101 protein-coding genes, 1 tRNA gene and 5 pseudogenes (2 of these 107 cut by a window edge) are annotated in these 115343 nt (G+C 60.4%); 31 read left to right on the top strand and 76 right to left on the bottom strand.

Features of this window, described 5'->3' with window-relative positions; genetic code table 11:
• A protein-coding gene (gene bcsA / locus OEG84_RS20435; protein WP_267655443.1) for a UDP-forming cellulose synthase catalytic subunit crosses the window boundary here: on the bottom strand, positions 1-2717 show its 5' portion. The gene continues 1501 nt to the left of window position 1, outside the view; the window shows 2717 of its 4218 coding nt (coding positions 1-2717); the start codon lies at positions 2715-2717; its stop codon lies beyond the left edge, outside the window.
• 379 nt (positions 2718-3096) lie between these two features.
• On the opposite strand from bcsA, the gene OEG84_RS20430 reads away from it, so the two are divergent.
• Both OEG84_RS20430 and OEG84_RS20425 read left to right on the top strand, forming a co-directional pair.
• The gene (locus OEG84_RS20430; RefSeq protein WP_267655442.1) at positions 3097-4932 is read left to right on the top strand and encodes an efflux RND transporter periplasmic adaptor subunit; all 1836 of its coding nucleotides are present in this window, start codon (positions 3097-3099) and stop codon (positions 4930-4932) included.
• A gap of 10 nt (positions 4933-4942) precedes the next feature.
• A complete protein-coding gene (locus OEG84_RS20425; RefSeq protein ID WP_267656268.1) occupies positions 4943-8239 on the top strand; it encodes an efflux RND transporter permease subunit in 3297 nt (1098 codons plus the stop codon).
• Positions 8240-8394: 155 nt separating this feature from the next.
• Here the strand turns inward: OEG84_RS20425 and OEG84_RS20420 are convergent, their stop codons facing one another.
• The 5 genes from OEG84_RS20420 to OEG84_RS20400 form a co-directional block, all read right to left on the bottom strand.
• Positions 8395-9081: an ABC transporter ATP-binding protein gene (locus OEG84_RS20420; protein ID WP_267655441.1), complete on the bottom strand. Its 687-nt coding sequence runs from the start codon at positions 9079-9081 to the stop codon at positions 8395-8397.
• Positions 9078-9830: an ABC transporter ATP-binding protein gene (locus tag OEG84_RS20415; RefSeq protein WP_267655440.1), complete on the bottom strand. Its 753-nt coding sequence runs from the start codon at positions 9828-9830 to the stop codon at positions 9078-9080. The genes OEG84_RS20420 and OEG84_RS20415 overlap by 4 nt, the downstream gene beginning before the upstream one ends.
• On the bottom strand, positions 9823-10812 hold the full coding sequence (locus tag OEG84_RS20410) for a branched-chain amino acid ABC transporter permease (RefSeq protein ID WP_267655439.1): 990 nt from the start codon (positions 10810-10812) through the stop codon (positions 9823-9825). The genes OEG84_RS20415 and OEG84_RS20410 overlap by 8 nt, the downstream gene beginning before the upstream one ends.
• On the bottom strand, positions 10805-11725 hold the full coding sequence (locus OEG84_RS20405; RefSeq protein WP_267655438.1) for a branched-chain amino acid ABC transporter permease: 921 nt from the start codon (positions 11723-11725) through the stop codon (positions 10805-10807). Before OEG84_RS20405 ends, OEG84_RS20410 begins: the two co-directional genes overlap by 8 nt.
• 76 nt (positions 11726-11801) lie before the next feature.
• On the bottom strand, positions 11802-12944 hold the full coding sequence (locus tag OEG84_RS20400) for an ABC transporter substrate-binding protein (protein WP_267655437.1): 1143 nt from the start codon (positions 12942-12944) through the stop codon (positions 11802-11804).
• A 338-nt stretch (positions 12945-13282) separates the two neighbouring features.
• Here OEG84_RS20400 and OEG84_RS20395 point away from each other — a divergent pair, with 338 nt between their 5' ends.
• Positions 13283-13519 carry an Lrp/AsnC ligand binding domain-containing protein gene (locus OEG84_RS20395; protein WP_267655436.1) on the top strand — a complete coding sequence of 79 codons (237 nt, stop codon included), beginning with the start codon at positions 13283-13285 and terminating at the stop codon, positions 13517-13519.
• A gap of 94 nt (positions 13520-13613) precedes the next feature.
• Here OEG84_RS20395 and OEG84_RS20390 read toward each other — a convergent pair.
• Together OEG84_RS20390 and OEG84_RS20385 are read right to left on the bottom strand one after the other, a co-directional pair.
• A tRNA-His gene (locus OEG84_RS20390) sits at positions 13614-13690 on the bottom strand.
• Between the two features lie 173 nt (positions 13691-13863).
• On the bottom strand, positions 13864-14322 hold the full coding sequence (locus OEG84_RS20385) for a phasin family protein (protein WP_267655435.1): 459 nt from the start codon (positions 14320-14322) through the stop codon (positions 13864-13866).
• Between the two features lie 242 nt (positions 14323-14564).
• On the opposite strand from OEG84_RS20385, the gene OEG84_RS20380 reads away from it, so the two are divergent.
• On the top strand, positions 14565-18827 hold the full coding sequence (locus tag OEG84_RS20380; protein ID WP_267655434.1) for a PAS domain-containing sensor histidine kinase: 4263 nt from the start codon (positions 14565-14567) through the stop codon (positions 18825-18827).
• A gap of 224 nt (positions 18828-19051) precedes the next feature.
• Here OEG84_RS20380 and OEG84_RS20375 read toward each other — a convergent pair.
• A pseudogene (locus OEG84_RS20375) lies at positions 19052-21003 on the bottom strand (acetoacetate--CoA ligase).
• Between the two features lie 181 nt (positions 21004-21184).
• On the opposite strand from OEG84_RS20375, the gene OEG84_RS20370 reads away from it, so the two are divergent.
• Positions 21185-23050, top strand: coding sequence for an AsmA family protein (locus OEG84_RS20370; protein WP_267655433.1), 1866 nt, complete (start codon positions 21185-21187; stop codon positions 23048-23050).
• 158 nt (positions 23051-23208) lie between these two features.
• A complete protein-coding gene (locus OEG84_RS20365) occupies positions 23209-23451 on the top strand; it encodes a DUF6460 domain-containing protein (RefSeq protein WP_267655432.1) in 243 nt (80 codons plus the stop codon).
• Positions 23452-23487: 36 nt separating this feature from the next.
• Here the strand turns inward: OEG84_RS20365 and OEG84_RS20360 are convergent, their stop codons facing one another.
• The 6 genes from OEG84_RS20360 to OEG84_RS20335 all read right to left on the bottom strand — a co-directional run bounded on the left by OEG84_RS20360 (position 23488) and on the right by OEG84_RS20335 (position 29620).
• Positions 23488-24309, bottom strand: coding sequence for an ABC transporter permease (locus OEG84_RS20360; RefSeq protein ID WP_267655431.1), 822 nt, complete (start codon positions 24307-24309; stop codon positions 23488-23490).
• Between the two features lie 10 nt (positions 24310-24319).
• The gene (locus OEG84_RS20355; RefSeq protein WP_267655429.1) at positions 24320-25228 is read right to left on the bottom strand and encodes an ABC transporter permease subunit; all 909 of its coding nucleotides are present in this window, start codon (positions 25226-25228) and stop codon (positions 24320-24322) included.
• A 10-nt stretch (positions 25229-25238) separates the two neighbouring features.
• Positions 25239-25616 (bottom strand): hypothetical protein, encoded by a 378-nt coding sequence (locus OEG84_RS20350; RefSeq protein WP_267655427.1) that lies wholly within the window; start codon positions 25614-25616, stop codon positions 25239-25241.
• A 9-nt stretch (positions 25617-25625) separates the two neighbouring features.
• Entirely contained in the window at positions 25626-26765 is a 1140-nt protein-coding gene (locus OEG84_RS20345) for an ABC transporter ATP-binding protein (RefSeq protein WP_267655426.1), read from the bottom strand.
• A 73-nt stretch (positions 26766-26838) separates the two neighbouring features.
• Complete coding sequence (locus OEG84_RS20340) at positions 26839-27933, bottom strand: polyamine ABC transporter substrate-binding protein (protein WP_267655425.1); 1095 nt, start codon at positions 27931-27933, stop codon at positions 26839-26841.
• Between the two features lie 250 nt (positions 27934-28183).
• Positions 28184-29620 (bottom strand): helix-turn-helix domain-containing protein, encoded by a 1437-nt coding sequence (locus OEG84_RS20335; RefSeq protein WP_267655424.1) that lies wholly within the window; start codon positions 29618-29620, stop codon positions 28184-28186.
• 247 nt (positions 29621-29867) lie between these two features.
• Here OEG84_RS20335 and aceA point away from each other — a divergent pair, with 247 nt between their 5' ends.
• Together aceA and OEG84_RS20325 are read left to right on the top strand one after the other, a co-directional pair.
• Positions 29868-31157 carry an isocitrate lyase gene (aceA, locus tag OEG84_RS20330; protein ID WP_267655423.1) on the top strand — a complete coding sequence of 430 codons (1290 nt, stop codon included), beginning with the start codon at positions 29868-29870 and terminating at the stop codon, positions 31155-31157.
• A gap of 84 nt (positions 31158-31241) precedes the next feature.
• Complete coding sequence (locus OEG84_RS20325) at positions 31242-31478, top strand: SMc00767 family acetate metabolism repressor (protein ID WP_267655422.1); 237 nt, start codon at positions 31242-31244, stop codon at positions 31476-31478.
• A 163-nt stretch (positions 31479-31641) separates the two neighbouring features.
• Here OEG84_RS20325 and OEG84_RS20320 read toward each other — a convergent pair whose 3' ends face one another.
• The 3 genes from OEG84_RS20320 to OEG84_RS20310 all read right to left on the bottom strand — a co-directional run bounded on the left by OEG84_RS20320 (position 31642) and on the right by OEG84_RS20310 (position 40429).
• Positions 31642-32844 (bottom strand): multidrug effflux MFS transporter, encoded by a 1203-nt coding sequence (locus OEG84_RS20320; RefSeq protein WP_267655421.1) that lies wholly within the window; start codon positions 32842-32844, stop codon positions 31642-31644.
• Positions 32845-34050: 1206 nt separating this feature from the next.
• Positions 34051-37518, bottom strand: a complete 3468-nt coding sequence (locus OEG84_RS20315; RefSeq protein WP_267655420.1) for a P-loop NTPase fold protein — start codon at positions 37516-37518, stop codon at positions 34051-34053.
• 379 nt (positions 37519-37897) lie between these two features.
• On the bottom strand, positions 37898-40429 hold the full coding sequence (locus OEG84_RS20310; protein WP_267655419.1) for a methyl-accepting chemotaxis protein: 2532 nt from the start codon (positions 40427-40429) through the stop codon (positions 37898-37900).
• A 322-nt stretch (positions 40430-40751) separates the two neighbouring features.
• Between OEG84_RS20310 and OEG84_RS20305 the strand changes: the two genes are divergently transcribed.
• The 7 genes from OEG84_RS20305 (at position 40752) to edd (ending at position 48782) form a co-directional block, all read left to right on the top strand.
• Complete coding sequence (locus OEG84_RS20305; RefSeq protein ID WP_267655418.1) at positions 40752-42188, top strand: glutamine synthetase family protein; 1437 nt, start codon at positions 40752-40754, stop codon at positions 42186-42188.
• A 10-nt stretch (positions 42189-42198) separates the two neighbouring features.
• Positions 42199-43485, top strand: coding sequence for an NAD(P)/FAD-dependent oxidoreductase (locus tag OEG84_RS20300; RefSeq protein WP_267655417.1), 1287 nt, complete (start codon positions 42199-42201; stop codon positions 43483-43485).
• A gap of 91 nt (positions 43486-43576) precedes the next feature.
• A complete protein-coding gene (locus OEG84_RS20295) occupies positions 43577-43879 on the top strand; it encodes a DUF4258 domain-containing protein (RefSeq protein ID WP_267655416.1) in 303 nt (100 codons plus the stop codon).
• 17 nt (positions 43880-43896) lie between these two features.
• Positions 43897-44355, top strand: coding sequence for a helix-turn-helix domain-containing protein (locus OEG84_RS20290; RefSeq protein ID WP_267655415.1), 459 nt, complete (start codon positions 43897-43899; stop codon positions 44353-44355).
• Between the two features lie 255 nt (positions 44356-44610).
• Positions 44611-46083 carry a glucose-6-phosphate dehydrogenase gene (zwf, locus tag OEG84_RS20285; protein WP_267655414.1) on the top strand — a complete coding sequence of 491 codons (1473 nt, stop codon included), beginning with the start codon at positions 44611-44613 and terminating at the stop codon, positions 46081-46083.
• Positions 46070-46792: a 6-phosphogluconolactonase gene (gene pgl / locus OEG84_RS20280; RefSeq protein WP_267655413.1), complete on the top strand. Its 723-nt coding sequence runs from the start codon at positions 46070-46072 to the stop codon at positions 46790-46792. The genes zwf and pgl overlap by 14 nt, the downstream gene beginning before the upstream one ends.
• 172 nt (positions 46793-46964) lie before the next feature.
• On the top strand, positions 46965-48782 hold the full coding sequence (gene edd, locus OEG84_RS20275) for a phosphogluconate dehydratase (protein ID WP_267655412.1): 1818 nt from the start codon (positions 46965-46967) through the stop codon (positions 48780-48782).
• Between the two features lie 40 nt (positions 48783-48822).
• Here the strand turns inward: edd and OEG84_RS20270 are convergent, their stop codons facing one another.
• Positions 48823-49179: a hypothetical protein gene (locus OEG84_RS20270; protein ID WP_267655411.1), complete on the bottom strand. Its 357-nt coding sequence runs from the start codon at positions 49177-49179 to the stop codon at positions 48823-48825.
• A gap of 109 nt (positions 49180-49288) precedes the next feature.
• Positions 49289-49528 (bottom strand): hypothetical protein, encoded by a 240-nt coding sequence (locus tag OEG84_RS20265; protein WP_267655410.1) that lies wholly within the window; start codon positions 49526-49528, stop codon positions 49289-49291.
• 371 nt (positions 49529-49899) lie between these two features.
• On the opposite strand from OEG84_RS20265, the gene OEG84_RS20260 reads away from it, so the two are divergent.
• The 6 genes and pseudogenes from OEG84_RS20260 to OEG84_RS20235 all read left to right on the top strand — a co-directional run bounded on the left by OEG84_RS20260 (position 49900) and on the right by OEG84_RS20235 (position 52851).
• Complete coding sequence (locus OEG84_RS20260) at positions 49900-50220, top strand: hypothetical protein (protein ID WP_267655409.1); 321 nt, start codon at positions 49900-49902, stop codon at positions 50218-50220.
• A 117-nt stretch (positions 50221-50337) separates the two neighbouring features.
• On the top strand, positions 50338-50637 hold the full coding sequence (locus OEG84_RS20255; protein WP_267655407.1) for a hypothetical protein: 300 nt from the start codon (positions 50338-50340) through the stop codon (positions 50635-50637).
• Between the two features lie 276 nt (positions 50638-50913).
• Positions 50914-51093 (top strand): annotated as a pseudogene (locus tag OEG84_RS20250) (DsbA family oxidoreductase); the annotation flags it as partial.
• Positions 51094-51704: 611 nt separating this feature from the next.
• Positions 51705-52007, top strand: coding sequence for a hypothetical protein (locus OEG84_RS20245; protein WP_267652309.1), 303 nt, complete (start codon positions 51705-51707; stop codon positions 52005-52007).
• Positions 52008-52116: 109 nt separating this feature from the next.
• The gene (locus OEG84_RS20240; protein WP_267655408.1) at positions 52117-52434 is read left to right on the top strand and encodes a hypothetical protein; all 318 of its coding nucleotides are present in this window, start codon (positions 52117-52119) and stop codon (positions 52432-52434) included.
• A 117-nt stretch (positions 52435-52551) separates the two neighbouring features.
• Complete coding sequence (locus OEG84_RS20235) at positions 52552-52851, top strand: hypothetical protein (protein ID WP_267655407.1); 300 nt, start codon at positions 52552-52554, stop codon at positions 52849-52851.
• Positions 52852-53131: 280 nt separating this feature from the next.
• Here the strand turns inward: OEG84_RS20235 and OEG84_RS20230 are convergent, their stop codons facing one another.
• The 5 genes from OEG84_RS20230 to OEG84_RS20210 all read right to left on the bottom strand — a co-directional run bounded on the left by OEG84_RS20230 (position 53132) and on the right by OEG84_RS20210 (position 59758).
• Positions 53132-54220 carry an ABC transporter ATP-binding protein gene (locus OEG84_RS20230; RefSeq protein ID WP_267655406.1) on the bottom strand — a complete coding sequence of 363 codons (1089 nt, stop codon included), beginning with the start codon at positions 54218-54220 and terminating at the stop codon, positions 53132-53134.
• 30 nt (positions 54221-54250) lie between these two features.
• Positions 54251-55918: a beta-galactosidase BglA gene (bglA, locus tag OEG84_RS20225; protein ID WP_267655405.1), complete on the bottom strand. Its 1668-nt coding sequence runs from the start codon at positions 55916-55918 to the stop codon at positions 54251-54253.
• Positions 55919-55933: 15 nt separating this feature from the next.
• A complete protein-coding gene (locus OEG84_RS20220) occupies positions 55934-57076 on the bottom strand; it encodes a carbohydrate ABC transporter permease (RefSeq protein ID WP_267655404.1) in 1143 nt (380 codons plus the stop codon).
• 11 nt (positions 57077-57087) lie between these two features.
• Positions 57088-58329: a carbohydrate ABC transporter permease gene (locus tag OEG84_RS20215; RefSeq protein ID WP_267655403.1), complete on the bottom strand. Its 1242-nt coding sequence runs from the start codon at positions 58327-58329 to the stop codon at positions 57088-57090.
• A 79-nt stretch (positions 58330-58408) separates the two neighbouring features.
• On the bottom strand, positions 58409-59758 hold the full coding sequence (locus OEG84_RS20210) for an ABC transporter substrate-binding protein (protein WP_267655402.1): 1350 nt from the start codon (positions 59756-59758) through the stop codon (positions 58409-58411).
• A gap of 318 nt (positions 59759-60076) precedes the next feature.
• Between OEG84_RS20210 and OEG84_RS20205 the strand changes: the two genes are divergently transcribed.
• Complete coding sequence (locus OEG84_RS20205; RefSeq protein ID WP_267655401.1) at positions 60077-61153, top strand: LacI family DNA-binding transcriptional regulator; 1077 nt, start codon at positions 60077-60079, stop codon at positions 61151-61153.
• A 36-nt stretch (positions 61154-61189) separates the two neighbouring features.
• Here the strand turns inward: OEG84_RS20205 and folD are convergent, their stop codons facing one another.
• Both folD and OEG84_RS20195 read right to left on the bottom strand, forming a co-directional pair.
• Positions 61190-62089 carry a bifunctional methylenetetrahydrofolate dehydrogenase/methenyltetrahydrofolate cyclohydrolase FolD gene (gene folD, locus OEG84_RS20200; RefSeq protein ID WP_267655400.1) on the bottom strand — a complete coding sequence of 300 codons (900 nt, stop codon included), beginning with the start codon at positions 62087-62089 and terminating at the stop codon, positions 61190-61192.
• Between the two features lie 146 nt (positions 62090-62235).
• Positions 62236-65259 carry a GNVR domain-containing protein gene (locus OEG84_RS20195; protein ID WP_267655399.1) on the bottom strand — a complete coding sequence of 1008 codons (3024 nt, stop codon included), beginning with the start codon at positions 65257-65259 and terminating at the stop codon, positions 62236-62238.
• Between the two features lie 21 nt (positions 65260-65280).
• Here OEG84_RS20195 and OEG84_RS20190 point away from each other — a divergent pair, with 21 nt between their 5' ends.
• Positions 65281-65520 carry a hypothetical protein gene (locus OEG84_RS20190; RefSeq protein WP_267655398.1) on the top strand — a complete coding sequence of 80 codons (240 nt, stop codon included), beginning with the start codon at positions 65281-65283 and terminating at the stop codon, positions 65518-65520.
• A 146-nt stretch (positions 65521-65666) separates the two neighbouring features.
• Entirely contained in the window at positions 65667-66932 is a 1266-nt protein-coding gene (locus tag OEG84_RS20185; protein WP_267655397.1) for a lipopolysaccharide biosynthesis protein, read from the top strand.
• Positions 66933-67001: 69 nt separating this feature from the next.
• Here OEG84_RS20185 and OEG84_RS20180 read toward each other — a convergent pair whose 3' ends face one another.
• From OEG84_RS20180 to OEG84_RS20160, 5 genes are all read right to left on the bottom strand, one after another.
• Positions 67002-67970, bottom strand: a complete 969-nt coding sequence (locus tag OEG84_RS20180) for an NAD(P)H-dependent flavin oxidoreductase (RefSeq protein ID WP_267655396.1) — start codon at positions 67968-67970, stop codon at positions 67002-67004.
• 46 nt (positions 67971-68016) lie between these two features.
• Positions 68017-68223 (bottom strand): tautomerase family protein, encoded by a 207-nt coding sequence (locus tag OEG84_RS20175; RefSeq protein ID WP_267655395.1) that lies wholly within the window; start codon positions 68221-68223, stop codon positions 68017-68019.
• Between the two features lie 365 nt (positions 68224-68588).
• Positions 68589-69467 (bottom strand): DUF6492 family protein, encoded by an 879-nt coding sequence (locus OEG84_RS20170; protein WP_267655394.1) that lies wholly within the window; start codon positions 69465-69467, stop codon positions 68589-68591.
• A 42-nt stretch (positions 69468-69509) separates the two neighbouring features.
• The gene (locus OEG84_RS20165; RefSeq protein ID WP_267655393.1) at positions 69510-70289 is read right to left on the bottom strand and encodes a WecB/TagA/CpsF family glycosyltransferase; all 780 of its coding nucleotides are present in this window, start codon (positions 70287-70289) and stop codon (positions 69510-69512) included.
• 151 nt (positions 70290-70440) lie between these two features.
• Positions 70441-71613 carry a glycosyltransferase gene (locus OEG84_RS20160; protein ID WP_267655392.1) on the bottom strand — a complete coding sequence of 391 codons (1173 nt, stop codon included), beginning with the start codon at positions 71611-71613 and terminating at the stop codon, positions 70441-70443.
• A 136-nt stretch (positions 71614-71749) separates the two neighbouring features.
• Here OEG84_RS20160 and OEG84_RS20155 point away from each other — a divergent pair, with 136 nt between their 5' ends.
• Entirely contained in the window at positions 71750-72748 is a 999-nt protein-coding gene (locus tag OEG84_RS20155; protein ID WP_267655391.1) for a glycosyltransferase family 2 protein, read from the top strand.
• Positions 72749-72856: 108 nt separating this feature from the next.
• Here the strand turns inward: OEG84_RS20155 and OEG84_RS20150 are convergent, their stop codons facing one another.
• The 36 genes and pseudogenes from OEG84_RS20150 to OEG84_RS19975 form a co-directional block, all read right to left on the bottom strand.
• Positions 72857-73396 carry a hypothetical protein gene (locus OEG84_RS20150; protein WP_267655390.1) on the bottom strand — a complete coding sequence of 180 codons (540 nt, stop codon included), beginning with the start codon at positions 73394-73396 and terminating at the stop codon, positions 72857-72859.
• The gene (locus OEG84_RS20145) at positions 73393-73764 is read right to left on the bottom strand and encodes a hypothetical protein (RefSeq protein WP_267655389.1); all 372 of its coding nucleotides are present in this window, start codon (positions 73762-73764) and stop codon (positions 73393-73395) included. Before OEG84_RS20145 ends, OEG84_RS20150 begins: the two co-directional genes overlap by 4 nt.
• Before the next feature lie 5 nt (positions 73765-73769).
• The gene (locus OEG84_RS20140; RefSeq protein ID WP_267655388.1) at positions 73770-74363 is read right to left on the bottom strand and encodes a rod-binding protein; all 594 of its coding nucleotides are present in this window, start codon (positions 74361-74363) and stop codon (positions 73770-73772) included.
• Between the two features lie 58 nt (positions 74364-74421).
• On the bottom strand, positions 74422-74829 hold the full coding sequence (locus OEG84_RS20135; RefSeq protein ID WP_267655387.1) for a hypothetical protein: 408 nt from the start codon (positions 74827-74829) through the stop codon (positions 74422-74424).
• A 1-nt stretch (position 74830) separates the two neighbouring features.
• Positions 74831-75586, bottom strand: coding sequence for a flagellar biosynthetic protein FliR (gene fliR, locus OEG84_RS20130; protein ID WP_267655386.1), 756 nt, complete (start codon positions 75584-75586; stop codon positions 74831-74833).
• On the bottom strand, positions 75583-77670 hold the full coding sequence (gene flhA / locus OEG84_RS20125) for a flagellar biosynthesis protein FlhA (RefSeq protein ID WP_267655385.1): 2088 nt from the start codon (positions 77668-77670) through the stop codon (positions 75583-75585). The genes fliR and flhA overlap by 4 nt, the downstream gene beginning before the upstream one ends.
• A gap of 176 nt (positions 77671-77846) precedes the next feature.
• Positions 77847-78113 carry a flagellar biosynthesis protein FliQ gene (fliQ, locus tag OEG84_RS20120; RefSeq protein ID WP_267655384.1) on the bottom strand — a complete coding sequence of 89 codons (267 nt, stop codon included), beginning with the start codon at positions 78111-78113 and terminating at the stop codon, positions 77847-77849.
• Position 78114: 1 nt separating this feature from the next.
• Positions 78115-78516, bottom strand: a complete 402-nt coding sequence (gene flgD, locus OEG84_RS20115; RefSeq protein WP_267655383.1) for a flagellar hook assembly protein FlgD — start codon at positions 78514-78516, stop codon at positions 78115-78117.
• Positions 78507-78956: a flagellar biosynthesis repressor FlbT gene (gene flbT / locus OEG84_RS20110; protein ID WP_267655382.1), complete on the bottom strand. Its 450-nt coding sequence runs from the start codon at positions 78954-78956 to the stop codon at positions 78507-78509. The genes flgD and flbT overlap by 10 nt, the downstream gene beginning before the upstream one ends.
• Complete coding sequence (flaF, locus tag OEG84_RS20105; protein ID WP_267655381.1) at positions 78953-79300, bottom strand: flagellar biosynthesis regulator FlaF; 348 nt, start codon at positions 79298-79300, stop codon at positions 78953-78955. The genes flbT and flaF overlap by 4 nt, the downstream gene beginning before the upstream one ends.
• 54 nt (positions 79301-79354) lie before the next feature.
• A complete protein-coding gene (locus OEG84_RS20100; protein WP_267655380.1) occupies positions 79355-80407 on the bottom strand; it encodes a flagellar hook-associated family protein in 1053 nt (350 codons plus the stop codon).
• A gap of 4 nt (positions 80408-80411) precedes the next feature.
• Positions 80412-81875, bottom strand: a complete 1464-nt coding sequence (gene flgK / locus OEG84_RS20095; RefSeq protein WP_267655379.1) for a flagellar hook-associated protein FlgK — start codon at positions 81873-81875, stop codon at positions 80412-80414.
• Between the two features lie 32 nt (positions 81876-81907).
• Positions 81908-83167, bottom strand: coding sequence for a flagellar hook protein FlgE (locus tag OEG84_RS20090; protein ID WP_267655378.1), 1260 nt, complete (start codon positions 83165-83167; stop codon positions 81908-81910).
• 119 nt (positions 83168-83286) lie between these two features.
• Positions 83287-83958, bottom strand: a complete 672-nt coding sequence (locus tag OEG84_RS20085; protein WP_267655377.1) for a response regulator transcription factor — start codon at positions 83956-83958, stop codon at positions 83287-83289.
• Between the two features lie 282 nt (positions 83959-84240).
• A complete protein-coding gene (locus tag OEG84_RS20080) occupies positions 84241-84804 on the bottom strand; it encodes a transglycosylase SLT domain-containing protein (protein ID WP_425602928.1) in 564 nt (187 codons plus the stop codon).
• The gene (fliK, locus tag OEG84_RS20075) at positions 84761-86245 is read right to left on the bottom strand and encodes a flagellar hook-length control protein FliK (RefSeq protein WP_267655376.1); all 1485 of its coding nucleotides are present in this window, start codon (positions 86243-86245) and stop codon (positions 84761-84763) included. Before fliK ends, OEG84_RS20080 begins: the two co-directional genes overlap by 44 nt.
• A complete protein-coding gene (locus OEG84_RS20070; RefSeq protein WP_267655375.1) occupies positions 86242-87702 on the bottom strand; it encodes a chemotaxis protein in 1461 nt (486 codons plus the stop codon). Before OEG84_RS20070 ends, fliK begins: the two co-directional genes overlap by 4 nt.
• A gap of 3 nt (positions 87703-87705) precedes the next feature.
• The gene (locus OEG84_RS20065; RefSeq protein ID WP_267655374.1) at positions 87706-88962 is read right to left on the bottom strand and encodes a MotB family protein; all 1257 of its coding nucleotides are present in this window, start codon (positions 88960-88962) and stop codon (positions 87706-87708) included.
• Positions 88959-89579: a hypothetical protein gene (locus OEG84_RS20060; RefSeq protein ID WP_267655373.1), complete on the bottom strand. Its 621-nt coding sequence runs from the start codon at positions 89577-89579 to the stop codon at positions 88959-88961. Before OEG84_RS20060 ends, OEG84_RS20065 begins: the two co-directional genes overlap by 4 nt.
• Positions 89580-89882: 303 nt before the next feature.
• The gene (locus tag OEG84_RS20055) at positions 89883-90860 is read right to left on the bottom strand and encodes a flagellin N-terminal helical domain-containing protein (protein WP_267655372.1); all 978 of its coding nucleotides are present in this window, start codon (positions 90858-90860) and stop codon (positions 89883-89885) included.
• A gap of 295 nt (positions 90861-91155) precedes the next feature.
• Positions 91156-92130, bottom strand: a complete 975-nt coding sequence (locus OEG84_RS20050; RefSeq protein WP_267655371.1) for a flagellin N-terminal helical domain-containing protein — start codon at positions 92128-92130, stop codon at positions 91156-91158.
• Positions 92131-92392: 262 nt separating this feature from the next.
• A complete protein-coding gene (locus OEG84_RS20045; RefSeq protein WP_267655370.1) occupies positions 92393-93367 on the bottom strand; it encodes a flagellin N-terminal helical domain-containing protein in 975 nt (324 codons plus the stop codon).
• Positions 93368-93590: 223 nt separating this feature from the next.
• Positions 93591-94328: a flagellar type III secretion system pore protein FliP gene (fliP, locus tag OEG84_RS20040; protein WP_267655369.1), complete on the bottom strand. Its 738-nt coding sequence runs from the start codon at positions 94326-94328 to the stop codon at positions 93591-93593.
• Positions 94325-94832, bottom strand: a pseudogene (locus OEG84_RS20035) (flagellar basal body-associated FliL family protein). The gene fliP and the pseudogene OEG84_RS20035 overlap by 4 nt, the downstream one beginning before the upstream one ends.
• Positions 94833-94843: 11 nt before the next feature.
• A complete protein-coding gene (gene flgH, locus OEG84_RS20030; protein WP_267655368.1) occupies positions 94844-95548 on the bottom strand; it encodes a flagellar basal body L-ring protein FlgH in 705 nt (234 codons plus the stop codon).
• Complete coding sequence (locus tag OEG84_RS20025; RefSeq protein ID WP_267655367.1) at positions 95545-96069, bottom strand: MotE family protein; 525 nt, start codon at positions 96067-96069, stop codon at positions 95545-95547. Before OEG84_RS20025 ends, flgH begins: the two co-directional genes overlap by 4 nt.
• Positions 96066-97103: pseudogene (locus OEG84_RS20020) on the bottom strand (flagellar basal body P-ring protein FlgI); the annotation flags it as partial. The gene OEG84_RS20025 and the pseudogene OEG84_RS20020, both read right to left, overlap by 4 nt.
• Positions 97104-97243: 140 nt before the next feature.
• Positions 97244-97726 carry a flagellar basal body P-ring formation chaperone FlgA gene (gene flgA, locus OEG84_RS20015; RefSeq protein WP_267655366.1) on the bottom strand — a complete coding sequence of 161 codons (483 nt, stop codon included), beginning with the start codon at positions 97724-97726 and terminating at the stop codon, positions 97244-97246.
• 18 nt (positions 97727-97744) lie between these two features.
• A pseudogene (flgG, locus tag OEG84_RS20010) lies at positions 97745-98534 on the bottom strand (flagellar basal-body rod protein FlgG).
• Between the two features lie 11 nt (positions 98535-98545).
• Positions 98546-98881, bottom strand: a complete 336-nt coding sequence (fliE, locus tag OEG84_RS20005) for a flagellar hook-basal body complex protein FliE (protein WP_267655365.1) — start codon at positions 98879-98881, stop codon at positions 98546-98548.
• Positions 98878-99294, bottom strand: a complete 417-nt coding sequence (flgC, locus tag OEG84_RS20000; RefSeq protein WP_267655364.1) for a flagellar basal body rod protein FlgC — start codon at positions 99292-99294, stop codon at positions 98878-98880. The genes fliE and flgC overlap by 4 nt, the downstream gene beginning before the upstream one ends.
• 5 nt (positions 99295-99299) lie before the next feature.
• Positions 99300-99677: a flagellar basal body rod protein FlgB gene (gene flgB / locus OEG84_RS19995; RefSeq protein ID WP_267655363.1), complete on the bottom strand. Its 378-nt coding sequence runs from the start codon at positions 99675-99677 to the stop codon at positions 99300-99302.
• Between the two features lie 123 nt (positions 99678-99800).
• Complete coding sequence (locus tag OEG84_RS19990) at positions 99801-100361, bottom strand: flagellar protein (RefSeq protein WP_267655362.1); 561 nt, start codon at positions 100359-100361, stop codon at positions 99801-99803.
• The gene (gene fliI / locus OEG84_RS19985; RefSeq protein ID WP_425602876.1) at positions 100358-101737 is read right to left on the bottom strand and encodes a flagellar protein export ATPase FliI; all 1380 of its coding nucleotides are present in this window, start codon (positions 101735-101737) and stop codon (positions 100358-100360) included. The genes OEG84_RS19990 and fliI overlap by 4 nt, the downstream gene beginning before the upstream one ends.
• 55 nt (positions 101738-101792) lie before the next feature.
• On the bottom strand, positions 101793-102518 hold the full coding sequence (flgF, locus tag OEG84_RS19980; RefSeq protein WP_267655361.1) for a flagellar basal-body rod protein FlgF: 726 nt from the start codon (positions 102516-102518) through the stop codon (positions 101793-101795).
• Positions 102518-103300 (bottom strand): DUF1217 domain-containing protein, encoded by a 783-nt coding sequence (locus OEG84_RS19975; protein WP_267655360.1) that lies wholly within the window; start codon positions 103298-103300, stop codon positions 102518-102520. Before OEG84_RS19975 ends, flgF begins: the two co-directional genes overlap by 1 nt.
• A gap of 204 nt (positions 103301-103504) precedes the next feature.
• On the opposite strand from OEG84_RS19975, the gene motA reads away from it, so the two are divergent.
• From motA to OEG84_RS19945, 6 genes are read left to right on the top strand one after another with little or no spacing between them, the layout of a single operon-like run.
• On the top strand, positions 103505-104380 hold the full coding sequence (motA, locus tag OEG84_RS19970; RefSeq protein WP_267655359.1) for a flagellar motor stator protein MotA: 876 nt from the start codon (positions 103505-103507) through the stop codon (positions 104378-104380).
• A 4-nt stretch (positions 104381-104384) separates the two neighbouring features.
• Positions 104385-105335, top strand: coding sequence for a FliM/FliN family flagellar motor switch protein (locus OEG84_RS19965; protein WP_267655358.1), 951 nt, complete (start codon positions 104385-104387; stop codon positions 105333-105335).
• Positions 105336-105394: 59 nt separating this feature from the next.
• Positions 105395-106102 (top strand): flagellar motor switch protein FliN, encoded by a 708-nt coding sequence (fliN, locus tag OEG84_RS19960; protein WP_267655357.1) that lies wholly within the window; start codon positions 105395-105397, stop codon positions 106100-106102.
• Complete coding sequence (locus OEG84_RS19955) at positions 106102-107148, top strand: flagellar motor switch protein FliG (RefSeq protein WP_267655356.1); 1047 nt, start codon at positions 106102-106104, stop codon at positions 107146-107148. The genes fliN and OEG84_RS19955 overlap by 1 nt, the downstream gene beginning before the upstream one ends.
• A gap of 12 nt (positions 107149-107160) precedes the next feature.
• Positions 107161-108252 carry a flagellar biosynthesis protein FlhB gene (gene flhB, locus OEG84_RS19950; RefSeq protein ID WP_267655354.1) on the top strand — a complete coding sequence of 364 codons (1092 nt, stop codon included), beginning with the start codon at positions 107161-107163 and terminating at the stop codon, positions 108250-108252.
• Positions 108249-108701: a hypothetical protein gene (locus OEG84_RS19945; RefSeq protein WP_267655353.1), complete on the top strand. Its 453-nt coding sequence runs from the start codon at positions 108249-108251 to the stop codon at positions 108699-108701. The genes flhB and OEG84_RS19945 overlap by 4 nt, the downstream gene beginning before the upstream one ends.
• Before the next feature lie 172 nt (positions 108702-108873).
• On the opposite strand, the gene OEG84_RS19940 is transcribed toward OEG84_RS19945, so the two are convergent.
• The 8 genes from OEG84_RS19940 to OEG84_RS19905 all read right to left on the bottom strand — a co-directional run.
• On the bottom strand, positions 108874-109536 hold the full coding sequence (locus OEG84_RS19940) for a response regulator transcription factor (RefSeq protein ID WP_267655352.1): 663 nt from the start codon (positions 109534-109536) through the stop codon (positions 108874-108876).
• Positions 109537-109622: 86 nt separating this feature from the next.
• Positions 109623-110294: a transcriptional regulator VisN gene (visN, locus tag OEG84_RS19935; protein WP_425602875.1), complete on the bottom strand. Its 672-nt coding sequence runs from the start codon at positions 110292-110294 to the stop codon at positions 109623-109625.
• Between the two features lie 445 nt (positions 110295-110739).
• Positions 110740-112419 (bottom strand): flagellar basal-body MS-ring/collar protein FliF, encoded by a 1680-nt coding sequence (gene fliF / locus OEG84_RS19930; protein ID WP_267655349.1) that lies wholly within the window; start codon positions 112417-112419, stop codon positions 110740-110742.
• Positions 112420-112597: 178 nt separating this feature from the next.
• Positions 112598-112990, bottom strand: a complete 393-nt coding sequence (locus OEG84_RS19925) for a hypothetical protein (RefSeq protein ID WP_267655347.1) — start codon at positions 112988-112990, stop codon at positions 112598-112600.
• A gap of 14 nt (positions 112991-113004) precedes the next feature.
• Positions 113005-113559 carry a chemoreceptor glutamine deamidase CheD gene (gene cheD, locus OEG84_RS19920; RefSeq protein ID WP_267655346.1) on the bottom strand — a complete coding sequence of 185 codons (555 nt, stop codon included), beginning with the start codon at positions 113557-113559 and terminating at the stop codon, positions 113005-113007.
• Positions 113556-113945, bottom strand: a complete 390-nt coding sequence (locus OEG84_RS19915) for a response regulator (protein WP_267655345.1) — start codon at positions 113943-113945, stop codon at positions 113556-113558. Before OEG84_RS19915 ends, cheD begins: the two co-directional genes overlap by 4 nt.
• On the bottom strand, positions 113945-115003 hold the full coding sequence (locus tag OEG84_RS19910) for a protein-glutamate methylesterase/protein-glutamine glutaminase (RefSeq protein ID WP_267655344.1): 1059 nt from the start codon (positions 115001-115003) through the stop codon (positions 113945-113947). Before OEG84_RS19910 ends, OEG84_RS19915 begins: the two co-directional genes overlap by 1 nt.
• Positions 115000-115343: the end of a protein-glutamate O-methyltransferase gene (locus OEG84_RS19905; protein WP_267655343.1), read on the bottom strand. 547 nt of this gene lie beyond the right edge of the window; only the last 344 of its 891 coding nucleotides appear in the window; its start codon lies off the right edge, out of view — the gene reads right to left on this strand; its stop codon occupies positions 115000-115002. The genes OEG84_RS19910 and OEG84_RS19905 overlap by 4 nt, the downstream gene beginning before the upstream one ends.

Genomic DNA, 115343 nt, shown 5'->3' with positions numbered 1-115343 from the left:
GCCTTCAGCAGCGCCGGCGAAATGTTGATGACCTGCTTGTCAAAGCCCGACGGCGAACGGATCGGGAATTCGCCGACCGGCGAACCGTTGACCATGACCGCCATCAACGAGGCTTCCGGCATCACCGAGACTGCGTTGCGATAGGAAATCACCAGATCGCCACCGGCTGAGAGCGAGGCCGCGTCGAGCATGAAGCTGAGATTGGCGACATCGTCCTCGCCCTTTAGCATGAGGGCCGACTTTGATTGCTCGAACGCCGTCAGGATCAGACCTTGGTCGGCAGCGGCGCGTGCCAGCGCCACCGGGCGGGTCGACAGGATGGTGCTTTCACCCAGGCCACGCAACGAGGTAACATTGCTCGCCGGGCCTGCCGGCGGTGTATCCGACAGCAGGCTTTGGGCCAGTGCCGGAGACGCGATGGCGACCGCAGCGAGAACTGTTGCCGCAGCGATGGAGAGGACCTGTTTACGCATGGGACCGTACTCCCCGATCACCGGAATTTCCGGCGCCCTGCCCGGGATCCGGGTGTTGTTTGCCTTGACCACAATGGGCGCGTCGGCGTGGGATTCGATCTTGCCCGAGCGACCGAAGCCGAGCAGGTAGCCGGTGGCACGGAAGGATTCGACAATGCTCCAGCGGGCAAACCGTACGGTGCCGCGGACAATATCAAGCCGCACCTGGCGGCGGCTGATACGCTCCTGGAGAACATCCTGATCGGAAAACATGACTTCCGCGATGGCCATGAAAGTCTCGGGCATGCGCTCGGGATAGGCAAAGCCGAAGACATTGGTGCCATCAAATTCACGCACCGAGCGGATGGTCACCGGGAACGATACCGGGCGTCCGCCACGGCGCACTTCAATAGAACCGGACCAGTCCGATTCAGGATCAATGTCGGGCTCCTGATCGGCAAATTGCACCGACACACCGCCGCTCGATGCATCGAGCAGGATGACGGTCCAGGTCTTGGCGCCGCGGCGCAGCAAACCATGGCGACGGATCGGCAGACGCTGGTTGCGACGCAACTCGCGGCGTTCGGCAACCACGCCAAGCCCGGCCCCGGCGACACCAAGATTGATCAGGTTCCACAGCGCCACGATCATCAGCAGATCCGAGGCGACCGGTTCGGTGGCAAGACGCCACAGCGAGTAGACCGCAGCCGCCAGCAAGACGAAGAAGATCACGAAATACGGAATAGCGATCGGCGACAGCCCATTGGAATTCAAGGTCTGGCCCTTGGCGGTGACATTGAAAGTGGGCTTGCGCGGGTTGCGGATCACGCTGGCGATCGAACCAATCAGCATGACCGACTGGACGTACTCGTATAGTTCCGACACCCAGGGCCAGCGCACCTTGCCGTAGAGATAGCTCTGCATGGCGAAGGAGGCGATCAGGTAGGTCAGCGCATAGGCGCCGAATTCCTGGATATTGGCCTGATAGATTTCCAGCGAGAAGAAGATGTAAAGCAGCGGCGAGAGCATGAAAGTCAGCCGCGACAGCGGGAACAGCCAGAACAAATTGATGCCGGCGTAGCAGACGCGCTGACCGATCGTCAGGCCCTTGGCCAGGAATGGCCGCTTGAGGATCAGGATCTGCAGCATGCCCTGGCACCAGCGGGCGCGCTGGCCGATGAAGGCGACAAAGGTTTCTGGCTGCAGGCCGGCAATCAACGGCTTGTCGACATAGAGCGAACGCCAGCCCCGGGCGTGCAGGCTGAGCGCGGTCTCGCAATCCTCGGTGATCGACTGTCCAGAGAAACCGCCTTCGCTTTCAAGCGCCTCGCGGCTGAGGACGGCGGCCGATCCGCAGAAGAACGAGGCGTTCCATTTGTCGAGACCGCGCTGCAGCACCGAATAGAACATCTCGTTTTCGGACGGCATCGATCGGAAGGTGCGCAGGTTCTTCTCAAGCGGATCCGGGTTGAGGAAATAATGCGGCGTCTGGACCAGAAACAGCTTCGGATCCTCAATGAAGAAACTCACGGTTTCCTTGAGGAATTCACGTACCGGGGCGTGATCGGCGTCAAACACGACAACCAGCTTGGATTTCGATACGCGCAGCCCGTCATTAAGGTTTCCGGCCTTGGCGTGGTCGTTCTTCTTGCGGCTGTGGTAATTGACACCCATGGCCTTGCACAATGCCTTGAGCTGCTCCTGCCGGCGGGTGGCAGCAAGCGCCACGGTCGGGTCCTTGTGGGTCCGCTTGGCCTCGGTACCGCCGTCATCAAGCAGCCAGATGGTCAGCTTGTCGCGCGGATAGATCATCGATTTGGCCGCGGCCAGCGTCCCGGCCAGCAGATCGGGGTCTTCGTTGTAGGTCGGGATGAACACATCGACGGTGGGCAACTCGTCAAGCGAACGGACCTTCGGGGTGACGCGCTTGATCGGATCGGCCAGCATGAAGAAACTGATCGCCAGCATCGCCAGGCAGTACATTTCCGCGAGGTAGAGCAGCAGACCGGGAATGAAATTGAGTGGTTCGGAAAACACCGGCAATGTTTCCGTTGTCCGCCAGAAGGCGTAGCGCAGCGCCAGCACGCCGCAAAATATGAATGTGATGAAACGGAAAACAGTGTTCTCCGGACGGCTCATGCCGAAGAACATGGCCCCCAGCGCCGCCAGACTTACTACCAGTTGTGCCTGAAGACTCAACGGCAGCCAAAGGAGCGCCAGACCGAGACCACCGGCCAGCGTCGCAAACCATTTCGTGCACATCATGTGCAATTTCCCCACCTGTTGATCGTCCCCGCATCATGCGGAGTTGCCGCTTTCGGCCCATAGATATCTACTGGCTAAATAGTTCACGGTTTCCTAAACCGGTTATTAAGCACGTGGTTTCCAAAGCGATGGTTAATCAATGGTTTACGAGCGCTGACCGGAGACCGCGAAAAGGCCTCTAGGTCGACATGGCCAGCGTGTGGTGCGAGCCCGATCCTCACCTTGCGGCGCCATCGTGGATTTGTCAGATGATCGGTGGGGTTGATGAATGAATATTCATTCACTATATTCCCGCCAGATAACGCGCACCACAAAACCGCGCGCGCGCGCTGGGCAGCCCTAATCTGGCCCAGATAAACGTGACCGCAGGAAGCATCGCATGGACACCGCTCAGGCCGACATTGCCCGCCAACGGGTATGTGACATTCTGGACAAGGTAAAATCCGTCTTCGCCCTCAACGGCTTTGATGGCGCATCAATGCAGGACCTTGCACAGGCCGCGCAAATGAGCGTGGGCAATTTCTACCGCTATTTCTCGTCCAAGAACGCCATCATCACGGCGTTGGTAAAGCGCGACCTCGAAGAGATCGAAGCGGTGTTTGCCACCATACAAACGGCCTCTGATCCAGGCGCCGTGTTCATGCAATTGCTGCGCTACCGCATCGAAAATATGCCGTTCGAAGACGCCGCCTTGTGGAGCGAGGTCCAGGCCGCCGCCAGCCGGTCGCCGGAAATCGCCGAGCTGATGCGCAACATGGAAAAGACTGTGCGCGGCAATATGGTCGACGCGCTAGTGCGAATTCACAATACCGACGACGCCGGCGCCGTGGAGGATTTTGGCATCCGCGCGCAATTCGTGATCCTGCTGATGCATGGCTTCGCTCAACGCATGAACTGCTCTGGCGAAAGCACGATGAATGAGCAGACCCGAGCCGTTGGCGAATTGTTGCTGTCAACCATTCGCGACGTCGCGTTCAAGCCCCTTTCAAACCCGAGCCGTAACCGGATTTTTCTTATGCGCAATTTCATTGCCTTATTGTTCAGCCTGCCGCTTCTTGCCGCTGCCCCTTTGTCGGCTGCTGCAGTCGATGCGGAAAAAACACCGGTAGCAACCACGCAACCGCCTTCGATCATTGCCGCGCGGGCGGTTGAGGCCCAAATCACCGACCGGGTGTTGGCCAACGGCATGATCACTGCCGTCGAGGAAGTGCTTGTGGCGCCGCAGGTCGAAGGTCTGGCGATCGAAAGCCTGAGGGCTGATGTCGGCGACCAGGTGGAAGCAGGCTCGGTGCTCGCCACCCTGTCAGACGACCAGCTTATCCTGCAGGAAAGCCAGCTGGAGGCCAACCGCGCCAAGGCGCTGGCCGCAATTGCCCAGCTTGAAGCCCAGCTAGCGGAAGTTAACTCGAACGCGGCAGAATCGGTCAAGACCAGCAAACGGGCGCAGCAACTGGCCAAGAGCGGCACCTATTCGAGTGTTCAGGCCGAGCAAGCCGAAGCCCAGGCTACCGCCGCGCTGGCGCGGGTCCGTTCGGTGGAACAATCGGTCAAGGTCGCAGAAGCCGAGATTGCGCTGATCGACGCGCAGCAGAAAGACATCGAGTTGCGGCTGGCCCGCACCGAAGTCAAGGCGCCGGTGTCGGGCGTTGTCTCGGCACGTGGCGCCCGGGTTGGCGCCATCGCCAGCGCCGGGGCCGGGCCGATGTTCTCGATCATCCGCGATGGGGCCCTGGAACTGCGCGCCGATGTGGCTGAAGTGGACATGCTCCGGATTGCCGAAGGCCAGGATGTCCAACTCAAGCTGATCGGCTCGGCGGAACCACGCGAAGGTACCGTCCGGCTGATCGAACCGACACTCAACCTGACCACGCGGCTCGGCATGGCCCGCATCGAGATCAAGAACAGCCAAGGCTTGCGCGCCGGCATGTTTTCAGATGCTGAAATCATCGTGGCGCAGCGGAATGCCGTCGTGGTGCCGGTCACCTCTGTCAACATTACCCCCGAGGGCGCCAACGTGCTCAAGATCAGCGACGGAACCGCCCGACGAACGGCAGTCACCATCGGCATTCGCGAGGGCGGTCTGCTGGAAATTGCGAAGGGGCTAGCCGCCGGAGACTTGATCGTCGCCAAGGCCGGCGCATTCGTGCGTGATGGAGACCGGGTGACACCGGTGGAACAGACCGACAGCGGCGATATTGCCGCAATCAGCCAGTGAGCCGCAGATGATGAACTTTTCCGCCTGGGCCATCCGTAACCCGATCGCCCCGATCCTGGCTTTCACGCTGCTGACGATTGTCGGCATCCAATCCTTCTTCACCTTGCCGATCACCCGGTTTCCCAACATCGACGTGCCGCTGGTGGCGATCACCGTGGCCCAGTCTGGCGCGGCCCCCTCCGAGCTCGAGGCGCAGGTCACCAAGGAAATCGAAGACGCCGTGGCCGGGATCAACGGCGTTGACGACATCGCCTCCACCGTGGCCGACAATGTCTCGACCACCACGGTGATCTTCCGCATGGAAGTGCCGACCGATCAGGCTGTGCAGGACGTCAAGGATGCCATCGACCGGGTACGTGGCGATCTGCCGGCATCGGTGGAAGAGCCGATCGTCACCCGCATCGACGTCGAGGGCCAGGCAATCATGACCTTTGCGGTCAACGCGCCGGGGATGACGCTGGAAGAGGCGTCCTGGTTTGTCGATGACACCGTCAAGCGGGCCCTGCAGGGCCAACGCGGCGTCGGTCGGGTCGACCGTTACGGGGGCGCCGACCGGGAAATCCGTATCGAACTCGATCCGGCGCGACTTGATTCCTACGGTGTCACCGCCGCCGACGTGAACCGCCAGTTGCGCGCCACCAACGCCAACCTCGGCGGTGGCCGTGGTGAAATCGGCGACCGCGAACAAGCGATCCGCACGCTCGGCAATGCGGCTGATGTGCAGGCGTTGTCGGAAACGACCATTGCCTTGCCAAATGGCCGCTACGTGCGGCTTGGCGATCTCGGCCAGGTGCGCGATACCTATGAAGAACTGCGCTCGTTCGGCCGCTACAATGGCGATCAGGTGGTCTCGTTTGCGGTATTCAGGGCCAAAGGCGCCAGCGAAATTTCCGTCGCCGAGGTGGTAACCGAGACACTGGACGAGATCCGCGCTGACAACCCCAACGTCGAACTGGTACCGGTCGACGACACCGTGTTCTACACCTATGGCAACTATGAATCCGCGCTGCAGACGCTGGCCGAAGGCGCCTTGCTGGCGGTGCTCGTGGTGCTGTTGTTCCTGAGAAACTGGCGGGCGACGCTGATCGCCGCGGTGGCGCTGCCGCTCTCGGCAATTCCGACATTCTTCGTGATGGAGCAGCTTGGATTCTCGCTCAACCTGGTCAGCCTGCTGGCGATCACGCTGGCGACCGGTATCCTGGTCGATGACGCGATCGCCGAGGTGGAGAACATCTCGCGCCACATCCGCATGGGCAAGACGCCCTACCGGGCCTCGATGGAAGCCGCCGACGAGATTGGGCTGGCGGTGATTGCCACCACCTTCACCATCATCGCGGTGTTCGTGCCGGTGTCGTTCATGCCCGGCATTCCCGGCCAGTATTTCAAGCAGTTCGGCATGACCGTGGCCGTCGCCGTGATGTTCTCGCTGCTGGTGGCGCGGCTGATCACGCCGATGATGGCCGCCTATCTGATGCGCGACAGCGACGGCCATGACGCCGAAGGCCAGACCGACGGCCGGATCATGCGGGGCTACACCTGGTTCATCTCCAAGACGCTGCGCTGGCGCTACACCACGTTGCTGGCGGCGATTTGCTCGCTGGTGGTGGCAGTGCATTTCATGGCGCAGGTGCCGGGTTCATTCCTGCCACCTGAAGACGTCTCCCGTGTCAGCGTCAGCGTTGAGCTGCCGCCCGGCGCCACCCTGGCCGACACTGACCGCACCACCCAGGCCATGCGCGACGTCATCAAGGATGTCGACGGTGTGGACAACGTCTTCATTCTCGGCGGCACCTCGCCGAAGGGCGAAATGGATATCCGCCGCGCCTCGGTCTCGGTGCTGCTTGAGAAAATCGAACATTCGGTGCTCAAGAAGGTGGTCAACGGGCTCGCCGGTGCGGTGCCGCTGGTTTTCGATTCGCTGCCGCGTATGGAGGTTCTGGGCCGAACCCGGTCGCAAGCCGAAATCGAGGCGGAAATTTTCGACAGACTGGCGGTGATCCCCGACATTCGCGCCTACAAGCTCAACGACCGCGGCGACCGCGACCTGACCTACAACGTCATTTCCACCGACGAGGCGGCGATCGACCGGGCTGTAGCCATGCTCGAGCCGAGACTCAAGGCCGAAGAGGTGTTGTCCAGTGTCTCCATTTCCGGTGCGCTGCCGCGCCCGGAAGTCCAGATCCGGCCAAGAACCGAGGAAGCCGCAAGACTCGGGGTCACCACCGCACAGATCGCTGAAACCGTGCGTGTCGCCACCATCGGCGATATCGACGCGGGGCTGGCCAAGATCACGCTCGACAACCGGCAGATCCCCATTCGGGTGCAGCTTGATCCGATCTACCGGACCGACATCGACCGGATCGGCAATCTGCGGATTCAGACGGCGCGCGGTGTTTCGGTACCGCTCACATCGGTGGCCGACATCGAGATCACGCAAGGTCCCTCGACCATCACCCGCTTCAACCGGCAACGGCAGGCAACGATCGGCGCCAGCCTGCCAATCGGCGTGGCGCTCAACACCGCCAAGGACCGGTTCAACGAAATCGTCAAGACCACCGAGCTTCCAGCCGGGGTTCAGGTGATGGAATCGGGCGACGCCGAAGTCCAGAACGAGTTGATGTCCAGCTTCCTCAACGCCATGCTGATGGGGCTTCTCTTGGTACTGACGGTGCTGATCCTGTTGTTCAAGGACGTGATCCAGCCGTTCACGATTCTGTTGTCGCTTCCGCTGGCGATCGGCGGTGTTGCCGCTGGCCTGATCATCACCAACAACGCGCTGTCGATGCCGGTGCTGATCGGCATCCTGATGCTGATGGGCATCGTCACCAAGAACGCGATCCTGCTGGTCGATTTTGCCGTCGAACTGATCCGCACCGGCCGCGACCGTGTCGAGGCGATGATAGAAGCCGGGCAGAAGCGGGCCCGACCGATCGTCATGACCTCGATCGCCATGTCGGCGGGCATGCTGCCAAGTGCGCTCGGGGTGGGTGAAGGCGGATCGTTCCGCGCACCGATGGCAATCGCGGTGATTGGCGGCATCATGGTCTCCACCGTGCTCAGCCTGGTGGTGGTGCCTTCATTCTTCCTGATCATGGATGACCTGTCACGGCTTTTGGGCCGGATCTTCGGGCGCTTCGTCGGACCGAAGGAAGAAGAAGCCGAAACCATGGAACCCGAAGCGATGACGGCAGCCCTCAGTGGCAATGCCGACGAGATCGCCGACCTGCGGGCCCGATTGGCACGGCTGGAAAGCCGCACAGAACCAACCCCGCCAAAACTGGTGGTCACCCGCGAAGCTGCCGAATAACAGCCATCGCAAAGGAAGGGCTGTTCATCAACGAGGTTGCCGGAACAACCATCCGGCAACCGCATAGCTTCAACGCGGGCTCATGAGAGTGGAACGGGAGCAACCGGAGTCTGAAATGCGGTTTGGAATAGCGACTGAGGCTTTCGACCCACGCTTCAAACGCCGAGCATCTCGGTTTCAATATCACGGGTGAGTTCAACCGGGGTGCCGGTCCAGACGCTTTTGCCACGGGCCAGGATAACGCAGCGGTCGGCCACGGCGCGGAGTTCGGAAAACGCCTTGTCGATGACCAGGATCGACTGTCCACCCTGTTTCAGCTTGGCAATCGCCGCCCAGATTTCCTGACGCACCACCGGGGCCAGCCCTTCGGTTGCCTCGTCAAGGATCAACAGCCGCGGATTGGTCAGCAGCGCCCGGGCAATCGCCAGCATCTGCTGTTCGCCGCCCGACAGCGTCGCCGCCGTCTGGCCCAGTCGTTCGCCAAGCCGGGGGAACAGGGCGATGGCAGCGGGCTGGTCCCAGGCGCCGGGGCGGGCCGAGGCCATCAGGTTTTCAGAGACTGTCAGGCCTGCAAAACAACGTCGGCCCTCCGGCGCCAATCCGATTCCGAGCCGGGCGGCGCGGAACGACGGCAACACCGTGAGATCCTGACCGTCAAACCGGATCTCGCCACGGGTCGTGCGCAGCATTCGCGAGATCGCCCGCACGGTGGTGGTCTTGCCCATGCCGTTGCGGCCCATCAGGGCCACCAGTTCGCCTTCAGCGATATCGAGATCGACACCGAACAGCGCCTGCGAAGCGCCGTAAAAGGCTTCGAGGCCGCGCACCTGGAGCAGGCTCATGCTTCATCCTCCCCGAGATAGGCGGCGCGCACTTCCGGATGATTGCGGATATCGTCGGCATTCCCACGGGCGATGATGGACCCGGCAACCAGCACCGAAATGCGGTCGGCCAGCCGGAACACCGCCTCCATGTCGTGTTCGATCAACAGGATCGGGGCCTCGTTGCGCAGCTTGTCGAGAAAACCGATCAACCGGTTAGAGCCTTCCTGGCCGAGGCCTGCCATCGGTTCATCCATCAGGAAAATCCGCGGCCGCATGGCAAGCGCCATGGCGATTTCCAGCAGCCGCTTTTCGCCATGCGAGAGTTCACTGACGCGGACACCAGCACGGTCGGCCAGGCCAACGCGCTCCAGCGCTTCCATCGCCTCGCCGGTCAGATCGCTATCCTTGGCGACTGGGCGCACAAAGCCGAACACCGAGCGCCGCCGCGCCTGTGCTGCCAGCGCCACATTGCCGCGTGCGGAAAACTCCGGCACCAGCGAGGAAACCTGAAAGGTGCGTGTCAGCCCGAGCCGGGCGCGCGCAGCCTGTCCGAGATCGCCGATCTCGCGGCCGCCAAACCGGATCGACCCGGCATCAGCCTTGAGTTCTCCAGCCACCAGCTTGATCAGGCTCGACTTGCCGGCGCCGTTGGGCCCGATCAGGGCGTGGATTTCGCCAGGCTTGAGATCCAGATCGACATTGTCGGTTACCTTCAACGCGCCGAAGGATTTATCGAGGCCGGAGAGCGAGAGAACCGAATCAATCATGCCGCGCCCTCCCCGCCAGCAGGCCGATAAAGCCGCCACGGGCAAACAGCACCACAGCCAGAAGCGCCGCGCCGAGGAAGAACTGCCAATGGCTGGTGAAACTGCCAAACACATGCTCGAACAGCACAAACAGGCAAGCGCCAACCACTGGCCCGAACAGCCGGGCGACGCCGCCGAGAATGATGAACACCATGATTTCGCCGGACTGGTGCCAGGACAACATCGAGGGGCTGACAAAGCGGTTGAGATCGGCGTAGAGCGCGCCGGCGAGCCCGGTGACCATGCCGGAGATGACAAAGGCGGCAAGCTTGATCCCGTAAGGTGAGAGCCCGAGGGCTGCGACCCGGCCCTCATTCTGGCGCACCGCCTGCAGCGCGGTGCCGAAGCGTGCGCCGGTCATCTGCCACTGGGCGATCAGAACCACCATCAGCACCGCGTAGCAGAGCAGGAAGAAATCGAGCGGCCTGAGCGTGTTGATCCCGGGAAAACTATTGCGGACATAGATCGAAAGACCATCCTCGCCACCATAGGCGGGCCAGGAGATGGCGAAATAATAGATCATCTGCGCGAACGCCAGCGTGATCATGATGAAATAGACGCCCGATGTGCGCAGGCTGAGCAGACCGATGACCAGCGCGGCGACGCCGCTGACCAGCATCGCCACCAGCCACAGCACCAGCATCTGGTTGGTGCCATTGACGACGAACGGCGAGGTCATCAGCGGCTCGTAATTCTGGTGATGGGTGGCAACAATACCCACTGCATAGCCGCCAAGACCGAAAAACGCGGCATGGCCGAAGGAGACCAGCCCGCCCAGGCCGAGCGCAATGTTGAGGCCGACACCGGCCAGCGCCAGAATGGTGGCGCGGGTGGCGAGCGTCACCAGGAATGGTTCATCGGCAAAATAGGCAATCAACGGCCCGATGAGCAGGATCAGCGCCAGCACGATGTTGAGACGTCGTTCGGTGATCAGCTCAGGCATTGGCGGAAAACAACCCTTTTGGCTTGAAGACCAGGACGACGGCCATCAGCAGGTAGATCAGCATCGAGGCCAGTGCGGCGCCGACGCCGCGGGCGGCGGAAGCCTCCATCACGGTGGCAAGCAGTGTCGGCAGCAGGAAGCGCCCCATCGTATCGACCAGGCCGACGATCAGGGCAGCGACCAGCGCGCCGCGGATCGAGCCAATGCCGCCGATGACGATGACCACGAAGGCGAGGATGAGTACCGGTTCGCCCATGCCGACCTGGACCGACTGGATGGCGCCGATCAGCGCACCCGCAAAACCGGCAAGGCCTGCGCCGAGCGCGAACACCACCGTGTAGAGAAAACGGATATCGACACCCAGCGCGGCAATCATCTCACGGTCGGATTCGCCGGCGCGGATCTGCATGCCAAGCCTGGTGCGGCTGATCAGCAAGCCAAGACCTATCGCCACCAGCAGGCCGGCAACAATGATCGCGAGGCGATAGGCGGGATAGGGCAACCCGCCGGGCAGCATCACCGGACCCGAGAGCATTGCCGGCGGATCGAGATAAAGCGGAAACGAGCCGAAGACAAAGCGCACACCTTCGGAAAACATCAACACCAGGGCGAAGGTGGCCAGCACCTGATCGAGATGATCGCGGTCATAAAGCCTGCGGATCACCACCATCTCGACCAGCGCGCCAAGGGCTGCGGCTGCGACCAGACTGGCCACCAGGCCGAGCCAGAATGAACCGGTATACGCCGCCACCGCTGCGCAGACGAAACCGCCAACCATGAACAGCGAGCCGTGTGCAAGGTTGATCAGCCCCATGACGCCGAAGATCAGGGTCAGCCCGGCCGCCATCAGAAACAGCATGACGCCGAGTTGCAGTCCGTTGAGGATCTGCTCGATAAAAAGGGCAACACTCATTGATGGCCGCGCTCACACCAGGGCAAGAAAGACAGGCCGGGCGGAACCACATGGTCCGCCCGGCACTGGTGCATGATCACATCTTGCAATCGACGGCATAGGCGTCGGCATGGTCTTCAAGCGCCACACCAATCAGTTTGTTGGTGTAGACATCGCCTTCCTTGACCACTTCGCGGACATAGATGTCCTGGATCGGGTGGTTGTTGTTGCCGAATTTGAAGTCGCCGCGGGTGGACTTGAAATTGGCCGCCTTCAGCGCTGCGCGGAAAGCGTCCTTGTCGGAAATCGAGGCCGCATCCATGGCCGAGATCAGCAGGTTGGCGGTGTCAAAGCCCTGACTCGAATAGAGCGATGGCAGACGGCCATACTCAGCAGTGTAGCTTTCGACAAATGCCTTGTTGGTCTCGTTGTCGAGATCCTTGGACCATTGCGAGGTGTTCTTGACGCCGAGGGCTGCGTCGCCCACTGCCTGCAAGATGTTCTGGTCGAACGAGAAGGCAGGTCCGAGCAGCGGGATTTCCACGCCGGCACCGGCATATTGCTTCATGAAGGCAATGCCCATGCCGCCAGGCAGGAAGAAGAAGACGCTGTCTGCGCCCGAAGCCCGGATTTCAGCGATCTCGGCAGCATAGTCGGTCTGACCGAGCTGGGTGTAGATCTCGTTGGCAATTTCGCCCTTGAAGAAGCGCTTGAACCCGGTCAGTGCATCCTTGCCGGCCGGATAGTTCGGCGCCAGGATGAAGCTCTTCTTGAAACCGGCGGTGGTTGCATAGGCGCCCATGCCTTCATGCAGATTGTCGTTCTGCCAGGCGATGTTGAAGTAATTCTCGTTGCAGCCGGCGCCGGCAAGCGCGGACGGACCGGCATTCGGAGACAGATAGATCTTGCCCTGCGCCACGGCGCTCGGAACCACGGCCATGGCCAGGTTGGACCAGATGATGCCGGTCATCACGTCGACCTTGTCGGACTGGATAAGCTTGTCGGACAGCTGAACCGCGAGATCGGGCTTCTGCCCGTCGTCTTCGATGATCAAATCGATATCGGTGTGGCCGGATTGTTTTACCGCCAGCTGAAAGCCGTCACGCACATCAATGCCCAGCGACGCGCCGCCGCCCGACAAAGTGGTGATCATGCCGACCTTGACCGGCTCGGCGACCGTTGCCGACACGCCTGCCATCAGGCCTGCCACTGCCGCGATTGCTACGAATGATTTTTTCATTGTGGATCCTCCCGTTGTTATTCGACACCGCCGGCGCTTGTTTCATTCCGGTCGATATCTTAGCTTGTTTTCACGGCGGCCTGCCTCCGCCTTGCAGCAGAACCTTATCAGCAGGCCCGCAGAATTCCAGTATTTTTTTAAGCTTAAAGTATTTCTCGATCGAATGCCCCTTGCGATCTTGGCGCGGTCATGGTTCCAACGTGGTTACAGGGTGGAGCCGATGCGGACCGAGATGTGGCCGCAAGGGTTCTGCCCCACACAAATGACGCGCCGCTGGCATTCGGCCAGGTGCAAGGATGCTTCAAGGGCCGCGCCCGCCGCAAACTGGGAGATTTTCGATGCAATGTTTTTTCGTGGAATTTCAATGCAAGCTCGGCCAAGCCTATGCGGTGGCCGATGAGATCGCCAATCGCGAAATCGCGTCGGAGATCTACTCCGTCAGCGGCAGGTTCGACCTGATGGCCAAGTTCTACATCGAGGATGACGTCGACATCGGCCGGTTCATCGCCGAACAGGTCCACACCGTTCCGGGCATCGAGCGCACTCAGACGATGCTGACCTTCAAGGCATTTTAAGCGCTCAAGGGAGGGTAAGCGCCGGCCGTGCGGAAAGCCCGGCCACGGCTGCTCGGTCGGGCGTCATTCCAGACAATGTGCTTGAAGAAAGAAATGGTACGATTGGGTGGGCTCGAACCACCGACCTCCGGATCCACAATCCGGCGCTCTAACCAACTGAGCTACAACCGCACACCAGCGTCCAAGGATCAGGTCCAAGCCGCTTTCTTGTCGCTCACATACGGCGGTCGGCTGTTTTTTGCAAGAGGTGTCGGCGCTGTTTTGGCATTTTCAGATGGTTGAAATCGACAAAGCAAAAGGCCGGGCGCTGGGCCCGGCCTCTGATCGTCTGGCAACTGATGAAATCAGGCAGCCTTGAATTCGTCCATGGCCTTGGTCGACACGGTCTTGACCGGTGCAGACACGTCTTCGGCAACCTTGCGGGCGGCTTCCTGCATGGTCTTGGCCTGGTCGGCCATCAATTCAGCCTGCTTGCGGAAGAAACCGGTCTGCAGTTCGACCATCTGAGCAACCGACTTGACGCCAAGCAGGGCTTCCATGTGCGACAGCGAATGCTCGGTGTTGACGCGGACGGCATCGATTGCCTTGAGGCTGAGTTCGACGGTGCCGGCCTGGGCATTTTCGAGGGTGGTTTCGACTGCCTTGGTTGCGTCTTCGGCAACGGTCTTGACCTTGGCGTAAGCTTCCTTGCTCTGGTTGACCGACTTGTCGGCCATTTCGCGGTAGCTGTCAGCCATGGTGGTCATGTCGAAAGTCGGGAACTGGAACATTTCGGCAGTGGTTGTGGTTTTCTTGGTCGCCATGTCACTTCTCCTTGAAGCATCAGGGGGACCGGTAGCGGCCCCGTTTCAATCTGAAGAGACCTATAGCAAGCTTTATGGTGCAGTGCAATATAAATGTGCGACGCACCATACGTTAACCGTTTCTTGACAATTCGGGGCCAGCCAACCGCCTCCGGCTGGACCGGCGCTGGCGTGAAAGCTATTAATAAACCCTTAATCCGCCTGAATACGGCGGCAAATTCCGCCGAAACTGGATTCCAACCATGCTGGCACATCATTATCCGTTCATTGACCTTGCAGTTCACGCCGCAGTCAGGGACCGTTTTGCCAAGGGCGGCGCCGTTGCGGTGCTAAGCCCTGATCTTGACGAAGTATTATGGGCCAATGGCGCGGCGGCGCATCTGTTCGGTTTCGACACGATCTATGATGTGCTTGAAGAAGGCATCGGCGGCCAGCCGGTCACCCGGCGACAGATCGAAAGTGCCGTCAGCGGATTACAGCGCACCGGCAAGCCGCAGAATTTCACCATGCGGCTGGCGCGCGGTTTTTCGCGGGCGATGACGCCGGCGCTGCTTGAGCACATCACGCTGCCCGATGGCGCGCAGGCCTTGCTGCTGAGCAGCCAGACTGGAACGGTGCTGGCGCCCGGCGCCCGGGCACGGCAGATCATCAGCGGATTTGAGGGCACCGGCACCCATGTCGCCGTGCTCGACGCCAAGGGCGGAATTCTCGCCGCCTCGCGGACCTTTGACGATATCGGCCTTGCCGATGCCGACATTGCCCGGATGATCGCCGATGTGGCCAGCGAGGACGACCGTCTGGTCAAGCGTATGGTCGAAGCCCGCAACGGATCGATGCCGGCGGCGATCGGCAGGCTGGCAGACGAACCGCTGTTGCACCTCCTTTTCGCGGTAGAGCCCGCCCAGGAAGAAGAACAGCCGGAGGACGAAACAGAAGCGTCGGTGGGCGCTGCCGTCGTGGCGTCCGGGGCGCAAAACGTGGTGTCGTCGGATGACGCCGCCGAGACCGCTTCCGCGCAGTCCAGTGCCGCAGCTGTATGGCAACAGCCGAAACCTGCAGAGCACGAAACCACGGAACCGGAGACTGTCGAAGCCGAAGCTGGTGAGATCGAGACTGGCAACGCCGAAACCGGCGGAAACGGGATTGACGAGGACACGTTCGACGCAGAAGCGGCAGACAGGGAGCCCGCAGATACCGACCCGGCAAGCACGGCCCCTACTGGCATCGTTGATGCGGACCGTATCCGCGAGGAACTTGCTGCCAGCACCGACACGCCGATTGAAGCAGACGACATCCCCCTGCCCTTCGCCGAAGCCAGGGGTCTCGAAGTTACGCCGATCGAGGATGACGCGGTCGGCCCTGACGAAGAGACTACTGATGGCGATGATACTGACAGCGCAACACAAACTACGGAAACACAAACAGAGGTCCGCCCGAACGTCGATGACGTGACGGCTGACGCCGATTCAATTGTTCCGGCGGACCAGGCCCCCGAAGCCAGCACGCCGGCGGTGGCATCGACTGACCGTGGCGAACCGGAGTCCATACCAGATCATGCGGCCGCTCCTGGCGTTCCCGCCGAGGAGCCGCAGCCGGCGAGAATTGTGTCCGCATCTCAAGATGCACTGAGCAAGCAGGCTGCGGCGGCAACTGACTTCACGTTCGACCCCAACAGCAAGCCGGCGCGCTTTGTCTGGAAGATTGACCGCGAAGGTGCCTTCAGCGAAGTCTCGCCCGAATTCGCCGCGGCTGTCGGCCCCAATGCCGCCGATATCATCGGCCGCAAGTTTCCCGACCTCGCACGGGTGTTCAATCTGGACCCGGATCACGTGATCACCGATCTGCTCAACCGCCGCGACACCTGGTCGGGCAAGACCGTGTACTGGCCGATCCAGGGCACAGATCTGGCCACGCCGGTGGATCTTGCGGCGCTGCCGACCTACACCCGCGACCGTCAGTTTGACGGGTTTCGCGGATTTGGCATCGTCCGCAGCGGCGAAACCCGGAAGGACCCCGAAGCGCTGGGGCTGGCGCTGGTTTCAGGCTCACCCGACGCGGCGCAAGCCGAGGCCGTCGATAGACAGGATGAAGCCGACGCACTGCAAGATCACGCCGATGCTGTAACGACAATTGAGCCTAACGGCCTGGAAGGCCCTGCGGGTGAGGATGAGGCTGCGCTTGAAAGCCTCGACATGAAGCAGGATCTTGATGATCTGGCACGGCTCGATGGCATCGACGATAGCGACCAACTTGCGCAGGCTAACGACGAACCGCAAGGCGCCGACGAGGCTCCTGCAGAGAGCCCCGTGAGTGCCGACGATCCGTTCCGTGGCGAGCAGCCGGCGATCCGGTTGGCCGAAACCCGGATGCGGCGCGACAGCGACAAGATCATCAGCCTCGAAGCGCGACGGCCCCGGGCGCCACGGGAAAGCCTGTCGCCAGGCGAACAGGCGGCGTTCCGCGAAATCGGCGCGCGCCTGAGCGAAACATCGTCAGCCAGTGCTGAGGCAGACGCAACCCACGCCGCTTCAGACGACGATGCAGCAACATCGCAGCAATCAGTTGATCAGCAATCTTTCGGAAAACGCCAGTCACCGGCCCCCGATGAGCAATCGGCCGCGGGCGACATAGACATCACGTTTGACCGTCCGGATGAACCGGACGTTGAGCACCTGGAAGCGGAGGCATCCGAGCAAGCAACGGCTGCGCCGATGTCAGATCTGACAACCGCCGAGACGCCGGAGTCAGATCCGGCAACCGCCGAAACAATGGCCGAGCAAACACCGATCGAGGCAGACCCCACACCACAAAGCGCTGCCCAGGAAGAAGATACCATCACGTCCGAGGCAGCCGCCGTTTCCGATCCGGACGAGACGCCGGAAGTTGTCTGGCCGACACCGGTCGAGCCACCGCTTCCCTCGGCCTTTGCCTTGCCGCCGCGCCAGGTGATGCAATCGGGGCTTGATCCACATCTGGTGGACGCCATCCCGACGGCGCTGCTGGTGCATACTGGCGACCAGTTGATTCATGCCAACGCCGAGTTTCTGGAACTGACGGGCTATGGCTCGCTCACCGAGCTTGCCGCTGACGGCGGTCTCGAGCACCTGCTCGACCGGCCCGAGCAGCCGGAAGCGACAATCGAGGATGGCGGCTTGATCGTCCGGCGTGGCGACGGCGGCACACGTATGGTCACTGCGCGGCTGCGGTCGGTCAATTGGGGCGACGGCCAGGCGCTGCTGCTGGCGCTGTCACCGATCGAGACCATCGCTGCTGCCCCGGTTGCGCCGCTGCATGCGGTCGCCGACACGGAGGAAGCCGCATCGGAAGAAACAGCCCCTGAAGATGATACCGCCCGGGAATCCGAAGAAGCGGGCCAGACCAGCGCGCTCGAGATCGAAACCCGGGAACTGCGCTCGATACTCGAGACCGCGACTGATGGCGTTGTCATTCTCGACAATGACGGCACCATCCGCTCGATGAACAGCTCGGCCTGCGCGCTGTTCAATTATGATGAGAACGAAACCCGCACCCAACCCTTCGCGATGCTGTTTGCCCATGAAAGCCAGCGCGCCGTGATGGATTATATCAATGGCCTGGCCGACCACGGGGTTTCGAGCGTTCTCAATGACGGGCGCGAGGTGATCGGCCGCGAGGCAGCAGGCGGTTTCCTGCCGCTGTTCATGACCATCGGCCGACTGACGGGTTCGAACGGTTATTGCGCAGTGCTGCGCGACATCACCCAATGGAAACGCACCGAGGACGAGTTGCGCACCGCCAAGCGCGCGGCCGAAACCGCCAATTCGCACAAATCGGATTTTCTGGCACGCGTCAGCCACGAGATCCGCACGCCGTTGAATGCCATCATCGGGTTTTCGGAAATGATGGCGGAGGAGCGCTTCGGTCCGATCGGCAGCCCGCGCTATCTCGAATACGCCCACGACATCGGTAATTCCGGCAAGCACGTGCTCGACATCGTCAACGACTTGCTCGACATTTCCAAGATCGAGGCGGGTCAGGTGGACATGGAATTTGTCGCCGTTTCGCTCAACGATCATCTGGCCGAAAGCGTCTCACTGCTGCAGCCGATGGCCAACAGCCAGCGGGTGATCATCCGCACCAGCCTGTCTGTGTCGGTGCCCGATGTCGTCGCCGATCAGCGCTCGATCAAGCAGATCGCGCTCAACCTGTTGTCGAATGCAATTCGTTACACGCCGTCGGGCGGCCAGATCGTTGTATCGACCTCCTATGAAAGCTCGGGCAATGTCATCATTCGCATCCGCGACACCGGCATTGGCATGAACCGCAAGGAGCTTGAGCAGGCGATGAAGCCGTTTGGCCAGGTTGGCCCCGGCCCGCGCCAGCGCGGCGAAGGCACCGGGCTCGGCCTGCCCCTGACCAAAGCCATGGTGGAAGCCAACCGGGCCCAGTTCGATATCGTCTCCGCGCCCGGAGAAGGAACCCTGGTTTCAATCTCGTTCCCGCCGCAGCGCGTGCTAGCTGATTGAAACAAAAGACAAAAAAAGGGGACCATTGCCGGTCCCCTTGTTAGTTTCAAATCTGTGCTGACCACCGTTGGCGGGGGCGGAACTGCCCTGTGGTTGACACGATTAATGCGTGAAAACTGTTACCGAGACCTTACCGGTTTTGCTCAAATTTAACCAATCGCTAAGACTTCGTTTGCCTTGGTTAAATTCGAATACAGCAATTTGTTAACCATGGCCTGCCTGTTTCAACTCCGCAGCTCGGCAAGATCGGCATACAATTCCAACGCCTCGGGATTGGCCAAGGCCTCCTGGTTCTTGACCTCTCGTCCGTGAACGATGTCGCGAACCGCGAGCTCGACGATCTTGCCCGACTTGGTGCGCGGAATGTCCGCCACCGCAATGATCCTGGCCGGCACATGCCTGGGCGAAGCACCGGTCCTGATGCGGGCGCGGATCTTTGCCTGCAGCGCGTCGTCAAGCTCAACACCAGCGGCCAGCCGCACGAACAGGACGACGCGGACATCATCGTCCCATTCCTGGCCGATGCAGATCGCCTCCGCGACTTCGTCCATCTGTTCGACCTGGTTGTAGATCTCCGCCGTGCCGATCCGCACACCGCCCGGATTGAGCGTTGCATCGGAACGGCCATGGATGACGATACCACGATGGGCGGTCCATTCGGCGAAATCGCCGTGGGTCCAGATATTGTCGAAACGGGAGAAATAGGCGGCATGATATTTCTCATCGTCGGGATCGTTCCAGAAGCCAATCGGCATTGCCGGGAACGGCTTCGTGCAAACCAGTTCGCCCTTTTCGCCGGTAATCGACTTGCCGCCCTCGTCCCAGACGTCGACGGCCATGCCCAGTCCCGGCCCCTGGATTTCACCGCGATAGACCGGCAGCGCCGGAATTCCCAGCACGAAGCAGGAAACGATGTCGGTACCGCCGGAGATCGACGCCAGATGCACATCGGGCTTGATGCCTTCATAGACGAAGCTGAAGCCCTCAGGCGACAGCGGCGAGCCGGTGGAGGTCATCAGCCGCAGCGACGAAAGGTCATGAGTCTTCACCGGTTCCAGCCCTGCCTTGCGGACCGCATCGATGAATTTGGCCGAGGTGCCGAAGATGGCAAAGCGTTCGTCGGCGGCGTAATCGAACAACACATTGCCATCGGGATAGAACGGCGAACCGTCATAGAGGCACAAGGTCGCACCCACCGACAGACCCGAGGCCAGCCAGTTCCACATCATCCAGCCGCAGGTGGTGAAATAGAACAACCGATCGCCGGGATTGATGCCGCAGTGCAGCCGATGCTCCTTGAGATGCTGCAGCAATGTGCCGCCGGCCGAATGGACGATGCATTTGGGGATGCCGGTGGTGCCGGATGAAAACAGGATATAGAGCGGATGCGAGAATGGAAGTTGCTCATAGACCACCGGGCCCGCCGTATAATCGGCGATGAAGGCTGCAAGGGTTTGCCCCCCGGCACAGCCGCTGCGACCGCCTCGGCGTCGTCCAACAGCGGCACGATCACGGTGGCTTCGGCGCCGAGCTCGGCGGCTATCTCGGCCAGCTTGTCAGTCACCAGCTGGCGCTTGCCATTATACCAGTAGCCATCGCAGGAAATGAACAGTTTGGGCTCGATCTGGCCAAACCGGTCGAGCACGCCGCGAACGCCGAAATCGGGCGAACAGGACGACCAGATCGCCCCGATCGACGCCGCCGCCAACATGAAGGCGATGGTTTCTGGCATGTTCGGCATCATTGCCGCAACCCGGTCGCCCTTGCCGACACCATGAGCGCGAAACGCCTGCTGCAGCTTCGAGACCAGCGCCGCGAGTTCGTCCCAGCTCATCTGCCGACTGAGCTTGTCCTCGGCGCGAAACAGCATCGCCGGCTCGGCGCCACTGCGCACCAGCAGGTTCTCGGCAAAATTCAGTTGCGCGTCGGGGAAAAACCGGGCGCCGGGCATGGCGTCGCCATTTTCGACAATCCGCTCACCCTTGGTGCCGCGCACGCCGCAAAAATCCCACAGCGCCGACCAGAAACCTTCGCGGTCGGCAATCGACCAGTCGTGCAGGGCGAACGGATCGCTGAGCGACAATCCAGCTCTCTCGCCTGCAAAGGCGGCAAACGCCATCCACGGGCTGTCCTGCAATTGCTTGGCGTCCGGGGTCCACAGCGGCGCTTCTGTCATCTTCTGCTCCTGCGATATCATGCGGCTAACTTGTTCCCGATTTAGTAGCACCAGCATGCGCTGATGCAAACTGCCGTTCGGCTTTGCTCCAAGCCCTTGATGGCAAACGCACTGGCCAATTGCATTCGCCCCCGCCACGCTTTAACCAGAACATCAGAACAACGGTTCAGGAGTACCGGGTTTGAAATCCAACATCGCGCAATGGCCTCTGCGAAGAATAGCGATCGCGGTGCTTGTGATAATTGTGGCGATTGGCGCCAGCCTGCCGCTTGCCGTGTCGAGCGGTCTGGTTCGCGACCGCCTGGAGCGCGACATCAGTGCCTGGGTCGGCCACACGGTGTCGCTGGGCGGCGCCCCGTCACTGGATTTCTGGCCGACGCCAACCATCAAGCTCGACAATGTCGAGATCCGCCCCTCGACCTTTGCAGGCGGTGACCCGATCCTGCGCGCCGAGAGCATCGTTGCCAATTTCAATCTGTTCTCGGCGGTTCTCGGAGCGCCGAGCTTTTCGGAATACCGGCTGATCCGGCCGACCTTCAATGTCGAACTGTATCCCGGAGCGACGTCCAACTGGTCGTCGCCCTCAGGCGAGCTGGCCAAGGGAATTACCGCCGCGGTGGCCCGCTACCAGGCGCAGCAGGCCGGCGACAGTGTGCCGGCAACCGCGGTGATCCCGGAATCGGCAGCGCTCGGCACCATCACCATTGTCGACGGCAGCCTGAAATGGGTTCGCGACCCGGGTGCGGAAGCCACCAAGCTGACGGCCATCAACGGCTCGCTTTCCTGGACCGCGCCTACTGCAATTGCCCGCGCCGACATCACCGCGATTTTCCGGGGCGAACAGGTCAAGCTGAGCGGTAGCACATCGAAACCGCTGCTGCTGCTTGGCAAGCGCATGGCGCCGGTGGAACTCAAGCTCACATCGGCGCCACTGAACTTCGACTTCAAGGGAACGACGACCCTTGGCGGCAACCTGTTCGTCGCCGGAGCACTCGAATTATCCAGCGCCTCGGTGCGCCGCACGCTGGAATGGTCGGGAACCGACATCCGGCCCGGCGAGGCGCTCGGCGCGCTCGCATTATCGGCGCAATTGTCCACCGAAGCAAAGAAAGCCAAGCTCGACGAGCTGATCATCGAGGTTGACAAGAACCGCGGCATTGGTGTGCTGGATGTCGAATTGCGCGACGACGCTCCGCCATTGATTGTCGGCACCCTTGCCTTCAATTCGCTCGACATCGGCTCGTTCCTTCAGGCCTTCACGCCTCTGCCGCAGGCCGGCGACGACATCGCCTCGACCATCGATACGCGGTTCCTGCGCGAGATCGGCCTCGACCTGCGGCTGTCGGCGCAATCGGCCAATTTCGGCCCGGTGGCGATGTCCAACCTGGCGGCCGCGGCGCGCGTGGACCAGGGCCGCGCCTATTTCGATGTCGGCGATGGCACCGCCTTTGGCGGCAGCGTGATCGGTCGCATCGCGCTGTCGGAAAAAGGCATCGACGGTGGTGTCAAAGTGCAATTGTCGGCCCGCGATACCGATTTCGGACGGCTTTACGACGCCATCGGCCTGACCGGCCCGCTGCCGCGCGGCATTGGATCGCTGGATATCGAGGTGACCTCGCCCTATCCGACATGGGCCACCGCGCTCACCGATCTCACCGGGCGGATCAATCTGGCCGTCGGCAAGGGCGTGGTGCCGGGGCTCAACATCCCGAAATTCCGCGAACTGGCCGAAACCGAGCGTTTCTTCGATCTCGACCAGCTTGGTACCGGGGCCGGGTTTGCGTTCGATTCCGCCCATATCGAAGCCATGATCGCCGATGGCCAGGCCGATCTGAAGATTGCCGAACTGATCGGCCCAAAGCAGATGATTTCGCTCTCGGGCGTGATCCCCTATTTACGATCGAGCCTGGCCATTGCCGGAATTCTGGGTCCCAAGCCTCCGGCCAAGGATGCCGCTGCGGCCCCCGCCGACGCCAGCATAGAACCGCTGAGGTTCTTCGTCGGCGGTTCCTGGCCGCAGCCGGTGATTTCACCGGTCAAACCGTGAGTGGGCAGCGCGATCGATCAATGCTTGCGCAATATCGCACATTTGGCGACAATCCGGCACAATGGCGCAATGTGTTCGGGCGGAATATGCAGCGCTGTAGTCAAAACCGGTCGACCCGAGCGCGCATTACCGGCCTGGCAAGGGAGTAGGGGCACACCATGTTGCGGGTGATTTCGGCAATCGTCAAAATCGGGCTGGCTTCGCTTGCCACCGGCGCGGTGCTGTCGGCTCTCAACATCTCCGCAGCCGAACTGCTCGAAGAAATCGGGTTGACGCCCGAGCGGGTGTTTGCGCTGTTGCAGGAGGGCGCGGCCTGGGCCATCCCCAACATCGTGCTCGGCTCCATGGTGATCGTGCCGATCTGGCTGGTTACCTATCTGCTGCGCCCGCCGCGCAGCTGAGATCCCTCACCCGTACGGTCTTTTCCCGCGCGTGCCTTACCTTTCGGCGGTAGCGGCCTGTTCGTCGCGCAAGCGCTTGACTTCGCGGCTCTTGGTGAGCACCGAGGCGATGATCACGCCGATCGCCACCACGGCGATCATCAGTGTGCTCACAGCGTTGATTTCCGGCGTCACGCCCAACCGCACCTGCGAATAGATCTTCATCGGCAGCGTTGTGGCACCAGGGCCGGAGGTGAAGCTGGCAATTACCAGATCATCGAGCGACAGCGTGAACGCCAGCATCCATCCCGAGACCACCGCCGGCAGGATCACCGGCAGGGTGATATGGGTAAAGGTAGTTATCGGCCCGGCACCCAGATCCATCGCCGCCTCTTCAAGCGACCGGTCGAAACTGAACAGCCGCGATTGCACCACCACCGCGACAAAACACATCGAGAAGGTGATGTGGGCCAGCGTCACGGTCCAGAACCCGCGCGAGAAATCGACTGCCACGAACAACAGCAGCAGCGACAGGCCGGTGATCACTTCGGGCATCACCAGCGGCGCGAACACCATGCCGGAAAACAGGATCCTGCCATTGAAGCGGGTGTAGCGGGTCAGCGCCAATGCCGCGAGTGTGCCGAGCGCCGTGGCGATGGTGGCCGAGACCACGCCGACCCGGAAGGTCACCCAGGCCGCGTCCATCAGTCCCTGGTTGTTGAACAGTTCGCGGTACCATTTCGTTGAAAACCCGGCCCAGACGGTGACCAACCGGGATTCGTTGAACGAATAGATGATCAGAAGCACGATCGGCAGATAGAGAAAGGCAAATCCGAACACCACCGAAGTAATGTTAAAGCGCGACCAGGTGGTGTTCATGAGAGTGTCCTCATTGTCCGCTCTCCTGCGCCTTGGCCTGAGCCTGCTGGAAGATCATGATCGGCACAACCAGGATCAACAGGAGCAGCACCGCCACCGCCGATGACACCGGCCAGTCCCGGTTGTTGAAGAACTCGCTCCACAGCGTCTTGCCGATCATCAGGGTGCGCGAGCCGCCGAGCAGATCGGGGATTACGAACTCGCCAACGGCGGGAATGAACACCAGCAGGCAGCCGGCGACGATGCCGGGAATGGCCAGCGGAAATGTGATCTTCCAGAACGCCGAAATCGGCGGGCAACCGAGATCCTGGGCCGCCTCGATCAGCGTGTAATCCATCTTCTCGAGCGCCGCATAGATCGGCAGCACCATGAAAGGCAGATAGGAATAGACAATACCGATATAGACCGCGGTGTTGGTGTTGAGGATGATCAGCGGCTCGTCGATCAGGCCGATGGCCAGCAGCAACTGGTTGAGCAGGCCTTCGGGCTTGAGAATGCCGATCCAGGCATAAACCCGGATCAAAAAGCTGGTCCAGAACGGCAGGATCACCAGCATCAACAGGGTCGGCCGCACCGAGGTCGGCGCACGCGCCATGCCGTAAGCCAGTGGAAAGCCGATCAGCAGGGTCAGAAGCGTTGAAATGAAAGCGATGGTGATCGAGGAGATATAGGCGTTGATGTAGAGCGAATCTTCGGTCAGCCAGAGATAATTGGAAAAGCTGAACTGCCTGAACGCATCGATGATGCCGGAAATGCCATCGGCCATGTCGATGGTCGGCGCATAGGGTGGCATCGCCATCATCGGCTCGGACAGCGAGATCTTCAGGACAATGCCGAAGGGCACGAGGAAGAACACGAACAGCCACGTGTAGGGGATGATGATGACCAGACGGCGGGTGAAGGCAGAGATGAGCTTCATGGGATGGCCCTCACTTCCGGTCAAAAATCGCGTACAGGGCAAGGATTGCCATGACGGCGGCGAAGACAATGAAAATCACGCTGGCAATGGGTTCGAACAAATTCGGGGCGCCGAACAGGGTGGCCATGAAGCCGACGGTCGATATCGATACATAGGCGGCCATGTTCTGTTCCCGTACTGGGCGGGGCTTTCCGACATAGCCGCGGGTTCTGGCCCAGCTCAGGGAATAGACTGAAATGCCGATATAGGCGAGGTAGACCAGCGACAGTTCGGGACGCAGCAGCATCAGGGTGACCGCGACAGCGATCGTCATGATGATCGCCGCGGTGCGGTTGGTCTTGAAGGGGTGGGCCGGGTCGGCCTTGTCGGCCTGCTCAGTGCTGGTCATGGCCATCCCTCAACCGCTCAACACAACGCCGCCATCGGCATTGAAGCACACCCAGATCTCTTCGTCGTAACCGATCGGGTCTTCAACCGTGCGGACTGCGTTGAGCACCGAGGCTTTGACTATCTCCTCGTTCTTGAGCTTGATGTGGAACACCGTCATGTCGCCGAGATAGCCGATATCCCAGACTTCCCCCGAGACGGCATTGATCCCGCTTTCCGGCCTGGTCCGGGAAACGCGGAGTTTTTCCGGCCGGATGGCGAAACTGGCTTTCTGGCCCGGCTTCATTGCGACCGTGGAGTCGGAGCGAATATGCATTCCATCAGTGGTCTCGATGTCGATAACGCTGCCGTTCGCGCCGGTCACTTCACCGCGAAACAGATTGATGTCGCCAATGAAGCTGGCGACGAATTCCGAGTTCGGCGCTTCATAGGTTTCCGCCGGCGTGCCGATCTGGACGATGCGGCCGAGATCCATCACCGCGATCCGGTCGGCCATGGTCATGGCCTCTTCCTGATCGTGGGTGACGACGACGAAAGTCAGCCCCAGTTCCTGCTGCAGATCCATCAGTTCGAACTGGGTTTCCTCGCGCAATTTCTTGTCGAGCGCTCCGAGCGGCTCATCGAGCAACAGCACCTTGGGGCGCTTGGCAATCGAGCGCGCAAGGGCCACCCGCTGGCGCTGGCCACCCGAGAGCTGATGCGGCTTGCGCTTGCCGAACTGATCGAGCTTGACCAGCTTGAGCATGTTGTTGACGCGATCCTCGATCTCGGATTTGGCCATGCCGTCCTGCTTGAGGCCGAAGGCGATGTTCTTTTCCACGCTCATATGCGGAAACAAGGCATAGGACTGGAACATCATGTTGACCGGCCGCTTGTACGGCGGAACCCCTGAAAGATCCTGACCGTCGAGCAGGATCTGGCCATTGGTCGGATTTTCGAAACCGGCCAGCATCCGCAAAAGCGTGGATTTTCCGCAGCCCGAGCCGCCCAGCAGTGCAAAGAATTCCTTCTGGAAAACATGCAGCGTCAGATCCTTGACGGCGACGAAATCACCGAACAATTTGGAGATGTTTTCAAAGGCGATATAGGGGCGCTGGCCTGGGTCGTTCCAGGGTTCGAAACTGCGCCTGATGCTTCCCAGAGATTTCATGATCGTGTGTCCCCGCGATCAATTCTGTTGAAAAACCCCCGGCCCGGTGCCGGGTCGGGGGTTCAAACCGTTATCACTGACCGGTGACAACCTTGGTCCAGGTTCTGGTCAACACACGCTGGGTGCGCTGATCCTTGGGCGACGTGGAGTAGAGGCGGCCAAAGGTTTCCTCGTCGGGATAGATGGCGGTGTCGCCGATCACGTCCTCGTTGAGGAACTGCTTGGAAGCCAGATTGCCGTTGGCGTAGTAGACATAGTTGGAGGCCTTTGCGGCGACTTCCGGCCTCATGATGTAGTTGAGGAACTCGTGCGCCTCTTCAACGTGAGCGGCGTCAGCAGGAATGGCAAAACTGTCGAACCACATCAGAGCGCCCTCTTTGGGGATGATGTAATCGATGGTCACGCCCTGATCGGCTTCGGCGGCGCGGTCACGGGCCTGCAACACATCACCGGACCAGCCGACCGCCAGGCAAATGTCGCCATTGGCCAGCGCGTTGATATATTCGGACGAATGGAATTTCTTGACGCTGGGACGGATGGTGAGCAGCAGCTCTTCGGCCTTGGCGATATCATCGGGCTTGTTGGAATCGGGATCGAGCCCCAAATAGTTGAGCGCCGCCGGCAAAATCTCCTCGGGCGTGTCGAGCATGTAAACGCCGCAATCGGCCAGCTTGGCAATGATCGCCGGATCAAACACGATGCTCCAGGAATTCAGCTCCATGTCGCCAAGCCGTTCCTTGACCTTGTCGACATTGATGCCGAGACCGGTGGTGCCCCACATGTAGTTGATGGCGTGCTCATTGCCGGGATCGTATTTTTCCAGCCGGGTGGTGATGGCGGGATCCATGTTGACGAGATTAGGCAGCTTCGATTTGTCGAGCTTCTGGTAGACACCGGCCTGGATCTGCCGGGCAAGGAAGGTGCCGGTCGGAACCACCAGATCATACCCGGTCGACCCGGCGAGCAGCTTGGTTTCCAGCACCTCGTTGGAATCATAAACGTCGTAGACCACCTTGATACCGGTCTCGGCAGTGAATTCGGTGAGGATCGCCTCATCGATATAGTCGGACCAGTTATAGATGTTGACGACGCGTTCTTGAGCAGAAGCGAGCACTGTCGATGCGGCAAGCAAAACGGCTGCCGAAAATAGGCGGGTTTTCAGGGTCATTCCTGTTCCTCTCGATACTTTGTTCCTCCCACCCTGCGGTTCTCGGGTCTTGCGCCCAGTTCCCGTCAGATGTGGATCCACGCCGATGCCGGTAGACCGGAGGCTCGCGGACCTACAACCCTATGAAGGAATTGCCCGAGCTACAAGTGGAATTGATGCAATGCGGTGCGATTGAAACAGACAGGCAAAATCGCTTCCGCGCTCCAGCCGCATACGAGCCGGATCGCTGGCTTTGGCCAGCCGGACCCGATCACTGAAAATCAAAGGCGGAAATGCCGGTGACCATTTCGTCGAGCCCGAGCGGGCGGGTGATCGGCGGTTCGGCACGGGCCAGACAACCGGCCCGTTCGCACAACCGGCATGACGGGCCCACGGGAATGGCGACCGGCTTGGGCGTCTTGCCGCCGGATACGGGCAGAGCCTCGCCATAGACGATGTCATCGCGGAAACCGATATCGCAGCCAAGCAGGATGGCAGTGCGACGCGGCCTTTCGGAAAACGCACCCTGAGGCCCCTCCAGCGTGCGCGAAATGGTAAGAAACTCGGCGCCGCCGGGCAATTCCACGGCCTCGACAATGATCTGCGAGGGTTGCGAAAAGGCCGCGTGAATCGACAATTTGGGGCAATTGCCGCCAAATCGCTGCTGTGGAAAACCTTGCGCGCCGGCCCGACGGAAACGATGACCGGCGACATCAACCTCGAGCATGAAGAATGGCACGCCCTGCAGATCCTGCCGGGCGAGCGAGGTCAGGCGGTTGGCCGCCTGTTCAAAGGACACGCCAAAACGTGATTTCAGCACATCGATATCGTAGCGCGCGCGTTGGGCTGCGGCGTGAAACGCCCGGTAAGGCATCATCAGCGCATGCGCCGCGTAACGGGCGAGCTCGAAGCGGGCAATCCGGCGGGCCTCGTCGCTCGACAGCTTGAGGTCGTTGACGCCGGCGACGATGGCAACGTTCATGCGGATCAGCGAGGCTTCCATGGCGACTTCGCGCAGCTGGTCAAATGGCGACAGCCGTTCGGACAGGAACAGCCGCTGCGAATGGCGGTCATAGCGGCGGCGCCAGTTGGGCATGGTGGCAACCGGCAGCGAGCGCACAACAATGCCGTGTTCGGATTTGAGCCAGGCCTTGAGCGCGCCCATCAGATCATCGCCCGGCTTAAGCAGCAGATGAAAGGCTTCGGCTTCCTCTTCCAGTGCCGAGTGGTGATTGGGCCGGGTTTCGAGTGTCTCGCGGACTTCATCCATCGGCAGCCGCGCGCCCGACAGCGCCGGGCTATGGCCGTCGCGGGCGAGCATGGTCGACAGATCCGAGAGCCGGGCTGCCTGTTCGCGGTAGGCGCGGTGCAGCTTGACGATCGCGGCGCTGGCATTGGGCGCGGCCTCGGCGATCTCGATGACTTCCTGATCGCCGGGCAATTCGCCAGCAAGCAGCGGATCGGCAAAGACCTCTTTCAGACTGCCCAGCGCGCCGCCGGCCTCACCCTGCAGTTCCTCGACATCGATCTTGTAGACCGCCGACAGCTTGAGGATCAGCTGCACCGTCAGCGGCCGCTGGTTGCGCTCGATCAGGTTGAGATAGGAAGGTGAAATGCCCAGTGCCTCCGCCATCGCCGTCTGAGTCAGGCCCTTGGCGTTGCGGATGCGGCGGATGCGCGGCCCCGCGAAAATCTTCTGGTCTGCCATCAGGCGCCGCCTTTACAGGATTTTACAGAATTCGCCGGAACCCGACGATCTGGCATCTTTACAATTGTGACAAATTTACAGAGCCTTCCTGTCAAAGGCAAGACAGATTTACCCCAATTATCGGCCGTGAATACTGAATTCTCTCGGCGATGTGTGCGGCGCAATGTAAATCTAGTCACATCAAAGGCGGCAAACGGCTCCCACACTGTCCCGCCCGAACCTGATACTTGCAGACCGGAGACACATCATGACTGATTTTTACAATCTCGTTCCCACCGCTCCCGAAGGCCGCTATGACGGCGTTGAGCGGCCCTACAGCCCGGCTGACGTTCAGAAGCTTCGCGGCTCGGTCAACATCAAACACAGCCTCGCTGAAATGGGCGCCAACCGGTTGTGGAAGCTGATCCACGAGGAAGACTTCGTCAATTCGCTTGGCGCCATGACCGGCAACCAGGCCATGCAGCAGGTTCGTGCGGGCCTCAAGGCGATCTACCTTTCGGGCTGGCAGGTTGCCGCTGACGCCAACACCGCCTCGTCGATGTATCCCGACCAGTCGCTCTATCCGGCGAACGCCGCACCGGAGCTTGCCAAGCGCATCAACCGCACCTTGCAGCGCGCCGACCAGATCGAAACCGCGGAAGGCAACGGCCTGTCGGTCGACACCTGGTTCGCCCCGATCGTTGCTGACGCGGAAGCCGGTTTCGGCGGCCCGCTCAACGCGTTTGAGATCATGAAGGCCTTCATCGAGGCCGGCGTTGCAGGCGTTCATTACGAAGACCAACTGGCGTCGGAAAAGAAATGCGGCCATTTGGGCGGCAAGGTTCTGATCCCGACCGCGGCGCATATCCGCAACCTCAACGCCGCGCGGCTTGCCGCCGACGTGATGGGCACACCGACGCTGGTGATCGCCCGTACCGATGCCGAAGCTGCCAAGCTGCTGACCTCCGACATTGACGAGCGCGATCGCCCGTTTGTCGATTATGACGCCGGCCGCACCGTCGAAGGTTTCTACAACATCAAGAATGGCCTCGACTCCTGCATCGCCCGTGCGGTTGCCTATGCGCCGCATTGCGACCTGATCTGGTGCGAGACGTCCAAGCCGGATCTCGAGCAGGCCCGCAAGTTCGCCGAGGGCGTGCACAAGCACCATCCGGGCAAGCTTCTCGCCTACAACTGCTCGCCGTCGTTTAACTGGAAGAAGCATCTCGACGATGCGACCATTGCCAAGTTCCAGCGCGAACTCGGTGCCATGGGCTACAAGTTCCAGTTCATCACGCTGGCCGGTTTCCACCAGCTCAACCACGGCATGTTCGAACTCGCCCGTGGCTACAAGGACCGGCAGATGTCGGCCTATTCCGAGCTGCAGGAAGCGGAATTTGCTTCCGAGGCAGACGGCTACACGGCGACCAAGCACCAGCGCGAAGTCGGCACCGGCTATTTCGATGCCGTGTCGATGGCGATCACAGGCGGCAAGTCGTCGACCACGGCGATGGGCGAATCCACTGAATCAGCCCAGTTCCGCCCGGCAGCTGAATAGAGCAACCTCCCCTCACCCGCTCCGGCGGGTGGGGACCCCAAACAAACATCATACTTCACAAACCCCGTTAGAGGAGAAATGCACATGACACCCCAGACCCGCGTCAAGGAACGAGCCGAAGAACAGTCCTCGGCCATGGATGCAGACCAGCAGGCCGCGATCCGCAGCCTTGCCAATGACCTGCACCGCCTCAACCATTCGGTCATGAAGGCCGTGGATGCCGGCGTCTCGGTGGAACTGGTCCGCTCCGCACGCCACCATGGCGGCGACGGCAACTGGGGTGATCTGCTGATCCCGGTGATTGTCACCCAGAGCCGCTAAGCTTTGCCGACTGATGATCCCGGGGCCCCTGTTTCCCGGATTGCCTCCAGGCAAAATTCCCCGTCGCGGTTCAGGCCGCGGCGGGGTTTTTGTTTCCGGTCAACTCTCTGAAAACATGCCTGTACCTACCCGTTCAAATGAATGGATTTAAACGCGACATGCACTATTGAGCGGCGACCAGACGACGGCCGCGGGCGCTGCCGGTGATACGCATGGCGGTAAATGCCAGCACCGCGGCCAGCGCGATGGCGGCCACCATCGGCAGCGGCGTGCCATCGAAAAACGGTCCGGCCAGCATCGTCAGGATGCCGCCGGCCAGCATCTGCAGCATGCCGCCCAATGACGAGGCCAGGCCGGCAATGTCGCCGTGATCATCGAGCGCCATCACCATGGTGGTGGGGATGACCAGGCCGAGGCAGCCATTGGCGCAGATCAGCAGGCCGACCAGCAGCGCGAAATGATCGAACCCGGCAGCCATCAGCGCCAGCAGCAGCAGCGTGAAGCCCAAGAATCCGCTGACCGCCCAGGAGACGACCCGCTCGGCACCGAATTTCTCGCCGAGACTGGCAGCCATCTGCGAGGCGGAGAAAAAGCCCAGCGCATTGGCGGCAAAGGCGAGGCTGAAGCCGGTCGGCGTCAGCCCGTAATGGCCGGTATAGACAAACGAGGCGCTGGCCAGGAACACGAAGAAACTGGCCATGCCGAAACCGCCGACAAAGGTGAGCCCCATGAACACCGGATCGCGCAACAGCTTGAGCGAACCGCCGACAATCGCCGAGAGCCGCACCGGAACCCGGTTTTCGGGCTTAAGGGTTTCCGGCTGCAGCGTCAGCGTCAGCAGAATCGAGAGCCCGGCCGCCACCGCCAGCACACCGAAGATCGCTCTCCAGCCGGAAATGGCAATGACGCCGGAGCCGATCAGCGGCGCCAGCATCGGCGAGACCGAGATGATCAGCATCACCAGCGCCATCAGCCGGGTGGCCTGGGTGCCGGTGTGCATGTCGCGGATGATGGCGCGCGGGATCACCATCACCGCGGCGCCGCCGAGCGCCTGCAGCACACGGCCACCGACCAGCCAGGCCATGTCGGGGGCGGCGGCGCAGACCAGCGAACCCGCGGCAAACAGCGCAAGGCCGGCAACAACCGGCGGCTTGCGGCCGACCATGTCGGCAATCGGGCCATAGATCATCTGGGCCAGGCCAAAGGCGATGAAATAGGCGGTAATGGTCAGCTGTGCCGCGGCGGCGGTGCTGCCGAGATGATCGGCAACGGTGGGTAACGCCGGCAGGAACATGTCGATGGCCAACGGCCCGACAGCGGACATGAGCCCCAGAATAACGGCGGAGCGGACAAAGGGAGACAACATCGAGTAACCTCGTCATGAAAAGGAGACGGGCATCGGCGCTTGGGCGCCAGGCCGCGTCATCGTGCTAGTAAATATCTCTGACAGATTTTGTCAGCAGTCGCAAAACCCCGATGGGCGCTGCCTATCGGGCCGACCGAACCGGCCGGGTGGCGTGCAAACATGGTCTGACGGAGCTTTGGCGGAAATCGGCAAAGCGCGCCGGATGCTGTGACGATCCGGTGGCTGGATTCCCGCCAGCGCTACCGGACCCGTGGAAAATTGTTCATGCGACCTGCTCCCGAAATTGGGGTTGCGGTTGTCCCGTTTACGCCCGCCTTGCCGCGCTGCCCAGAAAAACCTGACTTGAGGCGGCGATTATTGCGCACAGCTGTTGCAGGCTTGCCGCAGGGCGGGACGTACCATCGACAACAGGGAGGGAGAAAAGCGGACAGCCGAAAGCCGCCCGCGCGGAGACGCCGGGGGTCTGGAAGGGATTGGTCCGGAGGGCCGCACGCATGCCTTGCCTTACGGAGAATGAGATATGCAGGTGCATGCCCGTGAGCGTTTCCATGAAACCAAGGAAACGCAACATGCACCGGGTGGCGCAACACGCGCGCGGCCCGAAACTTGCCGGCTGCTGTTCCGCAGCCGACAGGCGGTGGCCTGCTTCCCGCAAGGGGTGTTGCCGCCCTGCCCGGGTTGCCCCGGCGCGCGGCCGGAACAGACCGCGGGAGATGCTTTTGGCGCTGGCTCCGGCACGAACCCTGACCGACCGCCCCGCAGCACTTTGCGTTGGGGCGGTTTTACCGGCCATGTCCGCCACAGGCCCGTTCCGGTCTGATCCCGCAGCGCCCTCATTTGCGAGAGCTGCAACGGGAAAGCCGGCCCGGTGGCTGGCGTGGCCACTTGGCCGTGTCGCCCTGGCTTTGGGGAGAACCCCGAAACCGGACGCCGCCAGCGGAACCGCGATGGCTGCCGCCTCCCCCGCCCGCCGCCGCACGTCAGGGCCTTGGACCGGGGGCATTCCCTTCCGCCTGGCTCGAAACGTTCGCGATCCATCCGGCAGCGGAAGCACGGCGATTATCGCATGGGGTGCGAGGGTGTGGAAAAAGTGGGGGCTTCGGAGCGGTGGCCGCAGGCCAGAAATCAACGAAATTGATTTCAGCGAACGAAGGCCTGAGCGCGAAGCCGCGCGAAGGCTGTACGATGCAATCGGCATTTGTTTCGTCATTTTGAGTGTTGAGCCAGCTCATCGCTGGGTGATTTCGCTGCGACTTTCAACATGCGACCGCTTGTTGCCGGCATGATTTCTGCAAGCCACCCAATTGTTTCGGTGTTGAGCGGAGCGCTTGGCCAGCCTTTGTCCGGATTGGAAAATGTCAGCAGTTCTACCACAGACTTAGTGTCGACCAGTTTTTTCACGAAGGCTATTGCCTGTACCTGGGAAAGATCGCCCTCGATCTTTTCAAGTGCTTGTTTCACCTTTTGCTCATCAGGTGGTTCAGCGCTCATAGTCAGGACGACATCCGCCAATTTGGGATGCCTAGTCAATGTAAACCAGCTCATCGGCCATTCGACCGCCATGACCACCCAACGCACCAGTTGCTGCCACTGGGTGCTTCCGGCCCTGTATTCGGGGTAGACCTTGGTCATGACCTGCTGGTTGAGCGTCAGCGTGTTGAGAATACGCTTGATCTGACGCGGATTGGGCGGCAGCGCAGGAGCCAAAGCCAGCAGCAAATGCCGGGTTTCGGCTTCGGCTTCCTCATCTCCGACCGCCAGAAAATCGAGCTCTCGGCCCACATTGCGTCGAATTTCCTCACTCATGCTTCCGAAATTGTCGGCTTTGATGTTCTCGAGGACTTTCTGAGTTGCTGCTTCTCTTTCCGCAAACTTCTTGGTCGCCAATGCACTCACAATTTGCTCAGTTATTGCTGCAGCTGAACTTAAGCCAACCACGGAGAGCGTTACCGGCGCCACTAGCGACGCCGCATTCAATGCCATTGCCAAACCATTCTTGATCTGCGGTGATGATATCTCGAGTTCTCCCTCTGGTCCGTCCTGCCTTGTTTCCGCCCGCTCGTTCTCGAGATCCGGCGACAGCAGGAATTCGACATAGCCTTCCCGCACCTCTTCGGTCATCGCAGGCAAGACCATCGACAGTTGGATTGCCTTTTCAACAAAACGCCCACCGAAGGAATGTTCGGCTCCGACGTCGATCGCTTTCATTTCCTTGTTGACCTCGGCAAAGGCCTGCTCGATCCAGTCCCGGTCGCCTAATAGCACGTAGACAACGCGGGGACTGGCGAGAATGGTCTGCATTCCGCGGACAAGCTCGGTGACGAACTTCGCATTACAGCGGTCAAGATCATCCACGATAACAATGATCGGGCGGTTTAAGCGCCTGGTGAGCCTGAGAAAATGATCTCTCATCCGCTGCAGCGGGTCGCCCGCCCCGAGGGAGTAGTTTTTCGCGGCGTCGGGTGTGCCGGGTGTGAGCGATTGCGCAAAGGACGACAGAATGGTGCGGATGGTTGCCCCGCCACCAAACAGCACCACAAGCAATGCAGCCAGAGCACCCGGTAGATCCTTGCCGGAGATGCCGCTTTTTGACGGGTCGGCGAAGTTCAATGAAAAGATGCCGGACCAGACGAGAAACCAGAGTGCCAATGCAGTTGCAGCCGTAACATAAATACTTGTCCGAACCTTCGGTGTTACGAGACGCCAGAATGTTTCACCGACCCAAAACTCAAACCGCCGGAGATGGGGCATCCAGAGGTAGCCGTCATACGCGAATTCCCTGAGAGGTTCGGCGGGACGATTTGTTTCATCCTGGCTTTTACCCGGCGGCGGATCGTCCCATCGCTGATTGGTTTCATTCACCGCTGCATCGGTCGCAGCTTTGCGAATGGTCTCGTAAAACACCCACCAGGGCGGCGAGACATGCTCATGCTGCCAGGCGTTGAACTGCACCACATGCCAGGGCCTACGATGGGATTGCTTCCATTTCTCTGCATCGCCAAGCGGCAAGTCCTTGAGCCATTTCGGAAGTTGCGGCAGGCGGTAGGGATTGAGGATCTGTGTCAGATATTGCGCGAAGGTTGTTTTGCCGCCGCCCCATGGCGCATCTACATGGACCACAAAGCCGGGCTCGAGCGTTTGCTTCGGACTGCGCTTGAACAGGCCTGTCCAATAGGCGCTGTCAAACGGGATGACCGGACTCGGAGGTGGATTCATGGAATCCCAGACATCATTGAGCTGACCAGCAAGCGCGAAGGCGATTTCGGAGCGCTGGAGATAGTCCACAGATCCATCGACATTGTCGCCGACATAGGCGGTTTCGGCACGGCCTGTTGGGATGTTATTAGTTAATCCGGCGCCTTCTTTAGAAGTCACACTTTCTTCGCTGTTGGCGGTTTGATGTAACTGGCTCAAGAGATCGAATAGATTGCCCTCCTTGATCGCCCACTGTGTTCTGCTCAGTTCAATACGACCTTTGAAGACGCCGAGTTTCTTCCAGAGATTCGCCAAATCATCTGACTGGATATCTGTAAATCGAGGATCGAACTCTACTTTCAATTCAAGTGTCGATTCAGTTGGACGGATATCAACCAGTTTTCCCACTTTGGATGAACCAGCGGTACCGCTCTCATACGTGAACAGCGTTGGTAAACGTTTGAGCTTTTCAATTGTGATCGGATTAAGATTCGAAAACTCATCTCGAAAAAAGGTATTCGTGTAACCTCTCTCTAGAAACCGAGATCGATCATACGAGAATATCTTTCCCCCTTCCCAATACTCATCTTTTTCGGTGCGGATCACTGAAAATCGAGATTGATCGTAGTCCGGAGCTTCAATTCGATTGGATGGTTTTGCGGGCGGATCTTTACGCTCCGCAATCCGGGCAATGTCGTCTATTACCGCTTGTGGGTCTTTTCTGCTCCAGAATTCATCCGATTGTGTGGCTATCTGGACTTCTACCATCTCATCAAACAGGCTCTGCGGCGCGTTGTTCAACGCATTGGGCAGAAGTGCTCGGTACCAGTCAACGATCAAACCCCAAGAGGTTGTTTGCGCCAACTGGCTTCCGGCGAACGCATCGAAGGGTTTGCGAGCCCAAGGCGGGAAGTTGGCTTGGTATTTTTCGCTGCCACGAACATCGTCGAGCCAGAGGCGTTGCTCTTCAAGAGCCTTCCCATTAGCCTCCAGAAACTGGGCGTCTGCATGAACCGATTCCCAAATTTCGCCTGGAACTGAGTTTGAGCGGACAAAGTAGCCGGCGGATGCAGCACTGGACGCAGCCCGGGCTGCAATATTGGGGACATCAGCGGATACGAATACAGATGCGGCGCGGGCTGTTGCGGCGGCGGCTGATCGGGCAGCGTCGACGGCGGCGCCAGTGGCGAGAGCAGCGGCGACTGCGGCGGCATCGGCGGCGGCGGCGGCTGCCTGCCTCAAATTGCCGGAAGAATTTTTGATCCCGACCGAAGATATTAGAAGGCAGCGCCAGACTGCTAGTGCCAATCCCTGAATTCTTTCCTTATCTACATCCGATCCTTTGTTCCATCCACTTGTTACCAGCGGAAATACCCGGAGCGAGGCGCGGAGCGCAATCTGGTGCGCCCAGTCCACAGGCCTATCGGAAAGCCAGCGTTCGAGCGATTCCTGATCGATGATTTGAAGCGCTTCCACCATTCCCACTCCCAAATGCCTAGAGCACTCTGGCAATTAGTGGTTGTGCTGACAAGTTACTTTCAAAACCGAATTTGATTCCATATTCCGTCATGCTGGCCCTAGATTCAGCATCCAGCAGGCTTACTTCCGCAAGCCGGACTATCCGTCGCACATGCAGTGTTCTGTGAGAATCTTTCGCGCCCGCCGACGCGGGCGCTGCTAAACCCCGGATCAAGTCCGGGGTGACGGGTTGGGTGCGATGAGGGGCACCCAGTTCCCAACCCAAATCTGCCGGACGTCCGCTGAATTCCCCCGCCCGGATCAGCGGCTCTGCGCTGGCTTCTCCGACCTCCCCACAAGGGGGAGGTGGGGGGCTGCGTTATTCCTCGCCGCTGGTGGCTCAGGCGGCGTGGGACTGGTGGGGTTGGCGGGCCTGGTCGAGGTCGAGGCGGAAGGCGGCGACGAGGGTGCTCAGTGCGGCTGCTTCCTGGGCCAGGGTGTGGCTGGAGGCGTTGGTTTCCTCGACCATGGCGGCATTTTGCTGGGTCATCTGATCCATCTGGTTGACCGCCGTGTTGACCTCGCCCAGACCGGTGGCCTGTTCGCGGCTGGCGGTGGCCATGGCGCCGACATGGGCGGAGATTTCCTCGATGCGGGCGATGATGCGGGTGATCGCCTCGCCGGTTTCGCCAACCAGGCTGACGCCGGAACGGACCTCGTCGCCGGCGTGGGCGATCAGCTGCTTGATTTCCTTGGCGGCGGTGGCGGAGCGGCCGGCCAACTCGCGGACTTCCTGGGCCACCACGGCAAAACCGCGCCCGGCCTCACCGGCGCGGGCCGCCTCGACCCCGGCATTGAGCGCCAAGAGGTTGGTCTGGAAGGCGATCTCGTCGATCACGCCGATGATCTTGCCGATCTTGCCGGAGGCTTCCTCGATGCGGCCCATGGCATCAACAGCGCGGGACACAACTTCGCCGGAGGCGCGGGCGTCGTTGGCGGTGTCGCCGGCGAGCTTGTCTGTGTCAGTTGCGCGGCTCGAGGCGGTGCGGACGGTGGATGAAATCTGGTCGACGGCGGCGGCGGTCTGTTCGAGCGAGGCCGCCTGCTGTTCGGTGCGGCGCGACAGATCATCGGCGGCAGAACGCAATTGGGCGCTGTTATCGGTGATCGAGCGGGCATTGTCGCGGATCTGGTGCAGCGCGCCGCGCATGCGCTCGACCGACTCGTTGAAATCGGTGCGCAGGCTGTCGAGTTCGCCGCTGAACGGGGTGTCGATTGTGGCAACCAGATCCCCCTGGGAGAGATTGCGCAGCGCCTGACCCAGAGACTCCACGGCAAAGCGCAGCTCTTCATCGGATTTCTGCTTTTCAGCATCGGCACGCTGACGCTGGCTGGCGGCCTGGTCGCGGGCGCGCTCGCTTTCATCCTCGACGCGAATCTTGTCGATGGCATTGTGCTTGAAGACATCGAGCGCGCGGGCCATCTCGCCGATCTCGTCGGCACGGGCGTTATCGCTGAGATCGGTGTCGAGATCGCCGGAAGCCACATCGCGCATGGCGTTGACCAGCCGCAGGATCGGGCGCTTGAGGGCGGAAATCAGCATGAAGGCGGCGAGCAGGCCGAACAGGCCGGCGGCGGCGGCTGCCGTCAGCGTGATGCCACTGGCGCGGCCCTTGACCAGCTCGGCGCCGCGCTGCTGGCTGCTGGCGAAGGTGAGTACGCCGCTCCAGGCCTGGTTTATGCGGTCCGAAGCCTCGACGAAATCGCTGTTCTTGGCTTCGTTGTTGGAAATCAGGTCGCGGACCAGCCCCGGAATCGCCGCGGCTTGCTCGATCCAGTTGTCGCCGATGGTCTCGAGAATCGGTGCGCCGCTGTCGGAAAACGACAGCAGTTCGACGCTTTGATCGAGCACACTGAGCTTTGCCGCCAAGGCTTCGCCACTTTCCTGCACGGGATTGCCGACAAATTCGGCAATCGACAATTCGACCGCGGCCAATCCGGCCAGGAATCCCCTGGCATCGGTGATCATCTGCTGACCCTCCAGGATCGGCTGATCAAGCTCGCCGAACCGAACCATCGCCTTGCGCGCCACTTGCGCGCCGAGGCCTTGCAGCTTGATGCCGGTCGGACGCAGCGCATTGGCATATTTTTGCAGTGAGATCATGCCGGTGTCGCCGCTCACGCCCGCTTCAAGCGTTGACAACAATGCGCCGAGATTGTCAGCGATCAGGCTTTTGACGGCCGGTTTGGTGGCGGGAATGGCGGCCGGCAGCGTTTCATGAAGATCCGTGATTTCGGACTTCAGATCATTGGCAGCCTTGAAGGTGTCTTCCGGGGTGCGGGCACCGGAAATGGCGCTGGAAATCCTGACGATGGCCTGCGCGCCATTGCCGATCTGCTCGGCTGACCGGAGCATGCCCTTGGCTTCTGCTTCGGAATCGGCCAATTCGGTGGCCACCGCCTCAATCTTGCTGTTGAGCCGGTCGCGGACGCTGCTGATCTCGGTCAGGATGGCGGCGAACCTGGCGCGGATTTCCGTTTCCTCGCCGGACAGCCTCCACAGATCATCAACATTGGTACGCAATTCTTCGGCCAACACCCGGGCGCTCTCGAGCGCGTCTGATTCCTCGGCATTCTCGGCAAGTGCAATCACGGTTTGCATGTGCGCAAGCTGGGCATCGAGGCTGTTTGTCACCGCCGCGCGCTTTTCCTCGCTTTGCTCCTGCAGGAAATTGGTTATGCCGGCATAGGCTTCCTTGAAGCCGCTCAGGGTTTCGATGCTGGCATTGGTGCCAAGCAGGCGGTCGCCCAGCAAATTGCCGGTATAAAGGTTGATCGAGGCCAGCCCGGCCATTCCCGCAATCAGCGGGATGACAAGGACGATAACCTTGGTCTGAATCGAAAAGCGGGCGAGGAGCCTGTCAATGTTCATGATACGAAACCCGGATGTGCTTGACCAAAAACCATGCGGGGAGACCGCCAGGACACCGGGTTGCATCATGCAAGAGCGCCGATGCCTCAACATCGCGCCTGTCTGCCCGTCTTGGCCGAAAGTCGCAGAGACGGGTTAATGCACCCTCAACGCGCGACCTCGAAATCTGCCGGGCATTCGGGCACCGGCGGACGCTGGCCAGGGGATCAGCGAGGCATGCCGGCGGCCTGTAGGATGCCTGCCGGCGATCGGCATAAGCGGCGCTGGTAACGGCGCAGAAAACCGTTATGATTGCGCCATCATAGGCAAATCATGGTGATTTATGGCATCCCGAAAAACCGGCAATCCGGCGTCTTCCAAACAGGCGGCGCGGAAGAGCGCAGCCGCCTATCTCGAGGCCAAGCGCGGCGTCAACAGCTGGGCCCAGGCCACGGAATGGCTCAGGGTAAGGGGCATCGAGGACATCGAGTGCATCACCCCGGATTTTGCAGGCGTGGCGCGCGGCAAGATGATGCCGTCGTCGAAATTCACGTCCAACACCTCGCTGTCGCTGCCTTCGGCTGTGTTCCGGCACACGATTTCGGGCGAATACCCCGAAGAAACCGGCGATTTCCGCTATGACCCGCTTGATGGCGATCTCAAGCTGATGCCGGACCTGTCGACGCTGTCGGTGGTGCCGTGGGAAACCGATCCGACCGCGCAGGTGATCTGCGACATGGTCACCACCAGGGGCGATCCGGTCAACTACACGCCGCGCAACGTGCTCAAGCGGATCGTCGAGCTCTATACCGAGCGCGGCTGGAAGCCGGTGGTGGCGCCGGAAATCGAATTCTATCTGGTGGCCCAGCACGAAGACCCGGATTATCCGCTGAAACCGCCACGGGGCCGTTCTGGCCGGACGATTACCGGCGGGCAGTCCTACTCGATCGCAGGCGTCAACGAGTTCGACGAACTGGTCGACGACATCTATGATTTTTCCGACAAGCAGGGTCTGGAGATCGATACGCTGATTCACGAGGAAGGCCCGGCGCAGCTGGAGATCAACCTGCGTCATGGCGACCCGGTGGAGCTTGCCGACCAGGTGTTCATGTTCAAGCGCACCATTCGTGAAGCGGCGATCAAGCACGGCATGTTCGCCACCTTCATGGCCAAGCCGATGCAGGAATATGCCGGCTCGGCAATGCACATCCACCAGTCTGTGGTCGACACCAAGACCGGCAAGAACGTGTTTTCCAATCCCGACGGCAGCCCCAGCCAGGCGTTTTTCAACTTTATCGGCGGGATGCAGCATTATGTGCCCAAGGCACTGGTGATGATGGCGCCGTATGTCAACTCATACCGGCGACTGACACCCGACATGGCATGCCCGGTCAACAATGCCTGGGGCTATGACAACCGCACAACGGCGTTCCGGGTGCCGCATTCAGACCCGGTGGCGCGGCGAGTGGAAAACCGGCTGCCTTCATCGGACGCCAATTCCTACCTGGCGCTGGCGGCGTCGCTGGCCTGTGGCTATCTCGGCATGGTCAACAACATCGTTCCGGGCGACCCGGCGGAAAAGGCCGTCAACGAGGGCGAAGTCGACCTGCCGCGTGGGCTGCTGGAAGCAGTGTCGCTGCTGGAAAGCGAACCGGCGTTTGCCGAGGTCTTCGGCCAGGAATTCATCAACACCTATGCCGGGGTCAAGCGCGGCGAGTTTGAAACCTTCATGCGCGTGATCAGCCCGTGGGAACGGGAATTCCTGCTGCTGAACGTGTGAGGCGCACAGTATGAGCTATCAAAGCCCGATTGCGCCGGGAGTCTCGTTTTACAAGGCGACCCTCGGCGAGCGCCCCGCTTATGCAGCCCTGCCGGCCGCCACCACGGCCGATGTGGTGATCATCGGCGGCGGCTTTACCGGGCTGCAGGCGGCCTATCATCTGGCCGCAAGCGGCAAGGACGTGGTGCTGATCGAGAGCGCGCGGTTTGGCGACGGCGCCTCGGGCCGCAATGGCGGTCAGCTTGGTACCGGTCAACGCGCCTGGGTGGACGAGCTGGAAGGTGATTTCGGCCGCGTGCGGGCCCGGCAGTTGCTGGCGGTGGCGGAGCGGGCGAAAGCCCATCTGATCGATTTTGCCGAAGCCCACGGGATCGACGCCGATTATCGCCCCGGGCAGATTTCGGCTGCGCACAAGAAGGGCTACGTCAAGGATTACCGCGACCACGTCCGGATCATGACCGAGGAATATGGCTATCAGGGCCTGAGCTTTCTCGACCACGATGCACTGGCGCAAAAACTTGGCTCGACGCGCTATCATGGCGGCACCTATGATGCGGCCACCGGACACATCAACCCGCTCAAATATGTGGTCGGGCTGGCGCGCGCGGCGGCAGTGCCCGGTGCACGGCTTTACGAAAACACCCGGGCGCGCAGCATTTCAAGTGCTGGCGGCAAGGTGACGGTGACAACCGATGCCGGCGAGATCGTCGCTGGCCAGGCGCTGATTGCCTGCAACGCCTATATTGACGGGCTCGAGCCGGTGACTTCGGCCCACGTGATGCCGATCCGCTCGTTCATCGGTGCGACTGTGCCGCTGGGCGCCGACAGCCCGGTGATTCCGGGTGGGGAATCGGTTGATGATTCCCGCTTCGTGGTGCGCTATTTCCGCAAGAGCGCCGACGGACGGCTGCTGTTTGGCGGGCGCGAGGCCTACACCTCTGACAACCCAACCGACATTTCCAGCCATATCCGCCGGCAGATCGCCGAGATCTATCCGGCGCTGAAAGATGTCGAGATCAGCCATGGCTGGGGCGGCTCGGTGGGGATCACGCTGTCGCGGCGACCGTTCGTGCGCGAGGTAATGGCAAATGTCACCTCGATCGGCGGTTTTTCCGGCCACGGGGTGATGCTGTCGAACTATTGCGGCAAGCTCTATGCCGATCATGTGCTGGGCGGCTCGGACGATCTGGAAGCGATGCGCGATTTGAAAGTCGGCCCCTTCCCCGGCGGTTCACGCTTTCGCGCGCCGCTGCTGTTTCTGGCGCTGACCTGGTTTTCGCTCAGAGACAAGTTCTAGGAGAGAACTGCCTCATAGCAGTTGGCCATAGCCTCAATCACCTTTTGATCTTTGTTGACTGCTTGCGCCAACCTATCATATTGATAGGCGCATGGCCGAGGCAACCCCGCTCAACTTGTCGCCCAGCGCTGCCTTGCGGCATATACGCGATGTTGCCACTGAAACCAGCAACATCGTTATCGTAAGGCACGCGAGCAAACGGCAGGTGGAGAGAGGGATTACCAGACGCCAAATTGAACTGTGCGTTCAAAAGGGCACCATTACCGAAGGTCCTTTCATGAATGCGCACGGAAACTGGCAGGTAACCCTGTTTCGCCACGCAACGGGCGAGCAAATTAATTGTGTTGTCGCCATTGATTGGCCCCGCAAATTGATCGTGGTGACGGCGTACTGACAGGTTAGGAAACAGAGATGGCTTACCACTACAGCGAAAGCGGTCTCGACAATGTTTGGCTCGAGAACGGATACACGAAGCACGAGACGCCTTATGGCGACGGCATTTCCATTGATGATACAGAAGGGCTTCACAAGGCCATAGGGAATTGGCTTGTGAACCTGCCGAAGCCTTTCAATGGGGCCGAATTGCGTTTCATCCGCTTGGAAATGGAACTAACGCAGCGTGATCTTGCCGAAATATTGGGCGTGGATGAGCAAGCTGTGCGCCGCTGGGAAAAATCGCGCGACAAGAAATTTCATGGCGCTGCGGATCGGCTTTTGCGTGCAATCTATACAGAACACCTCCACAAAACCGGTTCGGTCCGCAGAATGGTCGAGCGCCTGTCGACCGCCAATCAGGCGGAGACAATAGATATCCACTTTCAAGAAACAGCGGACGGCTGGAAACCCCGTGGCTGCCTGGAAGCAGCCTGAGTGCGGCATTGCCTCCGGTCCGGTCAGGCCGGGATTCTGACTGCCCAATCGCTTAGGTTGAGAGTGATTTACTGTCCCGGCAGCGCCGGGGGAGACGGATAAGTTGGACGGATTCTTACTCAGAAATGAAGGTAGGGCGCGATGGGTGCCGGCTTCACCCAGATCGCGGCAATTTGACTTCCGTGCTGCTTGGCACTGGCTTTATCTAATCGATTAGATTAGAACAGGCGCACCATTCACGGACAGGATGCCCCCATGAGTCAGATCATTCCGGTCGATCCCTTTGACTATGTCGTCTTCGGCGGCACCGGTGACCTTGCCGAGCGCAAGCTGCTGCCGGCGCTGTATCACCGCCAGATCGCCGGTCAGTTGACCGAGCCGACACGGATCATCGGTGCTTCCCGCGCGGAGATGGATCATGACGGCTATCGCGCCTTTGCCCGCGACGCGCTGAAAGAACACCTTGCGAAGACCGAGTATCAGGAAGCCGATATAGAGCAATTTCTGGCGCGGCTGTTTTATGTTTCTGTCGACGCGAGGTCCGACAAGGGCTGGGACGAGCTCAAGGCAATTCTGGAGGAAGGCGCTGACCGGGTCAGGGCATTCTATCTGGCGGTCGGACCGGGGCTGTTCGGCGATATTTCCGAACGAATACAGTCGAGCGGGCTGATCACCAAGCAGACCCGGATCGTGGTGGAAAAGCCGATCGGGCGGGATCTCAACTCCGCGCGCGCGCTCAACAAGACAATCGGCAGCGTGTTTGAGGAAGAGCAGATCTTCCGTATTGACCATTATCTGGGCAAGGAAACGGTCCAGAACCTGATGGCGCTCAGGTTTGCCAATGCGCTCTATGAGCCGTTGTGGAACTCCGCCCATATCGACCATGTGCAGATCACGGTGGCTGAATCGGTGGGCCTTGAAGGCCGCGCCGGCTATTACGACAAGGCTGGCGCACTCAGAGACATGGTCCAGAACCATCTGGTGCAACTGTTGTGCCTGGTGGCAATGGAGCCACCGTCGTCGATGGAAGCGGAAGCGGTGCGCGACGAAAAGCTGAAAGTTCTGCGATCGCTCCGACCGATCAACGAAGACAATGCAGACACCGTGACCGTGCGCGGCCAGTACAAGGCCGGCGCCTCGGCGGGCGGTGCGGTCAAGGGCTATCTCGAAGAGCTCGAAGGCGGGGTGTCGGACACCGAGACCTTTGTCGCGATCAAGGCGGAAATCAACAATTGGCGCTGGGCCGGCGTGCCGTTCTACTTGCGCACCGGCAAGCGGATGAGCGAGCGGGTGTCGGAAATCGTGGTGGCATTCAAGCCGGTTCCGCATTCGATCTTCGGGTCCAGTGCCGGCCGGGTGACCGCCAACAAGCTGGTGATGCGGCTGCAGCCCGACGAGGGCGTAAAGCAGTGGATCATGATCAAGGATCCGGGACCGGGCGGCATGCGGCTGAGACATGTCTCGCTCGACATGAGCTTCGCCGACCGGTTCGGGGAACGCAGCCCGGATGCCTACGAACGGCTGCTGCTGGATGTGGTTCGCTGCAACCAGACGCTGTTCATGCGGCGCGACGAGGTTGAGGCAGCGTGGAACTGGATCGACCCGATCCTGACGGCCTGGGAAGAGACCGGCCAATCGGTGCAGCCCTACACGGCCGGCACCTGGGGGCCGAGCCAGGCGATTGCGCTGATCGAACGCGACGGCAGGACCTGGCATGAAAGCGACTAACAACGTCGACGCGCAGGTCCGACATCTCGATTTCGACAGCGGCACGGCGCTGGCGGCAGCTCTGGCCAGCCGGGTTGCCCAGGCACTTGCCGAGGCGATCGAGAGCCGTGGCCAGGCAACACTTGCAGTTTCGGGCGGCAGCACGCCGAAACGGTTCTTCGCCGAATTGTCAAAACAGCCGATCAGCTGGGGCAAGGTTACCGTCACGCTGGTCGACGAACGCATGGTTGGCCCCGAGCACGAACGCTCCAACCACCGGCTGGCGAGCCAGCACCTGTTGCAAAACCGCGCCGCTGACGCCGGCTTCGTTCCGCTCCATATGAAGAGTGAAAATGCAGAGAGCGCTGCGGCAAACGCCGCTGAACGAATTGAAGCGCTTGCGCTGCCGTTTGACGTGGTGGTGCTTGGCATGGGGACCGACGGCCACACGGCCTCATTCTTTCCCGGCGGAACGACACTTGCGCAAGTGACCGATCCCGCCTGCCCGGCAAGCGTGATGGCAATCGAGGCACCCGGCGCCGACGAGCCGAGGCTGACGCTGACACTGCCGCGGATCATCGAAGCCGGGCTGCTGGTGCTGCATATCGAAGGTGAGGCCAAGCGGGCGGTGCTGGCAAGCGCGCTCGAACCCGGGCCAGAGCAAGCGATGCCGGTGCGCGCCGTGCTGCGCCAGGCAAAACGGCCACTCGAGATCTACTGGGCGCCCTGAGCCGCCCCTGCATGTCACGTTCAAACGAGGTCGATTGAGCGCCACCGGAGATGACCGGCATGCATTCGTTGATTGCGTTGCCGCGCCGCCAGCGCGCCGGATCAGGCGTGCGGCGTGGCAGCAGACGCCATCGGGCCGAAAGACCCGCAAACCCGATAGAAGGATATGAGCCATGAGTGTTGATCCCCGCATTGCCAGTGTCACAAACCGGATCATCGAACGGTCAAAACCGAGCCGCGAGCTCTATCTGGGGCGACTTCGAGAGATGGCGGCCAAGGGCCCGCACCGCTCGACCCTTTCGTGCGGCAACCTCGCCCATGGCTTTGCCGCCTGCGGCCCGGCCGACAAGGCCGATCTGGCTGGCAACGTGGCCCCCAATCTGGGCATCATCACCGCCTATAACGACATGCTGTCGGCGCACCAGCCGTTCGAGACCTTTCCCGATCAGATCCGCGCCGCGGCGCGCGCCGCCGGTGGCGTGGCGCAGGTGGCGGGCGGGGTTCCGGCAATGTGCGACGGCGTCACCCAGGGCCAGCCGGGGATGGAGCTGTCGCTGTTTTCGCGCGACATCATCGCAATGTCGGCCTCAGTCGGGCTGTCGCACAACATGTTCGATGCCGCGGTCTATCTCGGCGTCTGCGACAAGATCGTGCCGGGACTGCTGATCGCGGCGCTGAGTTTTGGCCATCTGCCGGCGGTGTTCGTGCCGGCCGGACCGATGACTTCCGGCCTGCCCAATGACGAGAAGGCACGGATCCGCCAACTCTATGCGGAAGGCAAGGTCGGCCGCGACGAATTGCTGGAGGCCGAATCCAAATCCTATCATGGTCCTGGCACCTGCACTTTCTACGGCACCGCCAACTCCAACCAGATGCTGATGGAGATCATGGGGCTGCACACGCCCGGCGCCTCGTTCGTCAATCCGGGCACACCGCTGAGAGACGCGCTGACCGCCGAGGCCACACGCCGGGCACTGGCAATCACAGCGCTTGGCAACGAATACACACCGGTGGGCGAGATGATCGACGAGCGTTCGCTGGTCAACGGCGTCATCGGCTTGCACGCCACGGGTGGATCCACCAACCACACGATGCACCTGATCGCGATGGCACGCGCCGCAGGCATCCGGCTGACCTGGGAAGATATTTCCGATCTCTCCGACGCGGTGCCGCTGCTGGCACGGGTGTACCCGAACGGGCCTGCCGATGTGAACCACTTCAACGCAGCCGGCGGCATCAACTTCATGATCGACCAGTTGCTCTCGGTCGGGCTGTTGCACGAGGAGGTGCGCACGGTCTGGGGCAAGGGGCTGTCGGCCTATGCGGTGGAAGCCAGGCTTGGTGAAAACGGCACGGTGGTGCGCGTGCCGGTCTCCAAGGCCAGCGGCGATGCCAAGGTGGCGACCACGATGGACAAGCCGTTCCAGCCCAATGGCGGGCTGAAAATGCTCACCGGCAATCTCGGCAAGGCAGTGATCAAGATTTCCGCGGTCAAGCTTGAGCGGCAGGTGATCGAGGCGCCGGCGCGATTGTTCAACGACCAGTTTGAACTGCAGGCGGCGTTCAATGCCGGCAGTCTCACCGGCGATTTTGTTGCTGTCGTCCGGTTCCAGGGCCCGAAGGCCAACGGCATGCCGGAACTGCACAAGCTGACGCCACCGCTGGGGGTGCTGCAGGACCGGGGTCAGAAAATCGCGCTGGTGACCGACGGACGGATGTCAGGAGCTTCGGGCAAGGTGCCCGCCGCCATTCACGTGACCCCGGAGGCCAAGGATGGCGGACCGATTGCCCGCATCCGCGAGGGCGACATGATCCGGCTTGATGCTATCAGCGGCACGCTGGAGGTGCTGGTGCCGGCAGCCGAATTCGACGCCCGCGAACCCGCCAGCGCCGATCTGAGCCATAATGAATGGGGCATGGGCCGCGAATTGTTCGCCCGACTGCGTGACAATGCCGGCCCGGCCGATGAAGGGGCGAGCATTCTCTACTGATCAGGATCGTTCGAAAGGGCGAGGGTGGCCGGCGGCAGGACTACCAGGTGCGGACGCTGACCACCCAGTCCCGATGGGCAGGATGGGTGCTGTAGACATAGATCCGCTCCATTTCGCTTTCGGTCATCAGTCGCAGGAAGCGCACCTCGATGGTGTTGTTGGTATTGATGCGCATCAGAACGCAGCCAAGTTTCGAGATCCGTGTTTTCGGTACATCAAGGTAGAACTGACGGGGGATCCTGAATTCGGTGACGATGCCGAGGATGGCGCCACTTCGGGATATTGCCAGGATGTCGCAGCGACGCGACTCCAGATTCATGACGCTCTTCTCGGTATATTCGATCCGGGCGGGGTTCATGGTCTGCTCCATCGGGAACCGCGTCTCGCGGTCGTACATGAAGGATTCCTCTTTCTTCAGATAGTGATTTCCCGCAGCTAAACTCGTCACAGCACGCCCCCGTCTCGGCTTTTCCATAAAAACTGCCAGGAATATTACCTTACGAAGCTTAATGTAGACTTATCCTGGCTGTGCTGGCCGGGATTGAGCGGCTGTGGGTCAGAGAGAACAGCGGCTTGCTGGCGACAATATCTCCCCGGGTTTGGTGCCCGGCAACCTTGCCTGCCGGGGCTTTTTGCTGCGCAACGCTCTGAATGGCGGTGACTAAGCCGGACAAATCGATCACGAAAGCCATGCCCTGATCACGCACCGCGTGATCGGCCGTGACAATGGCCCCTTGCTGGCTCACGCCTGGGCAGTCGGCACCAAAAATCGACAGCCGTTTTTGACCCGTGCAGTCCCGATTTTGGGGGCATTTTCACTGTTTGACGCGTCGATTGTGAACGCTCCGTGTCGCCTGCGGTTGACAATGGGGCCTCGATCACATCCGAAAATGCCATGCAACCCGTTGAGTTTGCTTGGTTCTTTCTTTGCACCCCCTGCCCGGTCATCCTTCCAGTCACGTCAGACCCACGCCGTTGTCACGGCCATGTGGTTCGCAAGTCATCAGCACAAGTCTCATCTTCAGGTCATCGAACAACACGGCTCACCCAACGGGCCGCCCCACGAACCGGACAGACGGATACGGATTTCCGCTTTCCACCTCACAAGGATAAGACCATGAACAAGATCATCATCGCCCTCGGCTTTACACTTGCTGCTTCCACCGGCGCCTTTGCCGCTTCCACTGCCATGGACGCCTATGATTTCCCAGCTGCCCAGACGAGCGGCATTGACTACACCGCAACCGCTTCGACCGGCGCCGGCTCCAACGACCAGGTGGTCTACCACCGTGCCGGCAATGACGGCTCGCCGAGCTTTCTGGCTCCTGCCGCAACCGGCATCGACTACACTGCAACAGCTTCGGTCGGTGGCGTCTCCAACGACCAGATCATCTATGACCGCGCCGGCAATGACGGTTCGCCGCATTTCGCTCGCTAAGGCCTGACGCCAATCAAGACGGAACCAATGAGCGGCAGGGACGTTTCCCTGCCGGCCTCCAAACCACACGGCTTGCGTCCCTCAGGGATGCGCCAATCAATCTAAAGGAATACACTCATGAACAAGCTCATCATCGCCCTCGGCTTCACCCTTGCTGCTTCCACCGGCGCTTTTGCCGCTTCGACTGCCATGGACGCCTATGACGTCCCGTCGGTTCAGGGCCAGGCCAACTATGCTGTTGGTGTTTCCAACGATCTGGTCAGCTATGACCGTGCAGGTCAGGACGGTTCGCCGAGCTTTCAGGCTTCGGTTGCTGGCGTCGACTACACCACGACCGCCTCGATCGGCGATGTCGCCAACGACCAGGTCCGTTACGACCGTGCCGGCAACGACGGTTCGCCGCACTTCGCACGCTAAGACACAAGCCTGACGGATGGCGCCGGTTTCCTCCCGACCGGCGTCATCCGCTTGCTGACGGCCGCGGCATTGTCCGCGGCCATGATTACAGGCACTCCCTGCCCCAATCAGTCTGAACTGCCCTCAACCCCTAGCGACGCCCGACACCGAAATCCGTCCGATGACGGGCGCACCGCGCGAAACCCCGCTTGAAAAGGCGGGGTTTTTGCCTGTGTGGGCTGGTCGATTGAAGTCTAGCCGGCAAGCTCTCTCTGATGGGGCCTCAACGACACCGTCAACGCCGAGATCGACCAGGCGCGGCAGATGGGCGTGACCGGCGTTCCGTGCTTTATCATCGACATGAAATACGCGCTTGTCGGCGCCCAGCCGGCCGAGGCGCTGGCCGACGCCCTGCGCAAGGTCGTCATCGAAAAGGCCAAGCAGGAGGCCGAAGCTTCCGAGACGCCGGAGGCGTAAGCCCGCTTTTGATGGCAGACAGCGCCGGTTCGGACGGCGAAGCGGCGGGAATTGTCTAGCGGGCCATGCCCACACCGATTTTCAGATGAAATTCGAGCCCCGGCAACCTTGCCTGCCGGGGCTTTTTGCTGCGCAACGCTCTGAATGGCGGTGACTAAGCCGGACAAATCGATCACGAAAGCCATGCCCTGATCACGCACCGCGTGATCGGCCGTGACAATGGCCCCTTGCTGGCTCACGCCTTCGCAGTCGGCACCAAAAACCGACAGCCGTTTTTGAACCGTGCAGTCCCGATTTTGGGGGCATTTTCACTGTTTGACGCGTCGATTGTGAACGCTCCGGGTCGCCTGCGGTTGACAATGAGGCCCCGATCACATCCGAAAATGCCATGCAACCCGTTGAGTTTGCTTGGTTCTTTCCTGGCACCCCCTGCCCGTTCAGCCTTCCAGTCACGTCAGACCCACGCCGTTCTCACGGCCATGTGGTTCGCAAGTCATCAGCACAAGCCTCATCTTCAGGTCATCGAACAACACGGCTCACCCAACGGGCCGCCCCACGAACCGGACAGACGGATACGGATTTCCGCTTTCCACCTCACAAGGATAACGACCATGAACAAGATCATCATCGCCCTCGGCTTCACCCTTGCTGCTTCCACCGGCGCCTTTGCCGCTTCCACTGCCATGGACGCCTATGACGTCCCCGCCGTGCAGGGCGACATCACTTACGCTGTTGGCGTTGCCAACGACCTGGTCAGCTACGACCGTGCCGGCAATGACGGCTCGCCGAGCTTCCTGGCTCCTGCCGCAACCGGCATCGATTACACCGCCACTGCTTCCATCGGCGGCGTTTCCAACGACCAGATCATCTATGACCGCGCCGGCAATGACGGTTCGCCGCGCTTTGCCAACTAACAATTGAGACCTGGATCGGCGGACCTTTCGCTCCGCTGATCCCTTCCCCCGCAGACATCATCTTTACGCAGTCCTCCCAAGACGCGACCCAGATTCAAAGGATAAGACCATGAACAAGATCATCATCGCCCTCGGCTTCACCCTTGCTGCTTCCACCGGCGCCTTTGCCGCTTCCACCGCCATGGACGCTTATGATTTCCCCGCTGCCCAGACGAGCGGCATTGATTACACCGCAACCGCCTCGACCGGCGCCGGCTCCAACGACCAGGTGGTCTACCACCGTGCCGGCAATGACGGCTCGCCGACCTTCAAGGCTCCGACCGCTGGAGTCGACTACACCGCTACCGCTTCGGTCGGTGGTGTCTCCAACGACCAGATCATCTATGACCGCGCCGGCAATGACGGTTCGCCGCATTTCGCTCGCTAAGGCCTGACGCCAATCAAGACGGAACCAATGAGCGGCAGGGACGTTTCCCTGCCGGCCTCCAAACCACACGGCTTGCGTCCCTGAGGGATGCGCCAATCAATCTAAAGGAATACACTCATGAACAAGCTCATCATCGCCCTCGGCTTCACCCTTGCTGCTTCCACCGGCGCCTTCGCCGCTTCGACCGCCATGGACGCCTATGACGTGCCGTCGGTTCAGGGACAGGCCAACTATGCTGTTGGTGTTTCCAACGATCTGGTCAGCTATGACCGCGCCGGCCAGGACGGTTCGCCGAGCTTTCAAGCTTCGGTTGCTGGCGTCGATTACACCACGACCGCCTCGATCGGCGATGTCGCCAACGACCAGGTCCGTTACGACCGTGCCGGCAACGACGGTTCGCCGCACTTCGCACGCTAAGACACAAGCCTGACGGATGGCGCCGGTTTCCTCCCGACCGGCGTCATCCGCTTGCTGACGGCCGCGGCATTGTCCGCGGCCATGATTACAGGCACTCCCTGCCCTCCAGCTTGACTTGATGCAGGACGGTATCGTTCAAATGAACTCATTTGGACACGACGTGCATCAGCGACGCCCGACACCGAAATCCGTCCGATGACGGGCGCACCGCGCGAAACCCCGCTTGAAAAGGCGGGGTTTTGGCGTTTGCGGGAATTGTGGTGTGCAATGGTTGCAGCGGTCAGCGGCGGTATGTTTTGCCATTCCCATCAAACAGATGCAGCTTTGACTGGTCCGCCTTAAAGCGCAGCTTGTCGCCACGCTTGATCTCGTGATGGCCTGGCAGTTTGGCAAGAATCGGCTCGTCCTCGGTCAGGTCATTTATATAGAGCAGCGTGACCTCACCCAGCGCCTCAACAATCGACACCGTTCCCTCGAACAGGAAATCATCGCCGGTGGTAACCACCAGATCTTCAGGCCTGATGCCAAAGGACGCTTGCTTGCCCTTGTCGCTGTCGGGAACAGGGATGCCGGTGCCAACCGATTTGCCGCCCGCAAACGACATGACGGAGTTGGCGCCGGTTTTTTCGATCGTGCCTGGAATGATGTTCATGGCCGGCGAGCCGATGAACTGCGCCACGAACAGGTTTTCAGGCCGCTGGTAGAGGTCCATCGGCGGGCCGACCTGCTCGATATAGCCGCGTGACAGAACGACGATGCGGTCTGCCAGCGTCATCGCCTCGACCTGGTCGTGGGTGACGTAGATCATCGTCGTGTCGGGCATTGATTCATTGAGCTTGGCGATCTCGATGCGGGTGGCGACGCGCAACGCCGCATCAAGGTTGGACAACGGCTCGTCAAACAGGAACACCTTGGGATCGCGGCAGATGGCACGACCAATGGCGACACGCTGGCGCTGGCCACCCGACAGCGCCTTGGGCAAGCGATCGAGATATTCGCCCAATTGCAGGATGTCGGCGGCGGCACGGACCCGGCGGTCGATCTCTTCCTTGCTTTCCCTGGCGATGCGCATGCCGAAGGCCATGTTGTCATAGACCGTCATGTGCGGGTACAGCGCATAGGACTGGAACACCATGGCGATGCCGCGCTTGGAGGGCGGCACGTCGTTGACCACCATGCCGTCGATTTCGAGTGTGCCGGCGGTGATGTCCTCGAGACCAGCGATCATCCGCAAAAGCGTCGACTTGCCACAGCCGGACGGGCCGACAAAGACGATGAATTCACCCTGCTGGATGTCAAGATCAACACCGTGGATGACCTCGACAGAGCCATAGGATTTCTTCAGGTCCCTCAGTTTCAATCCGGCCATGGTTTCCTCCCGCTGGCGTAATGTATTGGTTCACCCGAGCCTTGCGAAAAAGGCGTCATAGGGTGGAATTTCAATGCAATCGGACTTGAGCATGCCCGAGAAGCCGTGCCCGGCAAGCGGCGTCAGTGCGCCTTCTGGCGGGTCGATGAACTGCTCCTGATCACTGAGATTGAAGCCGCAGAAAACCGCTTCATTGCCGTGGCGGCGGATGAAACCGAGCACCGCGTCGTTGCAGTCGATGAATTCGAGTTCACCCTTGGCGAGCGCCGGGTGCTGCTTGCGAAAGGCAAGCAGGCGGCGGTAATGATTGAGCATCGAGGCGTTGACATGCTCTTGCGCGTCGACGGCCATGTGCCGGTGCTCGGAGGGGATCGGCAGCCAGGGCTGGCCCTCGGTAAAGCCGGCATGGTCGCTGTTTTCCGCCCACACCATCGGTGTGCGGCAACCGTCGCGGCCCTTGAAATCGGGCCAGAACTGGATGCCGTAGGGATCCTGCAGATCCTCGAAGGCAAGCTCGGCCTCGGTCAGGCCCAGTTCTTCGCCCTGGTAGAGGCAGACCGAGCCGCGCAGGCTCAGAAGCAGGCCGGCGAGCATGCGCAAATAGCGGTCCCGGTCGGAGACAAGGTTGCCCCAGCGGGTGCCGTGACGGATCACATCATGGTTGGAAAAGGCCCAGCATGCCCAGCCTTCGGGCGCGGCGGCCATGAAATCGGATAGCACTGTGCGGACCCGCGCCGGGCTCAACAGATCGGGCGCCAGGAAATCAAACGCGTAGCACATGTGCATCTTGTCGCCGCCGGAGGTGTAGTCGGCAACAATCTGCAGTCCGTATTGCGCGTCGCCAACTTCGCCGACCGCGGCGATGTCGGGGAATTCGTCCATCAGCGCGCGGAAGCGACGCAGGAACTCGAGATTTTCTGGCCGGTTCTTGTCGTAGATGTGCTCCTGATGATTGTAGGGATTGACGGTTGGCGCGATCGAGGCGTTGCGCAATTCCGGCGCCAGCGCCGGGTTGTTGCGAAGCTGGTCGTCGCAAAAATAGAAATTTATGGTATCGAGCCGGAAGCCGTTGACGCCGCGCTCGAGCCAGAAGCGTGCGACGTCGAGCAGCGCATCCTGGACCTGCGGATTGTGAAAATTCAGATCCGGCTGCGAGGTCAGGAAATTGTGCTGGTAATATTGCTGCCGGCTCGGATCCCAGGCCCAGCCGGAGCCGCCGAAAATCGACAGCCAGTTGTTGGGCGGCGTGCCATCGGGCTTGGCCTCGGCCCAGACGAACCAGTCGGATTTGGGATTGTCGCGGCTGGTGCGGCTTTCGATGAACCAGGGGTGCTGGTCGGAGGTGTGGGAAATCACCAGATCGATCATCACCCGGATGCCGAACTTGTGGGCTTCGGCGACCAGCAGGTCAAAATCATGCAGCGCGCCGAACATCGGATCGACATTGGTGTAGTCGGCGACGTCGTAGCCAAAATCCTTCATCGGCGAGGTGAAGAAGGGCGACACCCAGATCGCATCGACACCCAGCGAGGCAATGTAGGGCAGCCGCTGGCAGATGCCGGCGAGATCGCCGATGCCGTCACCGCTGGTATCCTGATAGGAGCGTGGATAGATCTGATAGATCACCGCGCCGCGCCACCAGTCGGGGTCGGAAGCGATACCGGCTTGTACCGGAAGATCGGACACTGCAAGATTCATGGAGGCATTGATCCCTTATTTGACGGAGCCGGCCAGCAGGCCGCGCACGAGATAGCGTTGCATGGCGAAAAACACCGCCAGCGGTACCGCGATGGAGACGAAGGCGGAAGTTGCAAGAATTTCCCAATTGCCGCCGCGGGTGCCGAGCAGTTCGACGATCTGCTTGGTCATCACCGTTGTTTCACCGGTGGCATCGATCAGGAAGACCAGTGCGACCAAGAGATCGTTCCAGGTCCACAGGAACTGGAAGATGGCAAAGGAGGCCAGCGCCGGGAACGACAGTGGCAGAATGATCTTGACGAAAATCTGGAAATCGGTGGCGCCGTCCACACGGGCGTTCTCGATGATATCGCGCGGCAGGCCGACCATGTAGTTGCGCAGCAGATAGATCGCCAGCGGCAGCCCGAAGCCGGTGTGGGCGAGCCAGACGCCGAGATAACCCTTGCCGATACCGATTTCGTTGTGCAGCCGCAACAGCGGAATCAACGCGAGCTGCAGCGGCACCACCAGCAGCCCGACAATGGCTGCCACCAGCAGGGCCCGGCCGGGAAACCGCATCCAGGCCAGCGCGTAAGCCGCGAAAGCGGCAATGACGATGGGGATGATGGTGGCCGGTATGGTCACGGTCAGGGTGTTGAAGAAGGCCTTGGCCATGCCCTCGCGATTGCTTGGATCAAACAGCACGAAGCGGTAGTTCTCGAAGGTGAATTCAGGCGGCGTGGTGGCGGTGGTGAAAACCCGCGGCAGACGGCTGTCGCCAAAACTCTGAGGCGCCGAGAGACGGAAGGCGCCATCCTGCGCCACCGTCAGCGCGGTGCCGGCGCCGAGATCGGCGACATCGCCCGGCACATAGGCTTCGGGCTCGCGCGAACTGGTGCCCCAGCGGCTGATGTTGACATCGTCGTTTGAGAACAGGCGGCCATCGATGACGAATTCGCCATCGATTTCGGCTTCGTCGCCGGAGATGCGGATCGCCGGCGCCTGGCGTTCCTGGGTAAACAGCGCATTCCACCAGCCGGTGTTGGCGATCTGGTCGGCGGTGCGGAACGACGAGACAAACAGCCCGACGGTGGGAAACAGCCACAGCGCCACCAGAGCCACGACCGAAATGTGCACGGCCCAGGTGAGCGGCGACTTCTTTGATGACATGACGTTCATCCCGGCCTCCCTCAGCGCATTTCTTTGCGGGCGTTGATGACATTCCAGACCAGAATCGGGGTCACCAGCAGCATGATGATCATGGCCGAGGCCGAACCGACGCCCCAGTCATTGGCGCGGAACAGCTTGTCGTACATGTAGTTGGCCAGAACCTGGGTCTCCCACTGGCCGTTGGTCATGGCAAAGACAATGTCGAACACCTTGAGCACGACGATGGTGATGGTGGTCCAGACCACGACGATGGTGCCCATGATCTGCGGCACCTTGATCTTGAAGAAGATCTGGAACGGATTGGCACCGTCGATCACCGCGGCCTCGATGGTTTCCTCGGGAACACCGCGCAAAGCGGCGGAGAGGATGACCATGGCAAACCCGGTCTGGATCCAGACCAGCACCACCATCAGCAGGATCGAGTTCCAGAAGGGAATGGTCAGCCAGGTCTGCGGCTCGCCATAGGGCAACGACACCGTGGCAAGCGAAACCACCGAGCGCAGCGACACCCAGACCAGCCAGACGGCAACCAGCGCCAGCCCGGCGCGCAGGACAAGGCCCCACCAGGGCGTGGCCGAGTGGCTGAAACCACCGCGCAACAACGAGCGGGCGATCTGGATGACGCTATAGGCGAGAAAACCGGCGAAGATGACGAGGATCAGCGCGGGAATGATTTTCAGGATCAGCACCGACATCGGTCCACCGTCAAAACCCAGCCAGACGGCGTTAAGCACACCGATCTGGTCCTGGTCGGCGGGTCTTGTGTCATAGACCAGCTTCCAGATCACGGCAGCACCGACAAAGGAAATCGCCATCGGCATGAAGATCAGCGACTTGGCGATATTACCCCATTTAATGCGGTCGGTGAGCTGGGCGGCAAGCAACCCGAAGGCGGTGGAAAACGCCGGCACGATGATCAGCCAGAGCATGTTGTTGCTGACTGCTTCCCAGAATTTCGGTTCGTCGAACATCTGGCGGTAATTGGCGAGGCCAACAAAGGCGCCACCGGCATTGCGGTCGGTGACCGACAGCCACAGCGTGGCGAAAACCGGGTAGGCGAGATAGAGGCCCAGCGCCAGCAGCGCCGGCGCCAGGAACAGCCAGGGACGGACCTGGTTGGCCCGATTGATGTTGCGCCCGGCATTCTTGCCTGTAGCGGGGTAGAGAATCCTGTCGAGAAACTGGTTGGAAAAGTAGAAGTAGCCGACGCATCCGCCGACGCCGATGATGATGGTGATCAAACCCTGAAGTGCCGGATGCATCCTTCCCTCCCCAAAAGGCTGTCCTGATGGGGACCCCGGCTAAACGCCGGGGCCTCCTATTTGTGCATGTCAGCCTCGATTACTTGAGCGCATCCCAGGACTTCTGGATCGTCGCGGCGACTTCCTCGGCGGACTTGCCGCCGGTGTAGTCGACCATGCCGGTCCAGAACGAGCCGGCGCCGACACCGCCAGGCATCAGGTCGGAACCGTCGAAGCGGAAAGTGGTGGCACCAAGCAGGACGTCATTCATCTTCTTGAGAGTCGGATCGCTGAACACATCGGTGTTGACCGCCTTGTAGGGGGTCAGGAAGCCCTTCTGTGCCATCCAGATTTCATGGGCGATCGGCGACTGCAGGAACTTGATGAGAGCCTGCGCGCCGGGGCTGTCCTTGGTGATGCCCCAGACGGTGCCGGCGCCGAGCACCGGCTTGCCCAGATCCTTGTCGGCATAGGCAGGCATATAGAAGAAGTCTGCATCGGTGCCGACCTTGGTGCCATCGGGGAAAAACGCCGGAATGAACGAAGCCTGGTGATGCATGTAGCACTGCGGCGGCGAGGAGAAGAGGCCCTTGGGGCTGTCCCGGAAATCGGTGGAGGCCACCGTGCCGGCGCCGCCGGCGACGAACTTGTCGTTGCGGGCAAACCAGCCGAATTCCTCGATCGCGCCGATCACCGCCGGATCATCGAACTTGATCTCGTTGGAGACCCACTTGTCGTAGACTTCAGGCGGCTGGGTGCGCAGCATCATGTCTTCGACCCAGTCGGTAGCCGGCCAGCCGGTGGCAGCGCCTGAGCCCAGACCAATGCACCAGGGCGTACCGCCATCGGCTGCAATCTGCTCTGTCAGCGCCTTGAGTTCTTCCATCGACTGGGGAATTTCATAGCCGGCGTCCTCGAAGTTTTCCGGAATGTACCAGACCAGCGATTTGACATCGACCTTGTAGAAGAAGCCATAGAGCGCCTTGGTGCCGTCAGGACCGGCATAGGTGCCGAGATCAACCCAGGACTGGCCCGCGGCGTAATTGTCCTTGACCCAGTCAGCGGTTCCATCGGCCAGCGGCGTGAGAAAGCCGCGCTTGGCCATGTCGGCGGCAAGGCCTGGCTGCGGGAACACCGACACATTGGCGGCGGACCCGGCTTCCGCGTCGACCATCACCTGCTGCTCGAAACTGTCGGAGCCGACATAGCGCACATCAGCGCCGGTGGCCTCGGCGAAATAGGCCAGCACCGCTTCGGCGTTTTGCTGGTCCGGCCCGAGCCAGGGACCGAAGACCGTGACCTGTTCGCCGTCAAGCTGTGTCGCCTTGAGCGCTTCATAGCTGTCCCAGTTGAAATTGCCCTCGCCCGGGGCGAATTTGAGGTCGGCGGCCTGCGCCGCACCCAGTGTCAGGGCGGTGGCTGCAACACCCGTCAAAAACAGTTTTCTCATCGAAGTCTTCCTCCCGGCCAGTGCCTGATCCGTCACAAAAATTGTGAATAGTTCTCCCCGCCAAGGCTATCTCGTATTCAAAGCGCTTTGGCTTGCAATCAGAGGACGGCCTGTGCAGGCATGAGTCAAGCCAAAAGTTTCAATCGACTTTCAATTTCCGACTATTTGTTGCATTGCAGCATGATTTCAAAGCATTCGGAGGCGATTTTTCGCTTTTGTTCTCATCCCGTCTCGGGTTAAATGCAGGCTTCAGGGATGCCGAGGTAGCGCGCGTGCGTGCAATTTTCCAAAGCGCTTTGGATGAAAGGGAGCCGAACCGTGAACCTGAAGCAGCTGGCAGATCTCCTGGGATTGTCGCAGACCACCATATCGCGCGCCCTCAATGGCTACCCGGAAGTCAGCGAACATACCCGCCGCAAGGTGATCGAGGCCGCACAACGGCACGGTTACAAACCCAATTCCAACGCCCGCAAACTGGCCACCGGCAAGGCCGGCTCGATCGGATATGTGCTTCCGGTCGGCCGAAATGTCGATCTCGATCCACATTTCGTCGAGTTCCTTTCCGGGCTGGGCGAACATGCGCTGACCCACGAGATCGACCTGTCGCTGACACCGGCGCCGATCGAACGTGAAAGCGAAGCCTACCGGCGGATTGCCGCCAGCCGTTCGGTGGATGGCCTTTACCTGTCGTCGATGCGCAATGACGACCAGCGCATCGCGCTGGTGCGAGAGTTGGGGATTCCGTTTCTGGCGCATGGCCGCGCCTACAAGCCGGCCGACGGTTATGCGTTTCTTGATATCGATAATGAAGGCGCGTTTCACGACGCAGCACGGCTGCTGCTGCAACTGGGCCACCAGCGGCTGGCCTTCATCAATGGCGACACCGAGTTTACCTTCGCGCTGCACCGACTGGGCGGGGTCCAGCGGGCGATGGCCGAGCACGGACTGCCGGCTGGCGCATTGAAACACCATTCAGCGGCGATGAACGAGGACAGCGGCTACCGGCTGGCGATGGCGCTGTATGATGGCACGAAGGCAGACACGCGACCGACCGGCCTGCTCAGCGCCTCGATGTTTACCACGCTGGGGATTTTCCGGGCGCTCAACCAGCTCGGCATCAGCGTTCCCGGTGATGTTTCAGTGATCACCCATGACGATGTGTTCCCGTTTCTCAAGCCGGAGAGTTTCTCGGTGCCGCTCACCACCACCCGCTCATCGATCCGGGCAGCAGGCGCACGCACCTGCGAGCGCCTGATCAACATCATCTCCGGCGCCGAGGCCGATCCGGTTCAGGAAATATGGCCGGTGGAACTGGTGGTCAGGGCTTCGACCGGTCCGGCGCCCACGGCAGCGGCCAAGCCGGGCCGTCGCGAATCGGCGTTGGCGGCGGAATAAAACATCCGCCGCCCGCAACCACGTGGAAACACAGGATCAGAATGACGGCGGTGTCAGCCCGTGCGAACGCATGGCTGCGGTCACCGTGTTGGCCATCAGCATGGCGATCGTCATCGGCCCGACGCCACCCGGAACCGGGGTGATGACCGCGGCTTTTTCAGCGCATTCGTCAAACGCGACGTCGCCGACCAGCCGGGTCTTGCCTTCGCCGCGCTCGGGCGCGTCAATGCGGTTGATGCCGACATCGATGACGGTTGCACCCGGTTTGACCCAATCAGCCTTGACCATCTGCGGGCGGCCAACGGCTGCGACCAGAATATCGGCGTTGCGGCAGATGCCGGGCAGATCCCTGGTACGCGAATGGGCGACGGTGATGGTGGCGTTGGCGGCCAGCAGCAGCGCCGCCATCGGTTTGCCGAACAGATTCGAGCGGCCAATCACCACGGCATTGAGGCCGGACAGGTCGGCGCCATGGGTCTGGCGCACGAACAGCATGGCGCCTGCCGGTGTGCAGGAAATCAGGCCGCCGTCGAGATCGCCGGTCATCAGCTTGCCGGCATTAACGACATGCAGACCATCGACATCCTTTTCGGGGCGGATCGACTGGATCACACGATCGGAATCGAGATGACCGGGCAGCGGCAATTGCACCAGAATGCCGTGAATTTCCGGGTCGGCATTGAGGTCTGCCACCAGGCTTTCAAGCTCGGCCTGGGTGGTGGATTCGGACAGGGTGTGCTGCACGGACTTGAACCCGCACTGCTTGGCCATGCGGCTCTTGGATGCGACATAGACGTGGGAGGCCGGGTCCTTGCCGACGATGACCACGGCGAGGCCGGGCCGGGCGCCGGTTTTGGCTTCAAGCTCGGCGCTGGCCGCCGAGACCTGCTCGATCACCTCCGCCGCTACAGCTTTTCCGTCAATCACCTTGGCCATGGACACCTCTCTTGCATCTGTCTCGCGGCGCCACCTTTACGTGGCCGCGCCCGTCTGGCCGCGATCCTACGAAACCGGACGCGGGCACCGATAGCCTCTTTGCGTCCTTCGGTGTCAAAAAACAAGGTCGGGCGGGTGGTTGGCGCTCACCCGCGGCGACGCGCCGCTCCATAGCCATCGATCCGCGAGCGCAAGGTATCCATTTCCCGGCGAATCCGGTCGACCGTTCCATCGTGCGCCGGGGGCTGGGAGCGCGGCTGAGACGGGAATGACGACCGCATCGCCTGGCCATCCGGCTGCGGGGCAAATGACGGCTGTTGCATATGCGGCTGTGCAGGCGGCGCGGCCTGCGGCCAGACCGGTGCGGATTGCGCCGGCGGCTGTTGGGGCCAGGCAGGCACAGATTGCTGCATCATCGCGGCATAAGGATCCTGCTGCGGCATCTGTGGGTGCGCCTGTTGCTGAGACCAGGCCGGTGCAGGTTGCTGCGCGATCGGCGTATAGGCCGGGTGGGGCTGCGCGTAAGGAGGCTGCGAAACAGCAACCGGAGGGGCCGGATAAGTGGCGGCCTGGACGTAATGCGGATGCATCATCTGCTGAGCAGGCTGCTGAACCGGCGTTGGCTGCGGATGCTGGGTGGCCTGCGCGTAAGCATAAGGTTGCTGCGGCGGCATCATGGCGGCGGCACTGGCGATCGGCGCGGCATAGTAACCGGGTGGCGGCGTGTTGGGTTGGCCGGCCTGCGCGCCGGAATAGGTTGGCTGTTGGGGCTGCCAGGACGCCGCGGCCGGATGCATCGGCATGACGGCAGGCTGTGCCGACCACTGCGGCTGCGCCGGGTTTGCAGCCGGGTTTATCGGCATGGCAGCATACCCCGCGCGCTGGTCCGGCTGGGCCGGGTGTTGAGGCTGGCTTTGCAGCGGTGCGGCCTGCTGAGTGTGGACCGGCGTGGCCTCGGGTTGCCAATTGGGCTGCTGGACAGATGGGGCAGCCGGTGATGGTGGTGGCGGGGTCTGGGCCGGGGCCTGAACGGGGTTGTCCCCAGTGGCAAAGGCTGCGCGTTCGCCCGATTGGCGCTGACCCGGTGTGGCCGACCGATTTGCCGGTGCAGGTGGTGCTACCGGCTGATCAGCAGGTTCGTCAGCGTCGTCTGTGTTGTGCCGGGCAAGGACCGCGTCTGCATAGGACCGGGCGCGGGCGCCGGAGAAGGTTCCGGCGGTGACTTCGTCAGCAGCGTCAGCGAAGGCTTCCGCATCGCCCTCAGTGCGTGGGCGACGGCGGGGGCCGCGCGGCGGTGTCCGCGGACCGGGGGCTGTCGGATCGGGTTGCGCCGGGTAGCCTGCGAAAGGCGGGGGCTGGAATCTCGCCTGCGGAGTGCCTGCATTGTAGGAACGAATGCTTTCGACCGCGCCGGCCAGGAGGGCCAGGCCGATGCCGGCGAACATGCCGGCAAACATGCCGCCGATGGCGATCAGCTTGCGCGACGGCCCCATCGGATTGAGCGGTGCTTCAGCCGGCGAGATCACCCGAACGTTGCGGGTCGACATGTTGGAGCGCTCGCTGGTTTCACGCGAGCGCTTGAGGAAGGCTTCGTAGATTTGCCGTGTGGCGGTTGCCTTGCGCTCAAGTTCGCGCAGGGTGACGAATTCCACCGACTGATCCATGGCGCGGCTCTTGGCCACCGCCATCTGACTGGCGAGTTCCTGCTCGGTTTCAACAGCGCGCTGCAGTTCCATCTGCGAACTGGCGACGATGCGGCGCAACTCGGCCCGAATCTCGGCGCCGATCGTGTCGAGCGTGGACTTGGCCGCGACATATTGCGGATGGCGCGGTCCCAGTTGGGTAGCAAGCGAATCCGCGGTCGATTTGGTCTGGGTGAATTGCTTGCGCAGGTCAGTCAGGTTGGAGGACAGGAATTCCTCCGGGAACGAGCCCGAGAGAACATCGTCGATCTTTACCTTGGCGAGATTGTCGGCCTTGACCCGGATCCCGATCTTGGCTGCCCGGGCATTGGCAAGCTGGTCGCTGAGCGCAAGGATCACCTTGTCGTCGATATATTCGCCGCCAATCCCGACAATGCCGTTTTCCGCCTTGAAGGCCTCGACCTTGCGTTCGGCCGCATCAAGATCACTGCGCAGCGAATCAATCCGGCTGTCGATTGATTCCGAAGTACGCTCGAGCAGTCCCGACTGGGCCTGCCCCTCCTCATCGAGATAGGTCTCGACGATGGCATTGGCGATCAAGGCGGATTTCTCCGGATCCCTTGTATCGACACCTACAATGATGACGAAGGTCTTGGAATCGCGCGACACCGACAGCGCCCGACGCAGGGTGTTGAGCGCCTTCTGCTCGGCTTCGGAGGCGGGATCCTTGCCGGTGAACAATTCCTTGATCAGATTGATCCCGCCGGCGATGCCGCCGGAGGAAAGCGCGCCGTTGAATTCGGGATCGCGGTCGAGGCCGAGATCGACAACGACCTTCTCCAGGACATTGGTGGAGGAGAGGATCTGCAACTGGCTATCGGTAATCGCCAGCATGGCTTCAGTGGAAAGCTGCTGGTTGCGAATATCGTCGGCGGTCACCTGGATTTCGCGCGGGTCGATGAACAGCCGGCTTTCAGCATAATATTTGTGCGGCGTCGCCAACGCCATCAGCACGCCAAGCACCGCACCGGCGACCGTGGCCACACCGATCAGATAGCGAAACCGCCAGACCGCCGAAACCAGGATCGAGGCATCCAGCAAGGGGCGCGATCCGCTCTCCTGCCAGTTTGCGTTTGCTGCCGCATGCCAATGGTAGTGGTCATCATGATCCTGCTCAGGCGCTTGCAAGAGCGGCGCCGAAGCACGGGGCATCTGCGCGTGCTGCTCCTGTTGGCGTGGCTCATCTTGGCGCAAAGGCGGGGTTCCGTCTTCAGCCCGACGCGGATCGGCCCGCCGCTTGTCGGGAGCCACCTTGCCCATCAACCGGGCGATCCGGTCTCCAAACGAATCCGAATCCACCAGGCCTGCGCGACCCAGGCGTTGCGGGTCTGCGGCAGGGGTGGGGTCGGGAGCTGAATCGGAGGCTGAAACCGGGGCTGTTGCGGGCGGCGTGGTTTTTGACCCACGATCTTGCGCAGCAGCGAAACCGGATGTCGACAGCCGGGGATTGCGCGCGGGTCTGCTCAACAGGGATGGTTGCGGCGACGGGTGATTGCGCTCGACAGCAGCATCCGCAGTCGGTCGCGGGGACGGCGCGTCGGCAGCATGATCGAGCAGCGAACCGCGACGGGGGCGTTGCCTGTGCTCTTTGGCGAAATCGCTCATATCCGGCCCAAGGCCACCCCTGTTCGCAAGAATCTCATCTTCGTTAAGCCAAACTATAAATTCATGGGTAACAAATGGTTAATTTTGGTGACCGGCGTGCGGTTTTTACAGGTTATTCCGTGAATTTACGCGATTGCCGTGGCTGCGCCGATCTTTGGCCCGATAGCTCGAAAAACCCCGGACCAAACGCCGAATTAACGAATATCCATTATGGTTTAGGGACTGGAACGACAATGCCGGCTTTGGCCATCCTCCCATAGCGAAGACACATGATTGCGCGCCTGAAGAACCTGACAAGTACCTACAAAGATCTGATCCGCGCCTATCTCTCGATGGTCGGCGGTTCGGTCGGGCGTCTTGTCATATCGCTGGTCTATTTCATCGCCATCGCCAACACCCTGTCGATCGGCGATTTCGGTCTGTTCGCCACAGCTTCGGCCTGCGGGATCATGCTCTCGCGGCTGATGGCATTTGGCTTCGTCTCACCGCTCTACCGCATCGCCACGGTCAAGACCCGGCTGCTCGGCGTCTATACAGCCGGCTTTCTCGGCGGGCTGGTGTTGTCGGCGCCAATCATCACGCTGGCGGCCTGGGCCACCCATTGGCTGATCTTTTCCGGCGAGATGGCGATGATGACGTTTGCCAACATCATCCTGGCTGAGGTGCTGTGCTGGCGGATCATGGAAATCGTGGTGATCGTCAGTTACGGGATCAACCGCTTCGGAGCGGGCGCAACTCTGGTGGTGATTGCCACTGCCTTCAAGACAGTAGCCGCACTCGCCTTTGTCTGGCTCGCCGACGGATCGCTGGCGACCTGGTCCTGGTATTATCTTGTGGCAAACGGCGTGACCGCACTGGTGGCGGTCGGATTCTTCTATCCCCGCGTCCGGCTCCGCTGGCGAACGGCACTCTACACCAGGCGCTGGGTCGACGCGGTGTCGGTGGCAGGAGCGGAAATGCTGTTTTACGTCCAGTCCGAGCTCGACAAGGTGCTGGTGCTGGCGCTGGGCGGGCCGGAGACAGCCGGCATCTACGCGATGATCATGCGGTTGGTCGACCTTACCGCCCTGCCCGTTCGCGCCTTTCTGACGGTGTTGACGCAACGCTTGATGCGGACATCGAAAATGCTCGACGAATTGAAGAACCGGATCCTGCTTGAGGGCGCGGTGACCGCGGTTTCGACCGCCGGTCTACTGGGCATGGCCGGGGTGCTGTGGATTTTCCCCAATGCGCTTGGCAAGAACGTGGCCGAGGCCGCGCCGCTGCTGATTTTCGTGGCGCTGGTTCCGGCCTTCCGCAACCTGATCGAGTACCATTCGGAACTGCTTTATGCGACCGGCCGGACCGTGATTCGGATGGTGGTGCTGGCATCACTGGGGGTGATGAAAGCCTTGCTGCTGGCCTATGTGCTGGGGCTCAACGTCGATGTGGTGATCTGGGTGGGGATGCTGAACGCCGCGTTCTTCGTGCTGTACCTGCAATCGGCGCTGCTGACCTACCGGGCGCTGCGTTCGATCAAGAAGCGCCCGATCTAGATCAGTATGCATTCTGACTAGTTCGAGCGATTCCCTCGGCTCAATGAATCGCTTTGAGCACGACATGGATTAGCGGCCAACCAGCATTCGCTCCGCTTGGCTGATGAGCCCGATTGCTCCCCGTTCCATTTCCTCAACGATCTTCGCCGCGGGTTGTGCGGTACGCACGAGATCAATCCCCTCTCCGACGATTGTCGCAGCAACCGACATATCTCCGGCAGCCGCAGCCTGAATATAGCGCTCGCCCTCCGTGCCGGCAGCATCGCGCAACTGATTGGTGTCACCCGCCCAGCGCTCGACAAAATCGTTGCGCAGGGTACGGACGTTCCAGGTTCCCGGCCATGGCAGGCTGCGCGCGATATCGATGACTGAACTGCGGATCGTATCATCGCCTGAGCCACCAAGAGCAGCGGTCTTGGCATTGGGGTGGGTGAGCGCTTCGTGGCTCGCGAAAAAGGCGGTCCCGCACAAGATACCCGAAGCGCCGAGCATCAGCGCGGCGGCGAGGCCACGCCCATCTGCGATCCCGCCGGCAGCAACAACCGGCACAGTGCCCGCGATGTCAACAATCGCCGGGACCAGAGGCAAGGTGGCCCGCTTGCCACCGTGGCCGCCCGCTTCGGTTCCCTGCGCCACAATGATGTCGGCCCCGGCATCAAGCGCCTGGCGCGCCTGTGCGACGGTCTGAACCTGCGCAATCAGCTTGCTCGCTGTGCGCTTGACCTTGTCGGAAAAGATCGCGAAGTCGCCAAAGGACAAAAATATTGCTTCCGGCGCCCGGTCCAGGGCGAGATCTAGCAATTCGGGTTTTTTCTCCAGTGACCACGCAATGAAACCAATGCCTATACGGGCATTGCCCGCAGCCGCCATCTCAGTTTGAAGCCAGGCGCGGTCGCCATAGCCGCCGCCGATAATACCGAGCCCGCCTGCACCAGTCACTGCTGCCGCAAGTGCGCCCCCGGAAACACCGGCCATCGGCGCCAGCATCAACGGCACGCGAATGTCGAGCATCCGGGTCAGTTCGGTTTCAATACGCATTCTTGCCTCCAGCCGTTGATAGCACTTATCGTTCTACGCCAAGCGATCAGCGCTTGTTTTGTGTCCGGTATTCCTCGACCGGCAATCCGCCAATTCCCCAGTCCTCCAGCTCCACCTCATCGATCACAACAAATGTGCTTGCCGGGTTCTTGTCCAGAACCTTTACGAGCAGGTCGGTCACTCCCTTGATGAGTTCGGCTTTCTGTTCACGGCTTGCACCCTCGCGGGTGATCTTGATGTTCACATACGGCATGTCGTTTTCCTTGGTTGGGTAATGGCAGGATATCGAAGTGAGATACCTTCGATATGACTCTCCATTCGCCGTCAGTCTTCGCAAAAAATTGCAGAAGCAGAGAAATATTTTTCTCCAGTCGCGCTGTGAACAACCGCAGGGGTCCTTTCGGCGCCGGCGAAGTCGAAGGCGCATTGACCGAACTCAGTTGCAAACTGCTGCCGACGCTACCGGCAATTCACGAAATCCATCATCGGAGAACAGAAAATCACAGCTGTCGAGCTGGATCCATATGTCCAACGAGCATCGCTCCGAGGCGGTATAAGCGCCAAAAAAGCCTATCAGTCGCCTCTATCCGAGCAGGGCCACCTGCTGGGACGCCACACCTAGATCGGCGTCACGGCGAAGGCGGCCTTGCGGATTTCCGACAGCGGGTGACCGACAAAAGACTGAACACCGATGGCCACCTGGTCGGGCCTGATGCCACGCATGAATTCCATCAGGCCTTCGGTGGTTTGCGGGAATGTCTCCTTGAACCACAGCACATGCGAGAGTGAGCGCTCGTCGGGGTAATGCCCGGCGCCGCCCTGGACCTCATCGACAAAACGACCGTAGATCATGCATTCGGAGATCGCCCGCGAGGAGATGACCGCCCGGATCCAGCCCTTTCCATTGTGGCTTTCGAGATGATCGAGCAGCGCGCGCGCGGTATCGACCCGCCAGGCAACCATGTTGGAAATGTAATCATGCGCAGGCGCAGGCCGCTGCGGCAATCCGAGGATGTCGCCGGCATGGGCGAGCCAGGCGAGATGGCCCGGCGTGGCATCATGGGCTCCATTATCGGCGCGGAACATGCGTAGCCGATCTTCGCGCCAGAGACCGACGGGGTCGAACGGCCGCACCAGAACAACATCGGAATCAATCGACAACAGGGTCTCGGCGTCGACATGGCGCGCCATCGCCAGACGGCGGATCTGCTGGGCGTGCCATCCACGCAACGGCAGCGAGAACGGCGACAACCAGAGCCGGCGACGGCCCAGGCTCAGCGGGTCGGGGAAAGATCGCAACCAGAACGGAAACAACTCCGCTTCGCTGACGATGGTCCGCTTGCCCCCTTCAAGCGAGCGGAACAGGGCAACGTCGGCCCGTTCGACCAGCAGATAATGGTGCCAGTCACCCTGCATGAAACGGTCCATGCTTTCGCACAACAGCGCGCAGCGATCGAAATCGCCGGCATAGGAAGCGGTCATTACAGCTGTCTTCATGTCAGTTCCAGGCGGCTCTTGAATGTGGTCAGCGAAATGGCGTCAAACTGGAATTCGGGAATTCCGGCTGGCACTCATCAGCTTGTAGCGCAGCACATGCCAGAGAAAAACCGGATTGCCGACAATGTAGCGGCGCCACAGACGCGAAGGCTCGAGTATCAGCCGCCAGAGCCATTCGACCCGCAAGGTGCGAAACGCCTGCGGCGCCCGGGGCACGGCGCCGGAGACAAAATCAAACAACGCTCCCACGCCCATCACCAGCCGGCCATGGCCCTGCCGGATGTGGGTATCAATCCAGACTTCCTGGGTCGGACTGCCCAACGCCACGAGGGTGATGTCGGGATCAATCGCGGCCAGTTGATCGAGGATGGCGGCGCTGTTGGACCTGTCGAAGTAGCCGTCAGAGACCGCATGAAACGTGTGCCAGGGTGTGGCGCTGGCAAAACGTTCAGCCGCCACCTTGAGAATATCGGGGCGGCCGCCGATCAGCGCCACCTTGAGCGGCCGCTGGATATATACAAGCAGCGCGGGAACCAGATCGGTGCCATTGAGATTGGCCGGAAAGGAAGTGCCGTAAAATGTGCGTGAAGCGATATCGACACCGAGCCCGTCGGGCAGCACTTCACACTTCGCGAGCCCCTCGCGGTAGTTGGGGTCACGCATCGCCAGATTGGCGTTGTGGGCGTTGAGAAAATTGACGACGTGTGGTGCGCCTTCGTCATCGACGGATTGTTCCAGCCGTTCAAGCGCCTGGGTCCAGCCAAAAGCCGCAACCCGAATACCCATGATATCACGATGCTCGCCAGTTTCCTTAGTCGTCATGTCTGCTCCAGGCTCACTAGCGTGATGCGGGCTGTTCGCTATGAACCAGCCAATAGAGCGTCATCGCGCTTTCCTGATGGGTATTAACACTTTCTCAAATCGCCTGTACGGCCGTTCTAGCATCTAGGTTAAATCGTTAACTTAGAGTTTGTTAACCAAGATTTTCCCAATTCTGGAAACCACGGCTCAGGCTTTGTGTGAGTTTTGCGAGCTGATGGGCGTGAAAAATACGCCCGTCGCCGTCAAGGTTTTCCCCGGCCCGCGATCGCCCGATCTGACGGATCATGGCCTCGGCGAAGGCAGCAGGATCATCGGCAGCGACGCAATTGTCGGGCCGATCGGAAATGCCGCGCAACGCACTCTGTGTGGCAACGGCCGGCAAGCCCATTTCGAAGGTTTCGATGGTCTTGAGTTGAACCCCGGTGCCGGTTTGCGAGACCAGCGGAACCAGACGGCAGGAACGTACGAAAGCGCGCGCATCGGGGACCCGCCCGAGAAACGAGACATTGGCAGGCGCGGCCGGAATATCCGTGCCAAGACCGCCGGCAACCGCGATTTTGAAGTCATTTGGCAGGCGTGGCGCCACTTCGGCGAGAAACCAGTCAAGCCCGGTGCGGTTGGCAGTCCAGCTCCAGGAGCCGATCAGGCCGGCGTCAAATTCCGGCGTGCGCGGCGATGGCACATCGGGCGATGTCACCGAGGTTACCAGCGGCAGCGCGGTGGAGCGCTCGGCGGAGGCAACGCCAAGTTCGGCGCGGTCGGCCTCGGCCAGCGTGAAAACATGGCGCGCCTGGGCGCACAGGTCTCGCTCCAAAAGCTTCAACAGCCGGGCGTCGCGCCGGTACAGCCAACGGCTTACAGCGGTGCCGACGAGGTCGGCATTATCGGCAGCCGTTCGGGCTTCGACATTGTGGGCGACAAACAGGCTGGGCCAGTCCTTGAGAACGTCCAGAAACGCCCCGGGCAACTGTACCGAATTGAGAATCAGACCGTCGATTGCCTCGAAGGCGCCAAGGGCTGCGCGCAAATCAGTCGGCGTGGCGGCATGCATTTTGGCCACGGACACCGGCTCGCCATGCACAAATGCGTCCTTGAGCCAGAGCGCCTTTTGCAATCCACCGACCCGCGCATTGGTCACTTCGAGTATCCCCAGCAGCCGGGTATCGTCGGGTGCGGCGGGTGTCTGACCGGGCTGCAGGAAGCCTATCACCGAGACCTTGTGGCCGAGCAGCCGCACCGCATCGACAATTACCCGGTTGGCAATGTCATAACCGGATGTAGGAGCCGCCACAGGGACAAGCGAGGAAATGAAAACGAAATGCATGTGCGATCCATTTGAGTAATGCCGGCAAACATACTCCACCGATTTGAAGGGCCGGTTAAACGCTCACATCAAATTCGCAGGATTGGTTTCAGCCAATCTTCAGATTCGCATGCGAAGGTAAGCGTTCATCAACAGGATGATCTGCATGGCGTCTGATCGCACCCATATTTCCGAGCATGCCCGGTCGACCGGCCTTGCCCCCGATGGCATCCGTCTGGTCGTCACGGTGCCGACGTTTCGGCGTCCCGACCACTTGATCGCGACCCTGGCCTCGCTGGAAGCACAGCATAGAGGCCACGACACCGCGGTGATCGTCATGGACAATGACGCGGAAGGCCTTGAAGGCGCGAACGCCGCGGCCGGCTGGTTTGAAACCTCGAAGCTTCAGGGGATTGTCATCGTCGCCCACCAACGCGGCAATTGCCACGCTTACAATGCCGGCTGGGAAACGGCCCTGGCGGAATTTCCGAATTTCGCGCATATCGCGGTGATCGACGATGATGAAATCGCCGGTCCCGGCTGGATCGCCGGGCTTGTCGAGACCGCGCAGCGCTGTGGCGCCGATCTGGTGGGTGGTCCGCAGGTTCCTGTGTTTGCCGACCGGGCGCTCGACCGCTGGCGGCGCCATCCGGTGTTCACGCCGCACTATACCCAGACCGGCACAGTGCCGATCCTCTATTCATCAGGCAATGTGCTGATCGCGCGGCGCGTGCTCGACGCCATGCCGCGGCCATTCCTCGACCCGGGTTTCAATTTCATCGGCGGCGGCGACAGTGATTTTTACCGCCGCGCCAAGGCGCGCGGCTTCACGTTCGGCTGGTGCGCCGAAGCGGAAGTGATGGAAACCCTGCCCGCGCGGCGAGCTGAATTCTCCTGGCTGAATGCGCGCTCGCTGCGCAATGGCGCGATTTCGGCGATCATCGAAAAACGGCAGCGGCCAGGGTTTTCGGGGCGCGCCAGAACGCTGGCCAAATCGCTGGCGCTGTTGGCGGCGTCGCCCTTGCGCGGGATCGGGCTGGGACTTGAGACAAAGTCTGCGGTGATCGGGCTTTATCACAGCCAGGTGGCGCTGGGGCGGTTGATGGCCGAATTCGGGCTGGTCAACGAGCAGTATCGAAACCCCGAAAGCAACTGAGGCGGCGCACGCTCTGGAAAGTTGAAAACCAAGGCACCGGCTGCGACGCAGAGTTTCCTTGCCTACGCAAAGCCCGCTTTAAGGCTTTGATTTAGGTTGCCAACTGAATCAGTGACTTGGTGCAGGTGCGGGTTCTTCGGCGCTGCCTTCGTCCACCAGCGCACCACCCTTCATGTTGCGCTCGCCGCGGCGCATATTGGAGCGGATATCGTCCTTGGACAAAAAGTCGATCTGCTCGACAACCACGTCGTGAAACACTTCGTCGCCGAGTTTTTCGTTAAGCGTGTCGCGAACATGGGCGCGAAACGCCTCCAGGTCGAATTTTTCGATATCGGGGAACCTGATGATCTGCTCGCCCACCAGTGCGGTGTAAAGTGAATCGGTAACAAGAACATCGATCGGAATGGTCAGCCGGGCCGCTTTTGCCGCATCGATCGTGTAAGACAACCGGGTGATGAAATAGCCGTTGACGGAACCGCCGTTGATCACCGGGATCGATGTCACTTCACCGCGAATTGTTTCCAGCCCGCCGAACATGGCCGGAATCGGTTCGGCATTTTCCTTCTTGTTGCTGATCTGGACCGAGAAATAGACCGATGCCAGCGCAACGCCGCAAATCCAGACCCCGGTGATCAGCAGTTTCATCATGACAGGTTGGTTCCGCGGAACTGATTGACCGAATAGGTTCCGTCGGCCTCCGAAGCGGCGACAGATTCCTTGATCATCTCGGTAATGTCGCGCACGGCTTCCATATGCGCCTTGAGCCGGGAGTTGTTGGTGTCGAGCTTGTCCTTCACCGTACCCAGGTGCTCCTTGTGAGCATCCCCGAGTTGGGCCGGGTTGATGTCCTTGAAGAGCATCGTCATGTCGTAGAGGCAACGGCTCTTGGCCGCATTGGAGCGGACCAGATCGTACTCCTGATCGCTGCCAATGGCCGCATTCTCAGCGTCGATCACGGTTTCGAGCCGCGTCAGCACAGTGTGGAAACGGTGATCCCGGAATGAAGGGTCAGACATGGCTTTCAGGCCCTCCGCGCGGCAGGTTGGCGGTCGGAGGCCGCACTATCGTTATCAGTTGGAGCGGCAATGTCGGCGAGGATCTGCATCTGGGTCTGATTGACCATGCTGGCTGCCCGATTGGTCACGTTGGAGCCGATGGCGTCAGCCGATTCCGGCGGCAATCCGGGGGCAACCCGGTCGGCGAGCATGCGCGCGGCGATGCCGATGCCGCCGCCCTTGGCAAGTGCGGCACCCAGTTGCTCGGCCATCATGCCCTTCCAGACTTCGCCGGCTGTGCCCTTGCCGTACATCTCTTCGGCGTCCTGTGGCAGCATCGCACCGATGAAGTTCTGCAGGATCATCGCTTCGAAACGCTGATAGGTCTCCTTGATCTGATCCGGAGTGTGATCGGGCTTGGCTGCCGCGGGAGCGGGCGCCAACACCCCGGATGGATCGTTCGACGCCAGCAACTGGCGTTCGAAGGCTGGAGACCTGGCGGCGATTTCGGTCTTGCGTGCCGATGCCGCCTCGAGCATGGATTCGGCCTTCTGCGCCACCGCGGGGTCAGCCGCGCGTACCACATCCAGAATGAGATCGGTTGCCGTTTGAATGGACACGAAATATCCCCGCCGCGCGAATTTGAGAAACAGTCAATTGCACTCTGACCGATGAAGCTTACGCTGGCCTTGTGCCGGTGGTGTGTGCTGCAAGCGAAGCTTCCAGCAGATCCAGCAGGGTTTCGTCCGCGGCGACGCGCTCCTCGCCTTCGGCGGCCTCGGCGGCCTGGGTTTCCAACCGGTCGGCCTTGGTCTTTTCGGTAAGCACCCGACGCTCCTGCACGGATTTCATGCCCGCAAGCTGCTGCGATCTGGCCGACAACTTTTGAAACCTCAGAGCGTAATGGTGCGACATCGCCGCATGCACCGGATCGAACGAGCCTACCGCATCGACCAGTGCCTGCTGTGTGGCATCGGTGGCGGCCTGCACACGCATCGTGTCGGACAGATCGTTTTCGGCCATGCGCTCGATCTGTCGCTGAACGCGAACCAGACGGGCAAGCTTGTCGGCGCGCGACCCCGCCATCTCAACGCAATCCCAGAAACAATGTTTCGAAGCCATTGGTGAATTGCATGAAGAATTCGGTCGATCCGAAGAACAGCAATATCAGACCGCCAAACAGGATGAAGGGAATCGAGATGAAGTAGACCGGGATCTGCGGCGCCAGCTTGTTGACCATGCCGATGGAGAGATTGAACAACAGGCCGTAGACCAGAAACGGGCTGGCTAGCCTCAGCACCAGCATGAAGGAACCGGCGAGCGTGTCGGTCAGGGTCCGCAAGGCCATCTTCGGGTCAAACCCGGTCCCCACCGGCATGAAGTCGTAGGAGCGCACCAGCGCCGAAATCACCATATGGTGGAAGTCGGTCAGGAACAGGACCAGAATGGCTGTGAAGCTGATCAACGAGGTCAGTTGCCCCTCCTGCTCGGCTTCGAGCAGGCTGCCGCCGGGCGCCGCGTTGAAGCCGATCGCCATCGAAATTCCGGTGCCGGCAAATTGCAGCGCCAGCACGATATAGCGCGCAATCAACCCGAACGTGACGCCGATAAGAAGCTCCACGGCGACCAGTGCGATGTAGATCCGCTGGCCGGTATGTACGGTCGGGTAGAGCGTATCCCAGAGCACAGGCAGCAACGCCATCGAGATCGCAAGCGCAATGAACAGGCGGATTTGCAGCGGAACCCGGAAGCTTGAAAATCCCGGCAACACCATGATGCAGCCGCCGATTCGGCAGAACGCCGCAAACAGCGCCAGGATGGTGCCTTCGGGGTCCTCGATCACGAGATCGAGCCGAGCAACTTTATCTCGATGCCCTTGGCGATTTCGACATGCGAGAGAACTGGCAGCGTGGCGAAGATCCGTTCAATGATCATCCGCACATAGGGCCGGGAGTCAGGCGAGGTGACGAGCACGAACGGAACCCCCTTGTCCATCTGGGTGCGGATTGCGGTGGTGGCCTGCTCGGAAAACTCCTCGAGCATCCGCGGATCGATGTCGAATTCGATGACTTCGCCCTTGGGATCGCGCCTGAGCGCCTGGTGGAAGGCCAGATCCCACTTGTTGCCGAGCCTGAGGACATTGAGCTGGCCGTTGCGGGCGATATCGCCGCACAGTTGCTGGGCCATGCGGATGCGCACATGTTCGACGATCTGCTCGGTCTTGCGCACATGCGGGGCAAGTTCGGCGACGGCCTCGAGTATGAGGTGCAGGTTGCGGATCGAGACCCGCTCTGCCAGCAGCAGCTTGAGTACTGCCTGGAAGCCGGAATAGGACATGTGCGAGGTGCAGATCTCATCAGCCAGCTTGCGGTATTCCGGATCAAGCCGTTCGATCAGGATCTTCATGTCCTTGTAGGACAGCAATTGCGGCAAGTTGTTGCGAATGACCTCCGAAAGATGGGTCAGCACCACCGAAACATTGTCGATCGGCTGGAAGCCCTCGCGCTTGAGATCCTCGGCAAAGTTTTCAGGCACCGACAACGCCGGCAGGCCAAAGGCGGGCTCGCGGATTTCGTCGCCGGGAATGGCGGGGCGGCGCGGGCCGGCAAGCACCACCATCAGCTCGCCGACGCGCAAATCGTTGGCTGCCACCGTGGTGCCGTGAATGCGGATCTGGTAGCTCTTGTCCTTGATCGAGATGTCGTCGGTGACCTTGATTTCCGGCACCACGAAGCCATACTGGGTGGCGAATTTCTTGCGCATCTTGGCAACGCGGAAGGCCAGTTCCTCGTGCGAACCGAGCAGCTTGGTAGCAACCTGCTTGCCCAGCACCAGTTCGATTTCGGCGGTCTTCAGGATGGATTTGACGGAATCCTTTTCCTTGTCCTTCTCGGCCTGTTCGGAACGGTGGACTTCCTGCGCCTCGGCACGCGCCTTGATGTCGCGCTTACGGGGAATTGCCCAGCTTGCAAACGCCATGCCGCTGCCAAGCATGAAGAAGGGAAAGAACGGCAATCCCGGCATTAGCGCCAGCAGGAACAGAAGCCCGGAAGCCGCAAACAGCGCCCGCGGATAGCCGCCGAGCTGGTCGATCACCGCTTCGTCGGTCGAACCTAGCTGACCGCCGCGCGAAACCAGCAGACCGGCGGCGAGCGACACGATCAGTGCCGGGATCTGGCTGACCAGGCCATCGCCGACGGAAAGGCGGACAAACACATCGGCAGCTTCGCCGATCTGCATGTCATGGCGGGCATAGCCGATGATGACGCCGCCGAACATGTTGATGCCGGTGATCAGCAGGCCGGCAATGGCATCGCCACGAACGAATTTCGACGCGCCATCCATGGACCCGAAGAACGAGCTTTCCTGCTCCAGTTCACGGCGCCGGTCGCGGGCCTCGACTTCGTTGATCATGCCGGCGGAAAGATCGGCGTCGATCGCCATCTGCTTGCCGGGAATGGCGTCGAGGGTGAAGCGCGCGCCAACTTCAGCGATACGCGTCGCGCCCTTGGTGATGACGATGAAATTGACCGTCACCAAGATCAGGAAGACGATCACGCCGATGACGAAATCGCCCGACATGACCATTTGCGAAAAGCCGCCGATCACTTGTCCTGCCGCATCCGGCCCCAGATGGCCCTCCGACAGGATGACCCGGGTGGTGGCGATGTTGAGCGACAGCCGCATCATCGTGGCAATCAGCAAGATGGTGGGGAATGAGGAGAAATCGAGAGGTCGCCGGATCCACAGGGCGACCATCAGGATCAGAACCGAAAACGAGATCGAAAACGCCAGACCGAGATCGATCAGGAAGGCGGGGATCGGCAGGAACAGAATGGAAAGGATGACGACGATGCCGAAGGCAAAGCCCATGTCCTTCCCTTGAAAGGCTGTCTTCTGGATCGCCAGCGCTTGCGGGTCGGCCATGGTATGCGTAGCTCCGAATCACAGCGCCGGCATCATGCCGGTGCATTCGTCACTTCGACCGTAGGATGCGAAGCTTGCGCGAAGGTGGCAGCAGGATGCACTCGACCACGAACCGGGGAGCGACGTTTGTCGGCACAACCCCGGGAACGCGCGTACAGTGGCCCGGACGAAACCGTCTAGAAGCCCGTTTCGATGCGCTGAAACACGATATTGGTGAAGGTGGAGATCTGCGAGCCGACAAACGGCGCCGAGATTGCAACCGTTATCAGGATGGCGACAATCTTTGGAACGAAAGTCAGCGTGATTTCCTGAACCTGGGTCAGAGCCTGGATGAAGGCGATGCCAACACCGACAAACATCGCCACGAATACCGCCGGACCGGAGGCGACCAGCACGGTCCAGATCGCGGCCTGGACAATATCAAGGGCGTCGGCTTCGTTCATCTTACTTGATGGTCACGCCGTTGGTGACCGCAAGTTCGTCACCGGTGTCGAGTGTGGCTACCAACCCATTGGCAGACACGGTGACTTCCTGGACGATGCCGGAAACCTCGCCGTCGTGGCTGGTGAGCGTGCGCCCGATGATCGATCCTGCCTGGGTAAGGTTGGACGACTGCAGCAGCATCTCGAGGTTCTTGTTGGTCTTGATGGTCTGTTCCACCTGGCTGAAGGTCGCCAACTGGGCGATCTGCTCGGTGGCGTCCATCGGCTCGGTCGGGTCCTGGTTCTTCATCTGCTGAACCAGCAGCGTCAGGAAGGTATCATAATCGAGGCCTACCTTACTGGCGGCGGCATCGGCTGCCGAAGTGGCCGTCGCGGTGCTCGAACTGACTGGATTTACGTCCATGGGGCCAACTCCTTGCGAATTTTCTCGATCGCGCCAGCGGGCATCGCCGAGGTGTTGAGGATTTCCTCTTCGACCGGATACAGCGCGCGAATGGCCTTGAGCGCTTCAAAGGCGCGCCCCTGGGTCACCATGCCGTCAATATGCTTGAGTTCGGTAAGGACCTCGTCATTGGTAAAGCAGGTAAGCAGCATCACCACCGATTTGCGGAACATCACCATCGCCTGGTCGGCGCCTTCGGGATTGATCAACATCATCTGCACGATGAAATAGAGCTGCTTGAGCGGCGTCACCGCCTGTTCGGGCTGGAGCACGTGGTTTTCCAGCAGGAAAGTCACATCATTGAGAAACTCAAGCGCCACCTTGCGATCCACCCGAAGCACCGCCCCATTGATGAAAATGCGTTCGCCCGCCTTGAGGGAAATGCGCAGTGAGCTTTTCATTTCAGCCCGTCCCTGATGATGATCGAGATGTCGATAATGCCCTGGAAATTGTCGGACTGGCGCAGCCGGATCCGCTCAGACTCCTTGATCACCCATATGCCTATGGAAATCAGGTTGGCTCGAAGCTCCTGCTCCAGCTGATTGTCGGGCGAAGCCAGGTCCTCGACGAAGCGGACCCACAGCCTGCTGACAAAATAGACTGCATCGATGGCGTCACGCGATTCAATGCCGTTGGCCTTGGCCACCTTCATCAGGGAGATGGAATGATTGATTGCCTCACGCTCGCGTTCACGCGCTTCGGCAACGCCATCCTCCTGAACATCCGCATAGGAAAACTGGTACATTCAGACGCCCTTCATGTTTGTCCAATAAGTCCCCGGAAACCCCGGGTAATGCACTTATAAATAGTTCATCAGATTAAGTTGCTGGATCCGGGCGGTGAGTGTGTAGGACGTCTCCACCTGGGCCAGCAGTGAAGTCATGCGCGTTGATGCTTCGTAAGCATCGACGCCTTCGATGTCGCCTATGTGCAGATTGACGATGTTGATCTGCGATTGCAGCGAGACATTTGCCTTGGTGACCCGATTTTCCGATACACCAAGATTTCCGCGCTGGTTGTCAATCCCGGTCACGGCCAGCCCTGCATAGTGGATGGCGTGGGTGTTGACGGAGCTACGGACCTCACTTGAAATTGGTGAATTCAGCAACTCCATACCGATCACCGCGGCGAGTGCGAAATTGCGCATGCCGCTGGAATTGGCGTTGGTGCTGGATTCCACCACTTCGCTGTTCTGGATGCGACTGGTAATATTGGTGTCCGAAGCGCTTGACCAGTTGGCGTTCCAATCCGGTCCTGTAAACGCGGGCTCAAGCACGTTGACGATGAAATCGTCCATCTGCGCGACCGTGATGTTGGCGGCAGCGGGATCATCCTGCGCGAACGTGAAATTTGCCTGGAACAGAGCGTCGAACGCCGCCTTGCCGGTCGAGCCTGCCGCCTGATAGTCGTCCAGCGGCTTGACGTCGGTGTTGATGCCGGAAAACAGGTACTCGCCGTTCGAAGATGTATTAACGCCCGTGGTGAAACCATTGAGCGCGGTTTCCACGTCGCGCCGCGCAATCGCCAGCCGATCGGCGTCGTCGGCTCCGTTGACAGAGATGAATGCTTCCAGCATCTGCTGCGCACTGTCGGACATCATCCCAAGCGCGGCCTGGGATGCCGACATGCGTTGAGTGACCAGCGCGTTGGAATCGAGGATTGTCTTCATCCGCGACACATCGCGATTGAGCGAGATGCTGTTTGATGTCTGGGCGCCCAGTGCAATGCCGATATCGGCATAACGGCCGCTCACGACTTCCTTCTGCAACTGCTGAATTTCGCTCTGGCCACGGCTGATGGTCAGACGCATTGCGTTCTGGATGGCCAAATTTGAAACGAAACTGGTCTTCATGGTCCTACCTCACCGCCGCCAATAACTCTTGCAGCATCTCATCAACCGCAGAGATGAGCCGGGCGGACGCCTTGTAGGACTGCTCCAGCTCCAGCAGCATCGACATTTCCTCATCGAGCGAAACGCCGGTCTTGTTGGAGAGCGCTTCCTCGGTTCGGTAACGCAATGCCTCTCGGGAGACTGCCGCCGAATTCGCTTCGCTGCGGTTGAGTTCAAGCCAACCGACGGAATCGGCTGCAAACCCGGTAATGCTGTCGGAAACGGAGATACCGGCGGACGCATCGAAACTGATCGGCGCATCGAGCGCCAGAACGAAGGAATCGAGCGCGTCGGAGTAGCCCGCGGCGCCGGAAGGATTGGTACTGTAGGCGGCACCATTGATGCCGCCATCACGCAGCAATTGCGGATTGCCGCCCTGTGACGAGATCAGCGCCGGGTTGACCGCAATGGTGGCGGCGATACCCGGGACGACGGCCGCACCGGTCGGCACCATCACGCCGCTCCAGGTAAAGAGGCCGGCCCGGTCTGGCAGGGTCGGGACCGCGGATTGGTCCTTTTCGGAGAATGTGACAACCAGCGCACGAGCTATTTCGTCGAGCTGGTTCTGCACCACCGGTGCAACTTCGTCGCGGACCTGAATCAGGGCCTGCAGCGATCCTTGCGCGGATGTGGTAGCCCCAGCACCGGCTGCCAAGGGCACGCCGTCAACATAAACCTTTTTGCCCTGGATCGAAGCCGAGAAACCAGCCGAACTTTCGAAGGTGACCGGCCGCGCCACGGTTTCAAACAGGGTTGTGCCGCTGGCGGTGTAGAGCGCCATGTCGTTGCCCGAACGGGTGACCGGAGTCACACCGATAATCGAGGAAATCTGTTTCAGCAGGCCGTCACGTTCATCGAGTTCGGCGCTGACGTCACGCCCAGCCTGGGTGCCAGCGTAGACGCCTTTGTTGGCAACCTCGAACCGGGACAACAGTTCATTGAGGGAGTTGACCTGCCGATCAATCTCCTGATCGGCATCGAGCCGAACCCTCTGTACCGCCGCGGAGGCCTCGCGAAGGCCGTTCGCCAGGGTGCTGGCGTCGGCGATCGCGGTTTGAGCCAGTGTGGTTTCGCCGGGCTTCGCGGCATAGGTGGACAAGGTGTCCCGCATGTTCGCTATCAGCGTCGCCGGCGAATTCTCGTAGTCATTGCCGCCGAGAATTTCCTTGAGATTGGAGAACCCCGTCAGCAAGGTTTGCTGCGCGCTTGAAGTTGCCATGCCGGTGATGCTCTGACGGAACAGGACTTCGTCCTGCGCTCGCTGGATGGACACGACCTGGGCGCCGTTCAGCGATGTCGCCAGCGCCGCATTTCTGCGGTTATAATCCGGATTGGAAGCATTAGAGATATTGCGCGAGACATTGTTGGTCTGCGTCGCGATATTCGACAGTGAGTTTTGAGCCGCGTTAATCGCCGATGACAATGACATACTGTACTCTTTTCACCTCCGGAACCAGTTATCTATCGCTTCAGGTTGACAAGCACGTCCATGAGGTCGGAGCCTGTCTGAAACACTTTGGAGTTAGCCGTATAGCTTCGCTGGGACGTGATCATATTGGTCAGTTCTTCGGCGATATCGACGTTTGAACTTTCGAGCGCACTGGAGACGATTGAACCAAAGGCGCCAGAGCCTGCAAAGCCGGTGGTGATGACACCTGAATCCACGCCCTGGGCATAGACATTGCCCGCAACGGGACGCAATTGATCGGGGCTCTGGACATCGGCCAGCGCGATGCGGAACAGCGGCTCCAGCTTGCCGTCTTCGTATTGAGCGAAGAGCGTGCCGTCCTTGGAAACCTCAACCCGCGCAACCGGGCTGGGCGAGTTGCCATCCACATTGGCGTTGCGAACGGTGAACTTGTAGCTGAGCTGACTCATTTCGGAGAGATCAACGGTCAGCGCTGCACCGCCCGGCACTGCCAGCGAGATGTCAGTCGCGCTGCCGCCGTCCAGTTCACCTGTGGTCGGATCAAACTGCAATGTCGTGGTTGCCAGCGCCGCGGAGGCATAGGGGAACGCCGTGTTCGGCGACGCATCAGCACGGTTGTAAACTGCGACTTCCCAGTCATTGGCAGCAGTCTTGGTGTAATAGAAGTCGAGCAGAACTTCACCACCGAGACTGTCATAGACCACCAGAGAGCTCTTCGAGGTGTATTCGGCATTGGCGGCATTGGTCGACGGCAGCGAACCTGCCGCGACGGCCGTTGCGCTTTCATCGAGATTGGCAGCAAATACACCAGTCGTCGACGGAGTGGCGCTGAGGTTTCCCGAACCGACATTGATCGGTGACAGGCCATCGAAGCCGTTGACAACAGGCGCCGGTTCGCCGGCGGTGTAGTCGTAGCCCATCAGCATGTAGCCAGCGGCGTTGACGAGATTGCCGTCGCCATTGACGACGAATGACCCGGCCCTGGTCAGGTAGGGAATGCCGCTGGGATCGTTGACGATGAAAAATCCGTCGCCGTCCAGCGCCAGATCTGTTCCCGAAGTGGTAAATTCCAGAGCACCCTGCTCGGAAATCGCATAGCGCACATCTGTGGTCACGCCACCGGAATTGTATGCGCCGTTCCCACTTGGCAGGATCAGCGAAGAAAATTCGGTCGAGGCTTTCTTGTAGCCCGTGGTGTTGGAGTTGGCGATGTTGTCGGCAACAGTGCCGAGCCGGTTCGCCTGAGCGTTCATTCCGGAAGCGCCGGTGCGCATCATACCATAAAGGCTCATCGCGTAATCCCTCGTTGCATACGGTAGTCCAGACTAACCGACGGGGCTTGCGTGAACCTGATTCCACACGTTGCTTGCGGTGGCGTCCGGCAGGCTTGACCCGGACGGACGCCGGCAGGTCATTTCCAGTCGATCAGATAACCAAGAAACCGCTTGGAATCGATCGGGTCGAAACCAAGCCGCTTGCGCAGTTTTTTGCGCAGCTTGGAAATGTGGCTTTCGACCACGTTCTCTTCGACGTCTTCATCGAAGATCCCGTAGATCGCATTGAATATCTGTTGTTTTGTTACCCGGCGGCCACGGTTGGCCACGAGGTATTCGAGAATTCGGCGCTCCCGGCGAGGCAGCGCAAAAGTGCGGTTCTCGATTTCCGGATCGCGACCATCGGAAAAGACCCGGATGGTGCCGATTTCCATGTGCGTGCTGATCGCCTTCAGCCGGCGGCGAATTGCTGCCGCCCGGGCCAGGATTTCACGCGGATGAACCGGCTTGCGCACCACATCATCTACACCGCTGTCAAAGAACGCGAGAGTAGATTCAAGCGAAGGCGTATCGCTTACCGCGATTACCGGCGCTTGCGACCGGTCACGGATCGCCCGCGGCAGATCCATCGTCTGCGCCCCGAATCCGATCAGGAAGGCCTCGACCGCATCGAGATCGGAATCCGCTGCGGTGTGCACCCATTCGCCAAATTCTACTGAATCAAAACTTGCCGACGGCACTCCCTCACGCCCGAATAGGGAAGTGTAGCCGTCTTTAACCAATTGCCTGTCATCAACCACTACGATCATTCGTCCGCCTCCGAATCAGTTGTGGTGCTTCGTCGTAACAGGAGTACGAATCTGCTGATTCAAGGTAAACTATGAATAGCGCATGGTTTGTTTTAAGAGTTGATTAACCATGTTTCGCGCTGATTTGGCCATATTTAGCGCCAAGCTTGTGGATAGACACAATTTTTTCGGGGAAAAGTTAACAAAAGGTTAATTTTTCGCTTGCAGCGTTAACCTTTGCCCCAATCTTGCCGTCTTGCCGAAAACACACCATAAGTTCGCCATATTCTCTTTATGGTTGCATTAATCACAGAATTTTCTGGCTGCCGCGGTCCAGGCACCGTGCCCGGTGGCGACAAGGTTCGAGATCACCCGACAGACATATCGTTTCTGTGCGGGGTCATTGTCGGGGCCGGCATGATAGCGCGCCACGGCCATGGTCCAGGTTTCGTGACGCGCATGCAGACGGGCGAGGAACCGCGCTGCATACTCGACATTGGCGTGCGGATCGAGCATGGCGTCCACCGACGGGAATTCAGCTCCGTGATAGCGGTAGTTGATCTGCATGCAACCGAGATCGATCAATCGCTTGCCTTCGGCCCGGGCGTGCTTGAATTCCCGGATAGCTTCTTTGCGGCTTTTGGCGAAAACGGTTCGGCCCTCGATATTCAAGGCGTAGGGATAGAGCGATCCCTTGCGCCCGGTTTCGGTTAACCCGACAGAATGAAGTATACCCGCCGGCACACCATAGGTCCGCGCCGCACTCAGGATTTCCGCCTCGCACGCCCCGGCCGCAGCCAGCGCGGTTGCAGGCGCGAGACTGCTAGAGATAAACGCCGTCAGCGCGACCAGCGCCAGAACCGACATAGGAGTTTTGATCACGACCTTGTCCTCCATTCTGGCTATTTCCCTGTTGTCCCGCACCCTGGCCACCGGACTGCTTGCCAGAGGCCTGAGCATCTGCCGAACCGGATCCCGATGAACCAGGCTGGAAGCCCGGTTGCGGCGCCTGGGCTGCGGTGCGATCCGGCCCGGGGACATGCTGGATGGTAATCTGCTCGACTCCGTAACCTTGCGAGCGCAGAGATTTGAGGATCGCCCGGTTGTCGTCTGAAAGCTGACGATAGGCCTCGATGGTTTCGACCTTGATGTCGACGGAAAGTTCTTCACCCGAGAGCTTGAGAACAGCGGTGACGCTGCCCAGCGAGAGCGGGTTGAGCTGCAACTTCAATGTATGCAGCATCTGGCCCGGCTGAGGCTGTCCGGGAACGGACGCGGGTTGCGCTGGCCCGGCCCGCTGTGCCGCAAACAACGGCTGACCGGCATCGATCAGCGAGCGGCTGAGCATTTGCCCGTTGGCGCTGAGCGGATGCAACGCCATGAACCGGCGCGATTCAAGCACTTCTACATTGCGGGGATTGGCGTCGAGCTTTGCCTCAGTTGTGCGGTCGGATTTTGCCGACCGTTGGTCGGCAGCAGCAAACCGGCCACCAGCTTCGGACTTGTTCTCATCAGGCTTGATCACCGATGTTGCAGTATTGAGGCCCAATGCGCGCAGAGCTTCCTTTTCCTCGGTCGACACCTTGGTGCTGTCCTGGGTGGTGCGGGCGGGAGCGTTCTTCGCCGACACCGGTTCGCCGGTTCGCAGGCTTGCCACCAATTCGGCCATTTCGCCGGTTTGCTTGGTCTGACGGGTGGGCACGGCCGGATCAGCGGATGCAACCGGAATCTGGCTGGCCTGGGCGGCAACCTGATTTGTCAGGACCTCGGTGTCTTCAATGTCAATTTCAGTATCGGTATTGGCTTCGATACCGGCGGTGATTTCGGGGCCGGCCTTAGTGTTGGTATCAGCCGTGTTGGCGGCATCGGCCCTGGTGATGGCCGTGCTGGCAATGTTGGTGTCCTGTACTGCCGCCTCGACGGCGTCGGCTTCGGGCTGGAGGTCATCGACACCCAGTTTCGCGTCATCGGAAAAGGCAGCGCTGGACATCAGGCTGTCGAGCAAGGCCAGCATGTCATCGGATTGGGCCGGCTCGCCAGCAGGCTCGCGCGGTGGATTCCGGTCGACAAGCTGCGGACCGGCGGTTGCCGCCTCCGCCTGCTCTGCCCCATTTGCCGGCACACCGGCTTCTCCCCCGACCCGAGGGCGACCTGTATCGCTTGCTGCACCTCGTTCTTCACCGGACAGAACCGCCGAAAAAGGCTGTTCGCCTGATTGCCCGCCCGCAGTGTCGCCGCCAAGCTGGCCCATCCGTCCCGTCGGCCTGGCTGGCACCGGCCGCTGACCTACCAAATCCAACGCGCTCAAGACCCTGCTTCCTCTTCTACTCCCTCGAGCAGCTTGTCGATGCGCTCGAGTGTGTCCTTACGATCGGATACATATCCGTCGAAAACTTCGTCTGCAGTGATTGCCGCCGCGTTCATTGCGGCCGACGCACCGGCTGTTGCCTCGGAATCCCCTGCAGGTTGTCGACGATCATCGCCCTCAACCGCATTGGGTGAATTCACCATGGGCGAGAATGCTTGCGTGAGGCTGTTGGGGTCGGGTTTGGCTACCACTTCGCTGGCGATCATCCGTGCCGCCTCGCGCAGTGCCCGATCACGACGGGACAATTGTCTCTCCGGCACAGCCTCGATCCCGGCCAGCACAGCGCCGACACCGTCAGTAGGAATTTTGGCCATGCCGGAATACAAATCCGCCAACGCCTGCGGCGCCTTGTCCGACGGATCAAGCAGCGCTTCGGCTTTTTCGGAGGCGAAAACCGCGAGATCGCGCAATCCGGAGATCACCGCCTTGCGGGCGATCCGCAGATAGACCTCACGTTTACGCGGTCGATCCATGAACGTAAGGATCTGACCAAGGCGGTCATCCCCAACCTTGCCGTAATTGAGCACCACGAGATCGACCAGCAGATCGGCATATTGGCCGGCATAGGGTGAGTTGATGAACCGGCGGGCATAGAGCTGGGCATATTTGAGCGCTTCGTCGACAAGGTTCTTGCGCGCGGCAATGAACAGCGAGCGCCGCAGTGCTGCCTCCTCGACCAGAGTTCCGGGAGCGGTGAGCCTCGCCCAGTCGAACATTTCAAGCGCCGAGATATCATTCATCGCCGCCGTGACATTGGCCGCAACGAGAGTCAGATAGGGCCCGAGTTCGGTGTCTCGGTAAAGTTTGACCACCTCACCGATCTCGGCATTGGTGGCGCGGCCGTTGAGATAGGCGCGGAGCACGGTCGTGATCTCGTTGTCAAAATTGCCGAATTTGTCCTTCATCGCCAGAATTTCCAGCGTTTCGGGATTGCCGCCACTCATCGCATATATCAGCGCTGCGTCGACGTTGCGGGGATCATCGAAGACCTTCTGATCGGCCTTGCGCAAGCGACTGTCGATCACGCCCAGAAGAAAGCGTTGCATTTCCATTGCGGAATGGTCACCGCGGACGACAGCATCCTGAACGAATTGCAATGACCGCAACAGCTTGTATGGCTCCAGCCCATCCATTTCGCCGGACATTGTAAAGTCGGATGCCGGATCACCGGCAGCAGGCTCCGCTGCTTGTGCCGCGACCACCGGATGTTCGGCGTCACCATCGGCCTGGTGAGCGGAAGTAGCGGAATCGCCGGCACCGTGATCCTGACCAGGTTCAACGGCGCTGTGCTCGGTCTGCGCCTGCGGCGCCGCCTGCTCCTCGGCACATGCCCCAAACGCAAACAACGCCGCGGTAACGGCGAAGCTTACACGGGTCGGAGTCCGCCAGCGCGTCACCGGTCAGGTCTCCCCTGCCTGGACAAGGATTTCGATGCGGCGGTTGACTTCGGAATAGGGGTTTTCCGGATCTTTCAGCCGCCGGTCGGCAAAGCCCGAAACCTGGACAACACGTTCTTCTGGCACGCCACCGCGAACCAGCATGAAGAACGCGGAATGAGCACGCGCCATTGACAGCCGCCAGTTGTCATCATTTCCCGACGAAAATGGCCGCGCATCGGTATGGCCGCGAATGGCGATGGCGCCGCTGCGCTTGGACAGCAGTTCTCCGATTTTCTCCATGGCGACCACGAGATCGCGTTCAGGCACCGCCGACCCAACCTTGAACATTCCGAAATCGAGCTGGTCGGTGATCGAGACCAGCAGGCCACCCTCGGTAGGCGTAACCGTGAGACCTTCGGCCAGTTTGCCGACGCTGCCGCCGAGCGCCTGGCGAATTTCCTGCTTGAGTTCTTCGGCCTGGGCGATCTGCTTGGCCGAGGCTGCGCCGGAGCCACCCTCGCCTGCGGTATTTGCGGACTGGCTTCCATTGGGACCGGCATCCGGGCTGCCATCGCTCGCGCCGTCCTGACTGGCATCGATGCGCAGTCCCTGCGCATCAATGGCGTCCTGCGGGGCGTTGTTCTCCACAAACCCCTCGGCGCGAACCATCGACTGGCTCTCTTCAAGCGCGGTGCGTTCCTGTTCAATGTTCTTGGACCAGAAGTCCGGATCGAACGGATCACGATAGGCCTCGCCACCCGACGCGCCCGACGCCGGTCCGGAGTCTGACGCGCCGCCATCGCCCTTGGCGGAAATATTGGTCTGGGTTCCGGTTTCCTGGGCGATTTCAGCCAACACCGAATAGGGGTTCTCGAAATAGTCGGCTTCCGAGTATTGCTGTTCTTCACCAGCCGTGGCGTTTTCCTGAGAGCCGGCCTCGCCATTCTCGCCATTGGACGTTTCGTCGCCGTCGGACTTGGATTTGGGGGCGGTGGCTTTGCCCTCGGCATTGTTGCCAATCTGCTGGACACCCCGATCTGCCGGCTTGTCATCCATCAACTTGATCGGGTTGAAATAGCTGGCGACCGACGCCTTGGTCTCTTCATTGGCTGCATTGACCAGCCACATGACCAGGAAAAACGCCATCATCGCCGTCATGAAGTCGGCATAGGCGATCTTCCAGACCCCGCCATGGTGGCCTTCCTCATCACCACCGGCACGGCGTTTGACGATGATGATCTCGTTCTTGCCCTGGTGGGTGGTAGAGGTATCGGTCATGCGAGGCTCTCCGCGAGGGTCTTGCTCCATTCGCGGATACGGCTGGCAAACCGGGTCCTGTCGACTTCCACGTCAAAGTCGATGCCGTCGGTCTGGCGCATGACAACCCTGTCGGCATCGGCGCCGAGGGCTTCACGCAGCGATTCGATCATGCCTTCAGGACCGGAGACGCTGATCTGGCCGGCATTGTCCAAGTCAAGCGCGGCACGGATCTCGCCAGCAAGGCCGGCAAGCATGTGGGAACGGACCGCCTGATCGAGCAACGGCGCCAGGATGTCGGCGACATCGCCAGCAATCAATTCGGCGATGTCGGCGCTTCGTGCGGCAATTGCCTGTGGAATCGTTTCAGCAGCCATCGCCTCGAGTTCGGCCCGGAGAACCTCAAGTTCCAACGCATGACGAGTAGCCTCGGCTTCGCGCTCGGCGGCATGGCTCCGGGCCAGCTCGGCACGCGCAGCGGCTTCACCCTCTGCCCTTGCCTCATTCCGAATGGCCTCAAGGTCAATCCTCGATTCACCGGAATCGCCCGCCGGTGCAGAGTTCTGTGTCGGAGCATGGAATGAACGGATGCCGGACAATTCGAAATCCGGCAGGAAACTGGCAAGGCTGGCCGTCATGATCGTCTCCGAAACAGGGCGGTTGCTGGCGTTTGCCGGATCAATTTCGTTCCCTTCAGAAAGTGCTGGCGCGGTCGGTGCGATGCAATCGACGCGTCCCGCGCCCGGTAAGACCTAGAGAGCAAAACTTGCGTGAACATGATCTTTTGTCCGCGCTTTGCCTTTGACCCGACCGAAACCGCAAATAGCCGCTGGACCGCGCCAAGGGCAATTTGGCGCGGTCCAGCTGATCCACCATGACCGATGACCGGCGGCACGGCAGAATTTGATCACGCGGCGCGCCCAATCAGGAGCGGGCCAAACCTACTGCTGGAAGAGCGATAGTATGTTTTGCGAATTCGTGTTGGCGATGGAGAGCGATTGAATGCCCAGCTGTTGCTGCGTCTGCAACGCCTTCAACCGGGTCGATTCCTCGTTCATGTCTGCGTCAACGAGACGCCCCACGCCCTTGTCGATCGAATCTATCAGATTAGCGACAAAATCTTCCTGCATGTCGACCCGCTTGGAGATCGCGCCGAGATTGGAAGCGGCGTCAGTCATCTGGGACAGGATCGAGTCAACCACCCTGATCATGTCGTCAACCTGCGCGTCGGTCGTTCCGGCTGTCAACGTAATCGCAGTACCCGAGGAAGCGGTACCGGTGGTCGAGCCGGTATCGATCAGGAAGTAGTCACGCGGAGCGGTGCCGGTCGCATCAGGATCAAGTGCGTTGGCGTCGATATCCATGGTCAGGATACCGAGACTTTCGTTGGCTGAACCGACCAGCGTCAAACTGGTGACACTGATGTCGAGCGTGGTGATGGAAACAAACCCGTTGACATCGCGGTTGAACCCGCCAACGACCGATTTGGTGCCGGCGGCGGTGAGGCTTGTGTTGTGGAGCCAGTTTTCGCCGGAGAACGAAGCCGATTCCGAGATCGAGGAAAGCTGGTTCTTGAGTTCCGTGAGTTCCTTGTCGATCTTGGTCTTGTCGACACCAGGTTCGCGCGCCGCCACCAGTTTGGCTTTGATTTCCGAGACCACGTCGATGGAGCTGTTCATTGCCGTATAGGCGATGTCAACCTTGGCAGCGCCGAGGCCGAGTGCATCCTTGACGGTGGAAAGCGCCTTGTTGTCGGACCGCATGGTTGTTGCGATCGACCAGTAGGCGGCATTGTCGCCGGCCGTTTCAACGCGGTATCCCGAAGAAACCCGTGCCTGTGTCGTTTCCATTTCGGAATTGATTGTCCGAAGAGTCTGCAAAGCCGCCATTGCGGCTGTATTGGTCATAATGCTGGTCATATAAAATGCCCCCTAATGTTGCCCAGGGACATACCGGCCATGATTCCGGTGACGGTGAATGTGCATCATGCAGACCGGAGCTGTCATTGCCCATGCGCTCCGGTTCACCGTTGGTAACTAAGGAGTAAATGTTTATGGTTAACGAGGAGTTAACTCAAGCCCCCACGACAACCGGAAATGAAGAATTTGATAATTAGTCGCCATAAACGCGAAAAAGGCCGCTTCGTTTCCGAAGCGGCCTTCTGAATTCCGGCTCGATGCGACCGCCCTGGGGCGGTCGCAGCCTGAAACGCTCTTAACGGAAGAGCTGCAGGATGTTTTCCGAGTTGGAGTTGGCAATCGACAGCGACTGAATGCCGAGCTGCTGCTGTGTCTGCAGAGCCTTCAGGCGGGTCGATTCCTCGTTCATGTCCGCGTCGACAAGTCGTCCGATACCACTGTCGATGGAGTCCATCAGGTTGGCAACGAAATCTTCCTGCATCGATACGCGCTTGTTGACGGCACCGAGGTTCGAAGCAGCGTCCGTCATCTGGGTCAACATCGAGTCAACAACTCGGATCATATCGTCAACCTGCGCGTCGGACGTGCCGGATGTCAGTGCAATCGCGGTACCCGAAGAAGCGGTACCATTCGTGGAGCCCGTGTCGATCAGGAAATAGTCACGAGTTGCGGTACCGGTGGCATCGGGGTCCAGCGCGTTGGCGTCGATGTCCTTGGTAAGAATACCAAGGCTTTCATTGTCGGCGCCGATCAGAGTAGTCGAACTGGTGTCGACTTCGAGCGTTGTGATGGACACCTTGCCGCTTGCATCGCGGGTGAAGCCGCCAACGATTTCCTTGGTGCCGGCAGCAGTCGTGGTGGTGTTGTTGAGCCAGTTTTCACCGGAGAACGAAGCCGATTCGGAAATAGAAACTAGCTGGTTCTTCAGCTCGGTCAGTTCCTTGTCGATCTTGGTCTTGTCGACACCAGGCTCGCGGGCTGCAACCAGCTTGGCCTTGATTTCGGAGACCACGTCGATCGCCGAGTTCATGCCGGTATAGGCAACGTCAACCTTGGCAGCGCCGAGGCCGAGAGCGTCCTGGACGGTCGACAGTGCCTTGTTGTCCGAACGCATGGTAGTGGCGATCGACCAGTAAGCCGCGTTGTCCGCAGCAGTTTCAACACGGTAACCGGACGAAATGCGGTTCTGCGTCGTTTCCATGTCGCTGTTGATCGAACGGAGGGTTTGCAGAGCAGACATGGCTGCGGAGTTAGTCATAATGCTTGTCATGGAGGTGTCCCTTTTGACATAAAAAACTTGGGACATGCCGGGCTTGGATTACCGGCAACGATGGCAAGGCATCATGCCCGTCGTTACCGCGTATTCCCGGCTAACGACCCACCATTTCTTGACCCCAAAATGCCGAACTATGGTTACGGAACACTTAATCCTCGAGCGGTCTGATCAAATCTGTTTCAAAAATGCAAAACGCCGGGAATTGCTCCCCGGCGTTTCGTAATGATCAACTCTTATTGCGAGTTTGCTGCTTTCCTTAACGGAACAGCGACAACACGTTCTGCGAGTTGGAGTTGGCAATCGACAGGGCCTGAATGCCGAGCTGCTGCTGTGTCTGCAGAGCCTTCAGGCGGGTCGATTCCTCGTTCATGTCCGCGTCGACAAGTCGTCCGACACCCTTGTCGATGGAGTCCATCAGGTTCGACACGAAATCGTCCTGCATCGAGATACGCTTGTTGACGGCACCGAGGTTCGAAGCGGCGTCCGTCATCTGGGTCAACATCGAGTCGACAACTCGGATCATATCGTCAACCTGCGCGTCGGACGTGCCGGATGTCAGTGCAATCGCGGTACCCGAAGAAGCGGTACCACCGGTGGAGCCGGTATCGATCAGGAAGTAGTCACGCGTTGCGGTACCGGTGGCATCCGGGTCCAGCGCGTTCGCATCAATATCCTTGGTGAGGATACCGAGGCTTTCGTTGCCGGCGCCGATCAGCGTGGTCGAACTGGTGTCAACACCCAACGTGGTCAGCGTCACCAGACCAGCGGAGTCACGGTTGAAACCGGCGACGATTTCCTTGCTGCCGGATGCAGTGGCGGTGGTGTTGTTAAGCCAATTTTCACCGGAGAACGAGGCCGATTCGGAAACCGAAACCAGCTGGTTCTTCAGCTCGGTCAGTTCCTTGTCGATCTTGGTCTTGTCAACGCCGGGCTCGCGGGCTGCAACCAGCTTGGCCTTGATTTCGGAGACCACGTCGATCGCCGAGTTCATGCCGGTATAGGCAACGTCAACCTTGGCAGCGCCGAGGCCGAGAGCGTCCTGGACGGTCGACAGAGCCTTGTTGTCCGAACGCATGGTGGTAGCGATCGACCAGTAAGCCGCGTTGTCGGCAGCGGATTCAACCCGGTAACCCGACGAAATGCGGTTCTGGGTGTTTTCCATGTCGTTGTTGATCGAACGGAGTGTCTGCAGAGCAGACATGGCTGCGGAGTTAGTCATGATGCTTGTCATGGGATTGTCCCTTGTTATTACGCAATACTGAAGAGGGACATACCGGATTCATTGTTTTACCGGTCGCGGCGTTTCGGCATCATGCCTGTTGGAACCCATTTGTTTGTCGAAGGGGTTCCTACCCGTCGCGTTGACAGAACAATGCCATTCCGGGCTTTCGATTTGATTAATCGAGAGCCCAAATTGCAGAACAATTGTATAGGGTTAACCAGTAATTAACGGCTCAGGAGAAAGACCTGACAAGGCTGCCGACGAGAAGGTTCCAGCCATCAATGAGGACAAAGAACAGGATCTTGAACGGCAATGAGATCGCCGTTGGCGGCAACATCATCATGCCCATAGACATGGTGATGGTGGCCACCACCAGATCAATCACCAGGAATGGCAGAACGACAAGAAAGCCAATCTCGAAGCCACGCCGGATTTCGGAAATCATGAAGGCCGGGACCATCACCCGCATGTCGATCTTGCCGGCGGTTTCGGTGGTCTGGCCGCGTTCGGTGGCGATATCGACAAACAACGCAAGATCTTTGGGACGAGTATTGACCAGCATGAACTCGCGGAACGGATCGGCAATCAGCGCGATTGCCTCTTCCTCCGTGATCTGGTTTTCAAGCAGAGGCGATACGCCGGTGTCCCAGGCGCGGTCGAAGGTTGGAGCCATGACGTAGAATGTCATGAACAGTGCAAGGCTGACCAGGATCATATTGGCCGGGGTGGTAGCCAGCCCCATGCCGGAGCGCAGGATCGCAAAGGCGATGATGAAACGCGGAAAGCTGGTCACCATGATCAGAATACCCGGCGCCACCGAGAGCACGGTGAGCAGGCCGAAGGTACGGATGATCCAGCTTGCGACAGAACCGTCCACCGGCACCTGCAGCAGGCTCGGGTCCAGCGCCTGGGCATGTGCCGCCGTTGCAAACGCCATCATGGCCGCAAAGGCTGAGATCCGTCGAATCATTCGATCACAAAAGTCCTGAACAATAGGTCGTTGACGCGGCCTTCCGACCGCAACTTCACGCGCTCACGCAAGTCATCGCGCAAATACTGAAACCCCCGCGGCCCTTCAATCTGCTGAAGCGACACGGTGCGCAAATAGGACAGGATGTCCTGATGGATCTGATCGGCGAGCTCGGCATCCGCATTCCCGGAAAAGACGAGCGACACTTCGATCTCGAATCCAGTTTTCAGAAGGGTATGACAGGTTTGTGGTGATCGGCTCCAACGGAAACACGTTATCCCGGGGTTTGTTTTCGGCTGCTTCCCCGGTTTTGCCGGCTTCGCCCTCGTGACCAGCCGCATCGGCGGGCTCGTCTTCGGTGGCCACCTGCGGGGCGAGAACGCCGCCCAGCACCCAGCCGCCAGCGCCGGCGACAAGACTGAGCACGAGCACAATGGCGACGGTGACGATCAGTCCCGACTTCTTCTTGCCCTGCCCTTCACCCTGGTCTTCGCTGTCAGCCATGCCTGCGCCCGTCAGATCGGTGAATAGATGTCGACGAGCTGCTGACCGACCGGCGGTTGCTGCACTTCCGTCAAGCGACCGCGACCACCATAGGAAACCCGCGCCTCGGCGATCTTGTCGTAAGCCACCGTGTTGTTGTGGTCGACGTCGAGCGGCCTGACGATGCCAGCGACATTGAGAATGCGCAGTTCGTGATTGACCCGGACTTCCTGGCTGCCGCTGATCACCAGATTGCCGTTGGGCAGAATACCAGTGACGACCGCGGCGATGCGCAGCTTGAGCTGCTCGGAGCGTGCGGTGTTGCCCTGGCCCTTGGTCGAGGTATTGGAGCCGAAGCCGACATCGCCAGCACCGACCGCGCCAACGGCGGGAATATTGACGCTGGCATTGATGCCGCTGGCATTGGTGCGACTACGATCGGTGGCGTTGTCGAAATTGGCCTTGTCGTTGATTTCGAGATCAACGGTGAGAATGTCGCCGATGCTGACGGCACGCGCGTCCTGGAACAGCTTGGCGCTGCGGTCATCCCAGAGCGAAAAGCTGTTGGTGCGCTGCGCCGGCTGTTTGGGATAGGCCGCCATCTGCGGGGTTTCGCCATAGGTCAGGCCCGATCCGACAGGGCTCATCGATGGCGCCCTGCCGATTTCCTGGAAGGTTTGCGACCCGCATCCGCTCAATGAGAGGGCGATGACGGTTAAGGCGATGGCCCTGCTCATGATGGGTCCTCGGGAAGGTCGGGCGCCGCGGCGCTGGCGATGATGCCGGTCAGGCCGGCGGCCTTTGTCGAATCCATCTCGTTGAGGATTGCGCTCGCAAGCCGGGGGCTGAGTTTCATGACGATCGCCGCGGCAATCTCGGGCCGGACAATTTCGAGCTGCTCGGCTGCCGCATCAGGGCGCATGTTCTTGTAGATATTGACAAGCTGGGATTCGGCCACGCGCATGAATTCCTCACGCTTCTGAAGCCAGTCACGATACTGTACAGACCGTTCGTCAAGCCGCTTGATGCGCTCGTCGACACCGGCCTGGAGCTCTTCGAGTTCCTGCTTTTGAAGGATATAGCGCTGATCGCGCGCGGCATCGGCAATATTGCCGCAAAACTGACGGATCTCGTCCTGCATCGACGGCGGCGCCTGTTGCGCCAGTGCACCGGGAGCCAGCAGCGCCAGCGCCAGAACGGCGGCCGGGCCGAGGCCGGAACCCGACCGTCGACGGATGATCTGCGGGATCATGCTCATTGAAGCACCAATTCGGCATGAAGCGCGCCAGCGGACTTGATCCCCTGCAGAATGGCGATGATGCCATCGGGCTTGACGCCGATCGAATTGAGGCCAGCCACCAGGGTACGCAGGTCAGGACCGTCGATGATGGCCACCTGACCGCCGTCGACGCCGGCGGTAATGTCGGTCAGCGGCTCAACTGCAGTCACGCCGCGTGAAAACGGCGACGGCTGCACCACCGTCGGAGTTTCCTTGATCTGCACCGTCAGGGTGCCATGGCTGACGGCAACCTTGGAAACGCGGACGTCGTTGCCGATAACAATGGTTCCGGTGCGTTCATTGATAACCACACGTGCCGGTGTGTCGGTTTCCACGATCAGGCCTTCAAGCTCGGCCATCAGGCGCGCGAGGTCTGCCTGCTTGGGCTTGCGCACGGCCACCGTGGTGGAATCACGTGCTTCGGCAATGGCGCTGCCATAGCGGGTTTCGGAATAGGCGTTGATCACATCCGCCATGCCGACAGCGGTGGAAAAATCCGGGTTGCGCAACTGATAGACAAGACCGCCGACGCTTTTGAAAGTGGCCGGGATTTCACGTTCGATGATGGCGCCGCCCGGAAGACGTCCGGCTGTCGCCACACCTTGCTGCAGAGTTGCCGCGTCACCGGCGGCGGAAAGCGCCGAGACGATGACGGAGCCCTGGGCGACGGCATAGATCTGACCATCGGCGCCGGACATCGAGGTCATTACCAGCGTGCCGCCACGCAACGAGGTTGCATCGCCGAGCGAGGAAACAGTGACATCGATCCGCGAACCAATGGATGCGAAGGGCGGCAGGTTAGCAGTGACGATCACGGCTGCGACATTGTTGGCGCGCGAGGCGCCACCCTCTGTCGAAATGCCGAGATTTTGCAGCATGGCGCGCAGCGATTGCTCGGTGAAGGGCGAATTGCGCAGGCCGTCGCCAGTTCCCGGCAATCCGACCACCAGGCCGTAACCGATCAGCTGATTGTCGCGGGCCGCCTGCAGTGACGCGATGTCCTTGATCCGAGAAGCCGCACCGGCGCGCTGCACGAAACCGAAATCAATGCCGGAACCAGCATCCGGGACCGTGTCTGAATCGGGTCCGGGACCGGACCCGGTCAACACCAGAATCGCAGCCCAGACACCGATGAATTTTGCAAGATGGCGAATCATTTCGGCGCCACCCGAACGCTTCCGTCAGCCATCACAGTGCCGGAGATCACAACGCCGGTTTCGATGTTGCGGGCCTGAATGAAATCACCGATGACGGCGTTTTGCAGCGGGGTGCCGACGGCGGTGATGATCATGCCGTTGCCGTCAAAGATCAAAGGCACCGTGGAGCCGCGCTCGACCGCCCAGGCATCGCGCAAGGCCGCAACCGGGATTGTGTGGCCCGGCAGCAACGTGCGGGTGGTGACCTTGCCAAGAACCTCACTGGTGATGGCAACATACCCGCCACGCAGATTGGGGTTGGTGACGTTGACTTCGCGTACCAGATCGGCGCTGAGTTCCTCGCCCGGATAGATGGTCCGGTGCGGCACGACGGCAGTCCGCGGGCCGGCCTGAACAGGCCCCATGGCGCCAAGCACGCACGCGACTGCGATGGCTCCGCGAAGGAGCAGTGGCAACTGCGATGTGGGGCGAAACGTCATGTTTTGCCTGGTCCTTTGTTACCGGAGGTTCTTGGAAACCACAGACGCCATTTCATCGGCCGCCTGAATGATCTTGGAATTCATTTCATAGGCGCGCTGGGCCGAAATCAGGTCGGTGATTTCCTTGACCGGATCAACGTTGGAGCCTTCGAGATAACCCTGCTGAATGTGGGCGTAGCCCGGATCATCGGGAACGCCGACAATCGCCGGACCCGAAGCGGGTGTTTCGCGGAAGAGATTGTCGCCCATTGGCTCGAGGCCTGCCTCGTTGACGAAATTGGCAAGCGTCAACTGGCCCAGATCCTGCATTTCGGCGTCGTTGCCGATCTCGCGCGAAGACCTGACCGGTGCGGGAGATGATAACTTCGCTGGCGTCTTCGGGGAAGGTGACGCCGGGCACAACACGGTAACCATCGATGGTGACGAGTTCGCCCTCTGCGTTGGTGTTGAAGGCGCCGGCGCGGGTGTAATTGGTTCCACCGTCGGCGCTTTCGATCTGGAACCAGCCGCGGCCGACCAAGGCAAGATCGAGCTTGTTGCTGGTGCCGATCAAGCTGCCCTGAATATGCAGGTTGCGCACCGCCGAGGTTTGAACGCCAAGGCCGATATGCGCGCCCTCGGGCACGATCGCCTGATTGGAGGCGTTGGGTACGCCCTGGTTGCGCTCGACCTGATAGAGCAGATCGGCGAATTCGGCGCGGGCGCGCTTGAAACCCGTCGTGTTGATGTTCGCCACGTTGTTGGCGATCACTTCAAGATTGAGTTGCTGCGCGTTCATGCCTGTGGCGGCGATGGCCAATGCCTTCATGGCGGAATTCCTCAGATTTGCATACGGGCGATTTCGAGATAGGCCGTTACCAGCTTGTCGCGAATGGCGATGGCGGTTTGCAGTGACTGTTCGGCCTTCATGATGGAATCGACGACATCACGCGTGGCAGCTTCGCCACGAACCGCAGCGAATGATTGCCCTTCGGCAACCTTCAGGTTGGAAACCACACCTTCGCCGAGCGACTGCATCACATCGGCGAATGAATTGGAGGTTGGAACGCCGGACGTCGCCGGCATCTGCGGCATCGTCGCCGCGCTGGCGAGTTCGGTGTCTGCACCGCCCGACAACCGTGACAGCGCACCGCTGGCTGCAATCATGTCAATCATTGGTTCCTCAGCAGTTCGAGCGTCATCGAGACCAGTTCACGGGTCTGCTTGATGGTTTGAAGATTGGCTTCGTAAGACCTGTTGGCCTCGCGCATGTCGGCCAATTCCACCAGCACGTTGACATTGGGCAGCTTGACCATGCCCTTGTCGTCGGCGGCGGGATTTCCCGGATCGTACTCGATCGAGAAATCCGATGGGTCGACGTCGAGCTTGGAGACCTTGGCCTTGGATGCGCCGAGCGAGCGGTCGAGTTCCCAGGAAAAACTGATGGTCTTGCGCCGATAGGCGTCAGCGCCGGGGGTATCACCGGTGGACTGAGCGTTGGCAAGGTTTTCGGACAGGACGCGCATCCGGGTTTCCTGGACATTGAGACCAGAAGACGCGATGCGCGAAGCGAGTGACAGCGGATCCATCTAGTTCAGCGCCTTACCGTTAACAGCATCATTCTATTGAACGCCTTCACCATCCCGGTGTTAAGTTCATAAAGGCGCTTGATTTCGGCGGTCTTGCTCAGCTCGTCAGGCAAGTTGACTGAGTTGCCCGATGGCAAAACGTCAATTTCATCTGATTTGCCACTGCGCACCGCGCCACGCATCGGATCTTCCCGGAAATGACCTGGTTGGGTCGCGGCCATCCGCGTCCCGGTTTCCTGCAACACCGCATCGAAAGCCGCGACTTCCCGCGACGCATAGCCGGGCGTATTGACGTTGGCGATATTGCCCGCGACGACACTCTGGCGCACCGTGAGCCAGTGCGCTTGCTTGGAGGTCAGTTCGAAAAGCTGGATCGGTTGCATGGCGTATCTCCGTCCTGTGCAGTTCGGAAACTATGCGGTCAATCTTGTGCGTGCCTTACGAATTCTGCGGTGAGGCGGATCGGATTGTTACAACCGCCGGCGTGGCGCCGGAATGGCAGCGCGTCAGCGCTGAATGACTTCACCGTTGGAGGTCACGATCACCCATCTCCCCTCACGCTGTTCGAGCGTGGCGAGGCGGGAGTTGTCGGGCAGGACCGAACCTATACGGACAATATACATGCCCGATTTGTCCTCGATCAGGGCACGGCCGTTGGCAACATGGAGCAGGCGGTATTTCGGCCTGCCCGGGAAGGTCTGGTTTGGGTCGGGCTCGGCATCAAGCGACGCGCTGCGGGCGCCATCTTCGGGATTGGGAACCGTTGCGGTGATAATCGGGTCGAACGCGGACCTCTCGGTGGAACCGTCCTTTTCATCCGGAATGGCAAGCGGCGACACATTGACCACACTGCGGCCCACCGTCTCCGGCAGATCGCGTGTATCGGCGTATCCCATCGGAGCTATGCCGAAGCTCTCTTGATTGAAGAACACATACCAGGGAAAAAACGCTGCCGCGGTGGCGAGCAGGAAACCAACGATCGACAGGGCGCGGTCGCCGGTGCGTTTCCGGGCCGGTTTGCGTTGTGGGGTTTCGTCTTCGATCTCGATACTGTCGATCTCGCTCACGGTCTGGTCCTTTCACTGGCGGGCGCTGTCGTCGGAATTCCAGCCGCGGCCTTCATTGCCTCGGCGAGTTCGGCGAAGGCATCGGCACTCGGCGGTTGTTCGGGCGTCTGTCTGAGGGTTTCATAAATCACCGGAGCCTGCTTGATGGCCATGTCCAGCTCGGCATCGGAGCCAGCCCGGTAGCCGCCGATGAGCCGCAGATCGCGGGTTTCCTCATAGCGGTGGATCAGCGCCTTGAGACGCATGACCAGTTTTTCCTCGTCGCCGCGCCAGGCCTTGCGGGCAAGTCGCGAGATCGACGTCAGCGGATTGACCGGCGGGTAGCGGCCTTCATCGGCAAGCGCCCGATCCAGAACCAGGTGGCCGTCGAGAATGCCGCGCGCGGAATCAGCTACGGGGTCATTGTGGTTATCGCCATCGACAAGGATGGAGGCGATCGCGGTGATTGCACCTGCCCCCACGGGTCCCGGCCCGGCACGCTCCAGTAAACCCGGCAAGGCAGTGAAGACCGAGGCGGGATAACCGCGCGCCACCGGCGGCTCACCTGCTGCCATTCCGATTTCGCGCAGCGCGTGCGCAAAACGGGTCAGGCTGTCAACGATCAGCAGGACGTTTTCGCCGCGATCACGGAAATGTTCGGCGACGGCCATTGCGGTCTGCGGCGCCAGTTTGCGCAGCATCGGACTTTCGTCGCTGGTGGCCACCACCGCGACTGTCTTGGCCATGTTTGGGCCCAGCGTGTCCTCGATGAATTCGCGGACCTCACGGCCGCGTTCGCCGACCAGCGCGACGACGGCCCGGTCAAAATCGGCGGCCTTGGCGAACATCGACAGCAGCGTCGACTTGCCGACCCCGGACCCTGCAAAGATACCCAGACGCTGGCCCTGGCAAATCGGCGTAAACACATCGACCACCCGAACGCCGGTGCGCAGCGGCTTGGTGACTCGCTGGCGCAACATAGAAGCTGGCGGTGGTCCGGTGACGGTGCGCGAAACTGCACCCTGCCGCAAAGGCCCGAGACCATCGACAGGTTCGCCCAGTGCGCTGATGGTGCGTCCGCACCAGCTGGCATCGGGTGACAAGCGAAATGCGCCGCGGCGCCAGACGGTCTCGCCGATGCTGGCTTGCGAAGCGCCATCAACCGGGCAGGCTATCAGCTCCTCCGGCCCCAGGCTGACCACCTCGGCCAGCTTGACCCCATCAGTCCTGCGAAAGCCGACGAAATCTCCGATTCTGACATGCCGCGACAACCCGGCGATGACGCATCGACCCGGCGCCACCGCCGTGACGGTGCCGGTGACATCATGCCCGCCTTCCGGCCTGACAAATTCCCGCACACCTTCGGCGAGCCTCGCCAGCCCCTCGCGGCCGCTCACAAGCCCGCACCGACGGTGAAAACGTTACGGTGATCAATCCGATCGAGCTCGGTCATCATCTGCCGCTGCCAAGCGTCCGGATTGCTTCCTTGAAGATATCGTCGGTGCTGCGCATCATCGCCGAGGCGTTTTCAAAGGCGCGCGACACCATGATGAGCTGGCTCATCTCGGCGACCGGGTTGACATTGGAATCCTCGACATAGCCCTGCACCAGTCCGGCACCGGGTGTATCCAGCAACGGTTCGGGCGGAACGACCGGCACCACTCCGAGCGATCCCTTACGGTAATACCCCTGGGACAGATCAGCCTGGTAAAGTCCGATCGCGCCGAGTCTCACGCCATTCTGGCTCAAGCCACCATCGCGGCCGGCCTCGGGTGGGCCGCCCGCAGGATCGAGCTGAAGCGGAGCGCCACCGGGATCAAGCACCGGATAACCATTGATATTGACCAGTGCCCCGGCCTCGGTAATCGTAAAACGGCCGTCCCGGGTCAGCATCTGCCCGGTCGGGGTTTCGATCATGAACCAGGCATCGCCGCGAATGGCAAAATCAAGCTGACTGCCGGTGGCGCGCAAGCCGCCATTCTCGGTGGACAGGAAATCCTGGCCCTGATTGACGAATGAAACATCGGCGGCGCCGGTGTCGGCCATAACCTCGTTGAATTTGACCTCGGTGGCGCGAAAGCCGGTCGTGTTGGCATTGGCGACATTGTCGGCAAGCGTGTTCATGCGGCGCTCGAGTGCTATCTGCGAGGACAGCGCGACATAGATTGAACTCTGCATTAACGACCACCAAGTTTGAGATTGTTGAGCGACAGCATCAGTTCCGGAGTAATTCCGAAGCCGGCCGAGGAGCCGAGCAAGACGCTTGAATCGACCGACCCGAAGGACGGATTTTCGAGCTCCCACAGAGCGGTGAAGCGCTCCAGGAACTTGCCGAGCTTTTCGGGATCCTTGAAATCTTCGATATCGATACGCGCATCCAGCATGTCTGCCTGCCGGTCGATATCAGAAGCGGCAAGTTCGGAAGACAACCCGAGGGCCGTGAACACGACCTGCGAAATCGCCGTGTCGGCAAGAATGCCATAGGCCGATGTGAGTTCTGGCGCGGAGCGCTGGAAATACAGCGCCAGACGGACACCGGTATTGTCGACGCCGGCGTCCTCTTCGAGCGTAAGCCGGAGATATTTGTCGACCGTGCCCTGCTGCGCCTTGGTGAAGATCGTCGCCGTCTCGCCGTTCCGCGCGAAATTGTAGGTTTCGGCGAAGGCCGCATACTTTGAATCGGCAAGCTTGTTGGCGAATGCGTCATCTTTGTCGACACCTTCGGTCAGGACCTTGCGCATGAATGCCTTGGCGTAGGACATGTCCTCCAGCCCATGCGCCTTCATTGCGTAATTGAACAAGCGCGTATCGGCCATGAACTCATCGACCGACTTCACCTCGGAGATCCGAGACAGGTAATATTCGCTCTCGCGGGCCACCACGGGTTGGCTGGCGATACGCTCGATTGAACGCGGAATATCCTGTGAGATCAGACGGTAGCTGGTGTAAGTGGTTGTCACCGATTTGCCCCTTGTTGATCCAGCGAGACAAGCAGCGGCCGCAAATCGGCGCGCCTCTCCCGGTATATGTCCGGAAATAGGTCAACATGCTTGCGCGAGGCTGGTCGACGGTAGAGAAGCACTCACCAGAGGAACAGATTCAGCTTCACACAAGGCTCACGCCGTAGGAGTTGGATCGCATGCAATAATCGCGGGTGAAATGTCATGAATATCGTAATCGGCTTGGTTATTACGCTGGGCTGCGTGCTCGGCGGGTTCATGGCAATGGGCGGCCACATCGAAGTTCTCAACCAGCCATTCGAGCTGATGATCATCGGCGGCGCTGCCATTGGCGGTTTTGTGATGTCCAACCCGATCAAGACCATCAAGGATACGATGAAAGCGATCGGCGAGGCGTTCAAGAACACCGTACCCAAGGAACGCGAGTATCTCGACACGCTGAGCATTCTCTATTCGCTGATGCGCGACCTGCGCACCAAGAGCCGCAACGAGATCGAAAGCCACATCGACAACCCCGAAGAGTCGGAACTGTTTCAATCGGCGCCGACGGTGCTGAAGAACAAGGAACTGACATCTTTCATTTGCGATTACGTGCGCCTGATCATCATAGGCAACGCCCGTCCGCACGAGATCGAAGCGCTGATGGACGAGGAAATCCACACCATCGCGCAGGATCGGCTCAAGCCCTACAATGCCATGAGCGTGATGTCGGACGCCTGCCCGGCGCTGGGCATCATCGCCGCCGTTCTGGGTGTGATCAAGGCGATGGCGGCGATCAATGAATCGCCTGCGGTGCTGGGCGGTCTGATCGGCGCGGCACTGGTGGGAACCATGCTCGGCATTTTCCTTTCCTACTGCATCTTCGGGCCGATCGCACTTAACATCAAGATTGTCCGGACCAAGCAGAACCGGCTCTACACCATCGTCAAGCAGACCCTGCTCGCCTACATGAACGGTTCGGTGCCGCAGGTAGCGCTGGAGCACGGCCGCAAGACCATCTCATCCTATGAGCGCCCGTCGATTGACGCCGTCGAGCAGGAAATGATGAACCCGGGCGGCGGCGAAGCAAAGGCTGCATGATCCAATGAACGCCAGCGCACCAAGTTCAACACCGAGCCTCCGGAAACTGGATCCCGACCTGCTGGACCGGATGATCGGCGCCAAGGGCGAAACCGAAACCATCGAACAAAAATGCCAGACCCTGTTGGCGCTGTTGTGCCCGGCTTTGGCGGGTTCCTTGAACAAGTCGATCGGAATTGCGGTTGATGCGCGGCCTGGCGACATCAAACTTGGACGCCGGCGTGTGCTGCTGGCGGACCTGAGCCGAGATGCAGCCTACTGCGAAGCCACCATTTCCGGCTGGTCGCCGGACATCGGGATTCTGTGCGGCACCAAACTGGTCATCGGGTTGGTCGAGTGCCTGCTCGGCGGTTCTGATCCCGACCAGCTCGACATTGTCGCACGCCCATTGTCCGGGATCGAGCTCGACATGTCGCTGGTGGTGTTCGAACAGCTCAATGATACGCTGCGCGACGTGGTAAGCGCCGACCCCCAATCCAAGGCAAGCGCGAGCAGGCCGCGTGCCGATATTCCGGACGAAGAAGACGATCCAACCCCCAATTTCCACGCCGCAGCGCTGACACTCAATCTCGAATTCGGCGCGATCAGCGCGCCTCTGACATTAGTCCTGCCGCAAGCGCTGCTGCTCAAGTCGAAGCTGACTGCGGTCAAGCCGAACAGCAAATCCGGAGCCGAACCGGGCAATTGGACAGAGCGGCTGAGCGAGCGGGTTTCGCGCTCGCAGATCAGTTTGCAGGCCGCCGTGGCGCTGGCGCCGATGCCGCTAGGCGACATCAGCCGCTTGCAGCCAGGCGACTTGATCGGCTTTGCCGACAATGGTGACATTTCCGTCACGTTGAGCGCCAATGGCAAACCGCTTTATACCTGCGCGCTGGGTCGATCCGGCAGCCGCTACATGGTCAAGATCGAAGGTCAGGCCGGTCCGGACGAGAATTGGAAGTCAGATTTTTCATGAACGGGCAGGATGGAGCGTCGAGGCAGGCTCCGGGCAAGCTTGAGACGGGATAAGAACGAATGGCTGGCAAAAACGCACAAGATGACGACAACGACCCAGTGGCGCTCGACGATGGCGCAATAGACGGAGCGGTCGGCGATCTTCGTGGTGTTTTGAAAAAAGACGCCGGAAATGAACCGGCAGGCAACAATGAAAGCGTGGATAGTATGGGTGGGGCAGCAGCCTTTGGTTCTGACTTTGGCGCGGATATCGCGGACGACGAACCCTCTACGGCGGTCGCAGATCCGTTCGATCTGGGAGCAACTTCAGACTTCGATGCGTCTGCAGAACTTGGGGGAGCCCCGAACCTGGATGCTCCCGAGTTTGGCGGCGACTTCGACGCTGCGCCGGATCTCGGCGCGGGCGGCCTTGGCAGCGGGTTCGGCAGCGACGCCGGGCTGGGCCAGGATTTCGGTGCCACAGCGGCACCCGCTACTTCCGCAAAATTGGGCGCCAGCGGAACACAGAGCCGGGTTGACCTGGTGCTCGGAATTCCAATCGATGTTCAGATCATTCTCGGCTCAAGCCGGATGGCCGTTTCCTCGTTGATGGATCTTTCTGAAGGCGCGACCATCGCGCTTGACCGGAAGATCGGCGAACCGGTCGAGATCATGGTCAATGGCAAGCTGATCGGCCGCGGTGAAATCACGGTGCTGGAATCGGACGAGACACGGTTTGCGGTTCGCATCATCGAAGTTGTTGGCGCAACGCAGAAGAAGAGCGACTGATGGCAGAATATGATGAGTTCGATCCGACTGGCGCAGGCGGAACCACGCAACTGACCGCGTCGGAAAAGGCCGCTGCCGTGCTTTTGGCCATGGGCAAACCCGTGGCCGGCAAGCTGCTGAAGTTCTTCGAATATGACGAACTCCAGGAAATCATCAAGAAGGCCCAGAACCTGCGCACCATCAAGCCGCAGGAACTTATCGAGCTGGTCAACGAATTCGAGGACCTGTTCAGCGAAGGCGCCGGCCTGATGGACAACGCCAAGGCGATGGAAGGCATCCTCGAGGAAGGGCTCACGCCCGATGAAGTCGATGGCCTGCTTGGACGCCGGACACAGTTTGAAAGCTACGAGACATCCATATGGGACCGGTTGCAGGGTGCGAACCCCGACCGGGTCGGTCGATACCTGCAAAGCGAACATCCGCAGACCGCCGCCTATATCGTGTCAATGCTGCCGGCCGGGTTTGCCGGCAAGACGCTGATGAAATTGCCGGAGAAGGCGCGGGTCGACATCGTTCGCCGCGCGGTCGATTTGAAAAACGTCAACCCACGCGCCGCCGCGATCATCGAAGCGCGGGTCCGGGATCTTGTCGCCGAGATGGATGCCGAGAAGGGCAACTCCGGTTCGGTCAAGGTCGCCGAGATCATGAACGAGCTGTCCAAGCCCGACGTCGAATCGTTGCTTGGCGCGCTTGAAACGGTCTCCAAGTCCGCCGTCGAGAAAGTTCGGCCACGGATATTCCTGTTCGACGACATCGCATTGATGCCGCAACGCAGCCGCGTTGCCCTGTTCAACGACATTTCCGGCGACATCATCACCGCCGCACTGCGCGGCGCGGACAATGACCTGCGCGAAGCGGTGTTGTCGTCAATCGGCGCACGACAAAGGCGGATGATCGAATCGGATCTGGCCGCGGGCGATGCCGGCGTCAACACCCGCGAAATCGCTGTTGCGCGACGCACGATCGCGCAGGAAGCGATCCGGCTTGCAGGCCTCGACCAGCTGACGCTGCGCGAAGAAGCGCCGGCAACAGCGCAAGCGGCCTGAGTCTGAGTCGCGATGGCTGAAGGCGAAGACAAAGACAGCAAAACAGAAGAACCAACAGAGAAAAAACTGCGCGACGCGGCGGACAAGGGCAACGTTCCCTTCAGCCGCGAAGTGCCGATCTTCGCCTCCACCCTGGGCATGCTGGTGTATCTGGTATTCTTCCTGCCCGCCGGCGCCGCCCGTTTTTCAACAACACTGCGCGACGTCTTCGAGCAATCCGATGGCTGGCGCATCCAGACCGGCAGCGATGCCGTAGCCCTTTTCCGGCTGCTGTTTGTCGAGGCCGGCTCGGTAATGCTGCCGGCGTTTGCGTTGCTGATGGGTTTCGGTTTGGGTGCCTCGGTGTTGCAGAACATGCCAAGCCCGGTTCTCGACCGGATCCAACCGAAACTGGAGCGGATTTCGCCGGGCAAGGGGATCGGTCGAATCTACAGCACCAAGGGCATGGTCGAATTCGCCAAATCGATGTTCAAGATCGTCGTGGTCTCGATCATCGTGGCTACCGTCATGAAATCGGAATATTTCCGCTCACTTGACCTGATGTTCATGGATCCGACGCTGGTGGCACCGGATATCGCCCGGCTGGCCGGCAAGGTCATAACTGTGGTGCTGATCTGCACGGCAACCCTGGCGGTGCTGGATCTGTTGTGGACCCGCTACAGCTGGCACGCTGATCTCAAGATGAGCAAACAGGATCTCAAGGACGAGATGAAGCAATCGGACGGCGATCCGATCATCAAGGCACGGCAGCGGTCGCTGGCGCGTGACCGGGCGCGGCGGCGGATGATTGCCGAGGTTCCGCGGGCCACGCTGGTCATTGCCAACCCGACCCATTTTGCAGTGGCGCTCCGCTATTCCCGCGAAGCAGGCGGCGCCCCGGTGGTGATCGCCAAGGGTCAGGACCTGATTGCACTGAAAATTCGTGAAGTGGCCGAAGCCAATGGGGTTCCGGTCTTTGAAGATCCGCCGCTTGCGCGCTCCATGTTTGCGCAAGTCTCGGTCGATAGTTTCATCCCACCGGTGTTCTACAAGGCTGTGGCCGAACTCGTACACCGGATCTACGCCGAGAAATCCAGGCCCCCAACCGTAGGCGCTCGACAATGAAAAAGAATCCGTATTCAACCGAACGTGAAAAAATCGTCGCCGACGCGATCTGCACCGTCGCCAGTGAACTGCGGCTGATTGATGTCGCCGACCTGGTTTCAATGCTACGCTTCGAGCGCCATGGCGATCTCTCGGACCTGGTGGCGTCTGCCGCGGAAATGTTCTTTCTGCCGGGCACCATCAAGCTCGGGATCGGCGGCGACTACTATCTGGACTGGAGCGGGCACCCGCGTGTGGTGCTGGACCTCGAGATCCGACCCAAAGGTGTCACGATCTATGCCCGGCTGACGCTGGAGCGCGATTGCGGCGGTGTTGAAATCAACCACATTGCCTTCGATGACCCGGCCGATACGCCCCACGACAACACCATGTTGCTCGAGCACAGCTTGCGTGCTGCGGCGTTTCGGCCGTTCATACCGGCAATCCAGGTCGCCCGTCCGGCGGCCTGAGAGCCGGGACGGCCAAGCTCGGCATGACGCCGGGCCACGCCTGAGCAAATGGGCTCGGCGCCACGAAATCGCTGATGGACGCGATTTCCTGACGGAATTGAAGGTCGCTTAATATTGGATCAACAGGCCCACAAACCTGAGCGCTGAGCTGTCACGCACGCAACGCCGGGGATCAGGCTATGATGCCGAGGCGGATTGATTTGGCGATCGCCTGGATGCGGTTGACGGCGTCCAGCTTGGTGGTTGCGGAGCCGAGATAGGCATTGACGGTATGCACCGACAATTGCAACCGTTCGCCGATGGCTTCGCTCTTCATGCCGTTGCCAACCAATTGCAGGCACTCGATTTCCCGCTCATTTAGCTTTTCGGCCACCGGTGTCACGCCGAACGCCAGCCGCAAGGTCTCGCGCATGACCATCAGCGCCTTGCGATGCAACTCGATCAACACCTCATTACCGATATCGCCGCGCACACCAAAGAAAACAATGATCCCGTTGCCCATGGCGCCCAATTGCACGGGAAACAGAAGATCGGTACGGCCTTCCAACAGGGCCGCGCCGATGACCGCCAGCGTAGGCCGCACCGCCTTTTCATCTACCGATGCCAACATCAATGGCCGTGGCGATGTCCGCAGATGCGCCAGCAGGAATTCCAATCGTTCGTCCAGCAGTTGGCTGACCAGGTCTTCGTTGCCCGGGCTCTGCATCTTGACGATAAGACCGCCGGGCGTCAGCAGGGTCTGTGCCTGCGCAGCCAGGACGGCAAAACCGGCGCCGGCGCACACTTGCTGCATCGTTACCAGCTTGGGAAAGAGGTCTGCGGTCGATCCTGCCATCCTACTGGTACCATCGTTGGTGAGGTGTTGTGCCCGATCCCGGGCACCCTGAGGTGCTGCAAGTTCCATATGTTTGGTTCCTGACCTCAAATGATGCGTTGACGAACAGCAAAGGCGACCGCTTCAGACCGAGTTTTTGCGCCGGTCTTGTTCATGATACTGGTGATGTAATTGTTCACGGTATTGCGCGAAATTCCGATGATCAGGGCGATCTCGTCACTGGTCTTGCCCTCGCCTATCCATGAAAGACACTCGATTTCGCGGTCTGTCAGGTCCGAGAGCGCATCCGTGGTCGATGTCAGGCTGGCGAAATGTGACGTATGATAGGCCGCCGCCAACGCCGCGTCGCGGAGCCGATCATGCGACAGAAAAGCATCGCGCTCAAACAACAACACCAGCATCAATCGCGCATGCCCGACATTATAGGGAATCAGGCACACCCGTCTCGACAGATCTTCAGGCACCTCGATCGCCGGATCGACATCGTGAAACGCCGGCTCAAATGCCTGAAGGCACCGTCGTACCTCGCTGGAACGAGCCTGGGCGTCGATCAGCGCGGAGCCGAGAGTGCGAACCAGGTCGAAAGGCCAGTTGGACGTGACAATGAAATCATGGTGCCGATCGGAATAATGGTCGTATCTGGCCACCAAATAACACCGCGCGCCGACATAGGCACTGATCAGGTCGATCCCGCCGGTGATGTTCCCACAGGACTGCTTGGATTCCATTTCCTGGATTAACGCAGCGCGCGCGACCATTCCAATCCCTTCCTTCTGTCAGGCACGACGCAACGGTCACGCTTGGCCAAGGATTGGCGTCGTTGTTTACGTATACACCTTCGCATACATGCCGCCCCACTCTTGAACCGAGCCGCTGCATCAACAGCCACTACTTTTACGGGATAACGAATCACCCCCCACCTGTGACAGAGTGCAGGACCTCATACCAAATATCCATAGTTAAATTTTGGGACTTCCCGTGTGGCCAATTCTATGCAAGGCCGCGATTCTCGATTCGGGACAGGCCAAGATGCGCTGATTGCAACCGGAGACGTGTCCACGCGAACAGAGGGAATGCCGGCGGCATCGCTGCATCCACAATGCAAATTGCGCTCAAATGAGATCATTTGAGCGCAAAGCAGATGGGAAAGGTTTGACGTACGGACCGCGAAGATGGGGATCACACGGCGGTGCCAGCATCAGCTCAAGCTGCCTCGCCCGAGGCCCAGCTCCTGAGAATCTTGGCGGCGCGCTCCTCGTTGATCTCGACCATGCGCGCCAGGCGCCGTTCCGGACCCTCCTTGACGCGCCGGTTGAAGCTACCCGAGTCTTCAAGCTCGAGTTCGGAATCACCTTCCGCGTCAAAGCCGAAGTCGGCACCGAAGCCTTCCATCGGCATGCCGCCGCCAGCGGCCATCGCTGCCGGCGAGAAGTCGGGAAGTTCCAGTCCGTCATCGACGAGCTCATCAACCGGTTTGCTGGCGCGGGCGCCGTTGAGCAGCGGCCTAAAGCCGAACATCACCAGCAGCAACGCCACGGCTACAAAGGCGACCGCGTTGATTATTGTTCCAAGCTGCGTGCGCAGCGTATCGACAAAACCCGGCTGGGTGGCGTTGTCGTTCAGCAAATCATTGGCCAGGAATTCCATGGCGGTGACGTTGGCACGATCGCCACGCTCGGCATCAATACCGGCTGCCGTGGAAACGATCTGCTCAAGTTCTGCGAGATAGGCTGAAACCTGTTCCTCGGTCGGCGCCTCGCCAAGCATGGCGTTGATTCGCCCCTTGTTGACAACGACGGCAATCGACAGCCCTTCGATGGCGTAACTGTTGCGCACGGTCGACGTGGTCTTCGAGTTGATCTCGAAATTGGTCTGTTCTTCCTTGCGCTCGGCCAGTTCGCTCGACTGCGGCCCGGCTGCACCACCAGCGCCGGGGCCTGCATCGGGTATGTTCTGTTCCACGGTGGCCGGAGTTTCGGTGGCCGACTGGTTGGATGTCTGGTTCTCCCGCGTCACCCGGATCGAACGTTCGACACGGGATTCGGGATCATAGACAGTTTCCTGGGTCTGCTGGCTGTCGGTATTGACCTTGGCGGTGACGCTGGCGCGGAAATTCTCGATACCAAGGAACGGGGCCAGCGCCTTTTCAATGTTGGTCTCGATCTCGCCTTGCACCATTTGCACGATCGACAGCGACCGGTTGAGATTTGAATTGGAGAAATCATCGCCGGTGGCGAGCAATTGCCCGGTCGAATCAAGCACCGTGACTTCATCGACTTTCAGGCCAGGCACCGAGGATGCCACCAGATGGCGGATCGAATCGGCAGTCCGACCGGCGAGATTGTTGCTGGTGCGGACCATGACCGAAGCCGAAGGCTGCTGGTCGCCACGCCGAAAATTGCCTCGGTCGGCCATGACGATATGGACCCGGGCGGCGGAAATTCCGTTGATGGACTGAATGGTGCGGGCGATCTCGCCTTCCAGCGCACGAACCCGGGTGACTTCCTGCATGAAGCTGGTGAGTCCCAACGAGCCGACCTGGTCGAACAGTTCATAGCCAGCGGTATTGGAAGACGGCAGGCCGCGTTCGGCCAGCAGCATCCGTGCCCGGTTGGTCATGCCAGCGGGAACCGTGATCGAGGCACCATCGGCGCCTGGGGCAAAATCGATGTTGGATTCTGCCAGGACCAGGCTGATCTGGTTGACGTCTTCGCCGGAGAGACCGATGTAGAGGGTTTCCTGGGCAGGTTTATTGAGGAAAATCGCACCGGCTATGATCAGGAGGATCGACAATGCGCCGACCCCTGCAAGGGCCAATAGCCTCGCCTGACCCAGCGCAGCCAGGTTTTTTCCGATTTGTGACAGCTGGTTCAACAGACTCATTCTGTATCCGCACTCGACAGGGCTAGCCGAACAGGATGTCCGGTTTGGCAAACCTAGGCGGCGAAACTTGCGCGAAAGTGGTCTGTGGCTGACCAAGCGGACCGAGAGGCTCGATCAACGGCTCGCAGCGTGCCCGATACCGCGGAACAGGTCGGTTCGGCGACGATGCCGGAGCGCCCTAGAAAAACTCGAGGTCGCCGGAGGCCTTCTGATAGACATCGGCTGACGGCTCGGCATCAACCGAAGCCTGCAGACGCCGTTTCATGTCTTCCAGAGTGACCAGATTGAGTGCGGTGGTGATATCCACCAGATGCTCGGTGTCGATGTGTCCGCCAATGCCGTCAATGAATCCGGCAAGGCCGCGGGTTTTCTGTACCGCCAGGTCAATTCCCTGCATCACCCGCATGTGGTCGGGCGACGCCAGGAACTCGGTTGAGCGACCATTCGACAGCAACGGCTCAAGCCGCTCGATCAATTCCGCGACATCGACAAGTTCCGAACTGACGCGCGCCAGCACAAGCTGCAGGGATTCCTGTGTTTGTTCGCCGTTGTCCTTGGGCAATTTTGTCATTGTGGCGAAACTCCCTAGAAAAACTCGATCGACGCGTCGGCCGGCTTCGGTGCAACAATTCTGGACGGCGCGATCTCGAGCGCAACAGTCTTGCGCGTTTCCGCCCCGGTCAACGGATAATGGCGAGCCCGCCCACTGACGGGAAAATACTCAAGCTTGCGCCCCACCTCGCCGCCGACATTGCTGCCGACGATGCGGATGCCTTCATCGGTCAGAAACTGATGGGCGAATTCCGCGTTTTTTTCGCCTACATTGGAAAAACCGGAGATCGTCTTGGCGCCGCCGATGATCTTGGCTTCGAGGCGTTGGCGTTGAGCGCCCTTCTTGAGCAGGCCGTTGATCAGCAACTCCATCAGATGGACACCGTAACGCGTTGCCTCTCCGCCCGAGCCATTGCTCTGACCAGGCAACAGAAAATGGTTCATGCCACCGACGCCCGCCACCGGGTCACGCATACATGCGGCGATGCAGGATCCCAGGATGGTGGATAGCACCACGTCGGGATCGCTGGATACCTTGTACTCGCCCTGTATGACATGGACTCTGCGGACGTGGCCGTCTGCAGTCACTTAAGCGCCCCAAACACCGCCTCGATAGCGGCTTTCATTTTTTCGATGGTGAAGGGCTTGGCCAGCACGTTGTTGGCGCCCAGCGCCGCGGCCTTCTGCACCAGCGCCCGGTCACCCTGGGCGGTGAGCATGATGAATGCCGCACGTTTGGTTGCCGGATTGGTGCGCACTGCATGCAACAGCCCAAGACCATCCATTTTCGGCATGTTGAAATCGGAAATGACCAGGTGGTGAGGCTGTTGGCTCATGATCTTGGCCCCTTGCTCACCATCGCCGGCGACGGTGATCTGGGTAAACCCGAGTTGCTGCAGCGCATCGCCGAGCAACAACCGACTGGTCACCTGATCGTCAACAATGAGAACCTTTATTTTTTGTGCAATCGACATTACGCGACCCTATTTTTGCGAGAGGTAGTTGTTGATTTGAGAATCTCTTCGCCAATCTCGTTGAGTGGCAATTGACGTCCGACACCGCCAATTTCCTGCGCGACACGTGGCATGCCGTAAACCACGCAGGTTTTTTCGTTCTGGCCGATGGTGATGGCCCCGGCCTGGCGCATGCGCAGAATTCCTGCCGCACCATCGCGCCCCATGCCGGTGAGGATCACCCCGACGGCCTTGGCGCCGGCCAGTTTCACCACGGAATCAAACAGCGCATCCACCGAGGGCCGGTGTCCGTTGACTGGACTACCCTCGACCAGAGCACAGCGCGGCGCCGCGGGATTGACGACGTGAAGGTGGCGCTCACCGCCGGGCGCCAGATAGATCCTGCCGATCTCCAGCCTGTCGCCGTCTTCGGCTTCCTTGACCTGCGGCGAGCAAAGCCGGTTGAGGCGGTCAGCGAAGCTCCTGGTGAAGGTCGCCGGCATGTGCTGGGTGATCACTGTCGGTGGGCAGTTGGCCGGAAATTTGGTCAACACCGCGATCAACGCCTCGACACCTCCGGTGGAGGCGCCAATGGCAATGATCTTGCGCGACGGCTGATAGTCGCTGGGTGCTGAATAGGTTGGCGTTCTGGTTACCACGGCACCGCCAAAACCTGGCCTGTGGCGCTGTGATCGTGCCGCCGCCTTGACCGTTTCCGCAAGATGGGCGAACGGCACCCTGTCGCCAGGCAACGGCTTGCCGACGCAATCAAAAGCTCCGATTTCCAGGGCCGCCAGCGACGCTTCAGCGCCACGGTGGGTCAGTGTCGAGACCATGATGACCGGCATCGGCCTGAGCTGCATGATCTTTTCGAGGAATTCGAGACCGTTCATATTCGGCATCTCGATATCGAGCGTGATGACGTCGGGATTGAGTTCCTTGATGGCGGCGCGCGCCTGCATGGCATCGCCAGCCTCACCGATCACTTCGATTTCGGGATCGCTGCGAAGCACAGCCTTGATCAGGCCGCGCATGGTGGGCGAATCGTCAACGACTAGTACGCGCGCTTTTGCGGTCATGGGCGTCCTGCAGCCCCCTTGTGACGATAGGTGGTGATGGCTGTGTTTTCAAAACGGGCCTTGCCGTCGCCCGAAAGACGCTCTGAATGGCCGATATAGAGATGACCGCCAGGCGGCAACAGGTCGGCGTAGCGAACCCAGATCCGGCCTTGCGTGGGTTCATCGAAATAGATCACCACATTGCGGCAGAAAATGACGTCGAACTGACCGCTGAATGGCCATTTCGCCATCAGATTGAGTTCGCGGAAGGAGATCAGTTGCTTGACCGGGTCATTGACCTGAAATTTCTTGTCACCGACCGGAGTGAACCATTTCTTGCGCATCCCTGCATCGACCGTTT

It is taken from the genome of Hoeflea algicola (assembly GCF_026619415.1).
Lineage (GTDB): Bacteria > Pseudomonadota > Alphaproteobacteria > Rhizobiales > Rhizobiaceae > Hoeflea > Hoeflea algicola.
This window is presented reverse-complemented; position numbering and strand designations above follow the sequence as displayed.

Excerpts from the sequence above, each read along its gene's own strand:
- flgK (WP_267655379.1), bottom strand. The coding sequence starts at position 81,875 with ATGTCATTGTCATCGGCGATTAACGCGGCTCAAAACTCACTGTCGAAT.
- fliE (WP_267655365.1), bottom strand. The coding sequence starts at position 98,881 with ATGATTGACATGATTGCAGCCAGCGGTGCGCTGTCACGGTTGTCGGGC.
- zwf (WP_267655414.1), top strand. The coding sequence starts at position 44,611 with ATGAGTCAGATCATTCCGGTCGATCCCTTTGACTATGTCGTCTTCGGC.
- OEG84_RS20050 (WP_267655371.1), bottom strand. The coding sequence starts at position 92,130 with ATGACAAGCATTATGACTAACTCCGCAGCCATGTCTGCTCTGCAAACC.
- fliF (WP_267655349.1), bottom strand. The coding sequence starts at position 112,419 with ATGAGTCTGTTGAACCAGCTGTCACAAATCGGAAAAAACCTGGCTGCG.
- OEG84_RS20150 (WP_267655390.1), bottom strand. The coding sequence starts at position 73,396 with ATGATGAAACTGCTGATCACCGGGGTCTGGATTTGCGGCGTTGCGCTG.
- OEG84_RS20360 (WP_267655431.1), bottom strand. The coding sequence starts at position 24,309 with ATGAACACCACCTGGTCGCGCTTTAACATTACTTCGGTGGTGTTCGGA.
- aceA (WP_267655423.1), top strand. The coding sequence starts at position 29,868 with ATGACTGATTTTTACAATCTCGTTCCCACCGCTCCCGAAGGCCGCTAT.
- OEG84_RS20300 (WP_267655417.1), top strand. The coding sequence starts at position 42,199 with ATGAGCTATCAAAGCCCGATTGCGCCGGGAGTCTCGTTTTACAAGGCG.
- OEG84_RS20305 (WP_267655418.1), top strand. The coding sequence starts at position 40,752 with ATGGCATCCCGAAAAACCGGCAATCCGGCGTCTTCCAAACAGGCGGCG.
- OEG84_RS19940 (WP_267655352.1), bottom strand. The coding sequence starts at position 109,536 with ATGGCAGGATCGACCGCAGACCTCTTTCCCAAGCTGGTAACGATGCAG.
- motA (WP_267655359.1), top strand. The coding sequence starts at position 103,505 with ATGAATATCGTAATCGGCTTGGTTATTACGCTGGGCTGCGTGCTCGGC.
- OEG84_RS20425 (WP_267656268.1), top strand. The coding sequence starts at position 4,943 with ATGAACTTTTCCGCCTGGGCCATCCGTAACCCGATCGCCCCGATCCTG.
- flgC (WP_267655364.1), bottom strand. The coding sequence starts at position 99,294 with ATGGATCCGCTGTCACTCGCTTCGCGCATCGCGTCTTCTGGTCTCAAT.
- OEG84_RS19965 (WP_267655358.1), top strand. The coding sequence starts at position 104,385 with ATGAACGCCAGCGCACCAAGTTCAACACCGAGCCTCCGGAAACTGGAT.
- OEG84_RS20060 (WP_267655373.1), bottom strand. The coding sequence starts at position 89,579 with ATGACGGCCAGCCTTGCCAGTTTCCTGCCGGATTTCGAATTGTCCGGC.
- OEG84_RS20385 (WP_267655435.1), bottom strand. The coding sequence starts at position 14,322 with ATGGCGACCAAGAAAACCACAACCACTGCCGAAATGTTCCAGTTCCCG.
- OEG84_RS20290 (WP_267655415.1), top strand. The coding sequence starts at position 43,897 with ATGGCTTACCACTACAGCGAAAGCGGTCTCGACAATGTTTGGCTCGAG.
- OEG84_RS20155 (WP_267655391.1), top strand. The coding sequence starts at position 71,750 with ATGATCTGCATGGCGTCTGATCGCACCCATATTTCCGAGCATGCCCGG.
- OEG84_RS19945 (WP_267655353.1), top strand. The coding sequence starts at position 108,249 with ATGAAAAAGAATCCGTATTCAACCGAACGTGAAAAAATCGTCGCCGAC.
- OEG84_RS20260 (WP_267655409.1), top strand. The coding sequence starts at position 49,900 with ATGAACAAGATCATCATCGCCCTCGGCTTTACACTTGCTGCTTCCACC.
- OEG84_RS19915 (WP_267655345.1), bottom strand. The coding sequence starts at position 113,945 with ATGTCGATTGCACAAAAAATAAAGGTTCTCATTGTTGACGATCAGGTG.
- OEG84_RS20315 (WP_267655420.1), bottom strand. The coding sequence starts at position 37,518 with ATGGTGGAAGCGCTTCAAATCATCGATCAGGAATCGCTCGAACGCTGG.
- OEG84_RS20210 (WP_267655402.1), bottom strand. The coding sequence starts at position 59,758 with ATGAGAAAACTGTTTTTGACGGGTGTTGCAGCCACCGCCCTGACACTG.
- fliQ (WP_267655384.1), bottom strand. The coding sequence starts at position 78,113 with ATGAACGAAGCCGACGCCCTTGATATTGTCCAGGCCGCGATCTGGACC.
- OEG84_RS19925 (WP_267655347.1), bottom strand. The coding sequence starts at position 112,990 with ATGACAAAATTGCCCAAGGACAACGGCGAACAAACACAGGAATCCCTG.
- fliP (WP_267655369.1), bottom strand. The coding sequence starts at position 94,328 with ATGATTCGACGGATCTCAGCCTTTGCGGCCATGATGGCGTTTGCAACG.
- flgB (WP_267655363.1), bottom strand. The coding sequence starts at position 99,677 with ATGCAACCGATCCAGCTTTTCGAACTGACCTCCAAGCAAGCGCACTGG.
- fliN (WP_267655357.1), top strand. The coding sequence starts at position 105,395 with ATGGCTGGCAAAAACGCACAAGATGACGACAACGACCCAGTGGCGCTC.
- OEG84_RS20270 (WP_267655411.1), bottom strand. The coding sequence starts at position 49,179 with ATGTACGACCGCGAGACGCGGTTCCCGATGGAGCAGACCATGAACCCC.
- OEG84_RS20335 (WP_267655424.1), bottom strand. The coding sequence starts at position 29,620 with ATGGCAGACCAGAAGATTTTCGCGGGGCCGCGCATCCGCCGCATCCGC.
- OEG84_RS20085 (WP_267655377.1), bottom strand. The coding sequence starts at position 83,958 with ATGATCGTAGTGGTTGATGACAGGCAATTGGTTAAAGACGGCTACACT.
- OEG84_RS20025 (WP_267655367.1), bottom strand. The coding sequence starts at position 96,069 with ATGAGCATGATCCCGCAGATCATCCGTCGACGGTCGGGTTCCGGCCTC.
- OEG84_RS20415 (WP_267655440.1), bottom strand. The coding sequence starts at position 9,830 with ATGATTGATTCGGTTCTCTCGCTCTCCGGCCTCGATAAATCCTTCGGC.
- OEG84_RS20430 (WP_267655442.1), top strand. The coding sequence starts at position 3,097 with ATGGACACCGCTCAGGCCGACATTGCCCGCCAACGGGTATGTGACATT.
- OEG84_RS20325 (WP_267655422.1), top strand. The coding sequence starts at position 31,242 with ATGACACCCCAGACCCGCGTCAAGGAACGAGCCGAAGAACAGTCCTCG.
- OEG84_RS20380 (WP_267655434.1), top strand. The coding sequence starts at position 14,565 with ATGCTGGCACATCATTATCCGTTCATTGACCTTGCAGTTCACGCCGCA.
- OEG84_RS20365 (WP_267655432.1), top strand. The coding sequence starts at position 23,209 with ATGTTGCGGGTGATTTCGGCAATCGTCAAAATCGGGCTGGCTTCGCTT.
- flgF (WP_267655361.1), bottom strand. The coding sequence starts at position 102,518 with ATGCAGAGTTCAATCTATGTCGCGCTGTCCTCGCAGATAGCACTCGAG.
- visN (WP_425602875.1), bottom strand. The coding sequence starts at position 110,294 with ATGGTCGCGCGCGCTGCGTTAATCCAGGAAATGGAATCCAAGCAGTCC.
- folD (WP_267655400.1), bottom strand. The coding sequence starts at position 62,089 with ATGGCCAAGGTGATTGACGGAAAAGCTGTAGCGGCGGAGGTGATCGAG.
- OEG84_RS20400 (WP_267655437.1), bottom strand. The coding sequence starts at position 12,944 with ATGAAAAAATCATTCGTAGCAATCGCGGCAGTGGCAGGCCTGATGGCA.
- OEG84_RS20160 (WP_267655392.1), bottom strand. The coding sequence starts at position 71,613 with ATGCATTTCGTTTTCATTTCCTCGCTTGTCCCTGTGGCGGCTCCTACA.
- OEG84_RS20055 (WP_267655372.1), bottom strand. The coding sequence starts at position 90,860 with ATGACCAGCATTATGACCAATACAGCCGCAATGGCGGCTTTGCAGACT.
- OEG84_RS20100 (WP_267655380.1), bottom strand. The coding sequence starts at position 80,407 with ATGAAGACCAGTTTCGTTTCAAATTTGGCCATCCAGAACGCAATGCGT.
- OEG84_RS20340 (WP_267655425.1), bottom strand. The coding sequence starts at position 27,933 with ATGACCCTGAAAACCCGCCTATTTTCGGCAGCCGTTTTGCTTGCCGCA.
- OEG84_RS20410 (WP_267655439.1), bottom strand. The coding sequence starts at position 10,812 with ATGCCTGAGCTGATCACCGAACGACGTCTCAACATCGTGCTGGCGCTG.
- OEG84_RS19955 (WP_267655356.1), top strand. The coding sequence starts at position 106,102 with ATGGCAGAATATGATGAGTTCGATCCGACTGGCGCAGGCGGAACCACG.
- edd (WP_267655412.1), top strand. The coding sequence starts at position 46,965 with ATGAGTGTTGATCCCCGCATTGCCAGTGTCACAAACCGGATCATCGAA.
- OEG84_RS20320 (WP_267655421.1), bottom strand. The coding sequence starts at position 32,844 with ATGTTGTCTCCCTTTGTCCGCTCCGCCGTTATTCTGGGGCTCATGTCC.
- bglA (WP_267655405.1), bottom strand. The coding sequence starts at position 55,918 with ATGAATCTTGCAGTGTCCGATCTTCCGGTACAAGCCGGTATCGCTTCC.
- flbT (WP_267655382.1), bottom strand. The coding sequence starts at position 78,956 with ATGAAAAGCTCACTGCGCATTTCCCTCAAGGCGGGCGAACGCATTTTC.
- flgA (WP_267655366.1), bottom strand. The coding sequence starts at position 97,726 with ATGACGTTTCGCCCCACATCGCAGTTGCCACTGCTCCTTCGCGGAGCC.
- OEG84_RS20215 (WP_267655403.1), bottom strand. The coding sequence starts at position 58,329 with ATGCATCCGGCACTTCAGGGTTTGATCACCATCATCATCGGCGTCGGC.
- OEG84_RS20310 (WP_267655419.1), bottom strand. The coding sequence starts at position 40,429 with ATGAACATTGACAGGCTCCTCGCCCGCTTTTCGATTCAGACCAAGGTT.
- OEG84_RS20135 (WP_267655387.1), bottom strand. The coding sequence starts at position 74,829 with ATGGCGGGGTCGCGCGCCGACAAGCTTGCCCGTCTGGTTCGCGTTCAG.
- flgD (WP_267655383.1), bottom strand. The coding sequence starts at position 78,516 with ATGGACGTAAATCCAGTCAGTTCGAGCACCGCGACGGCCACTTCGGCA.
- OEG84_RS20170 (WP_267655394.1), bottom strand. The coding sequence starts at position 69,467 with ATGAAGACAGCTGTAATGACCGCTTCCTATGCCGGCGATTTCGATCGC.
- OEG84_RS20420 (WP_267655441.1), bottom strand. The coding sequence starts at position 9,081 with ATGAGCCTGCTCCAGGTGCGCGGCCTCGAAGCCTTTTACGGCGCTTCG.
- OEG84_RS20045 (WP_267655370.1), bottom strand. The coding sequence starts at position 93,367 with ATGACAAGCATCATGACTAACTCCGCAGCCATGTCTGCTCTGCAGACA.
- OEG84_RS20355 (WP_267655429.1), bottom strand. The coding sequence starts at position 25,228 with ATGAAGCTCATCTCTGCCTTCACCCGCCGTCTGGTCATCATCATCCCC.
- OEG84_RS20240 (WP_267655408.1), top strand. The coding sequence starts at position 52,117 with ATGAACAAGATCATCATCGCCCTCGGCTTCACCCTTGCTGCTTCCACC.
- OEG84_RS20065 (WP_267655374.1), bottom strand. The coding sequence starts at position 88,962 with ATGACCGATACCTCTACCACCCACCAGGGCAAGAACGAGATCATCATC.
- OEG84_RS20245 (WP_267652309.1), top strand. The coding sequence starts at position 51,705 with ATGAACAAGATCATCATCGCCCTCGGCTTCACCCTTGCTGCTTCCACC.
- OEG84_RS19910 (WP_267655344.1), bottom strand. The coding sequence starts at position 115,003 with ATGACCGCAAAAGCGCGCGTACTAGTCGTTGACGATTCGCCCACCATG.
- OEG84_RS20180 (WP_267655396.1), bottom strand. The coding sequence starts at position 67,970 with ATGCGTATTGAAACCGAACTGACCCGGATGCTCGACATTCGCGTGCCG.
- OEG84_RS20165 (WP_267655393.1), bottom strand. The coding sequence starts at position 70,289 with ATGACGACTAAGGAAACTGGCGAGCATCGTGATATCATGGGTATTCGG.
- OEG84_RS20090 (WP_267655378.1), bottom strand. The coding sequence starts at position 83,167 with ATGAGCCTTTATGGTATGATGCGCACCGGCGCTTCCGGAATGAACGCT.
- OEG84_RS20350 (WP_267655427.1), bottom strand. The coding sequence starts at position 25,616 with ATGACCAGCACTGAGCAGGCCGACAAGGCCGACCCGGCCCACCCCTTC.
- OEG84_RS20080 (WP_425602928.1), bottom strand. The coding sequence starts at position 84,804 with ATGTCGGTTCTGGCGCTGGTCGCGCTGACGGCGTTTATCTCTAGCAGT.
- OEG84_RS20295 (WP_267655416.1), top strand. The coding sequence starts at position 43,577 with ATGGCCGAGGCAACCCCGCTCAACTTGTCGCCCAGCGCTGCCTTGCGG.
- pgl (WP_267655413.1), top strand. The coding sequence starts at position 46,070 with ATGAAAGCGACTAACAACGTCGACGCGCAGGTCCGACATCTCGATTTC.
- OEG84_RS20185 (WP_267655397.1), top strand. The coding sequence starts at position 65,667 with ATGATTGCGCGCCTGAAGAACCTGACAAGTACCTACAAAGATCTGATC.
- flhB (WP_267655354.1), top strand. The coding sequence starts at position 107,161 with ATGGCTGAAGGCGAAGACAAAGACAGCAAAACAGAAGAACCAACAGAG.
- flaF (WP_267655381.1), bottom strand. The coding sequence starts at position 79,300 with ATGTACCAGTTTTCCTATGCGGATGTTCAGGAGGATGGCGTTGCCGAA.
- OEG84_RS20255 (WP_267655407.1), top strand. The coding sequence starts at position 50,338 with ATGAACAAGCTCATCATCGCCCTCGGCTTCACCCTTGCTGCTTCCACC.
- OEG84_RS20145 (WP_267655389.1), bottom strand. The coding sequence starts at position 73,764 with ATGTCTGACCCTTCATTCCGGGATCACCGTTTCCACACTGTGCTGACG.
- OEG84_RS20175 (WP_267655395.1), bottom strand. The coding sequence starts at position 68,223 with ATGCCGTATGTGAACATCAAGATCACCCGCGAGGGTGCAAGCCGTGAA.
- flhA (WP_267655385.1), bottom strand. The coding sequence starts at position 77,670 with ATGGCCGACCCGCAAGCGCTGGCGATCCAGAAGACAGCCTTTCAAGGG.
- OEG84_RS20220 (WP_267655404.1), bottom strand. The coding sequence starts at position 57,076 with ATGAACGTCATGTCATCAAAGAAGTCGCCGCTCACCTGGGCCGTGCAC.
- OEG84_RS20395 (WP_267655436.1), top strand. The coding sequence starts at position 13,283 with ATGCAATGTTTTTTCGTGGAATTTCAATGCAAGCTCGGCCAAGCCTAT.
- OEG84_RS20235 (WP_267655407.1), top strand. The coding sequence starts at position 52,552 with ATGAACAAGCTCATCATCGCCCTCGGCTTCACCCTTGCTGCTTCCACC.
- OEG84_RS20405 (WP_267655438.1), bottom strand. The coding sequence starts at position 11,725 with ATGAGTGTTGCCCTTTTTATCGAGCAGATCCTCAACGGACTGCAACTC.
- flgH (WP_267655368.1), bottom strand. The coding sequence starts at position 95,548 with ATGAGCAGGGCCATCGCCTTAACCGTCATCGCCCTCTCATTGAGCGGA.
- OEG84_RS20230 (WP_267655406.1), bottom strand. The coding sequence starts at position 54,220 with ATGGCCGGATTGAAACTGAGGGACCTGAAGAAATCCTATGGCTCTGTC.
- OEG84_RS20345 (WP_267655426.1), bottom strand. The coding sequence starts at position 26,765 with ATGAAATCTCTGGGAAGCATCAGGCGCAGTTTCGAACCCTGGAACGAC.